Here is a 112,659-nt window from a genome sequence, read left to right on the forward strand (position 1 = left end):
CGTCCTGATCGGCCTGTTCTCCTTCCTGCTCCCCGGCCTGATGGCTGGCGGCGAAGGCAGCATTCTGGTCTTCGCGATCGTCGCCATGGCGCTGATGGGCATGACCTACGGCCTGATCGGCACGGCGCTCGCAGCCCCCTTCCCGACCGCCGTGCGCTACACCGGCTCGTCGATCACCTTCAACCTCGCAGGCATCTTCGGCGCATCGCTCGCGCCCTATATCGCCACCTGGCTGCAGGCGAACTACGGCATGCTCTACGTCGGCTACTATCTCGGCCTCTCGGCCGTCATCACGCTGATCTGCATCCTGGCTTCCGGCCGCGACGAAGTCTGATCGAAGCGCTGATCGCAAATTCGAGGCCGCGACGGGAAACCGCCGCGGCCTTTTTCGTTGTTGTCTGTTAACGCCCTGCCTCTATTTTCGATGCGATCAAAGGTTGGGGAGAGACGAATGCTGACACGACGATCGCTGCTGACGCATGGCCTGGGCGCCGGCCTGTCGCTATCTCTCCCGCCCCTCGCCCGCGCTGCCGACGTCCCCGATACCGACGTCACCTTCCTCGTCATCAACGACATCCACGCCTGCCGCATCGGCGATGGCCTCAGCCCGAATTGCGAGGCAGAGGGCAAGACCGACGCCAACCTGCTGCGCCACATCAGGGCGCTCAACAACATCCACCACCAGACCTGGCCGGAAGCGATATCGGGAAAGCCGACCGGCTTTGCTCTCGCTGGCCAGCGGATCGCCAAGCCGCAGGGCGTCATCGTCTGCGGCGACGTCACCGATGACGGCGGCGGTCAGATGGCGGAGTTCGCGGAGGGCTCGCAGTTGCTGCAGTTCTCGCACCGCTATCAGCAGGGGCCGGGCGCCGACCACATCCACTTCCCCGTTTATGTCGGCCTCGGCAATCACGATCTCGACCAGGACGGCCATCCCCCGCAGGTCGACTGGTACCGCGACGAGTTGCGCGACTATGTGCAGCTGAACCACAAGCCGAGCGTCTTCTTCAAGCCGGTCGTGCCCGTCGACAATTACGACGAGGCCTCCGACAATTACTCCTGGAACTGGGGCGGGCTGCACCTCATCCAGGCGCAGCGTTATGGCGGCGACAACACCAAGGGCACCGCCAACAGCCTCGACTGGATGAAGCGCGACCTCGCAGCCTATGCCGCCGACGGGCGCCCGGTCGTGATCTTCCAGCACTATGGATGGGACAAGTTCTCGCTCGAACGCTGGGACCCGGAAAAGAGCACCTTCACCGTTGAGGGCAGCGGCGCGCCGCACTGGTGGGGTGAATCAGAACGTCAGCAACTGCTTGCAACCCTTGAAGGTTACAACGTAATCGGCATTTTCCACAGCCACGAGCACGACACGCGCATGGCCTATCAGGCCGGCGGCATCGACGTCTTCAAGGCGCGCGCCGCCTTCATGGGCGGCTTCAGCCTCGTGCGCATCAAGGGGAATGTCATGGATGTGGCGATCGGCGATGCCCGCGACGATCTCGGCGGGGTGACCTTCACCACCGCCTTCACCAAACGTTTCGGCTAAGGCACATCGCGGTGCCGCAGCTTGCGGCACCGACAGGCATGTAGCTTACTCGCTCGTCACGCCCTGGAACGGACGCACTTCGCGGCCGGGCATGAACAGGCCCAGGCGCTTGATCTCCCATTCCAGCTTGATGCCGGAATTCTCGAACACTTCGCGGCGAACCTGCTCGCCGAGATATTCGAGGTCGTAGCCGGTGGCCTGGCCGTTGTTGATCATGAAGTTACAATGCAGGGACGACATCTGCGCGCCGCCGATGACGAGACCGCGGCATCCCGCTTCGTCGATCAGCTTCCACGCGGAATGACCTTCGGGGTTCTTGAAGGTCGAACCGCCGGTCTTCTCGCGGATTGGCTGCACCGTCTCGCGATGGCTGCGCACGGCATCCATGTCGGCACGGATCTTGGCGCGGTCCTCGGAATAGCCCTCGAACAGAACCGATGTGAAGATCAGGTCGCTGGCGGCCGACGAATGGCGATACTCATAGCCCATGTCGGCATTCGACAGCACGTGCTTGTTGCCCTTGCGGTCGATCGCCGTGACCTCGACGACGCGATCACGCGTCTCGCCGCCATTGGCGCCTGCGTTCATGCGCGCGGCCCCACCGATGCTGCCGGGAATGCCGTAGTAGAAGTGGAAACCGCCGATACCGTTGTCCATCGCCATGGCCGCGACATGCTTGTCCGGGCAGATGGCGCCGGCTCGCACGCGGTTTTCGCCCGCGAGTTCAACCGAGCCGAAGCCCTTGGCCGAAAGACGCAGAACCACGCCAGGAATGCCGCCATCGCGAACCAGGATGTTCGAGCCGACGCCGACGACGGTCATCGGCACTTCCTCGGGCAGGATCTTCAGGAACGCGACCAGGTCTTCCTCGTCGTGTGGCTGGAACATCAGTTCCGCGAGGCCACCGGCATGGAACCAGGTGACGCGGTCCATCGGCGCATCCGGTGTAATCCTCCCGCGGATGTCCTTTACACCGTCGCCCAGCGACGCAAGAAGCTTTTGCCCATTCACCTGTTTCATGCGGATCTACCCGAAAGGCCTTCCAGTTGCTTGGGCAGTGCTGCCGCCCAATAAGTGATACTCCCAGCCCCCAACAGAACCACGAAATCGCCTGGCTTTGCAATCTCTGCGACCATTTCAGGCAACAACTCGGGAGAGGCGAGGAAGCGCGCATCGCGATGCCCGCCCGATTTGATCAGCGAAACAAGCGCTTCAGCGTTGGCGCCCTCGATCGGCTCTTCGCCTGCGGCATAGACCGGCGCCAGGAAAATGCTGTCCGCATCGTTGAAGCAGGCCGCGAATTCCGCAAACAGGCTCGCCAGGCGCGAATAGCGGTGCGGCTGGTGCACGGCGATGACGCGGCCCTTGCACGCCTCGCGCGCCGCCTTCAGCACGGCCTTGATCTCGACCGGGTGATGGCCGTAATCGTCGAAGATCTGCACGCCGTTCCATTCGCCGGTCAGCGTGAAGCGGCGCTTGACGCCACCGAAGGAGGCAAGCCCCTTGGCGATATCCTCGCTCGACATGCCCAGGCGATTGGCGACAGCGATCGCCGCGGTGGCATTCGAAACATTGTGCCGGCCGGGCATCGGCAGAACGAGATTGTCGAGCTTGATGACCTGGCCGGTGCGGCGGCGGCGGATCTCGACGTCGAAGGTCGAGCGCGCGCCGTCAATGCGCACGTTCATGAAGCGCACGTCGGCCTGCGGGTTCTCGCCATAGGTCACGACCTTGCGGTCCTCGATACGGCCGACCAGCGCCTGCACTTCGGGATGGTCGAGGCACATGACGCCGAAGCCGTAGAACGGCACGTTCTCGACGAACTGGCGGAACGCGGCGCGCACGGCGTCGAAATTGCCGTAATGGTCGAGATGCTCGGGGTCGATATTGGTCACGACCGCGACGTCGGCCGGAAGCTTCAGGAAGGTACCGTCCGATTCGTCGGCCTCGACCACCATCCACTCGCCCTCACCCATGCGGGCATTGGTGCCGTAGGCGTTGATGATACCGCCGTTGATGACGGTCGGATCAAGCCCGCCGGCTTCGAGCAGCGTCGCGACCATCGACGTGGTCGTCGTCTTGCCGTGCGTGCCGCCGATGGCGATCGCATTGCGGAAGCGCATCAGCTCGGCCAGCATTTCGGCGCGACGCACGACGGGCAGCAGCTTTTCGCGCGCGGCGATGAGCTCGGGATTATCCTTCTTGATCGCGGTCGAAACGACGACGACCTCGGCATCGCCAAGGTTCTCGGCCTTGTGGCCGACGAAAACCTCGATGCCCTTGTCGCGCAGGCGCTGGACGTTGGCGCTATCGGCCTGGTCGGATCCCTGGACGCGATGGCCGAGATTGTGCAGCACCTCGGCGATCCCGCTCATGCCGATACCGCCGATGCCGATGAAATGGACGAGGCCGATGGCCTTCGGCATTTTCATGCGCTTTTCCCCTTGAACTCTGCAATTGTACGTCCCGCCGCAATAGCCTCTACCATGTCGGCAAGCAAGTTCGCGGCGTCAGGTTTACCCGCCTGCCTGGCGGCGGCGGCCATGCGCGCCAGCTTTTCCGGGTCGTTCATCGTGTGCGTCAGGATCGACGCGATCTTCTCGGACGAGAGTTCTGCCTGCACGATCACCTTGGCGCCGCCGGTCGCCGCGAGCGACGCGGCATTGGCCGCCTGGTCGTGGTCGAGCGCATGCGGATAAGGCACCAGGATCGCCGGACGGCCGATCACCGAGATCTCGGAAACAGTCGACGCACCCGACCGGCAGATCACCAGATGCGCCTTGGCCAGCCGTTCGGCCATGTCGGTGAAGAATGGCGCGATGTCGGATGCGGCGCCCATCTGAAGCTTGGCGACGCAATCGCCGACCATGCCCATATCCTCGGGACGAACCTGCTGGGTGATCCGGAGCCGCGCGCGCAGATCGTCGTCGAGCAGGCTGATTGCCGTCGGCATCGCCTTGGAGAAATACTGCGCGCCCTGACTGCCGCCGAAGACGACGAGATTGAATAGCTCGCCGGCATGCGACGGCATATAGGGCGTCTTGGCCGCCTCGATGACGGCAGGACGCACGGGATTGCCCGTCGTCACCGTCTTCTCGGGGAAAGCGCCACCATTCTCAGGCAGGAAGCCACCGGCGATCGCCTTGACGCGGTTGGCGAGCGCCTTGTTGGCGCGGCCCATCACCGCATTCTGCTCGTGGATCATCGTCGGCACGCCGAGACGCGCGGCGGCGAGCAGCGGCGGCACCGTCGGATAGCCGCCGAAGCCGACGACCACCACGGGCTTCAACCGCCCGATCAGGCGCTTGGCCGCCCGCATGCCGCTCCACAGCGTCCATAGCGAACGCGCGACGGCGACCGGGTTCTTCGAGGCGATCGTCGCCGACGGCACGACATGGATCTCGTCGGCCGGGAATTTGCCGGCATAGCGCTCCGCCCGGCTGTCCGTCACCAGATGCACGGAATAGCCGCGTTCCTTCAGCTTGTAGGCCAGGGCCTCCGCCGGAAACACGTGGCCGCCGGTTCCCCCGGCGGCAAGCAGAACGATGCCTTTGCTCATATAGTCTTACTCCGCCGGAATGCCGTGCGCGACGCGAAACAGGCTCCGCTCCTGCGCACGCTTTTCCGGTCTGTGGCGCGTCAGCGCGAGAATGAACCCGGCCGTGACGCAGATGGCGACCATCGACGAACCGCCGTAGGAAATCAGCGGCAGGGTCATGCCCTTCGCCGGCAGCAGCTCGAGATTGACGCCCACGTTGATGATGGATTGTATGCCGATCTGCAGCACGAGGCCAGCGACGGCGAAACGGTTGAAATCGTTGCGCTCCTTGTAGGCATGCGACAGACCGCGCAGGACGAGCGCAGAAAACAGCAGCACCAGAGCGATGCAGAAGATGATGCCGAACTCCTCGGCCGCGACCGAGAAGATGAAGTCGGTGTGCGCGTCCGGAATGATGCGCTTGACGATGCCCTCGCCCGGACCCTGGCCGAACCAGTCGCCACGGATGATCGCTTCGCGCGCCGTGTCGATCTGGAACGTGTCGCCCTCGCCGGTCATGAATTTGTCGATACGCAACGCCACGTGCGGGAAGACGTAATAGGCGCTGACGAGACCGCCGACGCCACCGGCGCCAAGCACGATGATCCAAAGCCACGGCATGCCGGCCATGAAGAACATTCCGCCCCACACAGCCGTGGTCAGGATGGTCTGGCCAAGGTCGGGCTGCGCCACGAGAAGCGCCGCGACCATGCCGAAGAGGATGATGGCGAAGAGATTGCCCGGGATTTCCGGCTGGCGCGCATGCTCGGCAAACAGCCAGGCGCAGACGACCACGAAGGCGGGCTTCATGAATTCCGACGGCTGGATCGAGATGCCGGCGAGCGTCACCCAACGGCGGGAACCCTTGACCTCGACACCAAAGAACAGCGCGAGCAGCATCATGGCGATCGCGACGATCAGGAGAAGGATTGCCGTGCGGCGCACCTGCCGCGGCGTCAGGAACGACAGGCCGATCATCACCGCCAGCGACGGGATCATGAAGGCCGCGTGGCGCTTGACGAAGTGGAACGGCTCCAGCCCGATGCGCTCGGCCACCGCCGGCGACGCGGCAAACGACAGCATGAAGCCGATGCCCATCAGGAAGATGAACATCGCCAGGAAGAACCGGTCGATGGTCCAGAACCAATCGGCCAATGCCCCGCGTTCCGCACGACTTACCATGTCACTTCTCTCCTGTTGCCGAACCGATCAGCATGGTGATTCCGTCGAGCGCTGCCACATGGCTTACAAATGCATCGCCCCTGACTTCGAAGTTCTTATATTGGTCGAAGCTTGCGCAAGCCGGTGCTAACATGACCGCCAATGGCCCGCTTTCGTCCTTTGCCGCATCCTCGGCCGCATGCGCGACCGCCTGGTCCAGCGTTCCCGAGATCTCGTAGGGCACCGCCTCGCCGAGCGTGGCCGCGAATTCCGCGGCCGCCTCGCCGATCAGATAGGCCTTGGCGATGCGCGGGAAGAACGGCGCAAGCGTCGTGATCCCGCCCGCCTTGGGCAGGCCGCCGGCGATCCAGTAGATGCGATCATAGCTCGACAGAGCCGGTGCAGCCGCATCGGCGTTGGTCGCCTTGGAATCGTTGACGAACACCACATTGCCGCGCCGGCCGACCGGCTGCATGCGGTGTTTCAGCCCAGGGAAGGATGCTAGCCCCGCGCGGATATCCTCGATTGAGACGCCGGCCGCAAGGCAGGCTGCGACGGCAGCCGCCGCGTTCTGCGCGTTGTGGCTTCCGCGAAGCGTCGGGATACCGTCGAGATCTGCGATCGGCAGTGCGGCACCCGCCTGCGCCTGGATGAGCTTCGTGCCCTCGGCATAAATGCCGTCGGCGAGCGCGTGGCGGCGGGAGATGCGCGTGACCTTGCCGCCTGCCCGCTCGATGCGGTCGGCGATCATCTCGCAATGGCTGTCGTCGACGCCGACGATGGCGACGTCGCTGCCCGCGACCAGCCGCTCCTTGACGTCGGCGTAGTGCTGCATCGTGCCGTGGCGGTCGAGATGGTCGGGCGTGAGGTTGAGCAGGATGCCGGCCGACGGATTGAGCGTCGGCGCGAGATCGATCTGGTAGGACGAGCACTCGACGACGTAGAAGCGTCCTGATTTCGGCGGCTCCAGCGTCAGCACGGCGGTGCCGATATTACCGCCGAGCTGGGTGTCGCGGCCGCTCGACTTCAGGATATGGGCGATCAGCGCCGTGGTGGTCGATTTGCCGTTGGTGCCGGTGATGGCGATGAACGGGGCATCGGGCGCATGCGCCCGGCGCTCGCGCACGAAGAGCTCGACATCGCCGACGATATCGACGCCGGCGGCGCGCGCCAGATCGACCGTCCAGTGCGGCTTCGGATGCGTCAGCGGCACGCCCGGCGACAGCACGAACAGCGACTGCGCGTTCCAGTCGATCGTCCGGAGATCGGCGGTGTGGATCCCCTCGGCCGCGGCCTTGGTCACGCTATCGGGATTGTCGTCCCACGCCGTCACCTCCGCGCCCCCAAGGATCAGGGCGCGCGCAGTGGCAAAGCCGGAACCGCCGAGCCCGAAGAGCGCGACCTTTTTTCCAGAAAGCGTGGTGACCGGGATCATGATCGTCTTACCGCAGCTTCAGCGTCGAGAGGCCGAGCATGGCAAGGCCGACGGCGATGATCCAGAAGCGGATCACGACCTGGCTTTCGGTCCAGCCCTTCTTCTCGAAATGGTGGTGGATCGGCGCCATCAGGAAGACGCGGCGTCCGGTCATCTTGAAGAAGCCGACCTGGATGATGACAGACAGCGTTTCCATGACGAACAGGCCGCCGATGATCGCCATGACGATCTCGTGCTTGGTGGCGACGGCAACCGTGCCGATCGTGCCGCCGAGCGCCAGCGAACCGGTGTCGCCCATGAAGATGGCGGCGGGCGGCGCGTTGAACCACAGGAAGCCGAGGCCGGCGCCGATGACGGCGCCGAGAACGACGGAGAGTTCGCCGGTGCCGGGCACGAAGTTGATCTGCAGGTAGTTCGCGAAGACGGCGTTACCGGCCAGATAAGCGATGACGCCGAAGGAGGCCGCCGCGATCATGACCGGCACGATGGCGAGGCCATCGAGACCATCGGTGAGGTTAACGGCATTGCCGGCGCCGACGATGACGAAGCCGCCGAAGACCACGAACATGATGCCGAGGTTGATCAGGAAATCCTTGAAGAACGGGAATGCGACCGACGAACCGAAGGTCGAACCCGCAGGGCCCGAAGCCAACGATGCCCGCATCATGAAATAGACGGCAATGCCGGCAATGACGAATTCGATGCCGAGGCGCGCCTTGCCGGAGAAGCCCTTGTGGCTCTGCTTGCTGACCTTCAGATAATCGTCATAGAAGCCGATCGCGCCGAAGCCGAGCGTGACGAGCAGCGTCGCCACGACATAGACGTTCGACAGATCCGCCCACAGCAGCGACGAGCCGACGATGCCGGCCAGAATCATCAGGCCGCCCATGGTCGGCGTACCGGCCTTCTTGAAGTGCGTCTGCGGTCCGTCGGCGCGGATCGGCTGACCCTTGCCCTGGCGGATGCGCAGCGAATTGATGATCATCGGCCCGAACAGGAAAACGATCAGCGCGGAGGTGAAGAGAGAGGCGCCCGTGCGGAACGTAATGTATCTGAACAGGTTCAGAAATTTCAGGTGTTCCGACAGTTCGACTAGCCAAATCAGCATTCAGGGCCCCTTGTTTACCCGCTCAAAATTCGCGTTGCGTGTCGGCAAATGGCGGGAACTTGTCAAGGAGCGCGGCAATAATCTTGCCGAAACCGATGCCCAATGACGATTTTACCATCAGCACGTCGCCTACCGCGACAGAGTTCAATACGTGGTCGATGAGTTCGTCGGTCTGCGCGCGATGCACGACCGAAACGCTCTCGGGAAGTGATTCCTTCAGCGCCAGCATCTCAGGCCCGGCGAGCCAGACATGTTCGATGCCGGCGGCAAGCAGCGGCCCGGCGAGATCGGTGTGGACCTTCTGCGAATAGTCGCCCATCTCGAGCATGTCGCCGAGCACGGCGATCCGCCGTCCCGATCCTGTCGGCATGGAGCTGGCGAGCAGCGCGATTGCCGCGCGCATCGATGTCGGATTGGCGTTGTAGCTTTCGTCGATGACGGTGAAGCTTCCATGGCCGATCGAGAGCTTGTGGCGACGCCCCCTGCCCTTTTCGGCCTGCAGCGTTGCCAGTGCCGCGATCGCCGACTGCAGGTCGGCGCCGACGATCCTGGCGACGCCGAGGGCTGCCAGCGCGTTCTCGGCGATGTGTCTGCCGGGCGCGCCGATCGCGACTTCATGAGTCTCGCCGTCGATGGTGATCCACAAGGTCGAGCTCTGGTCGCCGCCGTTGAACTCCGCCATGCGGAAATCGGCCTTGGCGTGCTGCCCGAAGGAATGAATGTGCTGGATGCCGCAGGCCTGCGCCGTGCGGTCGAGGAAATTGAACTGGTCGTTGTCGCGATTGAGCACGGCATGGCCGCCGGGCACGACACCCTCGAAGATCTCGGCCTTGGCGGTCGCGATTTCCTTGATGCTCTTGAAATTGCCGAGATGCGCCGGCGCGATCGTGGTGATGACGGCGACATGCGGCTCGATCATCTTCACCAGCGGACGGATTTCGTCCGGGTGGTTCATACCGACTTCGAAGACGCCGAAATAGGTGTCGAGCGGCATGCGCGCCAAGGTCAGCGGCACGCCCCAGTGATTGTTGAAGGATGCGACCGACGCATGCACCTTGCCCGATGGCGCGAGAACCCGGCGCAGCATCTCCTTGGTGGTCGTCTTGCCGACGGAGCCGGTGACGGCGATGATCTGTGCGCGCGATCGAGCCCGCGCCGCAAGCCCGAGCTTGCCCAGCGCCACCAGAACGTCCTCGACGACGATCATCGGCACGGTCAAACGACCGAGCGCCGGCAGACGCGCCTCGCTGACGACGAGCAGCGCAGCACCATTGGCCATTGCCATCGATGCGTAGTCATGACCGTCGACCCGGTCGCCCTTGATCGCGAAGAAGGCCTCACCCGGCTGGATCGAGCGGCTGTCGATCGCGATCCCGGTTATCCCCTCCGGCAAGCTGCCGAACGGGCGCCCGGCCATGGCCGTGATCATGTCCTGCGTTGTCCAAAGCCAATTCACGATTTCAGCTCCTCCAAAGCCTTGCGCAATTCGGCGTGATCCGAAAACGGCAGCGTGACGCCACCGATCGTCTGCCCCTCTTCATGTCCCTTGCCGGCCACGATCAGCGTGTCGCCGGAATTGAGCATGGCCACCGCCTCGCGGATCGCCTGGGCGCGGTCGGCTATCTCGGTGGCGCAGGGAGCCGCCGCCATGATCTCGGCGCGGATCGACGCGGGTTCTTCCGAGCGCGGGTTGTCGTCGGTGACGACAACGACATCGGCGAGCCTGCAGGCGATCTCGCCCATGATCGGCCGCTTGCCGCGGTCGCGGTCTCCACCGCAGCCGAAGACGACGATGACGCGACCAGTCGTGAACGGACGCACGGATTCAAGTACATTCGAAAGCGCATCCGGCTTATGAGCGTAATCGACATAAGCAAGCGCGCCATCCTTGGCATGGCCGACCAGCTCGAGGCGGCCGGAAGCGCCCTGCAACTTTTCAAGTGCGGCCATGGCGACCTTAGCCGGAACGCCCGTGGACATGGCAAGGCCGGCGGCAACAAGCGCATTGGCCACCTGGAAATCGCCTGCAAGCGGAATGTCGACCTCGAAGATCTGCCCTTCGGCGTGGATTTCGGCGACCTGCTTGTGGCGGAAATGCTCGACGCGCTTCAGCGTCAGATACTCGCCCTTGCGGCCGACGGTGCGCACGACATGCCCGGCATCGATCGCCGCCTTGATCGCCTGCTCCGACCATGCGTCGTCGGCAAAGATCACGGCGGGGTTGCCCTTGGGCAGCAGCGTATCGAAGAGCCGCATCTTGGCAGCCATGTAGTCCTCGATCGTCGGATGGTAATCCATGTGATCGCGGCCGAGATTGGTGAAGGCCGCTGCGGCAAGCTTCACGCCATCGAGGCGCGACTGGTCGAGACCGTGGCTGGACGCTTCCATCGAGGCATGCGTCACGCCTTCGTCGGTCAGTTCGGCCAGCAGCGCATGCAGAGACACCGGGTCGGGCGTGGTGAGCGAGCCATAATCGTTTCGGGTCGGCGAGACGACGCCCGTCGTGCCGATCATCGCGGCCGGGTGGCCGGCAAAGGCCCAGATCTGGCGGGTGAAGGAGGCGACCGACGTCTTGCCGGCGGTTCCTGTGACAGCGACCATGGTCTCCGGCTGCTTGCCGTAGAAATTGGCGGCCGCGAGCGACAGGAAGCGGCGCGGTTCGCTGACGACGAGAACGGGAATGGAGGCTTCGGTCGGATGCGAGGCGATCGCGACTGCGGCACCGCGCGCAGCGGCATCGGCGATGAAGCCCGCGCCGTCAGCCTTGGTGCCGGCGACGGCGACGAAGGCCATGCCGGGCGCGATCTTGCGGCTGTCGGCGGAAAGGCCGGAAATCTCCAGCGCGCCCACCGGGCCGTTCAGTTCTTCCTTCAATTCCGGAAACGCATTTCCGGCGATGTCCCTCAGTTTCATCGAACGCACACTTTTCTCTCGAGCCGTCGAGCCCCCATGGCGAATCGGCTGCGACATTCATCCAGACTCAATAAGACACCAACATGGCCGATCCGTCGTCACCGAACTTCGGTTCCACACCGAGGATTGGCGCCGCACGGGAGATGATGTTCTTGACCATCGGTGCGGCGGTATAAGCCGCGATGTTCTGGCCCTTTTCGCCATTGTGCGGCTCGTCGCAGAAAGTCAGCACGACATACTGCGGGTTCTCGATCGGAAATGCCGCCAGGAAGGCGTTGAAATTGAGGTTGGTGGCGTAGCGGCCGTTGACGACCTTGTCGGCCGTACCGGTCTTGCCGCCGACGTTGAAGCCGGGAACATCGGCGTTGCGGCCGGAGCCCTTCACACCGTTGACCTTGAAGAGATAGCGCACGTCGTCGCTGGTGCTCTTCTTGACGACCACCTCGGCCACCTCGTCGGCCTGGTCGCGATTGCGCGGCAGGAAGGTCGGCTCGATCAGCTTGCCGCCGTTGACGAGTGCCGCACCGGCGACAGCCGTCTGCAGCGGTGTCGTCGAGACGCCGTGGCCGAAGGAGATCGTCACCGAGTTGATCTTCTTCCAGACCTTCGGCTGGCTCGGCATCTTCACCTCGGGCAGCTCGGTCTTCATCTTGGTGAGAAGGCCAAGCTTCGTCAGATAGTCCTTCTGCGCATCGATGCCGACGATGTCGATGATGCGGGCCGTACCGACGTTCGAGGAATACTGGAAGACTTCAGGCAGCGTCAGCCAGCGGCGCTGGCCGTGGAAGTCGTGGATGGTGAAGCCGCCGATGTGCAAGGGCTGCGTCGCATCGAAGCTGGAGTTGAGGTTGACCTTGCCGGTATCGAGCGCCATGGCGAGCGAGAAGGTCTTGAAGGTCGAGCCCATTTCGAACGTGCCGTTCGACATGCGGTTCAGCCAGCCTTCCTTGGCGCCTTCGAGCGGATTGTTCGGATCGAAATCCGGCGCCGATGCCATGGCGAGCACTTCGCCCGTGTGGATGTCGAGGACGACGGCGCCCGCACCCTTGGCTTCGTAATTCTTCACCGCGTTGACGACGATATCGCGCACGATGTTCTGGACGCGGATATCGATCGACAGCTTGACCGGCTCCAGCGGCTGATCGCTGGTCATGCCGACCATGGCGAGATCGGCCAGCCCCTGGTCGTCGATGTATTTCTCCATGCCCGCAACGCCGCGATTGTCGATGTTGACGTAGCCGAGGATATGCGCGGCGGTCGCACCGCCGGGATAGAAGCGACGCTTCTCCGGGCGGAAGCCGATGCCAGGAATGCCGAGCGCCAGGATCTGGCTCTGCTGCTTCGGCGACAGCTGGCGGCGCAGCCAGGCGAAGTGCGAATTGCGGTTGGCGAGCTTCTTGTATGTGCCCTTCATGTCGAGATCGGGCAGCACGGTCGTCAGCTTTTCGACGGCCTCGTCGGCATCGACGATCTTGTTCGGCTCGGCAAACAGCGAGACGGTGCGGATGTCGGTCGCCAGAACCTCGCCGTTGCGATCGAGAATATCGGGACGCGACGCGAGCAGGCGATCGGGCGGCAGGATGCTGGACACGACGTCGGGGTCACGCACCGCGTATTCGACGAGACGCCCGCCGATGACGCAGTAGACACAGACGAAGGCGAAGGCCAGAAGGCCGACGCGGCTCTTGGCCTGGCCGCTGCGCTTCTTGCGCGAGCCCTGGATCGACACGCTGCCTGATGGACCGCCAAACCGGCTGTAGACGCCGGAAGAAAAGTGGGCCTGGCTCTTGGCAACCATGATGCGTGAAAGAAAGGACATCTCTACTCCACAGATCCGGTTGTCATTTCGTCTTCTTCCTCGACAGGCTTCGCCACGACCTTCGGCTTCGGCTTGCCGGTCTTGGCGTCGGCAATCTCCGGCACCGGCACCTGCGCCTTCAGCATCGGCAACTCCTTGGCATGCACCAGCGAGGTCGAGACGGTAGGCTGCAGCTGCAGCTCGCTGTTATAGTTGTTGACCAGCCGCTCCAGCCGGTTCGGCTGCGATTGCAGCGCCCAGTCGGCCTTCAGAAGATCGATCGTGTCCTTCTCGAGCTTGATCTCCGCTTCGAGGCGGTGAACCTCCTCGAGCTTGAGTTCGGCCCGATGCTTGATCGTATAGGTCACGGCGGCCGCGGCCGTCATGACGCCAACAAGAACGAGGTCGAAGGTTCTCAGCATATCAGGCTCCGAGCTTTCCGAGGCTTGCGAGGTTGGGCAGTCCGAAGATCGACATGTCGGCGGCTTCCGCAGGTGCCGTGGTTCTGAGACCCGCACGCAGCTTGGCGGAACGCGCGCGCGGATTGATATCGGCTTCCGCGTCGCTTGCCGACACCATCGGCTTGCCGATCCGGTCGAAGGTCGCGGCGCGCTCGTGCGCGATCGGCATGTGGCGCGAGCCGGATGCCTTGCCGGCGCGATCGGAGAAGAAGGTCTTGACGATGCGGTCTTCCAGCGAATGGAAGGTGACGACCACGAGACGGCCGCCCGGCTTCAGCGCCTGTTCGGCGGCAAACAGCGCCTGCGCCAGCTCGCCGAGCTCGTCGTTGACGAAAATACGCAGCGCCTGGAACACCCGCGTCGCCGGATGGATCTTGTCCTTCATCTTGCGCGGCGTGACGATTTCGATCAGGCCCGCCAGATCGCGCGTCGTCTCGAAAGGCTTCTCGGCGCGGCGCTTCTCGATCGCATGCGCGATGCGCGGCGACTGGCTCTCTTCGCCGAGGAAATGGAAGATGCGGATGAGTTCGGCGACCTTGGCACGATTGACGACGTCGGCGGCGGAAACGCCGGATGCCGACATGCGCATGTCGAGCGGCCCGTTCTTCTGGAAGGAGAAGCCGCGATCGGCTTCGTCGATCTGCATCGACGACACGCCGATATCGAGCACGACGCCATCCAGGCCGGCGGCCGGCGCATGATCGGCCAGCCGCGAAAATTGCGAGTGAATGAGCTTCAGGCGACCGCCATGCGCATCGACCAGCGCCTGCCCGCCCGCGATCGCCGTCGGATCGCGATCGAGCGCGATCACCTCAGCACCGGCAGACAGAATGGCCGACGTGTAACCGCCCGCGCCAAACGTACCGTCGAGAATGACCTTGCCGGCAGCAGGCTCGAGCGCCGTCAGCACCTCGTTGAGAAGAACCGGAATGTGGCGAACCGGTCCGCCACCGGCATCAGTTGAACCTTCGCCAGGATTCGCCGCCATTCCGTTCCCTCGTGTTACGAGGAACGCTTGCCCGCCAGCCTGCGCTCCTCTCGTGCTCGTTGCTGCACCGCCTGAAATTCCTTCGGCTGCCACAGCTGAAAATGATCCGCCCGACCGACGAAGGTCACTTCGTCCGAGATACCGGTGAAGTCGCGAATGAAATCCGTGACCATCAACCGCCCCTCGGCGTCGAGCTTCATGAAGACCCCGCCCCCGTGAATGAGAAGCGACATCTCGTTCGCTTCCGGCGAAAACGGATCCTCCGCAGCAATCTGCCGCTCGAACCTTTCGAGAAGGTCCGAACCGCCGACGCTGATCGCCGGAAACACAAAATCCTGGAAGCAGTACAAATCCTGGATGTTGCCCTGCGCCATCACCGATCGAAACGCCGCGGGCACGGAGACCCTGCCCTTGGAATCGATCCTGTTGGTCGCATGTGAAAGGAAGCGGCCCATGACACGAAACATCCGTTCCCGAAAGAGCCCGGACAGCGATTAGGCGCCCCGAACCCCATTTCTCAGACACAGCTTCGCCAGCCGGATGGACGACATTCCATCCAGCATCTCCGGTGAGGAGTACGCCTTTACTTTGCGATTGGTGGGCACTTGATTGCCCTTGCGCAGTGCAGGAATGGGATAACATGGGACCATATGGGCGTCAATGGGAAACGCCCGTCTCACGATGAGCGCAGTATCGAAAATTTATAAGCTGTTAAGTTTAACAAAGGGTTATGAACGCCCGAATTCTCAGGCTCCGAAGTGCCCCAAAGCGGCACCGCAGCTTGCGGCGAAAAACATCCCCGGTTGCGGAAAATGAATTCGAACACGCCGCGCAGGTGAAAATCACAAAACTCAACTTTAAATGCGCATCTGGCCGTGGACACCTCGAGCCACCTCCCCATTCACTCGCATGTGTTCATCCGGCGCTTCATGCCTACTATGTCGTTAACGGAAAATAATGTATTTTAGATATCATGCATACACAAAGACAAAAACATATCCATTTGCAGAACAAACTAAGAAAGCACGGAGAAAATCCATGGCGAGTTTTAGCTTCAAGGGAATGTTGGCTGGAATGAAGTCGCCGAATACTCAGCCTCCACTGAAGAAAGTCGGCATGACTTCTGAAATTCAGTGTGTAAACTGTGGAAAACTACTCAAGCGATGGTCGGCACTTTCGCTGAGCAGCACCGTTTGCGAGGAGTGTCTTCGCCAGCCGCCAACGTCTCACTGAGCCCATGAGGGCCAGTGAAATCGTATGGACGTCGATGAAAAGACAATCGCCAGTTGGCCTGTAAGCCGGGTTCTGTATGGCTCCGGCCGAAACCGGAACGTGGCAGCCATTCCTCTGGGACAACGTTTGCACGTTGCCTCTCGCAACCCACCCGGATGACTGGCCTGGAAACCAGCCGGACGGCTTGCGCCGTCCGCGTCATCCCTATTCGGTCTTGCTCCCGGTGGGGTTTACCTTGCCATCGCCGTTGCCGGAGACGCGGTGGGCTCTTACCCCACCCTTTCACCCTTACCTGCCGAAGCAGGCGGTTTGCTTTCTGTGGCACTTTCCCTGAGGTCGCCCTCGCCGGACGTTATCCGGCACCGTGTTTCCGTGGAGCCCGGACTTTCCTCACCCTACCGTCTTTCGACATTGGTAAAGCGCGGCTGCCCGGCCAACTGGCCCGGCTCCCTTAACCGAGACTGGGAGCGAATGCCAACAAAATATCGCGTCAAGCTTCGCGGAAATACGGTTTGAAATCCGTCGCGTAGCCCTGTCCGTTGATTCGACCTTCGAGCAGCAGCAGCGCGCCGAGCCGGCCGATCTCGTCCGAACTCTTGGCAGCCGTGCCGCAACCGCCCGTCAGAACGCCGATGCGCCGCGACGCGGTATAGCCAATCATCGGATGCCCGCTCGGCGTATACGAGACGACGCAGGAGCCGCTTGAGGTTGAGACCGGCCGCAACTCCGGCACGGCCTGTTCGATCAGCCGCGTCAGATGCGACTGGACACTCTCGCGGCCGTCGGTCTTGAACCAGTCCCGCAGATCCGGCTCGCGCTCCAGCCTGACATCATCGGGATCGCCGCCGATCTTCATGTAGAGCTTACCATCCGGATAGCGGATCGGCGGCAGCATGTAGAAATCGTCGAGACCATCGACGCCATGCGAGATCAGCGACGGCATGCCGGCAAACCGTGCGGCGGCCGCCTCGTCGACCTCGTAGAAAGCGATGGTGCGCGCATAAACCTTCAGATCAACAGGCTGCGGCAAGAGATTCTCCGCAATGGAAAAACCGCCGGCGGCGAGCAGCACCTTCTCGGCCCGATATGTCTTCCCATCAGCCGTCTCGACGGCAACCAGCCCGCCCTCGTCGCGGATCGACACCGCGACCTCGCGGATGACGGAAGCCCCGGCCCTCTCGGCAGCGATCGACTGCGCCCTGACCAGATTGCGCGGGCTGATATAGCCGGCGCCCGTTGCCTCGTGCACACCCTCGGTACCGTCAGCAAAGGCGAAGAACGGAAACCGCTCCTTCAGGCCGGCATCGTCAAGCAGCGACGTCTCGACGCCGAGCGACCGGGCAGCAGACGATGTCCGCTCGACATAGCCATCCGCCCCACCGCGCTTGGGACCAACGACAAGGCAGCCGGCGGGCGTGTAGAAGGAAACACCGCTCTCCCCCTCGATCTCGGCGTAGCGACCGATCGAGCGATTGGCGAGCAAGGCCCAGTCGCGGTCGGGATCGATGGTGCGGGTAATGCGACCCTCGTCGTAATGGCTGGCGAAGACGCCGTCATGCCGCTTGCGATCCTCGGGCTCGTCCGGGCCGATGACGGCCACGCCATCGGTCGACTTCGCCAGATGCCGGGCAGCGGCAGCACCCATCATGCCGCGGCCCACGATGATATATTTGAAATCCACGCTCATGACCGTCCCGATCTATCGAAAAGAAGGTGTCAGCTGCCGGCCGAAATCGGCCTCGCCGAGCGCGCCTTCCGAAAGCAGCACCGCACCCAGCCGCCCAAGCTCGTCCGACGACTTCGCGGCAACGAAATTGCCGCCCGTCAGCACCGCGATGCGCGGCGATGGGGTGAAGCCGGCATAGGGATAGGCGGTCGGCGTGAAGGTCGCGACGCAGGGCGCCGATGTCACGGGGCAACCGGCGAGATCAGGCATCAGCTCCAGGGCCGTGGCCACCAGCAGATCGCGCTCGGCGGGATCACCGTCCGACCGGAACCACGCCCCGGCGTCCTGAAGCGTGTCGAAGCTGCGCGTCTCGGTATCGCCGCCAAGCTTCAGATAGGTCTTGCCGTCGGGATAGCGCACCGGCGGGAGAATATAGACATGGTCCTCGTCGCGATCACCGAAGACGATGCTCGACGGCATGCCGCCGAAGATCGCCTTTTCGCGCTCGCCGAGTTCGTAGAAGACAACCGTTCGGGCCGCGACGCGGGTATCCACGGGCGCTGGAAGAAGCTGATTGAAATTGCTGAAACCGCCGGCCGCGACAAGCACGCGCTCCGCCGTATAGGTGCGGTCGCCGACGCTCACCTCGACATGCGAGCCAGCATCCTGGACGCTGGTTACCGTCGCATTGATGATGGTGACGCCGCCAACTTCCGCAAGCGCCGTCTGCGCGCGCACCAGGGCGCGCGGATTGACATGGCCGGCGCGACGCTTCTCGTAATAGCCGCTGAAGCTCTCCCTCAGCGTGAACTCAGGAAAACGCTGGCGCAGGGTGACCGCATCCAGCACCTCATACTCGACACCGAGCCCGTCGGAGACCTCGATCGCGCGCCCGAGATAGCCCTGCCCCGGCTGCGGCACCGGCCCGGCGAACAGGCACCCGGCTTCCGTGAAGAAGGAGATGCCGCTCTTCGCCTCGATCTCGGCGTAGCGGTCGAGCGAACGGGCGGCGAGCGTCGCCCAGACGATGTTGTCGTCGAAAGTGCGGGTAATGCGCGCCTCGTCATAGTGGCTCGCGAACACGCCGTGGTGGCTCTTGCGCTCGACAGGCTCGCTCGGGCCGATCAGCGCCACCCCTTCGATCATCGCGCTGAGATGGCGGGCCGCAGCCGCGCCCATCATTCCGCGCCCGATTATGATCGCCTTGAAATCACATGCCATGTCTCACCTCGTTTCAAGGTGAGATAGCACGATCTGCAAGTTGAATCATATTGTTAAGTCATGCCCTCAGGTGATTCAGCCACAAGCGCTTTCGGCCGTGGCTATCCCACTTGAGCGATCAGTTGATCATCGCCAGCACTTTGCCGCAATAGGCCTTGGAAACCGGGTTCATGCGGGTCGCCGCGTGGCCGGCATTGTACTTGAGGATGGTATCGCAGGTCTCGCCGCCACCAAGCGTGTGGGCAGCCGCCAGATACTTCATGCCGTACTTGATGTTGGTATCGGGATCGAAGAGACCCTTGCTGGAACCCGAGTAGCCCATCATCCGAGCCGTCGCCGGCTTGATCTGCATGAGGCCGATTTCGCCGGCGCTGCCGCGGGCATTCGGATTGTAGTTGCTCTCGACACGCACCACGGCATGCGCGAGTTCGACCGGAACGTTGTACTCTCTCGCGTACTTGACGATGATCGCCGCATACTTGCTGCCGGGCATGTCGGGCATGGCGAAACCGGACGTACGGTCGACGGTGTTGAGTGCCACGGTCTTCTGGGCCTTATCGGTCTTCTGAGATTTGTCGGTCTTGGCGACCTTCTGCACCCGCTGGGCCTTGTGAACTTTCGGAGCCTTCTTCGAGGCCACTTCGGCCGTTTTGGCCTTCTCTGTCTTTTGCGTCTTGAGTGTCTGCGTCGTCTCTGTCGCTTGCGCTCTATTGCCCCATTCGCCTGCGTTTGCGCAATTGAATCCCATCAGCAGTGTGCTGGCGCACACCACAGCAGAAATAATCTTTCTCATGTAGTCCAGATACTCCAAGCAAAAGAAAAGCTGCGTATAAATGAAATCCGAACGCAGCATAAATTCGCATCAATACTCAAAGTATCAGCGATATTTCTTTTCTGTTTCAATTGACGACGGTCGACAACACACAACAAAACAACCGGCGCCGTTTAGCGACTGCGGTTAGACCATCGCATTGAGGAGATAATAGGGAAAACATGTGGCAGCGCGGCAAACCCGTAAAATCTAGGGGTATATGCCGGCAAATCTGCCCGGTGTCAGGCGCCGTAGCGCGGCAGGGCCGATAGCAGGCGATGCAGCGTGTCGATCGTCGAGAAATCGGCGATCCCGTCGACCCTCTCGGGACGGAAATGGCGCTGGAAGGCTTCGATCTCGCCGGCCATCTTGTCGGAAAATTCGCCTGTGATCTCAGTGCCGTAACCGTAGAGCGACAGCATCGACTGCAGGGCCTCGACAGGCTGGCCCTGGTCGCCGCGCTGGAAGAAGCGTCCACCGGTGATCGCGGCCGGCGCCACCCAGTGGCCGATGCCCCTGGAGTGCAACAATCCCCAGGGGAAGTTTTCGCCTGGATCAAGCTTGCGCCGAGGGGCGACATCGGAGTGTCCGAGCACCCTTTCCGGCACGATGGACCAACGTTCGCCGCAGTCGCGACACAATTCGATCACCGCCTCGAGCTGCGCCTGCGGATACTCGGGGCATCCGCCCGGATGTCCGGCATTGGCGATCTCGATCCCGATCGACGACGAGTTGATATCGGTCTCGCCCTGCCAGATGCTTTTGCCGGCGTGCCACGCGCGCCGCGCCTCCGGAACGAGCTGCACGACGTCGCCATTCTCATGCACGAAGTAATGGCACGAGACCTGGCTCTCTTCGCGACAGAGCCAGTCGAGCGCCCCGTCCGCGGTCGGCATGCCGGTATAATGGAGAATGATCATATCGGGCTTTCGCCCGTCGACGCGCTCGCCATGGTTCGGCGACGGCCGTACACTGGCTTTGGCGTAGTCTGCCTCAAAGGCGGTCATGCGGCGCGGCGTTCCTTCTCGATCGCCTCGTAGGCGGCATTGAGCGCCGCCATGCGTTCATTGGCAATCGCATGGAACTCGGCCGGCACGCCGCGCGAGATCAACCGGTCCGGATGATGCTCGCTGACGAGACCGTGGTAACGGCGGCGGATCGTCGGGAAATCGTCCGACGGCGAAACGCCGAGCACCTTGTAGGGATCGCCCCCGATCGACACATGCCGCGCGGCGATCTGCTCAAAGCGCTGTTCGCTCATGTGGAAGATCTCGGCCACATGCGCCAGGAACGCAAATTCCTTCTCGTGGATGACACCATCGGCCTTGGCGATATGGAACAGGCCGTCGAGCACTTCTTCCAGAACAGGGCAGTTGGCGGCGCAGGTCACGCAGAGCGTCGAAAGCCGCGCCGCATAGGCCTCATAGCCGGCCACATCCTGGCGAGCGAGATTATAAAGACGCGCGACGTTGACGGCCTGGTCGTCGGGAAACTCGAAAATCTCGCGGAAGGCCTGGACCTCCTTCTCGCTGACGATCCCGTCGGCCTTCGCCATCTTCGCCGACAGCGCGATGATCGCGACCGAAAACGCCACCTTGCGCCGCGTCTCGGGGTCGCCTTCAAAGACCGTGCGAACAGCCTCGACCACGGCGGAAAGCGCATTTCCCGCGGCGTTGCCAATGGCGTTCAGCAGTTTTTCCCAGAAGGACATCAGGTCTCTCGTGCAATAAAAGGAGAAACACCTTGAACAAATAAAGGTTGCCTTTGCAAGACGGGGATTGGCCGCAGGGTTGAAAACACCTTTCACAATTCGGTAATGGTCGCATGTAACCGAAACATTTTCGCTCTTTGCCGGCCACCCGCCCGACGACCTCGTGACGCATTGTCGCGCCGCATCGGGACGCCTTCGAACACACCGGCCGACGATTTCCACAATCCAATCCAAATCGCGGTTACGGCTTGAACCGATTAGATCAGCGCCTGCGGGCGACTTGCTTGCTTGACCGCGCTGCAACACGCATTTTTCACAGAAACAACACTTTACACCATCCGCTCTCTGCCGCATCCATGCACGACCGAACCAAGTTTAGACACGGATAGCGGAGACACCCATGGCCAAGAAAAAAGTCGCAATGCTCACGGCAGGAGGCCTTGCGCCTTGCCTCTCTTCGGCCGTCGGCGGGTTGATCGAACGCTACACCGACATTGCTCCCGATCATGAACTTATCGCCTACCGCTCCGGCTACCAGGGCGTACTTCAGGGCGACAGCATCAAGATCACGCCTGAGATGCGTGAGAAGGCCTATCTGCTACATCGCTACGGCGGCTCGCCGATCGGCAACAGCCGCGTCAAGCTCACCAACGCCGCCGACTGCGTCAAGCGCGGGCTCGTCAAGGAAGGCGAAAACCCGCTCCGGGTCGCGGCCGAGCGCCTCGCCAATGACGGCGTCAGCATTCTCCACACGATCGGCGGCGACGACACCAACACGACCGCGGCCGACCTCGCCGCCTATCTCGCCGCCAACGGCTACGACCTGACGGTCGTCGGCCTGCCGAAGACCGTCGACAACGACGTCGTCCCGATCCGCCAGTCGCTCGGCGCCTGGACGGCGGCCGAAGTCGGCGCGCATTTCTTCGACAATGTCAGCAACGAGCAGACCGCCGCTCCTCGCACTCTCATCATCCATGAAGTCATGGGCCGCCACTGCGGCTGGCTGACGGCGGCCACCGCCCGCGCCTATCTGAAGCGCACCCGCAACAATGAATATGTCGACGGCATGATGACCAATGCCGGCATGAAGAGCATCGACGCGGTCTATCTGCCCGAAACGTTGTTCGACCTCGAAGAAGAATCGGCGCGCCTGAAGGAGATCATGGACCGCACCGGCCATGCGACGGTCTTCGTCTCGGAAGGCGCGTGCCTCGACGCCATCGTCGCCGAGCGTGAAGCGGCCGGCGAAACCGTCAAGCGCGACGCCTTCGGCCATGTGAAGATCGACACGATCAATGTCGGCGGCTGGTTCCAGAAGCAGTTCGCGAGCCTCTTGAACGCCGAGCGTTCGCTGGTGCAGAAATCCGGCTACTTCGCCCGCTCCGCCCCTGCCAACGGCGACGATCTGCGCCTGATCCAGAGCATGACCGACCTCGCCGTCGAGAGCGCCCTCAACAAGGTCTCGGGCGTGACCGGCCACGACGAAGGCCAGAACGGCAAGCTGCGCACCATCGAATTCCCACGCATCAAGGGCGGCAAGGCTTTCGACACCTCGGTCAAGTGGTTCGGCGAACTGATGGACGAGATCGGCCAGAAATACGAAGACGCATGATTGACGCAGGCGAGATATGATGTCTTTGCTTGTCCTCTAATGAAAGAGGAGGAGATTCCATGTCGCTCGAAGCTTGGCTGGCATTTGCTGCCGCATCGGCAATCATGCTGGCTATCCCAGGGCCGACGATTCTCCTCGTCGTATCTTATGCGCTCGGCCACGGCCGCAAGACAGCCTTTGCGACCGTGAGCGGCGTGGCGCTCGGCGACTTCACCGCGATGACGGCATCTCTGTTCGGCCTCGGCGCGCTGCTGGCCGCGTCGGCGACGCTGTTCACCGTTCTGAAGTTCATCGGCGGCGCCTATCTGATCTGGCTCGGCATCAAGCTCTGGCGGGCGCCGATCATTGACGGCCCGATGGCCGACAATGACAATCTGCCCGAGGAAAAATCGCTGAAGATCTTCCTCCATGCCTATGTGGTGACCGCGCTCAACCCGAAGAGCATCGTGTTCTTCGTGGCCTTCGTCCCGCAGTTCTTGAATCCTGCGCTTCCCTTCTTCGGCCAGATGCTGATCATGGAAGCCACCTTCCTCGTGCTCGCGACCATCAACGCCTCCACCTACGCGCTTGCCGCGCATGCTGCGCGGGGCCTGATTCGCAAGGCCGCCGTGCAGCGCGCGGTCAATCGCACGGGCGGCACATTGCTCATTGCAGCCGGCGCCGTGACCGCCGGATATCGCCGTATCGCGGCCTGAAAATCTCGGGTTACCGACCGCGAAAGGCTCAAGAAATTTTCCGTGGGTTGCCGCAAAGCAACGAATAGGTTAATTGGCAATTCAGGGCTTAAGGTTTTTGGTAACTTTTGACGCTGCCGGGGTGGCGCGTTTTCACGAGAGTGAGAGTATGGCAGCGATCGGTTTTTCCGGCTTGAAACGCAATCTCATCGTATCCACGATGCTGTGCTGCGTTGCTGCTGGCTGCTCGAGCGTCGAATACACATCCCAGGCGGATTTGATGGCCGAGCAGGTCGTCGTCCCTACCCCGAAGCCCGGCGAAGACGCGATGTTCGCGGCCATTCCAGCAGGCGAAGGCACACCTGGTACTCAGATCGGCGGCGACCAGACCGCTGCATCCGTCGCAACCGCCGCCATGCCGGCAGTCGATTCGACGCAGCAGACAGCGCAGTTGCAGCCTGCCGCTTACGGCCAAATCCCGCTGACACCTGAAATGACCGCGATCCAGTCCGTGGTGCCGACCCCGCGACCGGGCGCACCGTCGACCGAACTCGCTTTCGCCGCCAGCCCGCAGAACAATGCCATTGCCGCCCTTTCGGCGATCGACACCACGCCGCACTCGATGATGGACTACGGCTTCGACACATCGGGCCCGATGGACCCGCCGACCGCGCCGCCAATGTTCAGCGATAATGACAGCGACGACGATGGTGCGCCGACGGTCGAAAAGAGCGCGATCACCAAGATCATCGATAAATATTCGCAGATTTATAAGGTGCCCGCGACGCTGCTTCACCGCGTAGTTCACCGCGAAAGCCGCTACAACCCGAAGGCCTACAACAAGCGCGGTTACTTCGGCCTCATGCAGATCAAGTACAACACCGCCAAGTCCATGGGCTACGACGGCCAGCCCGAGGGCCTGTTCGACGCCGAAACCAACATCAAATATGCCGCCAAGTATCTGCGCGGCGCATGGCTGGTGTCCGACAACAGCGAAGACAATGCCGTCAGGCTCTACGCTCGCGGCTACTATTACGACGCAAAGCGAAAGGGCATGGACGACATCGCCCACGGCAACTACTAGGCCTTATAGGCTTTAGCGTCTCTATTGCGCGAGATCGGCCGAGGCCGATCGGGTCGGCGGCGGCAGCGTCGCCAATATCTCCTTCAACAGAATCTCAGGCTGGTAACGCAGCCAGCTCGGCGTCAGGCCGAGCCTGACCATGACGAGACTGGCCGAAGGCACGATCACCATGCTCTGTCCGTCATGCCCTTCCAGCCAGAAGGCGTCGTCCGGAATACCGGTCTCCCCGCTTCTACCGCTGCCAGGCGGGCGAAGCCAGGACTGACCATGCGAATACATGCCGCCGGAAGATGCCGTCGGCGTGCGCATCATGCTCATGAAGCTCTCGGGCAGCAGCCGCTCGCCGTTCCAGACGCCATCCTGCAACAGGAACTGCCCGAACCGCACCCAATCACGCGCCGTCGCATAGAGATAGGAGCTGCCGGCGAAGGTGCCGCGCGCATCGACCTCGAACACCGCACTCGACATGCCGAGCGGATCAAACAGCGCCGTTCTCGGATAGTCGATCGCCTGCTTCTCGTCGCCAAGGCGATCCATCCAGATGCGGGAGATCAAAACGGAGGTTCCGCTGGAGTAGTTGAACTGCGTGCCGGGATCGTCGTCGAGATCAAGGCTTGCCGGCAGCGCCGTCTGGTCGGCGTCGAGATAGAGCATGCGTGTGACGTCGGCCACCGTGCCATAATCCTCGTTGAACCTGAGGCCGCTCTCCATGCCAAGCAGTTGCCCAAGCGTGATCTGCGACCGCTTGTCGTCACGCCATTGCGCAAACAGCCCGGCATCCTCGGCGCCGATCTTGCCATCGAGCATCAACCGGCCGACGAGCGCGGCATTGACCGTCTTGGTCATCGACCAGCCGATCAATGGCGTCTGCGGCCCGAAACCCTTGCCGTAATTCTCCGCAACGATCTTTCCGTCATGCAAGACGACCACGGCGCGCATGTGCGCGCCGGTCAAATCAGGGTCGGCGAGAAGTGCCGCGATCGCCGCATCGTTTTCGATCGGCAGCGCCGCTGCGGTCTCTGCAGGCTTTGCGACGGCAGGCTCGGGCACCGCCTTTCGCGCGGCCGCGAAATCGCCATCGGGCACGGCCGTACAGCCGAGACCATCGCGATAGATCGCATAATTGGCCGCAAACAGCCCGAGGATACGCGCCGTCACCTGCTTGCCGGCCTCATCGACCTGCACGCGAATCAGCCTCAGCAGGGGATTGCCGGGCGCCTGGACGTCTTCGGCCAGCACGGCATTCGCGTCGCGCCCTGCCAGGAAGACATTCGAGCAGACGATCTTCGCCGCATAGCCGTCACCGATCCTGAGCAGCTCCGGCGGCCTGACATAAAGCCAGCCCGCACCCGCAACGACGATGACGGCAACACCCGCAGCAGCCGCCTTCAAGATGCGCAGAACGCGTCCCATGAGCACCCCTCCCCAGCCAATAGAGAAACAGGAAAATTGCCCTTTGGAAAGCGCCGTCAAGTCCCGGCCGTTCCCAATTGCGCGAGGCACCAACAGCTAGGCCGCCCACAGGGGACGTCATCAAACTGTAGCGCCGCCGCGTTAAACGCCCTGAACGCTAAATGTTGAGAGACTCACTTATGACGGAATTTGCCCCGGATGCCGGCTTCCGCAAGAACCGGAAACTCAAGGCAGCTCTTCTCCGCCACAAGGCCTTTTCGAAAGAGGGTCTGTCCGAACGTCTTTTCGGGCTGCTCTTTTCCGGCCTCGTCTATCCGCAGATCTGGGAAGATCCCGATCTCGACATGAAGGCGATGGAGCTTGAGCCGCATCACCGCATCGTCACCATTGGCTCCGGCGGCTGCAACATGCTCGCCTATCTCTCGCAAAGCCCGGCTTCGATCGACGTCGTCGACCTCAACCCGCACCATATCGCGCTGAACAAGCTGAAGCTCGGCGCCTTCCGTCATCTTCCCGCCCATGCCGATCTCGTTCGCTTCCTGGCAAGGCCGAACCAGTCCGCCAACAGCCAGGCCTTTGATCGCTTCCTGTCGGCCAATCTGGACGAAGCGACGAGCAACTACTGGAACGGCCGCAAGTTCGGCCGCCGCCGCGTCACCGTCTTCGACCGCAACATTTACAAGACGGGCCTGCTCGGCCGCTTCATCGGCGCCGCCCACCTTCTCGCCCGCGTCCATGGCATCGATCTCACCGGCGTCGCCAAGGCGAAGACGATGGAAGAGCAGCGCCAGCTCTTCGACGAGAAGATCGCGCCTCTGTTCGAAAAGCCCGTCGTGCGCTGGATCACCAGCCGCAAGAGCTCGCTCTTCGGCCTCGGCATCCCGCCGCAACAATATGACGAGCTCGCAAGCCTCGCCGCCGACAATTCGATCGCGCCGGTTCTGCGTCATCGCCTGGAAAAGCTCACCTGTCATTTCCCGATGCAGGAAAATTACTTCGCCTGGCAGGCCTTCGCTCGCCGCTATGCCGATGAAGGCGAAGGTCCGCTGCCGACATACCTGAAGGCGGAGCACTACGAGGCGATCCGCGCCAATGTCGATCGCGTCAGCGTTCACCATGCAAGCTTCACCGAGCTGCTTGCCGGCGAACCCGCCGCCTCGCGCGATCGCTACATCCTGCTCGACGCGCAGGACTGGATGACGGACCAGCAGCTCAACGACGTCTGGTCTGAAATCTCGCGCACCGCCCGCGACGGCGCCCGTGTCATCTTCCGCACCGCCGCCGAAAAGAGCATCATCGAGGGCCGCCTCTCGCCCGCCATCCGCGACCAGTGGACTTATCTCGAGGATCGCTCGCTCGAGCTGACTGCACTCGACCGCTCGGCGATCTACGGCGGCTTCCACATCTATGTGAAGAAGCCATGAGCCAAACGGATATGGGTCAGGTCGACGCGCAATCGAACGCTCCCTCGGAGAAGCATGCCGACCTGATGGACGGCATGTATCGCTACCAGCGCCATATCTATGACCTGACGCGCAAATACTATCTCCTCGGCCGCGACCAGACGATCCGCAATCTCGATCTTATCAGGGGCGCCACGCTGCTCGAGGTCGGCTGCGGCACCGGTCGCAACCTGGCGCTCGCCCACCGGCATTATCCTCAGGCCAAGCTCTACGGCCTCGACATCTCCCAGGAAATGCTGATCTCGGCCCGCAAGACCTTCGCGGGGCTGAACACCTCAGCCGATTTCCGCGTCGCCGACGCCACGGCCTTCAACGCCCGCGATTTCGGCGTTGATGGCTTCGACCGGGTGATGATCTCCTACGCGCTATCGATGATCCCCGATTGGGAACGCGCGATCGACGCATCGCTTGCGGCCCTTGCCCCCGGCGGCCAGCTGCACATCGTCGATTTCGGCCAGCAGGAAGGCCTGCCCGGCTGGTTCCGCGCCCTGCTGCGCTCGTGGCTCGACAAGTTCCACGTCACGCCGCGCGCGACGCTGCGAGACGTCCTGCAGGCCAAGGCTGACCAGGAAAATGCCCAGCTGATCTTCAAGACGATTGGCGGCGGCTATGCCTGGCGCGCGATAATAATTAAGGCCCGCTAATATTTAGCTTGAAACTAACCGATTTTTTACGTTGATATGGTGAATAGAGAGGGCATCTAAGCGCTGGACGCGTCAATTCGAAGGTCAGGCTGTGGGGCAAAAAGATCATTCGGTTCACGACGGAACATCCATGCGCCGGCTTCTGTTATGCGTATTGCCCCTTGCCCTCATGCTCGCTGGCTGCACCTCCTCGGGCTATGACTATCTCTCCACCGCCTCGATAAAGCCGAAGATGCGCTTCCAGGACACCGATCCGCAGGATTTCGGGCCTAAGCATCCGCAGCAAAACGCCATCCATGGCATCGACATCTCCAAGTGGCAGGGTGATATCGACTGGCAGACGGTGCGCAAGTCGGGTGTGGACTTCGCCTTCATCAAGGCGACCGAGGGCAAGGACCGCATCGACCCGCGCTTCAGCGAATACTGGCAGGAAGCCCGCCAGGTCGGCATTCCGCACGCCCCCTATCATTTCTACTATTTTTGCTCGTCCGCCGACGAACAAGCGGACTGGTTCATCAGCAACGTGCCGAAGGAATCCATGAAGCTGCCGCCGGTGCTCGATGTCGAGTGGAACGGTGAATCGAAGACCTGCCGCACGCGTCCCGATCCCGAGACCGTGCGCTCCGAAATCAAGCGCTTCATGGACAGGCTCGAGGCCTATTACGGCAAGCGCCCGATCATCTACACCTCGGTCGATTTCCACCGCGAGAATCTCGACGGCTATTTCCAGGATTATCACTTCTGGGTCCGTTCCGTCGCGAAGCACCCCGAGGTCACCTACGCCAACCGTCGCTGGGCCTTCTGGCAGTACACGTCGACCGGCGTGATCCCTGGGATCAAGGGCCCGACTGACATTAACGTGTTCGCGGGCTCGGCGAAGAACTGGAATAACTGGGTCGCGGCCGTATCCAAGGATAGGAATTCTTAGTAACGTCCCGTTTTCTTTCTTGCTTCTGTCACAATCATTTGGGACATCGACAGCAATTCAAGCAATGACGAGGATACACTCCATGCACCGCACGCCTGCAAGCCGTTCTGCGCTCGCTCTCCTCCTTGCCGCTGGTCTGGCGACCGGCGCGGCAGCGCAAACACCGGCCCCGGCCGCACCGGCCGGTCAGGCGCCCGCGACGGCGGCAGCCCCCGCGGCCCCTGCCGTCGCATGTGACGGCGATCTCTCCACCTTCCTCGCCGGCGTCAAGGCCGAAGCGATCGCAGCCGGCGCCTCGGCAGAGGCCGCCGACAAGGCGCTTGCAGGTGCTGCGATCGACTCCAAGGTGCTGAGCCGCGACCGCGCCCAAGGCGTGTTCAAGCAGACCTTCCTCGAATTCTCGCAGCGCACCGTCAGCCAGGCGCGCCTCGACATCGGCCGCCAGAAGATGAAGCAGTTCGCCGACGTCTTTGCTCGCGCCGAACAGGAATACGGCGTGCCCCCGGGCGTCATCACCGCCTTCTGGGCGATGGAAACCGATTTCGGCGCCGTGCAGGGTGATTTCAACACCCGCAACGCGCTTGTCACTCTCGCTCATGATTGCCGCCGTCCGGAGCTCTTCCGCCCGCAGCTGATCGCGCTGATCGAGATGGTCCAGCACGGCGACCTCGACCCTGAAACCAACACCGGCGCCTGGGCCGGCGAAATCGGCCAGGTGCAGATGCTGCCGCGCGATATCATCGCCTACGGCATGGACGGCGACGGCGACGGCCATGTGCGCCTGAAGCAGAGCGGCCCGGACGCTATCCTGACCGCTGCCAAGTTCATCCAGCACCTCGGCTTCCAGAAGGGCCAGCCCTGGCTGCAGGAAGTCACCATCCCGCAGGATCTCCCCTTCGAGAAGTCGGGCCTCGGCGGCACGATGACGGCAGGCGAATGGTTCGCGCTCGGCGTCAAGCCGCGCAACGGCGACGTAAGCTTCGGCACGCTGCGCGGCGATCTCGTCCTGCCGCAGGGTCGCCTCGGCCCGGCCTTCATCGCCTATCCGAACTTCGGCATCTATCTCGAGTGGAACAAGTCCTTCATCTACACGACTTCGGCCGCCTATTTCGCGACCCGCCTCTCCGGCGCCGAGCCCTATCTGAAGGGCACGCCCGAACAGGGCCTGACCAACGACCAGATGAAGGAACTGCAGACCAAGCTCGACACGATGGGCCACGACGTCGGCGCCATCGACGGCATCCTCGGCTCCGGCACCCGCGTCGCCATCCAGAAGCAGCAGCAGCGCCTCGGCATGCCGGCCGACGGCTGGGCAACGCCCGCCCTTCTCAACGCGCTCTGAGCGCGCGCGAGAGAGCTGAAGACGACGACAAGAGCCGGGCCAAGCGCCCGGCTTTTTCGTTTTCCGATTTCATGAGCGTTTTCAGCGGTCTGTACCGCGCCTGCAATCCGCCACAGGCGTAAACGGCGGGTCGCCCTTTTTTACGCTCCGTTAAAATGTGTGAATATTTTTCCGACCGATTTTGTCGTGAAGATTCAGAGAACTAGCTTTTGTCACCAGTGGGAGATGTGACATTTTCGCCGCATCGCAGCAAAAAAAGCGCTTTCCAACTGCCACAGTCCCGACATATTATCAGCTCGTTAACGCGAGGAGACAGACATGGGACTGACACGATCCTTGAATGTCCTTTTGATCGGTGCGGCGTTTCTTTTCGTGCTGTCGATGCTTTTCATCTGACACAGGATGCCGCTTCAAACGGACTATGCCGACACTCCTAGATAGCGCAGAGTTCATGAAACAGAAAAAGCGCAGGCCATCGCGGCCTGCGCTTTTTCAGTTCTATCAGCTGTGAACGTCGCCTTGATCAGGCGGCAGCACCGGCACTCTTGGCGGCGTTGCGCTTGAAGCCAAGGTTCGTCAGAACCGCCGAAACCAGCGGCGATCGGTTCATCGTATAGAGGTGGAAATCCGAAATGCCGCGACGGGCGAGATCCTCGATCTGCTCGGCGGCGACATCGGCCGCGACCTTGGCGCGCTCCTCCGGCTTGTCGTCATAGCCCTCGAAGCGCTCGTCGAGAAACGCCGGGATAACAGTGCCGCAGGCGCCCGCGAAGCGCTTCAGCTGCGTCAGGTTCATGATCGGCATGATGCCGGGAACGACGGGAATGGTGATCCCGGCCGCACGCACCTTTTCCAGGTAGCGCTCGAAATTGTCGTTATCGAAGAAGAACTGCGTCAGCGCGCGGTTGGCGCCGTTATCGGCCTTGCGCTTCAGCATGTCGATATCGGCGGCCACGTCGCGGCTCTCAGGATGCTTTTCCGGATAGGCCGAAACCGAGATCTCGAAATCGCCGAGTTCGCGCAGGCCGGCCACCAGCTCCGAGGCGTTGGCGTAGCCACCCGGATGCGGCGTGTAGGGCGCACCGACGCCATCGGGCGTATCGCCACGCAGCGCCACGAAGTGCTTCACGCCAGCCTTGCGGAAGCTCTCGACGACGCTGTGCGTCTCTTCCTTGGTGGCGCCTACGCAGGTGAGGTGCGAGGCGGTCGCAAGCGGCGTGGAACTGATGAAGCGCGACACGGTCGCCAGCGTCGGCGCCTTGGTCGTGCCGCCGGCGCCGTAGGTCACCGACACGAAGTCGGGGTTCCAGTCCTGCAGCTCGCTGACCGTCTTCCAGAGCTGGCCCTCGGCCTCTTCCGACTTCGGCGGAAAGAACTCGAACGAGATGCCGATCCTGTTGCGCGCGTCCTGGTTCAAAGCCATGTCAGTCTCTCCCGGCAAATGTGGGTGCGGCGTGATCGCTCTCGGCGGAGGCCATCAGGCGCCTGGGGTCGCGCGCGAGCCAGATGGTGACCGTAAGTCCCTGCCCGCTCTCGTGCCCCGGATGAAGATCGACGACCTGCTCGATATCGAGCCCCGCCTTGCGCAGCCAGTCGGTCATCGACTGGTGCGAGAAGCCGAGACGCACATGCGCGTGGTCGTCACGAAGATATTCCAGCGTGTGAGGCGCCAGATCGATAATGACGAGCCGTCCGCCCGGGCGCAGCATGCGCGCCGCTTCCCCAATGGCGATTTCCGGCTGGTCGAAGAAGTGCAGCACCTGATGGATCGTCACCAGGTCGAAATCCTGCGCCTCGAAAGGCAGGTTCAGGATATCGGCATGGCGCACCGAGGCCTTGGTGATGCCTGTCCGGTCGAGGTTGGCGCGGGCCACACTCAGCATGTCGCGGCTGGCATCGACGCCGATCGCACGGCGGTAGAGGCCCGACAGAAGCTCCAGGATGCGGCCGGTCCCGGTTCCAAGATCAAGCAGCGAATCGATCGGCTGGCTGCCGAGCAGCCGGATCACGGCGGCATCGACTTCCTCGTCGGCCGCGTGCAGCCGGCGAAGCTCGTCCCACTCGGCGGCGTTGCGGCTGAAATAGGCCTGCGCCCGCTCCGAGCGCTGGCGCTTGACGGCATCGAGCCGTTCGCCGTCGCGCAGGATGACAGGATCGTTCTCGGAGGCATGCGCCAGAAGATTGCGCACGAAGCTCGCCGCCTTCCCTTCCTGCCGCAGCCGGAAATAGGCCCAGGCGCCTTCCTGGTAGCGATCGATGAGATCGGCTTCGCCAAGCAGCTTGAGATGGCGCGAGATACGCGGTTGGGATTGTCCGAGAATTTCGGTAAGATCGGTCACGGTCACATCGCCGGCAGCCAGCAGCGCCAGAAGACGTAAGCGCGTCGGCTCACCCGCCGCCCGCAGCACGTCCACCAACGCATCCAAACCTAGCCTGACGGGTTCACCCATATCCGATCCAATCAACATATAAAGATATCTTTATGTAAAATGATTTGGTCGTGCAAGCGGCATTTCGATCGGTTCACGAAATTCCCTGCGCAAATCGCGACATCTCTCCTCACAAAAAAGCCCCGGCGAACCGAGGCTTTTCTTCGAGTTTCTCTTCTGAGCGAGGGCTTATCGCGTCAGCCGCTTGTAGGCCTGGCTGCCCGGGTTCAGCGCGTCGGGACCGAGGCGGCGAACCTTGTCTTCTTCGTAGTCCTCGAAGTTGCCTTCGAACCATTCGACATGGCCGTCGCCTTCAAAGGCGAGGATGTGCGTCGCCAGGCGGTCGAGGAACATGCGATCGTGGCTGATGATGATGGCGCAGCCAGCGAAGGCTTCGAGCGCGCTTTCCAGCGCACCGAGCGTTTCCGTATCGAGGTCGTTGGTCGGTTCGTCGAGGAGAAGAACGTTGCCGCCGGCCTTTAGCATCTTGGCAAGGTGAACGCGGTTGCGCTGACCACCCGAGAGATTGCCGACCTTCTGCTGCTGATCGCCGCCCTTGAAGTTGAAGGCGCCGCAATAAGCACGGCTGTTCATGTCGAACTTGCCGAGCTTGATGACTTCGGCGCCGCCCGAGATTTCTTCCCAGACGGTCTTGTTGCCGTCGAGCGCATCGCGGCTCTGGTCGACATAACCGAGATGAACGGTGTCACCGATGCGGATCGAGCCGGCATCCGGCTTTTCCTGGCCAGTGATCATCTTGAACAGCGTCGACTTGCCGGCGCCGTTCGGGCCGATGATGCCGACGATACCGCCCGGCGGCAGCTTGATCGTGAGATCGTTGATCAGCGTGCGGCCTTCGAAGCCCTTGTTGATGCCTTCGAGCTCGATGACCACCTGGCCGAGACGCTCGGAGACCGGGATGATGATCTGCGCATCGCCGGGCCGGATGTTTTCGGCGGCATCGACCAGCTGTTCGTAGGCCTTGATACGAGCCTTCGACTTGGCCTGACGGGCCTTCGGGCTGGAAGCGATCCATTCCTGTTCACGCGACAGCGCCTTCTGGCGGCCGGCTTCTTCGCGGGCTTCCTGCTGCATGCGCTTGGCCTTCGCCTGCAGGTAAGCCGAGTAGTTGCCTTCATAAGGAATGCCGCGGCCGCGGTCGAGCTCGAGAATCCAGCCGGTGACGTTGTCGAGGAAGTAGCGATCGTGGGTAATCATCATCACGGCGCCAGGATAGTCGCGCAGGTGCTTTTCCAGCCAGGCGATCGTCTCGGCGTCGAGGTGGTTGGTCGGTTCGTCGAGGAGCAGCAGATCCGGCTGCGACAGCAGCAGGCGGCAGAGCGCGATACGGCGACGCTCACCACCCGAAAGAAGGGTGACGTCGGCATCCTTCGGCGGGCAGCGCAGCGCTTCCATCGCCATCTCGACCTGCTGTTCGAGGTCCCAGAGGTTCTGGCTATCGATGATGTCCTGGAGCTTGGCGGCTTCGTCGGCGGTCTCGTCGGAATAGTTCATCATCAGTTCGTTGTAACGGTCGAGCACGGCCTGCTTGTCGGCCACGCCTTCCATGACGTTTTCGAACGCGTTCTTGGCCGGATCGAGATGCGGTTCCTGCTCGAGGTAGCCGACGGTCGCACCCTCGGCGAGCCAGGCTTCCCCGGTGAATTCCTTGTCCTGGCCGGCGATAATACGCAGCACGGTCGACTTACCGGCGCCGTTCGGGCCGAGGATACCGATCTTGGCATCCGGGTAGAACGACAGGTTGACGTTTTCGAGGATCTTCTTGGCGCCGTAGGACTTGTTCAGTCCCGACATGTGGTAGATGAACTGACGTGCCATCGGTAATTCTGCTCCGGGGGAAATTGGTTTGCCGCTATGTAGGCGAATTGGCGCCCGGGAGCAACGCGCAGCACCGAAAAACACGCGGCTTTTCCATAGAACCGGACGCCGGATCGAGCATCAACCACAGAAGCACCCGGTGCGAGGCTTCAAAAACCCGCCGCGTCAACGATCCCCTCGTTGCAACCGAACGAGGTTCGGCCCGCGCCCTGGATGAGATCGCCGAGATCCTTGCCTTTTCCATCCGTCGCATCGGCGGACAGACCGATCGTCAGTTCGCTGATGACGCGGCTGTTGCCGGCGCGGCGGCAGCTCATCTTCACCCGGTCGCCGGCGCCTGGGCCGAAGCTCTTGTCGAATGCCGCCTTGATCGCGTCTCCAGTCAGTGACTTGCCGATATTGGCGGCGAACAGCTCCTGGACGGCAGATCCGTTCAAGTCCTCGATCAGCCGCACGGCATCGCCGAAATAGGCGTCGGCGCTCATGCCGGTGCAGGTGCCGTGCTTGATCCATTCATGCCGCTCGAGCGCCGATTGCGTGCCGGGCATCACCTTGTCGAGCGATGCCTTCGTCTCAGCCGAGAGTTTCACCTCCGGCAGGTCCCTCCAGTCGCCATCCTTGTCGGCGGAGCGATCGGCGTCGGAAACGCCGCAATAATCCTTGCGCATCGGCCAGAGCCCGTGCAGCGAGAAGTTCTTGGCGTCGTAGCGGTCGCTGCCTTGGCTGGAGCATTCAGCCTTGCGCTGGTTGGTCTGGCAGAAGGCCGGCTGCCAGCTGGCCGCAAGAATGAAGCGCGTGCGCCCGCCGCCCTCCTGCGCCAAGGCCGGGACGGCCATGATCGACAGCAGGAACAATGCGATGACGCGAAAAACGAGATTGCCCATACCCATCCCCACGAAAGAACAATTCATGAACATCAAAGCACGCGGCGCATCGGCAGGCAAGCGGCAAAACGGCACAGACGAAAATCTCCGGCACAACTTAGCCTGCCTGTTGCATTTGACCGCTGTTCTGGTCTTCTCCCGCCACGGAGGAAATCATGTTTTCAGAAACCCGGCGCCTCGACCATGCGGGCGCGTCCCTCGCCTATCACTATCAGCAGCCCGAAGGCACTGAGCGCGGCATTTTGCTGATCAGCCACGGCTTGGCCGAGCACTCGAAACGCTACCAGCACTTCGCGGAGATGATGGCCGCGCGCGGCTACCATGTCTACGCCCACGACCATCGCGGCCACGGCGAGACCACCGCGCCGGACGCGCCGATCGGTCGCTTCGCAAGGCGTAATGGCGCGAGCTACGTCGTCGACGATATCGAGGCGATGCGCGACGAGGCAGCGACCGAGCATCCGGGCCTGCCGATCATCCTCTTCGGCCACTCCATGGGAGGGCTGATCGCGCTCAACGCGGCCGTCACCTACCCACGAAAATTCGACGCCGTCGCCGTCTGGAACTCGAACTTCAATCCCGGCCTCGCCGGCCGCGCCGCGCAGGCGATCCTCTTGATCGAGCGCGCGCTGAAAGGCTCCGACGTCCCGAGCGACCTGCTGCCGAAGCTCACCTTTGGCACCTGGGCCAAATCGGTCGCCAACCGCCGCACCGATTTCGACTGGCTGTCGCGCGACACTGTCGAGGTCGACAAGTACATCGCCGATCCGCTCTGCGGCTTCGGCGCCTCCGTCTCGCTGTGGCTCGACCTCTTCGAACTGACCTTCCGGGCGCCGCAGAAAGAACATCTCGCCCGCCTGCCGACCGAAACGCCGATTCATCTGGTCGGCGGTGGCCAGGATCCGGCTACGGAAAATGGAAAAGCCATTCTCTGGCTGTCAAACCATTTGAAAACCCACGGCTTCTCCCGTATCACCACTGAGATATATCAGGACATGCGTCACGAGACCTTGAACGAGATCGGCGCCGACGCGGCCATATCGGCATTCGCCGATTGGTGCGATCAGGCAACCGCGCGTTCCCTGGGCGGCTGATCCCGCTCCCCTACCCTAATCAGAGAATTCCGTCATGAGCAGCAACGCGGCACCCGGCACCAGCAACACCCCATCGGAAGTGATGTTGGGACTGATCCTGATGTTCGTCTCGGTGCTGCTGTCGCCCATCATCGACATCTTCTCCAAGCTTGCCATCACCACGGTCCCCTCAGCCCAGATCACCGCGGCGCGCTTCGGCGTGCAGGCGCTCTGCATGCTGCCCATCGTGCTGTGGCGTCACAACCTCACCGACATCACCTGGAAGCAGAGCTTCTTCCACGCCATCCGCGGCGCCATCATCACCGTCTCGATGATTTCCTTCGTCACCACGCTGAAATACATGGCGGTCGCCGATGCCATCGCCATCTTCTTCGTCGAGCCGATCATCCTGACGATCCTGAGCAGCATCTTCCTCAAGGAAAAGATCGGCTGGCGCCGCTATACCGCCTGCGGCGTCGGCTTTTTCGGAGCGATCCTCATCATTCAGCCGAGCTTCCAGGAAGTCGGCTATGTCGCACTTCTGCCCGTCGTCAGCGCGGTCTGCATCGCCATTTCCGCCATGATGAACCGGGCGCTGGCGCAGCGCGAGGACCCGTGGGTCATGCAGTTCCACATGGGCCTCTGGGGCCTGCTCATCTGCGCCATCCTGCTCTATCTCGGCCAGGGCAGCGGCTCCGACGTGCTCGATCCCGTGATCCCCGACACCCGCGCCTGGCTCTATCTGCTGGGCGTCGGCGTCTCGGCTGCGATCGCCGGCATCTTCGGCGTCTATGCCTATCGCTCGGCGCCCGCCTCGACGCTGGCCCCCCTGCAATATTTCGAGATCGTTTCCGCCACGGCCTTCGCCTGGCTGGTCTTCGGCGATTTCCCGGATGCGCTGAAATGGCTCGGCATCTTCATTATCATGGGCTCCGGCTTCTATATCATCTGGCGCGAGCGGCGCTTTGCATCCAAGCCCGTATCCGATACATCTGAGGAGACGCGGGCACCCTGATCTGATCGTGGGAGGAACATGACGCAGACCCAGCCTAACAAAGCGCCGCTCACGGGCATTCGTGTCATCGAGCTCGCGCGTGTCCTGGCTGGCCCTTGGGCCGGCCAGATGCTGGCCGATCTTGGCGCCGATGTGATCAAGGTCGAAAACCCCGATGGCGGCGACGATACGAGGCACTGGGGTCCCCCCTTCGTGGAGGGTGCCGATGGAGAGAACCTCTCGGCCGCCTATTACCACGCCGCCAATCGCGGCAAGCGCTCGATAACGGCCGATCTGCGCAGCGAGGAAGGCCAGGCGCTGGTCCGCCGGCTGGTCGCCACCGCCGATGTCGTCATCGAGAACTTCAAGCTCGACGGCCTCGTCAAATACGGGCTCGATTACGAGAGCCTGCGCAAGATCAATCCAAAGCTCGTCTATTGCTCGATCACGGGCTTCGGCCAGACGGGCCCCTACGCGAGCCTCGCCGGATATGACTACATCGTCCAGGGCATGTCGGGCTTCATGTCGATAACAGGCGAGCCCGATGGACAGCCGATGAAGGCGGGCGTTGCCATCGCCGATATCTTCACCGGCATCTACGCGGTCTCGGCGATCGAGGCGGCCCTCATCCACGCGCTAAAGACGGGCGAAGGCCAGCTGGTCGACATGGCGCTGCTCGATGTGCAGTCGGCGGTGCTTGCGAACCAGAACATGAACTACCTCATATCCGGCCGCCCGCCGACACGCCTCGGCAACGCCCATCCCAACATCTCGCCCTACGAGGTCGTTCCCACCGCCGACGGCTACCTCATCCTCGCCATCGGCAATGACAGCCAGTTCCGCCGGCTCTGCGCCATCCTCGGCCTCAAAGGGGTCGCCGACGACGAACGCTTCGCCACCAACAAGGCCCGCGTCGCCAATCGCGACGAAGTCCGGCGGCTGGTCTCGACCGAAACGCTGAAATGGGCGAAGGCCGATCTACTTGCGGCCTGCGAGGCGAACGCCGTGCCGTCAGGCGCGATCAACACCATCGAGGACATGTTCAACGATCCGCAGATCGTCGCGCGCGGTCTGCGCATCGATCTCGAGGATAGCGCCGGCACGGTCATTCCCGGTGTCAGGACGCCGGTCGTCCTGTCGCGGACGCCGCTCAGCTATGAAAGGCCCAGTCCGCGACTGGGAGAGCACCAGGAGGAGGTGCTCGCGGAACTCATCCAATGGGAGGGGAACAAATGAAACGGACAGGCGGAGAACTGATCGTCGAGGCATTGAAGGCAAATGGGGTGAAACGCCTCTCCTGCGTTCCCGGCGAGAGTTTCCTCGCCGTCCTCGACGCGCTCCATGACAGCGACATCGAGGTCATCGTCTGCCGCCAGGAGGGTGGCGCCGCGATGATGGCCGACACCTGGGGCCGGCTCACCGGCGAGCCCGGCATCTGCATGGTCACCCGCGGCCCCGGCGCCACCAACGCCACGGCGGGACTGCACATCGCCAAGCAGGATTCGATCCCGATGATCCTCTTCATCGGCCAGGTCCAGCGCGATGCCCGCGAGCGCGAAGCCTTCCAGGAGGTCGAGTTCCGTCGCGCGCTCACCGAATACGCCAAGTGGGTGGGCGAGATCGACGACGCGGCCCGCATCCCCGAATTCGTTACCCGCGCCTTCGCGCTCGCCACCTCCGGCCGCCCCGGCCCCGTCGTGTTGTCACTACCAGAGGACATGCTGCGCGACATGGTCGAGGCGCCCCGCGCCAAGCGCTACTCGCGCGTCGAAGCTCATCCGGGTCGCAGCCAGGTCGACGACTTCTATCTGCGCCTACTGAAAGCCGAGCGCCCGATGGTGATCCTCGGCGGCTCGCGCTGGGATGCCGATGCGGTGGCCGACTTCAAGACCTTCGCCGAACGCTTCAGTCTCCCCGTCGGCTGCTCCTTCCGCCGGCAGATGCTGTTCGATCATCTGCATCCTGGCTATGCCGGTGATGTCGGCGTCGGCATCAATCCCGAGCTGGCGCGGGAGATCAAGGAGAGCGATCTGCTGATCCTGCTCGGATGCCGCATGTCGGAAATGCCGTCCTCGGGATATACGCTGATCGATATCCCCTACCCGCAGCAGCAGCTCGTCCACATCCACCCCGACCCGTCCGAACTCGGCCGTATCTATCGCCCGGATCTCGCCATATCAGCCAGCCCACAGGATTTCGTTGCAGCGCTTGCCGACCTCGAAGCCCCCACGCAGGCACGATGGGCCGAGCGCACCGAGCGCATGCATCAAGCCTATCTCGCCTGGTCGACACCGCCGCAGACGGGACCGGGCGACGTCCACATGGGCCCGATCATGGCATGGATCGAAGAGAATACGCGGCCGGACGCCATCTTCACCAACGGCGCCGGCAACTATGCGACATGGCAGCACCGCTACCACCGATTCCGGCAGTTCAACACCCAAGCAGCCCCGACATCGGGCTCCATGGGCTACAGCGTCCCCTCCGCCGTCGCCGCCAAGGCGCTGTTTCCGGATCGCGAAGTGATCTGCTTTGCAGGCGACGGCTGCTTCCTCATGCACGGCCAGGAATTCGCCACCGCCATCCGCTACAAGCTGCCGTTCATCACGCTTCTGATCAACAACGGCATGTACGGCACGATCCGCATGCATCAGGAGCGCGAATATCCCGGCCGCGTCAGCGGCACCGGCCTCACCAATCCCGATTTCGCGGCGCTTGCCCGCGCCTATGGCGGCCATGGCGAGACGGTGGAAAAGACCGAGGACTTCGCCCCCGCCTTCGAGCGCGCCCGCGAAAGCGGCCTGCCCGCTATCATCGACATCAAGCTCGACCCCGAGGCGATCACGCCGACGCGCACGCTCTCGGAAATCGCGCAAACAAAAAGCCGGTGAACAGACGAACTGTTCACCGGCTTTCAAAATCGCAATGACGACGATCTTAGATCGCAGCCGTGACGATGAACTCGACCTTGTACTTCGGCGCAGCCAGCTTGGCTTCGCTGGTGGCGCGAGCCGGCGTGTTGGCCGGATCGACCCAGGCTTCCCAGGCAGCGTTCATTTCAGCGAAGTCCGAGATATCGGAGAGGTAGATCAGCGTCTGCAGGATCTTCGACTTGTCGGAGCCGGCAGCGGCCAGCAGGCGATCGACTTCGGCAAGCGCGTCCTTGCACTGGTCGGTTACGGTTGCGCCTTCGCCAACCTGGCCGGCGAGGTAAACGGTGTTGCCGTGGATGACCGCGCCGCTCATGCGGGCGCCGGCGTCGATACGCTTGATGCTCATGGTATTCTCCTTGTCATGATATGAAAGAGGCGCCGCACCTAAGCGCAGCGCCGGACTTTACAGCCCGCGCCTTAAATCAGGTGCGGATGTGATGGGTCTTCTGGTAGATCGCCGTCGAGCGGGCGCCGGAGCGGCAGTAGCCGAGCATCGGGCGCGGGAATTCGTTGAGCGCGTCGACCATGCTGGCGACCGCCTCTTCCGTCACGCCCATCGGGCCGACGGGAACGTGAGCGATCTCGAGACCGAGCTCCTTGGCTCGCGCCGCGATATCGGCGAACGGCGTCTGGTCCATGCTTTCCTGGTCCGGACGATGGCAGACGATGGACTTGAAGCCCATGGCCTTGATCTCGTCGAGCTCATCGACCGTGATCTGGCCGGAAACCGAATATTCGTCGTCGATCTGGCGGATGTCCATCGCAAATACTCCTGAAATCGTGGGCTGAATGACTACGCCGCCCGATCAAAGCCGTCAACCGCACAACACGGTTGAATCGGCCTGTTGAATTGCCTGTCAAACGAAAGCAAAGCTGAGCCCGTACTCGCGGCTTTCGCCGGGCTTGAGCATGTTGAATTCACCGGCTTCCTGAAGCTCCGCGCGCGGCACCCAGCGATGCGAGACCGGCTCGATGCCGAGCACATCGGCCGGCGCCGTCTGGTTGCGCCAGACCTGCAGATGCGGCAGCGTATCGGCCTTCACCCGCACCCGCAGCGTCTTGCCGCCGACTGCGGCCATCGGCCCAAGCCGCACTTCCGCCAGGCCACCCCGCGTCGCCGGCGCTTCCACGCAGAAGATATCGCCGCCATCCTTGCCGAAACGCCAGGGGAAGCCGCCACCCTCAAGCATCGCGCCTTCGAGCCGCGTGCCCTCATCGAACCATTTTCCGCCGATGTTCATATGATACATCAGGAACGTCGGCACGCTCTGGTCGCTGGTGTTGATTACCTTGTCCTTCAGATGCGTCTCGCCGGTCTCGCCGTCGATGAACCAGTGGCGCTCGATCCGGGCAGGCAACCCCTCGACGGTGACGATGTCGATATCGGCGCGGCATTCCGCATTGCCGTTTTCGAACTTTGTCCAGAGCACCTTGGCGGCATGGCCGGCGGCCGAGCCGTGCAGCGGAAAGACCTTGTTGTCGGACCGGCCGGGGATCGGTTCGCGATGGCGGATGTGGTCGGGGCCGCAGGTAAACAGGAACCCCTGCACCGAATGCGAGATGCGCGCATCTCCGTCATCGGGAACGGCCTCCTTCGGCGCAATATCGATGCCGTCGACCACGCAGCCGCCGATATCCATCAGCGACGTATCGTCCAGCATCAGCTTCGGCCCTGTCGCGGCTGCGAATTCCATCATGATCCCGTCTCCCCCTCAAAATGAACTTCCGTAGGGTTAGGCGGCACCCGCTGTTTCGTCAATCCAAGGTGTCGCCACCGCCAACGAGATTTTGATTGGAACCAGCTGGCCCTCTCAAATGTTTATGAGTAAAGGGAAATTTATTGGTTTTTTCATTTTTTGTTCAGCACGATTTCATAAATTCCACACTAGCGTCAAAATTCGCGGGTGTGTGTCGCCAAGTCACTGAAGGATACGAAGACGTGAATCGCTTTCTGAAATCGGCATTATCTGGGACCGTTATCGTGCTGGCCATGTCGGCTGCGGTTCAAGACGCGTCCGCGCAACAATATCGCCGCCAGGGCAGCGTCGTCTTCGTCACGCCGAACGGCGAGATCCTCGATTACATGCCTCAAGGCAGTGGCTACACCCGCGATCGCGCCGGCAACCGCGTGCTGGTCGATGGCTACGGCAACATCATCGCCACCGAAGCGCGTTCGCGCGGCTACTATCCGCCGCCGCCCTCGCGCCGCGTCTACGGCCGAGAGGTGTACAACAACGATCCTTATTACAGCGAAGACCAGTACGGCGACACGCGCTATTCCGAGCGCGGTGCGGTCACGGGCGCCATCCCGCGCGAGGCATCGATCGATCGCCAGCAGCTGGACCAGCCCTATCCGCCGAACGATGGCGACTACGCATCGATCGATCCAGACCAGCAGCAGCAGCAGCCGCAGGTCACCCAGCCGACCCGTCCGGCCGATCCCGTCATCACGCTGAAGAACAAATCGAAATCCGAGATCGTCGCCCTGCAGGTCTTCCTCGACCGCGCTGGCGTTTCGCCAGGCGCCATCGATGGCCACATGGGCGCCAACGTCACCAAGGCGGTCTATGCCTATGAGCAGATGACCGGTGAGACGCTCGATCCGAACAATACCGACGCGATCCTCGAGCAGCTGCGCATGTCCGGCGGCCTGCCTGTCGTGAGCTACACCATCACGCCCGCGGACGCGGCCGGCCCCTATGTCGCCGAGATCCCCGAGGATTACGCGCACAAGTCGCAGATGACCTCGCTTGCCTTCACCTCCGTCACGGAGGCTCTGGCCGAACGCTTCCACATGGACGAAGGCTTCCTGAAGGAGCTGAATTCAGGCGCCGACTTCACCGTCCCCGGCACCATCATCAAGGTCGTCAACCCCGGTGAAGTGAAGACCGGAAGTGTGGCCCGCATCATCGCCGACAAGGGCAAGAAGCAGGTCTTCGCCTATGACGCCTCCGGCAACCTGATCTCCGCCTACCCGGCCTCGATCGGCTCCACCGACACGCCCTCGCCTTCGGGCACGGTGACGGTCGAGCGCGTCGCCTTCAATCCGGGCTATACCTACAATCCGAAGATCAACTTCCAGCAGGGCGCCAACGACAAGATCCTCAACATCCCGCCAGGCCCGAACGGCCCTGTCGGCACCGTGTGGATGGCGCTGTCGAAGCCGACCTATGGCATTCACGGCACGCCGGAACCCTCGAAGATCGGCCGCACCCAGAGCCATGGCTGTATCCGCCTGACCAACTGGGACGCCACCGAACTCGCCAAGATGGTCAAGCCCGGCGTCACAGTCGAGTTCGTCGGCTGATAGCGTTAGTTGTTGCGGCGCGCCTGCTCGCTGAAATAGACGAGCCGCAACAATTCCGACTGCGAATTGACCCCTGTCTTCGCAAACACCGACTTCAGCTGACTGCGGATCGTCTCGCGCGACCGATTGCTCTCGATGGCGATATCGGTGATCGATGATCCGTGCAGCAGCCCCTGCATGATCTTGATTTCTGCCCTGGTCAACCCGAACTTGCCGCCAAGCCCCGGCACATCCATTGCCACAGGTTTAGCTGACGGCTCGATGATGATCGCAATGCTCGGCGCATCGAAGAATTGAATGCGGGCACTCTTCTGCAGACGGACGAGGGTAAGCTTGACGCCGTTCACATCAAGCACCTGCTGCCGCTCGCCGTCACGCCATTGCGACAGCAATCGACCGAGGCACGCATTGGCGTCGGCATCGGCAAGCCAGACCTTTCCCTGCAGATCGAGCCGAACGGACCGCCCCTCGCTCAGCGCTTGCTCACCGACCGCGCTGGCCGACAGCAGCTTGCCACCGTCCCCGACCAGCAGGACACCGACGCCGATCGCGTCGAATAGCCGGCCACCGAGTTCATCCGCGCTCTTTTCGCCCTTTCCAGCCTCGAAATAGCGCACTGCCCGGTGCAGATGCGGCGCAAGCCGGGTGAATGTATCGGCGTAAACCCTGTTGTCCTCGGGTCCACCGTTTGCGATCGAACTGGAGATGTTGAACATCCGGCCGTCTCGCTTCACCAGCGCCATGCCGATGGCGGTCTCGCCGCATTGCTTCCAGAAGTCGTTGTAGAACTCTGTCTTCACGAACGCTTCGCGCGGCAGCAGCTCCTCGGACAGGAAGCCGCGCCACATCGGCATCACGCTCATGGATGGAGCCCAGGGATTTATGCTCGCGAAATGATCGGAGTAACTTTCGACCCATTCGTCGCTGAAGCCCTTGTCTATATGAGACGCGCCTTCCGCCCGCATCGGGTCGTGGTAGAACAGCGTGGTCTTGCCGCCGGGAACGATCTCGTTCCACCGGCCAAGAAACATGTCCCAGGTGGCCTCGCCGAAAATGACACCGTAGATGGTGTCGACCAGACTGTCATAGGTATCTTCAGCGACGATCATTGTTCCCCCGGCAAGCGCCCGCATCGCAGGCGAGGTTACCAGTGTAAAGCTTCTGGAAACAACGAAAATTACCCTTTTCGGGTGATACCCAGCCGAGGGAAAAGCAGGCAGTGATGCAGAGATACATGGTCGCGTCGAAACGAGGAGACCGACCTTGCATCAATGAAAATGCGCCCCAGCGGACCGGGGCGCATTTTCAATCACAAAATGAATGATCAGGCAGCCGAACGGATCAGCGGACCGGTCATGCGCGCCGCGGCCGGCAGTCTCACCGGCAGCTTGCGCATGATCTCCTCGGCAAAACAGAGCGCGTTCTCGCGCGCCTTGTCGAGGTTGCTGGCACGGGCCGGATCGAGCGTATGCAGCGTGCCGCCGCAATCGAAGATATCGCGGAAGGCCGAACGCTCGATGATCGCGGTGTCGAGCACCGGCACCTGCCGCTGGTTGAGCAGCGTCTTCACGATAGCGAGCGCCCGTGTCGTCACCATCGAGTTGACGCGCGTCAGCACGACGGAGTGACCGATACGGATGCCCGCCTTCTCGTCGAGATACTGCAGCAACTCCAGCACCTGTGCCCCGCCGCGCGCATCCATGGCGCAGCCCTGGATCGGGATCAGGACATGATCCGAGAGACCGATCGCCGTGGCCAGCATCGGATTGCGGGCGCCCGGCAGGTCGATGATGAAGTAATCGGTGTTGTGCTTGTTCTCGGAGATGTGCTGCGGCAGCGAGGCAGAAGTCACGAAATCAATCACGGAGACGTTGGGCACGTGACCGGAGATTTCGTGCCAGCGGGAAATCCAGTGCTGCGGATCGGCATCGAGGATGGTCACCCGGTAGCCCTTGCGGGCAAGCTCGGTGGCCAGCAACAGAACAGCGGTGGTCTTCCCGGCGCCGCCCTTGGTGTTTGCGAATGTAATGACTGCCATGTTCGTTCCTCGGGGGAAATGTCGCGAGCCGGGATCGCTCTGTTGCGCACATCGGGATGCATCGTGCGGTTACTGCATCCTTTCCAAACATGGTTAACAATATCTAAACAAGGCATCCGAAATCCCGGTCCGCATTTCTTGCAGCAGCCTTCGCCACTCGGCCTGAACGCCCTGCCCCACAACGAAAAAGACCCGGAAAGCGCAGTGCTTTCCGGGCCAAATCTCAGGTCCGCATTTTGTATCAGAAGCAGTCCTGGAACAGCGCCTTGGTGTTCTCGAGCGTCATCGCAACCGGGTTTCCGCCGGCGCTCGGGTCTTCGATCGCCATGGCAGAGAGTTCATCGATTCGATCCGGCTTGATGCCCATCGCCGAAAGGCTCTCGGGTACGCCCAGTTCGGAGCGCAGTTTCAGCACGTAATCGTAAAACCCATCGAAGCCGCCGGAGATGCCGAGATAGGCGGCCGCCCGTGCGATCTTGTCTTCGATGACGGCGCGGTTGAAGCGCAGCACCGCCGGCATCACAACCGCATTGGTCATGCCGTGGTGCGTGTTGTAGACGGCGCCGATAGGATGCGACAGCGCATGGATGGCGCCGAGCCCCTTCTGGAACGCGACCGCGCCCATGGCGGCCGCCGACATCATGTTGGCGCGGGCTTCGAGATCCGTGCCTTCCTTGTATGCGCGCGGCAGGAACTCCTTGACCAGCCGCATGCCCTCAAGCGCGATGCCGGCAGACATCGGGTGATAGAAGGGCGAGGAATAGGCCTCCAGGCAATGCGCGAAGGCATCCATGCCGGTGCCGGCGGTGATGATCTTCGGCATGCCCACAGTCAGCTCCGGATCGGCGATGACGACGCCGGGCAGGAACTTCGGATGGAAGATGATCTTCTTCACATGTGTTTCGGAATTGGTGATGACGCTGGCGCGGCCGACTTCCGAGCCGGTGCCCGCGGTCGTCGGCACGGCCACGATCGGCGCGATGCCTTCGACCGAAGCGCGCGTCCACCAGTCGCCGATGTCCTCGAAGTCCCAGACCGGACGCGTCTGGCCGGCCATGAAGGCCACGCACTTGCCGAGATCGAGGCCCGAGCCGCCGCCAAACGCGATGACGCCGTCATGGCCGCCATCCTTGAACGCCTTGACGCCGGCGGCAAGGTTCTTCTCGTTCGGGTTCGGATCGACATCGGCGAAGATCGCGCGACCAAGCCCGGCCGCCTCGAGAATGTCGAGCGCGTTCGTGGTGATCGCCATCGACGCCAGGCCGCGATCGGTGATCAGCAGCGGCTTCTTCATGCCGAGGCTCTTGGCGGCGTCCGCCAGTTCCTTGATCCGGCCGCGGCCGAGCTTGAATGAAGTCGGGTAGCTCCAGTTGGCTGTGATATGCGCGCTCATGCTGTCACTTTCTTCAGATGGTAGGATTTCGGACGCGTCAGGTTCTGGAAGCCGATGATCGACAGCGAGCCGCCGCGGCCGGTTTCCTTGACGCCTGTCCAGCACAGTGCCGGATCGAGATAGTCGGCGCGGTTCATGAACACGGTGCCGGTTTCGATCTCGCGGCCAAGCCGCCCTGCCCGCTCGGCATCCTTGGTCCAGAGCGAGGCCGTCAGCCCGTACTGGCTGTCGTTCATCAGCGCCACGGCCTCGTCATCGCTCTTCACCTTCATGATGCCGACAGCGGGACCGAAGGTCTCCTCGCGCATGAAGGCCATAGAGTGATCGACATTGACAAGGATCTGCGGCGCGAGATAGGCGCCGCCATCATCCTGAGGGAACAGCTTCGGATCGACCAGAGCCTTGGCACCCTTCCCGACCGCATCGGCGATCTGCTCGCGCACGACCTTGGCGAAACGCTTGTTCGCCATCGGGCCGAGCGACGTCTCGGGATCAAGGGGATTGCCGAGCTTGTAGTTCGAGACCCATGCGACCGACTTCTCGACGAAGCTGTCATAGAGCGATTCATGGACATAGATGCGCTCGATACCGCAGCAGCACTGCCCGGAATTGTACGTCGCGCCATCCATCAGCGTATCGACCGCCGCATCGAGATCGGCGTCTTCCATGACGTAGCCAGGATCCTTGCCGCCGAGTTCGAGACCAAGCCCAGTGAAGGTTCCGGCTGCCGCCCGCTCCATCGAGCGCCCGCCTTCGACCGAACCCGTGAAGTTCACGAAGTTGAAGCTGCCGGCCGCGATCAGCGCCGATGTCGTTTCATGGTCGAGAACGATATTCTGGAACACATCCTCTGGAACGCCGGCTTCGACAAAGGCCTGCACCAGCCGCTCGCCGACGAGAAGCGTCTGAGAGGCGTGTTTCAAGACAACCGTATTGCCCGCCATCAGCGCCGGCGCGATCGTGTTGATCGCGGTCATGTAGGGATAGTTCCACGGCGCCACGACGAAGACCACGCCATGCGCCTCACGCTCGATGCGGCGCTCGAACTTGTCGCTCTCTTCCACGACCAGCGGCGCCAGCGCATCGGCGGCAATCGAGGCCACGTAGTTGGAGCGCTCGTTGAAGCCCTTGTACTCGCCGCCATAGCGGATCGGCCGCCCCATCTGCCAGGCAAGCTCGGGCACGACGACGTCGGACATTTCGTTCAGTCGCGCCGCACCTTTCAGCACCAGCTGGACACGGTCTTCCAGCGGTCGCCTTGCCCAGGCCTTCTGCGCCTTGCGGGCGCGGGCCACGACCTCCTTCGCCGCCTCAAGCGGCAGCGCCGGACGCTCGGCGTAAACCGATCCGTCGATCGGCGATATGCATTGAATTACAGTCATTTCCAAACTCCAGTCATTAACAGGCCAGCGTGCGGACATGCCCCGCAACGCCATAGGAAAGGATCGCGCGGTCGCGCGTGATGATGGTCAGGTCGTTCTCCCGCGCCGTGGCGATCAGGATGCGGTCGATAGGGTCTTTGTGAGCGAGTTGCGGCAAGGAACAGGACGCCATGAAGATGTTCGCGGTCACCGGTTGTTCGTCGATATCGGCTTCGAGCCTGAAGTCGTTATACCACCTCTGCGCGGTCTTCGTTTCGCTAATGCGCCCTCGTGCCAAAAGCATCGCCATCTCCCAGGCCGTCACAGCCGAAACGAAAACCGGTCTCCCGGCAGCCTTTGCATCCGCGAGAGCGGCCAGCGCTCCTTCCGCCAAGGGCTCTCTCTTCGCCATCCAGATCGCGGCGCAGGTGTCGAGCAGAAAAGCACTATTCATTGTAAAGCTTCTCGCCCCACTCCTCGTCCCAATCCATCGGCGCGGTCAGATCCACCCCCGGCATGATCGTCAGCGTCCCCTTCATGCATCCCCAGGCAGGATGCACCTCGATCAGCGTTCCATCCTCCAGCTCCATCCAGCGCTTGCCATCCTTGTAGATGACGTCGTCCTCCGTAAACATCTTGACGGGCGGCTCGTCGGGCAAAACCGGTGCGGTGCCGCCGCCCTCATAGCCCGCCTGCTTCTTCTCCGCGAAGCCGGTGGCGTCGCCACGGCGATGCGCGGCCACCTCCTCCAGCGGAAGGCCAAGATAATCTGCGATCTGGTCCTGCTCGTCGGCGCTCATCTTCCGCTCGCCGCTCAGCATGCGCGACACCGCACTCGGATCAAGCCCCATGAAACGGGCCATGTCTCGAAGCGAAGCATCGCGCTGTGAAAGCTTTTCGTAGAACCATGCGCTGTCGATCACACCCATGTCGATCTCCTCTGGAAACGCCGGAGCACATTAGCACAATGCGACCAACGCAACAATCAAAGCGAGTGTTGCGATTATCTCATGCTCGCTCGAAACCGCGCGCCACCTCCCAGTCCGTGATCCTGCGGTCATACTCCTCCTGCTCCCACTCCGCCGCGCGGGTATAGTGATCGATGACGTCGTCGCCGAAAGCATTGCGCAGCATCTTGGACTTTGTCATGGCCGTGGTCGCGGCCCTCAGCGTCCGGGGAATCTCGCGCACCTTGCGCGCGCCATAGGCGTCGCCGACGAAGGGCGCTTCCAGCTCCATCTTGTTCTCGATCCCGTCGATCCCCGCTGCCAGCAGTGCGGCGAAGGCGAGATAGGGGTTGAGGTCGGAGCCGCCGACGCGGCATTCGATGCGGATCGCCTTGGTGCCGTCGCCGCAGAGGCGATAGCCGGCCGTGCGGTTGTCCTTGCTCCAGATCGCCTTGGTCGGCGCGAAAGTGCCGGCCATGAAGCGCTTGTATGAGTTGATGTAGGGCGCCAGGAAATAGGTGATCTCGCTGGCATGCGCGAGCAGACCGGCGATGTAGTTTTCCATCAGGCTGGACATGCCGTACTTGCCCTTGTCGTCGGCAAACAGCGGCGTCTTTCCGTCGGCGCTCCACAGCGACTGGTGGATGTGCGATGAGCTGCCGGCGGCGTTGTAGTGCCACTTGGCGAGGAAGGTGATGGCCTTACCCTTGGCCCAGGCGATTTCCTTGCAGCCGTTCTTGATGATCGAGTGACGGTCGGCCATCGCGAGCGCATCGGCATAGCGCACGTTGATCTCCTCCTGGCCTGCGGAAGCCTCGCCCTTGGAGTTCTCGACGGGAATGCCGGCACCCTGCAGCCCGGTGCGGATCGCCCGCATCACCTCTTCCTCCTTGGTGGTCTGGAAGATGTGGTAGTCCTCGTTATAGGCGCTGGCGAGCTTGAGGTTGCGATAGCCGGATGCCTGCGCGGACTCATAGGTCTGGTCGAACAGGAAGAATTCGAGCTCGGAGGCCATGAAGGCCTTCATGCCCATGTCTTCCAGCCGCTTGACCTGCTTCTTCAGGATCGCGCGCGGCGAATGCGGCACTTCCTCGTGGGTGTGGTGGTCAAGCAGGTCGCAGAGCACAAGTGCGGTCCCCTCGAGCCACGGAATGCGCCGCAGCGTCGAAAGGTCCGGCTTCATCGTGTAGTCGCCGTAACCCTTCTCCCAGCTGGTCGCCTTGTAGCCGGAGACCGTCTCCATCTCCATGTCGGTGGCGACCAGATAGTTGCAGCTGTGTGTTTCCTTCCAGGCGCTTTCGAGGAAGTATTCGGCTTGGAAACGCTTGCCCATAAGCCGCCCCTGCATGTCGACCTGGCATGCCAGCACGGTATCGATGCGTCCGTCGGCAACGTCCTGCTTCAGATCGTCGAGAGTATAGATGCTCATATGGACCTCCCCATAAATTTAAACTGAAATCGGGCCAACGAAACGGCATGCTCCGTGCGGCAACGCCGCGCCGGACTGCGCAGTCTGATGTCGGTCAACCGCAATGCAGGGCCGCCGGACGCGGCCCCGCTTTCTTGGAAGAATATATCAGCCTTCGCCGACAGCCTTTTCGGCGGCCGCGATCTCGGCCTGGCGGCGTGCCACTTCCTCGCCAATCGGCGGGCCCTTGAAGCGGCGGCTCTCGAAGCCGAACCACACGATCGCGGTCAGCACCAGGAAGCCTACGGTCACATAGAGCGCCGGGCCGTTCGGCGGCTGCACGCCGAGAACGAAGATCAGGATCATCGCGAGGATCGACAGAACCGCAAAGAGCTTGAACATCCCCTCGCCGATGTTCCACGGACCCATCTTGTCCCACTTCGAAGTCCCCCAGGCGAAGAGACCGAGCGTGATCGGGATCGCGAAGGAGAAGAACAGGAAGATGACCGTGCAGGAAACGACGATCGTGTAAACCGGCGTGTCACCGATCGAGACGAGCGACGAGCCCCAGACGAAGAGCACCGAGAGGATCGATCCGGTCCAGATGGCCGAGACCGGCGTACGGTACTTCGGGCTGACCTTGGCGAGCGCCTTGGACGCCGGCAGGCCGCCATCGCGCGAGAAGGCGAAGATCATGCGCGAGACGGAGGTGACGGTGGCAAGGCCGCACAGCCACTGGCACACGAGGATCGCGAAGTAGAGGATATCCTTGACGGTCGCGTTGACCTGCGTGTCCATCGCCCAGAAGAACACGTTCCAGCCTTGCTTGGCGGCGTCATCCATGTTCGGCAGCATCAGCACGAACGAGCAAAGCATGATGTAGCCGAACAGCGCCGACCAGAGCACGGAAGAAACCATGCCGCGCGGAACGGAATGGGCGGCCTTGACCGTTTCTTCCGAGGTATGCGCGGAAGCGTCATAGCCGGTGATCGTGTAGATCGGCAGCAACAGACCGAGAAGGAACACCCAGGTGCCCGACGTTGCCGGCCAGACATTGCCACCCGCTTCGCCGGAGTAGTTGGCGAAGGTAAACAGGCGGCCGATCTCGTAGGAAGGCGCGAAGTACAGGCACACGGCCGACAGCGCGATCGCCGATGCGAAGATCAGGTAGCCCGAGAAGTCGGTGAGCTTGGCGGTCAGGCCGATACCCATGTGGTTCACGAGCGCCTGCGCGCCGGTGATGATCACAAGGAACAGGATGCGCACCGTCGTCGTATCGGTCAGGCCGAAATAGGTGGTGCCGAACGAGCCCATGAAGAAGTAATAGGTGCCGACGTTGATGGCGCCGAGAACCGTGACGAGGCCGAGCAGGTTGAACCATGCCGTCAGCCAGCCCGTGAAGCGGTTGCCGAGGATCGAACCCCAGTGATAGAGGCCGCCGGCCGTCGGATAGGCCGAGCTGATCTGCGCCATGGCGACGGCGAACACCAGCGAAACGAAGCAACCGATCGGCCAGCCGATGCCGATTGCGGCACCGCCCGCGCCGGCCGTTGCCTGCGCCAGCGAATTGATACCACCGGAAAGAATGCAAATGATCGAGAATGAAACGGCAAAATTCGAAAACGAGCTCATGCGCCGTTCGAGTTCCTGGGCATAGCCCATGGAATGCAGGATGTGCACATCCTGCTTCTTGTCGAGTTCCGAATAATCGGACATGACGTCCCCCTGTTTAGCCATCAACCGCGGAATTGCGGCTGATTATCCAGTGCCAAAGTGCCCGCGACGTTTTCGCCTGCGGGCGGATCGCAGTTAGACTGCTCCCTGGGGTCTTATCTTTCGTCGTCAGGCGTCCAGGCTCTGCTGGAGCAGCCTTGTCAGATAGCTGGCCATGACCCCTTGGCCAGCCGGGTCTGCGATGAGGTCGTTGCGGACCTCGATCATTACATTGCGCAATCCGTTCGACAGCCCGTGCAGGATCAGCGTATGCGTCACGCCATCCGAGGGGCCATAAGGCTCGTTGCGCTCAACTCTATAGTGCGTCGTCTCACCCGCAGCGGCAAGCATCGCATCCGCCAGCCGGCTGTCGTCGTCGTGCAGGACACCCACCTCGACCGCACGCGTCTTTCCGTGAAAGACAGGCGTAAAGCTGTGGACGGTGACGATAACGGTCTCCTGTCCCCGCGCCTTGCGTTCACGAATGAGTGCGCGAATGGCGTCATGAAACGGGATGTAAAGAGCCTCGGTGCGCGCGGTCTTTTCTTCCGCGCTCAGGCCTGCATTTCCCGGGATGTCGTAGACCTCGCTTTTCTCAGGCATGGCGCCGGCCGATTCCGGCGGCCTGTTGCAGTCGTAGATCAGGCGTGAAAAACGCTGGTGAACCAGCGTGGCATCGAGCGCCTCGGACATGCCCCTGGCGACAGCAAGAGCACCGGGATCCCAGGCAATGTGACTGTTGAGCGCCTCCTCGGAAAGACCAAGCGTCCCGAAGTGGGCAGGCAGAACCCGCGATGCATGTTCGCAGACGATAAGCACCGGGCTGGTGCCGTCTGGCCTTTCGACCGCGACGCACTCCCCTTCCCCTTTGCCGAGCACTTCCAACCGAGCAAGCACCACAGTCGCTCCACCACAACTGTTAATAAAATACTTATAAGAAAAGAATTCTTCAGCTTTCCATAAGTGTCAAGCGCACACTGAAAAAATCTTTTCATGACAGTGGTTGACATGGATTGTGACAGCGTTGTTAACTTTGAGTGGGAAAGTGGCACAAGACCAATCCCGGGGAGCAAGATCGCGTGACCGTTGCGTCGAAGACAGTTTCGGACGTAATCCACTCGCATTTTGGCGTGCTCACGCGCGCCGAAAAGCAGCTGGCTGAAAGTCTGTTGGACAACTACCCTGTCTCAGGACTGGGGAGCATCACGACGATCGCCGAAAACGCCGGCGTATCGACCCCGACGGTCGTGCGCATGGTCCAGAAACTCGGTTTCAAGGGCTATCCGGATTTCCAGGCGCATCTGCACCAGGAGGTCGAGGCGACGATCTCCAATCCTATCGCCAAGCATGACCGCTGGGCGTCCAACGCGCCAGGAACTCACATCCTCAACCGTTTTGCCGACGCCATCATCGACAATCTGCGCCAGACGCTGACCGGTCTCGACACCGCGACCTTCGACAGCGTCGCGACCCTTCTGTCGGACCGCAAGCGCAACCTCTATTTCGTCGGCGGCCGCATCACCGGCGCGCTGGCGGAGTATTTCTTCACGCATATGCAGGTGATCCGCCCCAACACGGCGCTTTTGTCGGCCAATTCCAGCAGCTGGCCGCAATATGTCCTGAACATGAACCCCGGCGACCTGCTGATCATCTTCGACATCAGGCGCTACGAGCAGGAGCTCGTCAGCCTCGCCACCGCCGCCAAGAACAGCGGCGCCGAGATCATCATCTTCACCGACCAGTGGGCCTCCCCCGCCGCGAAGCTGGCACGCCATACGTTTCGCGTGCAGATCGAGGCGCCGTCGGCATGGGACAGCTCCGTCGTCACCCTTTTCATCGTCGAGGCGCTGATCGAAGCGGTTCAGAACTCGACATGGGACGAGACGAAGGAGCGCATGAAAACGCTGGAAGGCCTTTTCGAACAGACGCGGCTCTTCCGCAAACTTGGTTAGGAGGGACAATTAGGACAGCGAAGATGTAACAGGCGCAAACAAGGACGTGTCGCAATCGAAACATCCTTGCCAAACGCCCGCGATACAAAGAAAAAATAGCGTCATCCAACTGTCACACAAGCTTCACGTAACGTCAGTAACAGCATCGTCGGACACTGAAACCCGAAGGAGAACAACAGTGATCTCTAATCTTTCTCGAATGCTCTCGCTCTCTACAGCAATTGTTGTGGCTTCAACCGCAATTGCTGCCGCAGAGCCAAGCGCTGAACTCATCGCTGCCGCCAAGAAGGAAGGCACGCTGACCACGATCGCTCTCCCGCACGACTGGTGCGGCTATGGCGACGTCATTGCCGGCTTCAAGGCGAAGTATGGTCTGGAAGTGAACGAACTGAACCCGGACGCTGGTTCGGGCGACGAAATCGAAGCCATCAAGGCCAACAAGGGCAACACCGGCCCGCAGGCTCCTGACGTCATCGACGTCGGCCTCTCCTTCGGCCCGACCGCAAAGGCTGACGGCCTGATCCAGCCTTACAAGGTTTCGACCTGGGATTCGATCCCTGACAGCGCCAAGGATGCCGACGGCTACTGGTACGGCGATTACTACGGCGTTCTCTCCTTCGTCGTGAACACCGACATCGTCAAGGAAGTACCAAAGGACTGGGCCGACCTGAAGAAGTCGGACTACGCCAACAGCGTTGCTCTCGCTGGTGACCCGCGCGCTTCCAACCAGGCCGTTCAGGCTGTTTACGCTGCCGGCATCGCTGCTGGTGAAAAGGACGCGACCAAGGCTGGTGAAGCCGGTCTCGCCTTCTTCGGCGAACTCAACAAGGCAGGCAACCTCGTTCCTGTCATCGGCAAGTCCGCTTCGCTGGCACAGGGCTCGACCCCGATCGTCATCGCATGGGACTACAACGGCCTGTCCTGGCGCGACACGCTGAAGGGCAACCCGCCGGTTGAAGTCGTCGTTCCGGCATCGGGCGTCAACGCCGGCGTTTACGTCCAGGCGATCTCCGCTTTCGCTCCGCACCCGAACGCTGCCAAGCTCTGGATGGAATACCTCTATTCGGACGAAGGTCAGCTCGGCTGGCTGAAGGGCTATTGCCACCCGATCCGCTTCAACGATCTGGCCAAGAACAAGAAGATCCCGCAGGAACTTCTCGACAAGCTGCCGCCGGCTGCAGCCTATGAAAAGGCTGTCTTCCCGACGCTCGACGAGCAGGCTGCTGGCAAGACCGCCATCACCGGCAAATGGGACAGCGTCGTCGGCGCCAACGTCCAGTAAAACAGTATGAAACCGGCCTCCCCGTCTTATCGCGGGGAGGCTTTTGCCCCTCCGACGCCGCAAGAAGAGCTTTTTCAATGAGCACTGTTTCGACGACGCCCGTGGTGAGCACGGCCCCGCTGATCACCAAGGACCGCGTGATCGACTGGCTCGGCATTACACCCTTCATTATTTTCGCCCTGCTTTTTCTCATTATTCCCACGCTCTACCTTGTGGTTGGCGCTTTTTTGACGCCCGAGGGTAATTTCACGCTGAAGAACATCGGTGATCTTTTCACCCCGTCGATCCTCAGCGCCTACTGGATCAGTATCCGCGTTTCGGTCGCCTCGGCGCTCGGCGGCGCGCTGATCGGCTTTTTCCTCGCCTGGGCGGTCGTGCTCGGCGGCCTGCCCACATCGGTGCGTTCGACGCTGTTGACCTTCTCCGGCGTGGCCTCGAATTTCGCGGGCATCCCGCTCGCCTTCTCGTTCCTGGCAACGCTCGGTCGCACCGGCCTCGTGACGGTTTTCCTGCGGGACTGGTTCGGATTCAACCTCTACGGCACCGGCTTCAACCTGCTCTCCTTCTTCGGGCTCACCATCACCTACATGTATTTCCAGATCCCGCTGATGGTGCTGATCCTGACGCCGGCGCTGGATGGCATGAAGAAGGAATGGCGCGAAGCGGCAGAAATCCTCGGCGCCAGCAATCTGCAATATTGGACCAAGGTCGCCCTGCCGATCCTCTGGCCGAGCCTTCTCGGCACGACACTGCTGCTCTTCGCAAACGCCTTCGGCGCCATCGCGACGGCTTACGCGCTGACGGGCTCCTCGCTCAACATCGTCCCGATCCTGCTCTATGCGCAGATCCGCGGCGACGTCCTTCACAATGCGAACCTCGGCTATGCGATCGCGCTCGGCATGATCGTCATCACCGGCGTGTCCAACATCCTCTATCTCATGCTGCGCATGCGCGCTGAACGGTGGCAGAAATGAAGGCTCAAAAACTCGGCGCCTGGATCGCCATCGCCATCGGCGCGACCTATTTCATCGTGCCTCTGCTCGGAACCATCGAGTTCTCGCTGCGCATGCGCCGCGACGCCTACAGTTTCGACGCCTACCTCTCGGTCTTCTCCGACGAGCGCTTCCGCGCGACCTTCGGCTACTCGATGATGATGGCCCTTTTGACCATCGTCTTCGGCATGCTCTTGATCGTGCCGACCGCCTACTGGGTGCGCCTGCGCATGCCGCAGATGCGCCAGGTGGTCGAATTTATCACGCTGCTGCCGCTGGTCATCCCGGCCATCGTCATCGTCTTCGGTTATCTGAGGATGTATAATTCATCCTCCTACCTGCCGATGACCGGCTCGACGACGGGAACCAATATCCTGCTCGTCTTCTCCTACATCACGCTGTCGCTGCCCTACATGTACCGCTCCGTCGATACCGCCATGCGCGCCATCGACGTCAGAACGCTGACCGAAGCCGCCCAGAGCCTCGGCGCCAGCTGGTGGACGATCATGTTCAAGTGCATCTTCCCGAACGTGATGAGCGGCATCCTCTCCGGCGCCTTCATCACGCTGGCGATCGTCATGGGCGAATTCACCTTCGCGGCACTGCTGAGCCGTCCCGCCTTCGGCCCCTACCTGCAGCTGGTCGGCGCCAACAGGGCCTATGAGCCCTCGGCGCTCGCCGTGATCGCATTCTCCATCACCTGGCTCAGCATGGGCCTGCTCAATCTCGTCTCGCGCATCGGCAGATCCCGTCCGGCCAAGGCTTAAGGTATTTCGACATGTCATTTCTCTCGCTGACCAACATTCAGAAATCCTTCGGCCAGGTTCAGGTCGTCAAGAACTTCAACATGAACATCGAGAAGGGAGAATTCGTCTCCTTCCTCGGCCCCTCGGGCTGTGGCAAGACCACCGTCCTGCGCATGATCGCCGGTTTTGAGAACCCGACCGGCGGCAATCTCAGCATCGCCGGCAAGGACATCGCGCCGCTGAAGCCGAACCAGCGCAACATCGGCATGGTGTTCCAGGCCTACGCGCTCTTCCCGAACATGACGGTGCATGACAACGTCGCCTTCGGCCTGAAGATTGCCGGCAAGCCGAAGCCCGAGATCGACGCCCGCGTCAAGGAAATGCTGGCGCTGATCCACCTCGGCCACCTCGCCGACCGCTACCCCTACCAGATGTCGGGCGGCCAGCAGCAGCGCGTGGCGCTCGCCCGCGCCCTTGCCGCCAAGCCGCAGGTGCTGCTGCTCGACGAGCCGCTCTCTGCGCTCGACGCCAAGATCCGCGTCTCGCTGCGCGAGGAAATCCGCCAGATCCAGCAGTCGCTGGGGATCACCACCATCTTCGTGACCCACGACCAGGAAGAGGCGCTGTCGATCTCCGACCGCATCGTGGTCATGAACGGCGGCCGCGCCGACCAGATCGGCACCCCCTTCGAGATCTACAACACGCCGGCCACGCGCTTCGTCGCATCCTTCGTCGGCACGTTGAACATCATCGAGGCCAAGGTCGTAGACCCCTCGGTCAACCGCATACAGATCGGCGACCAGGGCGTGACGCTCCGCGAAAACATCTCCACCTATAAGGCTGGCGACACCGTCTCGCTGGCGCTGCGCCCGGAAGCAGGCTCGCTCGCCGAAAGCACCCCGAGCGACACCAAGCTCACCGGCGAAGTCGTCTCCGCCCACTTCCTCGGCTCCGTCATCCGCACCCGCATGAACGTCGGCGGCAACGTCATCTCCTTCGACATGTTCAACAGCCCCGGCGTCAAGCCGCCGGCCACCGGCGAAACGGTGACGCTACGCTTCATGGCGGCGGATCTGCTGGTTATCCGGGATTGATCACCGGACTTTCCGATTTTAAAGGCGTCGCCCATAGCGACGCCTTTTCCATTTGCGGCTTTGCCACAGCGGGCGCGACGACGCCGCAACATGACACGAAAACACCAGAAAACGCTTGAAATCCCCACCCCATTGCGCGACGACGGCGCAACCGAAGTCATACCGCAAGAAGCCCGCATCATGTCCCCCACCACGACGCCCGCAGCCGCCCCTCGCCGCCTCACCGCCCAGGATTTCAAGACGCTCGGCCTTTCCGCCCTCGGCGGCGCGCTGGAGTTCTATGATTTCATCATCTTCGTCTTCTTCGCGAGCGTGATCGGCCACCTGTTCTTCCCGCCCGACATGCCCGACTGGTTGGTGACGATCCAGACCTTCGGCATCTTCGCCGCCGGCTATCTAGTGCGCCCGATCGGCGGCATCGTGCTTGCCCATTTTGGCGACATGTTCGGCCGCAAGCGTGTCTTTGCCTTCTCCATCATGCTGATGGCGCTATCGACGCTCGGCATGGCCGCCATGCCGACCTATGCCACGATCGGCATCGCAGCCCCGATCCTCCTGATCCTGATGCGCGTCCTGCAGGGTGCGGCCATCGGTGGCGAGGTGCCCGGCGCCTGGACCTTCGTGGCCGAACACGTTCCCTTCCGCCGCGTCGGCTTTGCCTGCGGCTTCCTCTGCTCGGGCCTGACGCTCGGCATCCTGCTCGGCTCGTTCATCGCCACCATCATCAACTCGGCCTTCACGCCCGAGGATGTCGCGGCCTACGCCTGGCGCATTCCCTTCTTCCTCGGTGGCATCTTCGGCCTCGTCGCCGTCTATCTCCGCCGCTGGTTGCAGGAGACGCCAATCTTCGCCGAAATGAAGCAGAGCCGCTCGCTGATGCGCGAACTGCCGCTGAAGGCCGTGCTGCGCGACTATCCGCGCGGCGTCGTCATCTCCATGCTGCTCACCTGGATCCTCTCGGCCGGCATCGTCGTCACCACGCTGATGACCGCGACCTTCCTGCAGAAGCTCTACGGCTACACCGCGCAGCAATCGCTGGCCGCGACCAGCTTCGGCACGCTGTTCCTGATCTTCGGCACGGCGGCCGCGGGTGCGATCGTCGATCGCGTCGGCTCCGGCCGCTTCTTCATCGTCGCCAGCATCTTCTTCGGCGCCGCCACCTTCGCCTTCTACACCTACGCCGCGACATCGCTGACCGTGCTCTTCGTGCTCTATGCGATCATGGGCCTCTCCGTCGGCCTCGTCGGCGCGGTGCCCTACGTGATGGTCCGCGCCTTCCCGGCCCGCGTCCGCTTCACCGGCCTCTCCTTCTCCTACAACGTCTCCTACGCCATCTTCGGCGGGCTGACGCCGCTGGCGGTCGCCTCCTTGCTGCCGCTGAACCCGATGGCGCATGCCTATTACCTGCTGTTCATCGCAGCCCTCGCCTTCGCGCTCGGCGTCTACCTGCTCGTCAAGGGCGACACGGTGGAGGCCGATGTCGGCATCGAGGAACTCAACCAGCGGCTTGCCGCCGGCGCCTGACAACAGCACAATAACCAAATAGCGGGCCGGCAGGCATTTTAGCCGACCCGATCAACGAGAGATATTTCAATGATTACCTGCCATCTGCGTTATGTCATCGACCCCTACAAGCTCGCCGAATTCGAGGAATACGCCAGGCTCTGGATCCCCATCGTCAACCGCATGGGCGGCGATCATCACGGCTATTTTCTGCCCTCGGAAGGCGCCAACAACATCGCGGTCGCCTTGTTCTCCTTCCCGAGCCTTGCCGCTTACGAAGACTATCGCACGCGCATGGCCGTCGATCCCGAGTGCCAGGCGGCATTCGATCTGGACAAGCGCAACCGCAGCATCATCAGCTATGAGCGCAGCTTCATGCGCCCGGTTCTCGGCTGACCGAGACGTCACCACATCCGCGAGGGCCGACCTGCTCGGCCTTCCACTGGCTCCCATGACGAGGAACTGAAGAACGATGCCGACACCTCAGATCAAGATCCTCGACGCGCTCTCCGTACCGGGCAACCCGGCCAAGCCGAACGACGACCGCTTCGGATACAACGAGGCCTGCGCCTTCGTGATCGACGGCGCAACCGGCCTTGGCGACCGCCAGTACATGGACGCATCAGGCAGCGACGCCGCCTGGGTCGCGGCACGCTTCGCGGATGGTTTCAGGCAGCAGATCACGCGTGAGACGCCGGTCTCGGATGTCGCGCGCGCCGTCTCGCAGGAGGCCAGGGCCACATTCCTCGGCGGCAACCCCGACGCCCCACGCTACGCCTGGCCGCTCTCCGCCTTCTCGATGATCCATGCGACCGACGATCGCCTGACCTTCTACGGCCTCGGCGATTCCTGCGTCTTCCTCTTGCAGGAAGATGGATCGGTGAGCTTTCACATGGCAATTCCCGACGCCTATGTCCGGGAGCAGGCCCACGCGCAAAGCCATATCGCCCGCACCGGCGGCATCACCAAGGATGGCGGCGCGCTCGGCAATGCGGAGACGCTGGCGGCTCTGCGCCGACACCGTGAAAGCCAGAACACCGCAGGCGGCATCTGGACCTTGGGCCTAGTGCCTGAGTCGGCTGATCATCTCGTGTCGGAAGAATTGAAGATCAAGGGTCGCGCGCACGCCATCATCTGCAGCGATGGCTTCGCCGATCTGGTCGTGCTCTACGAAGCCTATGACGCCGCAAGCCTGGTGCGCGCGGCGCTCGACAAGGGCCTCGCCCCGATGATCGAGGAACTCCGCCGCTTCGAGCGCGAGACCGATCGGAAGGTCTGCGCTATCCCCGCTTCAAGCAGAGCGATGACACGACCGCGATCCTGGTCGAACTCACAGCCTGATATTAGAGCGACGAAACAGCAATTTCCGATTCAGGATCAGGCCCTTGGCCGATGATCCTGAATCACTTTCTCCGGCAATTGAATCAGTGCCTGAAGACGCGCCCGATCAGGCCGCGTCTTCCACGTCTTCGCGCGGCTTCGAAGGCACGTAGTTGAGCACCGGCCCGAGCCAACGCTCGACCTCGGAGATCTCCATACCCTTGCGGCCGGCATAATCCTCGACCTGATCGCGCTCCACCTTGGCAACGCCGAAGTAGTAGGCGTCGGGATGGCCGATATAGATGCCCGACACGGACGAACCCGGCCACATGGCGTAGCTCTCGGTGAGCTTCACGCCGGCGGCGTTTTCGGCATCGAGAAGCGCGAACAGCGTCTTCTTCTCGGTATGATCGGGCTGCGCCGGATAGCCGGGCGCGGGGCGGATACCGGCATATTCCTCGGTGATCAGCTGCTCCTTGCTCAGCGCCTCGCCCTTGGCATAGCCCCAATATTCGCGGCGCACCTCTTCGTGCATGCGCTCGGCGAAGGCCTCCGCGAAGCGGTCGGCCAGCGCCTTGACGAGGATCGACGAGTAATCGTCGTTGGCGCGTTCGAAACGCTCGGCGATCGCCACTTCCTCGATACCGGCCGTGACGACGAAGCCACCGACGTAGTCCTGCACACCGCTGTCGACAGGCGCCACGAAGTCCGACAGCGCCACGTTCGACCGGCCGTCGCGCTTCGAAAGCTGCTGGCGCAGCGTGTAGAAGGTTGCTAGGTCCTCCTTGCGGCTATCATCCTTGAACAGGCGGATATCGTCGCCGACGGTGCCGGCCGGCCAGAAGCCGATGACGGCGCGCGGACGGAACCACTTCTCGTCGATGATCTTCTTCAGCATCCCCTGCGCATCCGCCCAGAGCGCGCGTGCCGCCTCGCCCTGCTTCTCATCCTCGAGAATGGCGGGATAGCGACCCTTCAGCTCCCAGGTCTGGAAGAACGGCGTCCAGTCGATGTATTCGGCGAGCGTCGCCAGATCATAATCCTCGAACACCTTGGTCCCGAGGAAGCTCGGCTTGGCGGGAGCGTAAGCGGCCCAATCGACCTTCTGCGCGTTCTCGCGGGCACGCGCCAGCGGCAGGCGCACCTTCTCGGCCTCGCTGCGGGCGTGGGCAGCCGCGACCTTGGCATATTCGGCGCGAATATCGGTGATGTAGCCGTCGCGGTTCTCCGGCGAGAGCAGCGACGAGACCACGCCGACCGCGCGGCTGGCATCGGTGACGTAGACGGTCTGGCCCTTGCTGTAGCCGGGATGGATCTTCACGGCCGTATGGACACGGCTGGTCGTGGCGCCGCCGATCAGGAGCGGCAAGTCCAGACCCTGGCGCTCCATTTCGGCCGCAACATGCACCATCTCGTCGAGCGACGGCGTGATCAGGCCCGACAGGCCGATAACGTCGACCTTCTCGGCCACAGCAGTCTCCAGGATCTTCGTTGCCGGCACCATGACGCCGAGGTCGATGATCTCGTAATTGTTGCAGGCGAGCACGACGCCGACGATGTTCTTGCCGATATCGTGGACGTCGCCCTTCACGGTCGCCATCAGGATCTTGCCGGCCGACTTGCGGTCGTCGCCGCCGTTCAGGCGCTTCTCTTCTTCCATGTAGGGAAGGAGAACGGCCACGGCCTGCTTCATCACACGCGCCGACTTGACGACCTGCGGCAGGAACATCTTGCCCGAGCCGAACAGATCGCCAACCACGTTCATCCCGGCCATCAACGGACCTTCGATGACATGCAGCGGACGGGCCGCTGCAAGGCGCGCCTCTTCGGTATCGGCGTCGATATATTCGGTAATGCCGTTGACCAAAGCGTGTTCAAGACGCTTCTCGACCGACCATTCGCGCCAGGAGAGATCCTGCACGCGTCCCTCGCGGGCGGCACCGCCACGGAACTTCTCGGCCACTTCGAGCAGCCGCTCGGTCGCATCGGCGCGGCGGTTCAGCACCACGTCCTCGCAGGCCTCGCGCAGTTCGGCGTCGATCTGGTCGTAGACCGCCAGCTGGCCGGCGTTGACGATGCCCATGTCCATGCCCGCCTGGATGGCGTGGTAGAGGAACACAGCGTGCATCGCCTCGCGCACCGGCTCGTTGCCGCGGAACGAGAAGGAGAGGTTCGAAACGCCGCCCGAGATGTGCACCAGCGGCATCGTCTGGCGGATCGTCCGCGTCGCCTCGATGAAGTCGACGCCGTAATTGTTGTGCTCTTCGATGCCGGTCGCGACAGCAAAGACGTTCGGATCGAAGATAATGTCTTCGGGCGGGAAGCCCGCCTTTTCCGTCAGGAGCTTGTAGGCGCGCGTGCAGATCTCGACCTTGCGGTCATAGGTATCCGCCTGCCCCGTCTCGTCGAAGGCCATGACGACGACTGCCGCGCCATAGGCATGCAGCAACCTCGCCTGCGCAAGGAAGTTCTCCTCGCCCTCTTTCAGCGAAATCGAGTTGACGATCGGCTTGCCCTGGACGCGCTTCAGGCCGGATTCGATGATCGAGAACTTGGAGCTGTCGATCATGACGGGCACGCGAGCGATATCGGGCTCGGCGGCGATCAGGTTCAGGAACTCGACCATCGCCTTTTCGGAATCGATCAGGCCTTCATCCATGTTGATGTCGATGATCTGCGCGCCGTTCTCCACCTGATCGCGCGCGACATCGAGCGCTGCCGTGTAATCGGCGTTGGTGATCAGCTTGCGGAAGCGTGCCGAACCCGTGACGTTGGTGCGCTCGCCGACGTTGACGAAGGGGATGTCCTTGGTGAGCTCGAAGGGCTCGAGGCCCGACAGAGACATGAACGGACGATGCTCAGGGATCGGACGCGGTTTGTACTTGGCCACGACCTCGGCGATCGCCTTGATATGTTCAGGCGTCGAGCCGCAGCAGCCGCCGACGATGTTGACGAGGCCCTCGCGGGCGAACTCGTCGATCTGCGCCGCCATCAGCTCAGGCGTCTCGTCATACTGGCCGAACTCGTTGGGAAGGCCGGCATTCGGATAGGCGCAGATGAAGGTATCGGCAACGCCCGACAGCTCCTGCAGGTGCGGACGCATGGCGTTGGCGCCGAGCGCGCAGTTGAGGCCAATCGTGAATGGGTTGGCGTGGCGCACCGAGTTCCAGAAGGCCGAAGGCGTCTGGCCGGACAGCGTGCGGCCGGAAAGGTCGGTGATCGTGCCCGAGATCATGACCGGCAGGCGGACGCCCTTGGCCTCGAAGCGCTCTTCGCAGGCAAAGATCGCAGCCTTGGCGTTCAGCGTATCGAAGATCGTCTCGATCAGGATGATGTCGGCGCCGCCATCGATGAGGCCGTCGATCTGCTCGGCATAGGCGATGCGCAGGTCGTCGAAGGTGACGGCGCGGAAGCCCGGATTGTTGACATCAGGCGAGATCGAGGCCGTGCGGTTGGTCGGGCCGATGGCACCGGCCACGAAACGGCGGCGGCCATCCTCGCGCTCGGCGCGGATGCAGGCGCGGCGCACGACTTCGGCACCTTCCTTGTTCAGCGCATAGACCTCGCCTTCCATCGCGTAGTCGGCCTGAGCGATGCGGGTGGAGGAGAAGGTGTTGGTTTCGAGAATATCGGCGCCGGCCTTGGCGTATTTGTAATGGATCTCCTCGATCGCATCCGGCTGCGAGAGGATGAGAAGGTCGTTATTGCCCTTCTGGTGGCAGGCGCAGCCGATGAAGCGGTCGCCGCGGAAATGATCCTCGTCGAAACCCAGCCCCTGGATCTGCGTGCCCATGGCGCCGTCAAGGACGAGAATGCGTTCGCTGGCGGCTTTCCTGAGCGCCGCGAACACTTCACTGCCGTCGCGCTTTTCCCCTTCGGGGCCAAACAGATTGTTGAACACGGGCGGACTCCTTGACGTCATTATAAAGACAAGCCGCCCAAATCACATAAAGATATCTTTATGTCAATATATCGGCGACAATTTCGCCATTGCCGGCGCACGGCGGATGACAGACTCGAACGCCCCCTATATAGGCAATTTCAAAGCATTGTGTATGAAATCGGAGGAGTATCATGGCACCTGCAATCGGCGACGCCGCGCTCGGCAACTGGACGACGCGCACCTACCACCGCGACTGGCTCGTCGCCCAGGCCAATGGCCTGTTCGATTTCTTCCAGCATGACTCGATCAATCCCAAGGGTGGGTTCTACGATCTCGACGACGCCGGCAAGCCGCTCGACGCCGATGGCCAGGTGCGCGGCATCCACATCGCCGCCCGCGCCGTCCATTGCTTCTCGATCGGCACCCTGCTCGGCCGCCCCGGCGCCTCCGATGTCGTCGACCACGGCATGCAATACATCTGGAACCACCACCGGGACCAGAAGAACGGCGGCTATTTCTGGTCGCTGAACAATGACGGCCCCGTCGATACCAACAAGCAGGGCTATGGCCACGCCTTTGTTCTGCTCGCCGCCTCCTCCGCCAAGACCATCGGCCATCCGCTCGCGGACGGCATGCTCGCCGATATCACCGAGGTGCTGAACACGCGCTTCTGGGAAGAGAAGCACGGCGCCATCGCGGAGGAATTCACCGCCGACTGGCAGCCGCTCGACGGCGGCACCTATCGCGGCCAGAATTCCAACATGCACCTGACCGAAGCCCTGATGGCCGCCTTCGAGGCAACAGGCAACCGCGATTACCTCGCCAAGGCCGAAAGCATCGCCGACCTCGTCATCCGCCGCGCCGCCGGCTCCGTCGACTGGCGCGTCGCCGAGCACTTCGACACAGAGTGGAAGCTCGACAAGAATTACTATCATCCGAACGAGATGTTCCGCCCCGCGGGCACCACGCCCGGCCACTCGCTGGAATGGGCGCGCCTGCTGCTTCAACTCTGGGCGCTCGGCGGCAAGAAGCTGGAATGGCTGCCGGATGCCGCCAAGGGCCTGTTCTCGCAGGCGATGGCGCTCGGCTGGGACGACGAGAACGGCAGCTTCTTCTACACGCTCGACTGGGAAGACCGCCCGGACAAGCGCCAGAAGATGTGGTGGCCGGCTTGCGAGGGTGCGGCTGCCGCCCACTACCTCAACGAACACCTGCCGAGCGACTACCACGAGGAAAGCTACCGCAAGATCTGGAACGTCATCGAGCGCAGCTTCATCGACCACGAAAACGGTGGCTGGCACGAGGAACTGACGGAAGACATGGTCCCTGCCCACACCATCTTCCCCGGCAAGGGCGACATCTACCACGCCCTGCAAGCCTGCCTCATCCCCCTCTTCCCGGCGACCGGCAGCCTGACCAAGGTGATCCCCGAAGCCGGCGGCAAGATCTGACGATCAACAAGACGGCGCCGCATCCACGGCGCCGTCTTCATTCACGACGACGGAATATGCGGTTCCTCGACCAGATAGAACTCCGGGACCGGCGTGACATCGGAAACGAAGAAGCCGAAGCTCGATTGCTCACCGGGATCGAGATGACCCTCATCGAAATTCAGCCGGTCGAAACTCTCGAAGCGGCTTTCGAAATGCATGAAACGGCTGGAAGAGATCAGCGCCGGGTTGGGATCGGCCTGCCCGAAGGAGAGCCCGTCATAGAAATCGCTGGGCTTGCCGCGGATTTCCTGAAGCTCGAAGCCGAAGCCGATCCACGCCAGCCCGCTCCGGTTCACCGCCACCACGCGCAGATGAAACGAGCCGGGCACCGTCGTCTTCAGCTCGGCGGGTTTGGCGAAGCGGATCACCAGCGTCACCGGCGCGAGACTGTCGAACGCCTCGCGGATCTCGATCGGATCCTCCCGCGTGCCAGCACCTGATATTGACAGGATGTGGAAGCCGCCCAATTCGTCGGAGAACGAGTAGCTCCCCGCATACCACCGCCCGTCATCGGCCGGCCCGGCGCTGATCAGAGCCAGGGAGAGCAACGCCGCGAGAATGCTTAGACGACGCGTCATCGATCCTGTTCCCTGATCGAGATGTCGCCAGCATACATGCAATTTCAGCGGCGTGCGATGCGCAATGCCCGCAAGCCGATTTCCGCGCGCGCAAAACCGTCATCAATGGTACGCTGACGCCTGGGCTTCCCAACGAAACATGTGAATGCAACGCAGGAGCGGAACATGACGACAGTGTTCGTACGGCATGAGGTTTCGGACTATACGGCCTGGCGCAAGGTGTATGACGGCTTCCGCTCGGTGCAGGCGGCAAACGGCGTGATATCAGAGGCGGTCTACCAATCCGCCGACAACCCCAACGACATCACCGTCACCCACGAATTCGCGACATCGGAGGCCGCCAAGGCCTTCATGCAGCTCGAGGAACTGCGATCAGCGATGCGCACCGGCGGCATCCTCGGCGCCCCGACCGTCTGGGTCGTGGAGAAAGCGTAGAACCGTTCCGGCCCGATCGGCATAACGGGCCGGTGCTCTTCCGTACGGCGCTTTACGCCAGACGCAGCGCGTCCAGATCCTTGGCCAGCATCAGCGCCAGCGCCTCGACGACGAGATTGTGGTCGTCGCGCTGCGGCAGGCCGGAGACGGTCACCGAGCCGATGCAGCCCGTGCCCTTGACATTGATAGGGAAGCTGCCGCCGTGGGGCGCGTAATCGGCGTCCGACAGACCGTTGTCCGCAACGGTCTTCCCCTTGGCCTTGAGGTCGAGGCCGATCGCGTAGCTGCTGCGGAAATAGCGCAGCACCAGATTGCGCTTGCGGCGCACCCACTGGACGTTGTCAGGCGTGACACCGGGAAGTGCCACATAGAAGACCGGCATTGAATGCAGGTTGATATCGATCGCGATACCCAGGCCACGCTCCGAACCCAGCTCCTGCAGCAGCTTGCCCAGCTGCCACGCGGTCGACAGATCGAAACTGTCGAAGCTCAGCACCTTCTCCTGTTCGGCAATGCGCGCAAGGTCGTCGTCCGGCATGGTCATGTCTACTTACTCTCCTGAAATGCTTTTTGCTGAGCATCGTCAGGAGAGCGAAAAAGTAAAGCGGAATCGTGGTGATACACTGTGTGAGGCGACGGTCTCGCGGCAGGCCTCAGCCCGCTGCCTGCATCGGTGCGAACCGGCTCATCTCGCCGATAAAAGGCTTGGCAAGCGGCGCCGCGTAGGAGCCGCGCTTGCTTGTCGAGAGGCCCAGCGACACCAGCGCCTCGGCCTGCTTGACGGCCGCCGCCACGCCATCGACGACGGGTACGCCATAGATTTCCTGCAGTTCCCGCGCCAGATCGGTCATCCCGGCGCAGCCGAGCACGATCGCCTCGGCGCCATCCTCATCAAGCGCCCGCTCGATCTCGGCGCGAAGCTTGTCGATCGCGCCCGACGCCTCATCCTCAAGCTCCAGCACCGGAATGTCAGACGCGCGGACCTTTGCCCGATCGCCCATGCCGTAGCGGCGCACGAGGTTGTCGATCAGCACCCGCGAGCGCTCCAGCGTCGTCACCACGGTGAAGCGCTGCGCAAGAAACCCGGCGGTAGCGACGGCGGCTTCGCAGAGCCCGAGCACCGGCACGTCGGCGAAACTGCGCGCCGCCTCCAGCCCCGTATCGTCGAAACAGGCGATGACGGCAGCATCATAGGTCCCTGCCCGCTCCTTCAGCTCGGTCAAAAGGCCGGGAATGGCAAGCGCCCCGTCATAATGCCCCTCGATCGACACCGGCCCCATTCTTGAAGTGGCGGCGATGATCTCGGTGCCGCTGGCGGCAACGAGCCGTGCGGCGGTCGCCGCCTTCTCGGTCATGCTTGATGTCGTGTTCGGATTGACGATGAGGATGCGCATGAGATCAGCTTGTCTTTGCCTGGCGCCCGCGCAGCATCATCATGATGCCGAGCGCGACGAGAATGATGGTGAAGGAAAACAGCGTCGTCACCGTGCCGAGCGCATAGAGCACCGGCGTCGTCACGTTGGTCGTCATCCCGTAGATCTCGAGCGGCAGCGTGTTGTAGCTGCCAGAGGTCATCAGCGTGCGGGCGAACTCGTCATAGGAGAGCGTGAAGCCGAATAGGCCGACGCCGATCAGGCTGGGCGCGATCATCGGCAGCACGACATGCACGAAGGTCTGCCACGACGTCGCCCCGAGATCGCGCGCCGCCTCTTCGTAAGCCGGCGAGAAGCGGTTGAAGACGGCGAACATGATCAGCACGCCGAAGGGCAGCGTCCATGTCAGATGCGCGCCGAAGGCCGACGAATACCATGCCGGCTTCAGCCCGCCCTGCTGGAACACCACGCCGATGCCGAGCGAAATGATGATCGACGGCACCACGAGGCTGGCGACGGTCGCGTAGAACAACAGCGTCGCGCCACGGAAGCGGCGGCGGAAGGCAAGGCCGGCCAGCAGCGACACCACGACGGTGACGACCATGACCATCAGGCCGAGCGAGAAGGAGCGACGGAAGGATGCCCCAAAATCGCCCACCGCCTGCTTTTCGAACAGGTTGAAGAACCAGTGGACCGAGACACCGTTGAGCGGGAATGTCAGCCCACCATCCGGCCCCTGGAAGGAGAGGATCAGGATCGCCGACAGCGGGCCGTAGAGGAACAGCACGAAGACGATGAAGAAGGCGGCGAGCACGTAGAATTCGAGCGTGCGCTTTTCGTGGCTCATCTCAAAGCTCCTTGCGGATATCGACGACGCGCAGGATGGCGGCGACCATCATCAACACGACGATCAGAAGCACGACGGCATTGGCGGCGGCGGCCGGATATTGCAGCAGCGACATCTGGTTCTTCATCATCAGCGCCACCGAGGCGCTCTGCCCGCCGGACATGACCTGCACCGTCGAGAAATCGGCCATGACGAGCGTGACGACGAAGATCGAGCCGATGGCGATGCCGGGCTTGGCAAGCGGAATGACGACATTCCAGAGGATCTGCCAGCCGCTGGCGCCGGCATCGCGCGCGGCCTCGAACAGCGAGCGATCGATGCGCATCAGCGTGTTGAAGATCGGCGTCACCATGAACAGCGTGTAGAGATGCACCATGGCGAGCACCACGGCGAAATCGGAATAGAGCAGCCATTCGATCGGCTGCGGGATGATGCTCATCTCGATCAACGCCGAATTGACCAGACCGTTGCGGCCGAGCACCGGGATCCAGGAGATCATGCGGATGATGTTCGAAGTCATGAACGGCACGGTGCAGACCAGAAACAGGATCATCTGCGTCGACGTGCGGCGGATGTGGAAGGCGAGGAAATAGGCGACCCAGAAGCCGATGAAGACGGTGAGCGCCCAGACGATGACGGTGAACTTCAGCGTGTTGAGATAAGTCTTCCACGTGACCCACGAGCCGAGCGTCTCGGCGTAGTTCATCGTCAGGAAATCGGGATAGAGACCTGCGAAGTCATAGTCCCAGAAGCTGACAACCGCGATCATCAAAATCGGCAGAATGAAGAAGAAGCCGAGGATCAGGATCAGCGGCGTCGCCTGGAGATAGGAGGCGGCCCATGGCGCCAGCCGAAAGCCCGGGCTGCGCACCCGCTCGGTCGTCTCGTTTGTCTCTGCTGAAGCGATCGTCGCCATCGCTGATCCCTTTTCCAGTTGGCATTGCGTTGCGTGGCGCCCCCCCTCTGCCCTGCCGGGCATCTCCCCCACAGGTGGGGAGATTGGCTGGGCGCAACCGCTCGCTCCACGCTCATTGCTTGGGTGGGGAGCAGGCCACGAGCCGATCTCTCCCTCCTTGTGGGGGAGATGTCCGGCAGGACAGAGGGGGGTAACCCACGGCGGAACCTCCCCTCCCGTAGTGGAAGAGGAGATCCAAGATTGCCTTAAGCCGCGATGAACTCGTTCCAGCGGCGAACCATGTAGCGGTCCTCGTCCATGACGGAGTTCCAGCACGCGACATGGCCCATGCGCTCTTCGAACGAGCCGCCGTCGCGAACGGCGCCAGCCTTCTCCATGACCTTGCCCTCGGGCGAAAGGATATCGCCCTTGGCGGCCTTGCCTTCGATCCAGTAGCCCCACTCGTCCTCGGTCATGAAGCCCTTGGCGGTGTCCATGCAGGCCGAGTAGTAGCCCTGGCGGTTGAGGTAGCCGCCGACCCAGCCGGACGTGTACCAGTTGATGTACTCGTAGGCCGCGTCGAGCTCGGCGCCCTTGAGGTGCGAGGCAAGGCCGAGACCGCCGCCCCACGAACGGTAGCCTTCCTTGAGCGGCTGATACTTGCAGGCGATGCCCTTGGAGCGGACGGCGGCGACGGCCGGCGACCACATGGACTGGATGACGACTTCGCCCGATGCCATCAGGTTGACCGACTCGTCGAACGACTTCCAGAAGGCGCGGAACTGGCCGTCCTGCTTGGCCTTGATCAGGAACTCGATCGTCTTGTCGATCTCTTCCTTGGTCATGTTGCCCTTGTCGGCGTATTTGATGTTCCCAAGCGCTTCCATGATCATCGCGGCATCCATGATGCCGATCGACGGGATGTTGAGGATCGAGGTCTTGCCCTTGAACTTCGGGTCCATGATATCGGCCCAGCTGCCGATATCGCGGCCGACGAGGTCGGGACGAATGCCGAGCGTGTCGGCATTATAGATCGTCGGCATCATCGTGAAGAGCTCGGTCTCGCCCTTGGCAAACGTCTTGGCATCGGCGCTCTCGACATAACCGACGGTGTGCGGCGCGGTACCCTGCGCGATAACGCTATCCGGCTTCAGCTTGCCGTTCTTGAAGAGCGGAACGACCTTGTCGTAGTACTTCAGCTTCTTCACATCCATCGGCTGGATGACGCCGGTCGGATAGACCTTCTTCAGGATCCAGTATTCGATGTCGGCGATATCGTAGCTATCGGGCTGCGTGACGGCGCGCTGGGCGGCGGCGTCGGAATCGGTTGCCGTCATCTCGAGCGTGATGCCGAGGTCCTTCTTGCACTGCTCGGCAATGGCGTTGATGTTGGAAACGCCGGTGCCGAACTGGCGAAGCGTGATGTTCGACTGCGCCCAGATGGTCGGGAAACCGGTGATGAGACCGGAGCCTGCGGCCGCACCAAGGGCGGCGGCGCCCGTCTTCAGCAGGCCGCGGCGCGACACGCCCTTGTCGAGCAGACCCTTCTTGGTGGTTTTCGTTGTATCAGTCATGTCAGTTCCCTCTGGTTTTTGTGGTAATTGAGATTTATGCCGAAACGCGGCCAAGGAGAACGGCGTCCTCCAGGGCCCAACTCAGGGACACCGCATCGCCGACCGATGCGGGGTTGGCGAAATAATCGCCGTCGGACGCAATGACCGTGAAGTCATCGCTGCCCGCGCCGACCACGGTGATTTTCACCGAGGCGCCGCGATATTCGATGTTGGAGACGATGCCGTTGAAGCCGAGCGTCTTGTCGGTGGCGCTCGCCAGACGAACCCGGTCGGTGCGGATGCCGATATCGATGACCTCGCCGACCTCCCTGCCCGCACCGCGCACCGTGAAGCTCTGCCCCTCCGGAACCTCGAGCGTGATCACGCCGTCCTTGGCCGATGTCACGCGGCCCGTCAGTACGTTGTGATCACCCATGAAGCGCGCCACGAAGGCGGTCGCCGGCTCCTCGAACACCTTGCGCGGGGTGGCCGCCTGCTCGATCTTGCCGTCGTTCATGATGACGATGATATCGGCAAGCGCCATCGCCTCTTCCTGGCTGTGCGTGACATGCACGAAGGTGATGCCGAGCGTCTTCTGCAGCTTCTTGAGCTCCGCGCGCATGCGGATCTTGAGAAACGGATCGAGCGCCGACAGCGGCTCATCGAGGAGCAGCGCCTCGGGATCGGTGATCAGCGCGCGGGCAAGCGCCACGCGCTGCTGCTGGCCGCCGGAAAGCTGCGCTGGACGCCTGTTGGCATAGGCCTCCATCTGCATCAGCTTCAGCATCTCCAGCGCCTTGGCCCGCCGCTCCTCCTTCTCGACGCCCTTCATCTTCAGGCTGAAGGCGACGTTGTCGATCAGATCGAGATGCGGGAAGAGCGCATAGGACTGGAACATCATCGCCGTGCCGCGCTTGGCCGGCGGAAAATCGGTGACGACGGTATTGCCGAGGCGGATATCGCCCGACGAAATGCTCTCGTGCCCGGCAATCATCCGAAGCGTCGAGGTCTTGCCGCAGCCCGATGGCCCCAGGAAGCAGCAATAGGAACCAGCCGGTATCTTCAGGCTGATTGCGTGCACGGCGGTGGTGGCGCCATACACCTTCGAAACGGATGCTATATCGATCTCTGCCGCTTTCGACATCGTGTCTTCCCCTGTTCGAGGAATACGATGCATTCGCCGTGCCAGTTTCTGCCGCGGTGCATCAAGTCATTACGAATATTGAATTTTCTTGGAAATCCCCAAATGACTAAAATTCAACCCTCGGATATGTCTGCACATGAAATAGGCTTTCGTCTGCAATTTGCGCAAATAATCGTATACAATTTGACCGCTGCATTGCTCGCAAATTCCGTTTAACTTTTCGGCTGAATATGGCTATCATCGGCCGATCACAGGACATCCCGCCTCATGAACTCCGCAGCCAATGCGCTTCTGACGACCGAAGAGCCCACCGAAACAGGCGCGCAGCAGATTCGCGACGCCATTCGCGACGCGATCGTCGAGCGCCGCCTGTCGCCGGGAACCAAGCTGTCGGAAAGCGATGTCGGCAATCTCTTCAACGTCAGCCGCACGCTGGCGCGCGCGGCCCTGCAGGCGCTCTCGTATGAAGGACTTGTCAGCGTCGAGAAGAACCGCGGCGCCTTCGTGGCCTACCCCTCGCCCGATGAAGCCCGACAGATCTTCGCCGCCCGCCGGCTGATCGAGCCCGGTATCCTACGCGAGGCGGCAGCAAGGATCACCACCTCGGAGATCCAGCACCTGCGGCAACTGCTGCTGGAAGAAAGCCGCCTGATAAGCGAACGCGGCCAGACCGCCCGGCGTGCCGAAATCAAGGCATCCGGCGATTTTCACCTGACGCTCGCCGCCATCTCCGGCAATACAATCATGCAGCGTTTCATGGAAGAACTCGTCGCACGCTCCTCGCTTGTCATCGCGCTCTACGGCCAGTCGACCATATCGAGCTGCGGCCACAACGAGCATGGCGATATCGTCTCGGCGATCGAAGCCAAGGATCTAGACCGCGCCTGTCACCTCATGCTGCATCACATCGCGCATATCGAGGCCGACCTCGATCTGCGGGAGCGCAAGGGACAGGGACTGAAGGAAGCGTTCGACCTCTAGAGCCTTTCCTGATTAGCTTGAAGCATTCTGCCGGAGCAGGTTTTCGTCAGGGCAAAGGCGATTGGCGAAGGGCATACCCCCAGATACGGTCGAGCCGATCGCCTTTGATCCTGGCGGAAAGATGCCCGGCCCCTGCGGGGTTGGCTGAAACGGGCCGCCTGATCGTCCGGCCGGCTTGGCCGTATGCGTTGGCTACGACCCGCGCCTGCCGGACGACCATCCGACTCCGTTTGAGCCAACAGAATGCTTCAATCTAACCAGGAAAGGCTCTAGGTCGCGTGTGGCGCATCAATCGAGCGCCAAAAAGAGCCCAAATCTTCAGGACTCAAGTGCGAGACGCGGCCGCCGAAGCGACCGCGGCATCGAAAAATCAACCGCGCGAGCGGCGTTCGTCCGGAACGGCGGCAACGGCCACGATATCGAGCGTTCCCGTCGCATGCAGGCGCTTGCGCACCAGCACGCCCATGACGCGGGCGGCGGTCGAAAACGTCATCTGGTCAAGCGGGCCTTCGCCCTCCCAGGGTTTCGTCAGTCGCTCGGTAACGGCGCCGACGATGTTCATCGGCACGATGTCGTCGCATTGGCGCATGGCCTCGAAGACGCTGCTGATCGGAACCACCCGACCCTCGAACGTGACGATCGGTTCGGTCAGTTCCGCATCCCACTCTTCAAACGCATAAAGAGCGTCGCGAAAGAGCTCTTGAAGGGTGAACGGGGCGTGCCCATTGTGAAGTGGCGGCAAGGCATTCGACATGTCTGTCTCCTCTTTGCAGGGATAAAGCCAATTCCTCCTCATCGGTCCGCACTAACGCCGAAAGCAGAACTCAAGTTCCCGGCCGGACCGAATAACACGATCGATGTTATAGTGTAATATACGCGTGATAAAGCGCTTTTCTGCCGCAGCCTCGCCACAGCTGTGTCCACAAAAAGATAAGCCGTTGATATCCAAGTGAATATCAACGGCAATCTTTTGGTAACTTCGATTAACGAAGGAGTGGAACGCGCTACTGGGCGATCGCGAATGTAACGTTCACCTGGATGGTGTAGCTGCTTTCGCCGCCCTGGATCGGCACGCCTGAATCGGCCTCCGACTTCATCATCGCCGCCCGCATGACGGGCATCGGCTGCGGCCGCGGACCGTTTTCGTTGATCTCGATGACGGTGCCGAGCTTGACGCCGGCGGCGGACGCAAGCGTCTTTGCCCGCGCGATGGCATCAGCCACCGCGTTCTTGCGCGCCTCTTCGACCGCGCTGTCGGGCTTGTCATTGGTGAACTGGATATCGCCACCCTGGTTGACGCCGAGCGTCACCGACTGGTCGATGATCCCGCCGAGCTTTGAAAGATCGCGCACCCGCACCGTCAGCGCATTGGAAACCTGGTAGCCGATGAGCTCCGGCGGCAGCTGCTGCCCGTCGGTCCCCTGCGGATAGCGATATTGCGGCTGCACGGAAAAGCCCGACGTCTGCAGATCGCGCTCGGCGATACCGGCCTTCTTCAGCGCCGCGAGCACATCGCTCATCGCCTTGTTGTTATTGTCGAGCGCCTCGCGCGCGGTCTTCTCCTGCTTGACGACGGAGAAGGTCAAGACCGCCATATCCGGCGCCATCGTCGCCCGCCCCTCGCCGATCACGGTGATGACCGCCTGGCGCGGCGCATCGGCCGCGAATGCGGGCAGGCCTGCGGCAGCAAGCACCGGCAGGCTGAGAAAGAGACCGGCGGCAAAGCTCTTGGTGTTCAGCAATGGCATTGTTTCACTCCCCGATTGTGACTTACCGATCCCTCTTGCCGTTTGATTGTGAAGCTATTGCGGCAATGACTTGTGACCGCTCTGAAATTGCGTTAGACGCAACGAGCACCGGCGAACCATTGCGCCGCTGCCAGGCGCCATCACAGTCGCCAGGGCCTGTAGCTCAATGGTTAGAGCCGGCGGCTCATAACCGCTTGGTTGGGGGTTCGAGTCCCTCCGGGCCCACCATTTTTTTCTGTAAATATCTGATTTTCCTCCCTATTTTCTGCCTTGGTGTCCCACTTTTCTAAGTTGGCCTCGGAAAGTGGGACACTTTTGTTCTCGCTTCGGTCTGGGATTAGGAGCTTAGCGCCGTCCTTTGCGAGCACCTTTCGGCGCGCTGCGCGGGTGTATAGATCCGCCTGCTGACTCGTGGTCCATCCGAAGATGGCTTTGAGCTGGTCGCTTGTTGCTCCATTTTCAGCAGCAATCGACGCTCCCGCCTTGCGAAGGCCATGCGCGGAACAATGGGGCAAATCTGCCTCATCGCACCACTGCCGCATCTTGTTGCCAAGTCCCTTTTCGGAAAACGGCCTACCGTATTCGGTCACAAGGAATGTCATGCGCCCAGCCGCAACGCTATCAAGTTCGGTAGCGAGATCGGACAGCAGCGGCATGTGAACCTCAACGCCGCTCGAGCCGCTTGTCTTCCCCGGCCTGATTCGGATCCAGCCGTCCCGCAGATGCTGCTTGCCTAAAATTGCGGCATCAGACAATCGAAGGCCGGTGAACATGAAGATGGCCAGCGCGAGGCGCGCCATTGTTCCCGGCTTATGCTTAGCTTCAAACTGTTCAATCTCTTCGAGAGTCCACGTGTGGAAGCCGTCGCCCGACTTGAGGCGCTTGATGCCGTTGCAGGGGTTAACCTTCGCCTCCCCAACCTCAATCGCCCATGCGAACATAGCGCTAATGGCTTTGACAATGTTGTTGGCGGCGCCCGGCGATTCGATACGCACATCACGTAGGGCGGTGACGTGTTTCCGCTCCATCATATCAAACGGCAAGTCGCCGTACTTGGTGCAGATTTCCTCAAGGATCCGCCGCCGACGGTCCATTGTGTCGACAGTGACGCCCTTCGCCGCACGCTTAAAATGCTGCTGACATAGCCACCGAAATGAACGGGCAACGACAGGCTTTGCCGAATCCGGAGACGGCCGCGCGACAACTCCGTCATAGGGAATACCTGCCTCGGCGCACTCATGCTCACGTAGAAACGCCGCCGTGCCCGGCTTCTCGCGAAGCCGGACTTTTCTCTTTCCCTTCACGCGGTAGTAGATCCGCACGTTTCCGTGTCGGTCCACATCCTCAATGATCCCGCGAAGATTGATCTTCATGCCGCGCCCAGCGCATCCCATGGGTTACCGGCTGGTTGTGCCACATTGACGCCGTCACGGGGAAGAGCGTCGAAAGCCTCGTCGAGTTCATACCTGTCCCATAGAACGCGCCCACCAGCCTTGCGCGCGACCGGCATCTCGCCGCGCGCCACCATCTGATCAAACAGCGTCCCTCCAATCCCCACGTAGGCGGCTGCAGCCAAACGACAAAGGCCGCGTGGTGCAATTCCATTGGGAAGACGGTTGTCATTGGCAGCGCGCATTTGATCTCCAACACGGACGCAGGCAGACCATCGGTGACATCTACTAGACATCAATCCATTCGCCTGATATCCGTCATTCTGACTGAAGTAACAAAAAAGTCAATCAAAATGTCGGATTCGAGCCCATATGTCTGAGCCCTCACTTCTCGCTGCACAGGTGCGTGCCGCTCGGGCACTGCTTGGATGGTCGCAAGGATACCTAGCAGAAGGCGCGTGTGTAAGTCGTTCGACGATCGCTGATCTCGAAGGCGATAAGCGTCAACCGCATGAAGCGTCGCTGTTCGTCATCATGAACGAGCTCACTAGCGCCGGGATCAATTTTACCGAAACTGGTGTTGAGTTTCGGGACTGGCCTCCGAGAGATTACGTCCCGACCGGCATTAGACAAAAGAACGCAGGATGATTGATCTCGGCGCCGCAGGGCACTTACGGCCAACACAGAGCGCAGCAACCTATGACGCATGACTTCTTCGAAACCGACGCTGGCAAATTCATCAGTCGAGCAAAGTGCTTTCTAGAGGCCGCCGGCGTCTTAGACGACAAAATGGCGGACGGCCGCAGTGGCATGCTTTTCACTCCGACACTGCACTTAGTCGGCCACGGCATCGAATTGCTGCTCAAAGGCTGCATGCTGCACAACGGCATTTCCAAAGTTCAGGTCATCGGCTACGGACACCGCATCAATGACATGTGGCTAAGAGCCGAGGTCGAGACCCTGCGTTCGATGGCGAGACACAACGCAGTGATTTCCCACGAGTACGCGCTGACTAGCGGTCGCTTCCCAGACGCTGCGCGGATAACGAACCCCGTTGCGACCTTTGAGGAGTATCTTGGTGCCCTCGGCCATCTGCATGCAGAGCCGCGCCAGTATCCAATTCGGTATCCAACTGATGACGAGCGCGTGGCACCGCGAACGCCGCTGCTGGTGGCAGCATTGTGGCGCACCGCTGATGACTACGTGAAGCGTCCCAACGATTTTCTGATCAGGTAGGGAACGTACGGCGCGCGCGCGGGTTATTGTGGTGCAAGGCGTTTGAAATCCACCTTGCCGCGGATGCATCGCCCATGTGATCCGTTAGAAGCCCGGCGCCGGATCAGTCCGCACCGGGCTTTTCCTTTGTCGGCGGCCCCGACCAAACCGTCTTCGCCGGCCGCCTGCTCTTCTTCCAAGCCGAGGGATTTTCCAGTTCCCGTGTCGACCGGTCGGCTTGGCCGGGGAACCAGCTATTCTCGTACCAGGCGGCGACCAGGGCAACCGGCCAGCCGCCGTGGAACTCGTCGAACTTCGGAAAGCCCGGCCGGTTGCTTAACGTCGGAAGGCGGGCCTTGGCCCACTCCTTCGCTCTCGCCTTGCCAACGATTGCGGTGGCAAGCTCGATGTCGGTAGCAAACAAGGGAAGATTGTCGAAGGGTGACACGAAAATGGGTCCATCAACTGAGGGAGCGATGGACCCAAGTACGAGATGCTCACACATAAGTCTGCTGTCGCGGTGATGAAGGCCGCGACAAGGTTAAGAATAGATGGATTTCATTAAGCGATTGCTAACGTAGCGGCGGTTGGTACTTTTGGCTGGCCTAATCCTCCGGCCTCCAGCCGGTCTCGTCCATAGCGGACATGACCATGGCAACGAGCCGGGGCACGGCAACCGGATTCGTGGAGCGTTCGAATTCGGATATGCGGACGGCAGAGCCGTAACCCAGAAGCACAGCGAGCTCGGCTTGATTGAAGCCGAGCCGCTTGCGGATTGCCTTGAAGTCTTCGTTGGTCATTATGCAGCCCGCAGATATTCCATGCCATAGACGTTGCACATGTAACCGATATCTTCGGCGACTTCCTGGGCCTGGATGATGAGCATGAAAGCCTTGTGCTTGGAGACCTCGCGGTAGACCTCATCGTCGATACGCACGTCGAAGGCGTAGACCTTGCAGTTACCGTCAAAGCGGCGGGTGACGTTTACGGTGATTGCTGCGGTGCTGTCGGTCATTTGCTTGCTCCGTTTCGATGATTAGAAACTAACGGATATCCGTTATTTGGTCAAGCGAAAAATAACGGAAAAGCGTTATTCGTTTGCTCCTGACTTTACGGAGCAAGGCATCGTGGCGCAAACGAAAAACCCGCCGACTTGGTAGACCGACGGGCACGCTGTGGTGGGCTCGTGAGGTGTAGGGCGCCCGCCGTGGCATGCGGCAACACGGCGGGCTCGCTGGGCGCAGGGCGGCACGCCAGCAGGAAAGGTGGACCGGACGACGGCGTCTAGTCGCCACCGCCGCCCGGCAGAGCCGGTGTATCAAGCACCGGCTCTCCCCCGCGGGGGTTTCAATTCGTTTGTGTCTTGAAAAGCAATTTGCCTTGGACGGTGCGAAACGGCCGCTCTCGGTCGAAGGTGACAATCTTATAAATCTCATGGCCCATGGCCGAACGGCTACGCTCGAGGATAATGGCCGGGGTCACTCCCCAAGCGACAAGCTCGCCGATGTGGAAGCGGAAGGACGCTGTGTAGGTTCTAACCATTCGTCTGCCTACGAGACTGCGCGGAAGCGAAATTCTGTCGATGTGCATCTGTGCGGCTGGCATTTCAGTGGCTCCTCGTTGATTAATTTCGATCACGGTGATAGTAATTACCATCAATAGGGGACGCGTCAAGCGATATTTATCATTGTGAGCGATTTTAATCAAGTTACCGGACGTCAGCTGGCCGCGGCTCGGGCTTTACTCGGCATCGGGCAAGTCGAACTTGCGCAGATGGCCAACCTCTCGGCGCCCACGCTGCGGCGCATGGAAGCGAGTGCTGGTCCTGTCGAAGGTATGCGCAACAATGTCGCTTCAGTGGTGGCAACGTTGAAGAATGCCGGCATCTCCTTCGTCGACGGCAACTACAGCGGCTCTGGCGGTCCGGGCGTCCGACTGGCAACGCCTTCTGGCATGTCGATCGACGTCAACGAAAAGGAAGTCGTTCAATACCCGGAGTTCATGGACAATGATGCGCCTCCTGGTGCGGGCGGCTAGGGTGACCGACGGCCCTCGCCTGATTGGCCGCAAGGAAGCAGCAGCTTACCTTGGCATCGCCGAGTCCACGTTCAGCCTTTGGGTAGCGCAGGACAAAATGCCGCCTCCCGTGCCAGGAACCCGAAAATGGGACAAGAGGGCGATAGACGCTCGCCTTGATGAGATCAGCGGTCTCACGCGTGAGAGCGATGAGGATGATTTTGATCGAATGCAGAGAGAAAGTGATGCGCGTAGGGCACTGCGCGATCAGTCAAGGTAGCTTTCCCGTATCGGGACACCTGATACCTGTGAGCATTCGTGGGAAAACTCAATTTTACGCTGAATATTGCATTCGATTCGTTTGATTTCGTGCCCCGAACCTGCCTACGCTACAAGTCCTGGCAGCGGGGAATGCGGCAATGGCTTGCAGGCAAACCGCACTCTCCCGCGCTAGGTGGCTCCTCGGTGGCGAGATCATCGCGAATGATGGTCTCGCCGACAGCCACGACGACACTGCTACATGGCGCTCCAACAGGCAACGCCATTTTTCCCACGGATGTGAAATCGGTGTGGATTGATAAAAATAATGGCGGCAAGGGCGTTGGATGGAATCGATAACTGATCAAGAGAAACAAGAATATGAAGCCAACCTCAGATGGCGGCTTGAGGTGCTCAAGGCAAAGCTTGAGGCAGGCGAAGTACATATTTCATCTGATATTGCTGATGGTATCGAACAGTCTCTCAAGGCGGTAAGGAGCCTTCCTGACGGTCAGATTGATCTCGACACCGTTGACGGCCGCGTACGGTCAATGGCTCTCGCCGCCGCGCATGTCCACAACAGAGAGCAGGATAAAAAATCGATATCACTCATTGATGTTTCGAGAACTTATTTCGATTTCGTCGAGTTGAACTGCGGTGACCTTGCTCGGCAAGCAAAAGAGCATGGCCTTAACGCGCACCAGTTTGCAATGGCACTATCTCGGGATGTGGAAGCGGTCACGGGGATAAACAAACAGCTTCCTCAGTTCCTGGAAGTTCTCGAAAACTTTTGGCGAGATGCCGCAGATGCGGTTCACTATCATGTTCAAGACCTGCAGGGCACGAAAGCAGTCTATGGAGGTGACCTTTTCCCTTCGTATGAGCAAAACTTAGCGAGCTCCGTGGGCCTCTACACGGATACAATTGTCCTGTCAGACCCGTTCTGGCATTCCAGACATGTGTTCGATATGGCCTCCCCCGAGCGGCGCGTCTACTACTTCGCAAAGCATGCGATCAACGTCCTTGGCTACCGCGATATGGCGTTAGCTGATCTTGAAAAGCCGATCGTTGTTTTTGCGCCCTTTAGATCGTCCGTGGATGATGCGGAAGAAAAATTCCTGAAACACATAACAGAGGTCGATGGATTAAAGCACGCTGCGCATGTTTTTGGCAGGAGCTTCGAAAATGTCGAAGATCTCTTCGATTATGCGCGAACTCTTTCGACCCCCGAGTTGGCAGTAGAGGCGCTGGCTGACCCGAGCAGACTCGTCTTCGATACGGAGTGGGGTGGCTCGAAGTTGGAGCAAGTCCGCAGGTCACTGGGCTCCGAGTGGTCGCCGGTCACGGGTGACAGTAACGCCGGTCTAATGATTGCAGGCCAGTGCTTAGCCCGAATGGGACAGGCGACTGACATCCTGCTGAAAAGTCGATACCTTATGGGTACGCCACTTATCGATGCCCCAACCTCTTGGAAGTATTTCAGCTGGAAGCTTGAGTACAACTCCGCTCTCGATGATGATGACAGGACGCATCTTCATATGGTGAGGGGCCTCCAGCACGCGAGAGAAGGCGAGGCTCAATGGCTCGGGAAAATTCCGCCCGCCGCGCTCATCGAAATGCGCAAGGTTGGAGCCTTCGAGGAAATCAGAACCGTCCTTTCGGCCGGCGTCGACGACATTGCGCGCGAGCGTCCGACCGCCTATTTTCGCTCAAGCGACAAGATCGTTGAGAACATCAGGGATGCGTTCGATCGCCACGGCGCTGAAGTTAAGAAGCTGACACAGAGGAAAATCAAGTTCGCTGGCTTCGACATAGGATCGCTTGTTGCCGTAGGGGCAGTGGAAATTGCCGCAGCGATCACTGGAACTCCGCTTTTCGGCGTTGGCGCATACGCCGCGACACAGTTGATAGATGCCCCCACGATAAGACAAATTCCAGCAAAATTCCGAGACTTGCGCAACGCCCACGTCGAGCTAAAAAAGTCGCCGATGGGGCTGCTGTTTAAACACAAGAAGTAGCTCGACCTAGATCTCATAGACCGCCGCATTGTCCTGCACCTCACGCAACCCCTTGTAGGATGCATGCCGGAGCTTGCCGTCCCTCGTCCACGCGCGATATTCGATCTCCGCGATAAGGGTGGGTCGAACCCAGACCAGATTTTTGCGACGGCCACCGTACGCAATCGCTGGCGTCTTCCGCTTGATCTTATCGAGCGTCTTGCGCAAATCCGCCGCCACGCGCTCGGTGAAGCCGGTACCGACCGATCCGACATAGACCAACTCGTCGCCGCGGCGTGCAGCGAGGAGCAGGCTGCCGATCCCTCCCCGCGCCGACATTGAATGCTCATATCCGACGATCATGAAGCTGTCGGACTGAACGCATTTGATCTTGAGCCAATCACCGAGGCGGCCTGAACGATAGGTGCTGTCGAGACGTTTGGCGATTATCCCCTCGAGACCATGCTCGCAAGCCGCTTGGAAGAGCGAAGCACCGTCGGCCTGGGCCTCCTCTGACAGCCTGATGGCAACATGACCATCGGCCGGGATTAGCGTCTCAAGAAGGTGTCGACGCGTGGAAAGTTCGGTGTTGGTGAAGTCGTGGCCGTCGAAATAAAGCAGATCGAAAGCCGTGAAGATGGCATCGCGGGCAGTCAGCTTTCCGCCTCGCCCGCCGAGCGACTGCTGCAGCATGTTGAAGTCTGATCTGCCTTGGTCATCCAGGACGACCGCCTCGCCGTCGAGGATGGCCGTGGAGACGGGAAGCGCCTTTGCAGCGGCTTCGATAAGCGGGAAGCGGTGCGTCCAGTCGTGACCGCCTCTGGTGAGGATCCGGACGCCTGTCGGCTCGATGTGGACCGCCAGGCGGTACCCGTCCCACTTCACCTCGAACGCCCACTCAGGTCCTACGGGCGGCTTCTGCTTCAGCAGAGCAAGGCATGGCTCGATGCGAGCCGGCATTGGATCAAGTGGAAGGTTGGGCTGCGCTGGGTCGCGAGGCTTGCGGGCGCGGCTACGAAGCGGCTTGTCGCTCGACTGGAGAGGCTTGGCTCTTACCATTGCGATTAGCTCGCCTTCCGGATCTGAGCCATGTCGTCAGGTAGGATATGCATGCCGGCAGCGTGTGCAGCATCCACGAAGGCGGCGCGGGCCGCAGCGGGCTCGGCTGCCATCGCCATGGCATCGATCGACCGAGCCAGCGCGCTGTGAAACCCGGGCTTCGTCTTGTCCGGCCATTCCGACGTCAGGAACTTGATCATCTCCTCGACGGTCTCGGCTGGAGCATACTGACCGACGCCTCGGATCTCGACTTCCAGAGGGTCGATCGGTGTTCTGGAAAAGCTGGCCATGACGCTGCACCTTTGACATTGATGCGAATCAACTGGTGACGGAGTGATTCGTTCCGAGTCAAATCAATGCCTTGGCGAAACTAGACTTTTCGCCTCACCCGCAGATGCGTGGCTTGGCAAACACTGATTGCACCTGCATAGTCACCGCAACGAGGAGGAGATACTCATGAAGATGATGACCGAAGATCAGATCCCGAATTTCGTTCAGGATGTCGCTGATACGGGCTGCGATATCGTCGCCGTAAAGGGAGGGACCGGGTTCCTTTTCGGAGATGCCGACTTGTCCCCTGAGGACTACAAAGCTGTAGAACCGCAGATCCTCGCTATCGGCGAAAAATATGGTCGACGCGATCACCTGCTCTCCGAGATTGCTCAATATCTTGTTTCTATCGGTCGTTACTCGCCGCCTCGGGCGAACACGGCCCGACGGACGCTCAACTGAAAACGTCGCAGCGCGTAACTTCCATGCTCCAAGCCGGCTTGCAGCCCGGCCATGTCAGTGGCCCCCTGGCCACTCTGGACATCTGCGCTTAGCCCCGCCTTTTTGCGGGGCTTTTTGTATCTTGCTGGACTCACAGGTCTCTTGCGTGATAGAACAAAAACGGAACAAAAGTACGGAGCAATCCATGCTCGATCGCCCCAAGCCACAGCTGCGAGACCCCTTTGACGATTGGTGGGATACGCTACCCATGGATGCCCGTGCGGGCATGGATCCCCGTGTCGCCAAGCAGGCTTTCCGCGCTGGCTATACGGCTGGCTGCAAAAAACACCTTCGCCGCTTTGTGTTTCAGGCGGCCACGTTGCGGGTGACGGTATGGGCCAATGGGGTCGGAGAGGCCCGCAAGCTGGCAAAGAAGAAGGCAGAGCAGCGTGCGACGGCTAGGGGATGGAAGTCTCTCCCCGGCGAATTGGAGCTAGTGGAATGAGCGATCTCGATAGGCCAATGCAGACGATGTCTGGCCCGCAGGTCCACCTGTGCTCCGTCGGCGGGTGCAAGAAGTGGGGAGGCCATGGCTTCTCAACTGGCCGCTACGTCGAGACGCGCTGGTGGTGCTACGAGCACTATCCACACAAAGAGACTAACGCTGCGCGGGCCGAAGCCGCAGCGATTGCCGTCAGCCTAAACGCAAAAAGCCGCCTCCCCGGTTAAGGAGAGGCGGCTCAAGTCTAGCGAATTCTATGTGCGGCTAGCGGCCGTCGAGAATTCCGTCCACAATCGCCCGGTAGCGAGGATGGAAAAGCGTTTTAACGTGGAATTGTGGTAGCTTTAGCTCGAGCGCAATCTGATAGTCAGAGATCTCGTTCCGCTCTTTCATTTGCTGATACTCAAGCCGCTTCTCTTCGCGACAAATTGTTGCCAACGCCATCCACAAGCAATTATACTCGGAACGCAATTGCGGACTTATTTCGCCGGATGAGTTCTGGTTGGACAAATCCTCAAGCAGCGCCTCAAACAGGTGGCCCTGATCAGCCGCCTTCTCAGGATCCGCAAACATGTGCATCATTTCTTTAACGCAAATGAAGCGCTGCCAGCACCGGTTTAGCTCGCGAGCAACCGCAATGACATGATTCCCGTGCTGACGCACAAGGTGATGCTGGGAATTTTTAGCGGATAGGTAGAGACCCCTGCATACCTCGGGGTCAATGTCTACAATAGCGACTGAAATCTTGGGGATTTTAGTAATCCCCAAGATCATATCAGCTATAACATTTCTGTTGATGTAGTCAGGCTTCTGCTGTCTAGCGTCATAAAGAAGGCGAAATGACATTCAATTTCCCGAGCAATTAGTACTCATCATCTGTCATGATGGTGTAATTGCCCGATGCAAGTTGTGCAAGCGCCTTATTCACTTCTTCTGCCATACGTTGTGGTTCGATATCCCGGCTCGTGCCAGGATACAGCTTAACGTCAGATACATTCAGCTCGTCATCAGCAAAAAGCTGATGCTTCGCGATCTCCATCTGGTTATCCATTTCCAGCTCCATCGAGCAGCGAGTTTCCGATGCCTAACCGCTGCGGTATGTTAGGCACAGCCACAGAGAATCTGCGGATCCACGTTCAGATATACACGATACCTAACGTGTTCAATGCGACAATGTTGCAGCATTGAATTCAACTTTTTGTTTAATTTATAGGACGAGCGTTGACAAGAGGTTACCTGGGAGGTTAATGCCACTGGGCATTAACCTTCCCAGGCGTATTTTGCCTGAAAATTAGAAAAATAATCTAATCTGATTACCCGTGTTCCTGACGCAAATATAGGCGTTCACTGGCTTTTTAGCAAGTTGTCGGATTACCCCCTCGCCGCAGGCCGTCTGGACTGACTTTCGAAAGCACGATCAAGACGATCACTCATGGAGTCGATGCGGTTCCCGACGCTTTCTATTGCTCGCATGATTTGCCCGGTCTGCTCCTGCAGTCCCTGCTTGGTGACATAGTGTTCGGCCACGTAAAGCTTCTGCGATGCAAGCTCCTCACGAGCCAACGATGCCAGCGCAGAAGCGCCGGCTGCCTGCGCGGCAGCTTCGGTGCGGGCTGCAGTCAGCTTTCCGTCGATCTTCCACCAGATGCCCCAGCCAGCGCCAGCGACCGTCAGGAAGAAGACAATGATCTTCATCAGATCCTCTGGGGTCATTTGGCCGCCCTCCTGGGCAACGCCGCGGCCGGCCGCACACCCGGCAACTCCGAAAGCAGCTGGTCGCGGTCGGCGTAGTAATCGCGCAGAGCCAGATGCTTTCGCGCGCACGACAGCAGCCGCTCGCGGTCGGTGATCCACAACTGCTCGAGCCGCCATTGGGGTAGCGGCTTGTCACCCAGATCGACGGGCCCTTTGCACAGCTCCAGCAGCACACTGTCCGGCTTCGTCAGCACGGGCGGCGCTGGTGCAACAACCAGTCTATCGGACCTTGTTGATGCGCTGCACGCTGGGAGCGCCAAGCACAACGCGGCCAGCATCAGGATCTTCGCTAGCTTCACGCTGTAGCTCCTTGATTTTGTCTTCGAGGGAATGGTTTTCGGCCTGGATCTCCGCAATGCGCGTGGCCTCGCGCGCCTTGGCGGCGTTGTTGGCGGCAACCTGACGGCTTGCCTCCTTGTCGCGCGCTTCCGTGGCGGCGGCCTTGAGCTCAACGATCTCGGCATTCTTGATGGCGGTCGCAGCCTCGTAGCCCGCGTTGTAGATAGAGCTGTAGCCCCACCACACGAGCGCGACTGCGGCGATGGCGCCGATAAGGTAGCCACCTACTTTGCTGGTGAGGAATGCGATCATGCGCCACCACCAGTCGCCGCGCTCTTGCCGTCGGCAGACAGGCCGGAGACGCAAAGTTCGGCCTCGCCGATGCGCTGGGCGTCGCCCATTTCGCGGCGCTTCACGAGCCCCTGCACTACCTGGCCGCCTGCCCGGTTCCATGCGGTCTGCGCCTCGCAGGCCTCCCGATAACGGCCCTGCGTCGCCAGTCGAGCGGCGGTGGAGTTGGCCATGCCGCCAACGCCGAAATTATATGCGCCAGAGATCTGGACGGCCTGCACACTCGTCGGGAACGATTTGAAGCCCTTGATCGACTTCGTCAGCGGCAGGTAATAGTCGTTGTACACGCGCTTTTCGAGGATCTCGTCGCACTGCGCCTTGGTGAACGACATGCCAGCGGTGACCGGCTTGCCGTTGATCCGGGTTTCGCCGTAGCAGATGTCGTAGATCCTCGCGTATGGATCCCAGTGCGACTTGAGCACGAGACCTTCCCACGGCTTGATCAGGCTATCGGTCGCAAGGATCACAGCCACTGGAGCAGCGGGTTCGACGAAGAACGACCCGCCACCGGCAAGCATTGCGGCCAGCACGGCGGCGGCGATTGCCTGCTTGCCGCGGGCACTGGCTCGGATTTTATTTATAGGAGCCATTGTGGCCAAGCCCTCCTTGATCAACGACACGGAGGAACGGCGACGCCAACAAAAGCGCAATCGACAGCCATGTCGGAATGTATGCGTCGAGGTAGGGGACGGCATACGGGACAATTTCAGCCAGTCCCGCGCCGTAGACGCACCAAAGCGCGTATGAGCGCGTGAGGACGCGCCAGGGGTTGCTGACGAGTTTCATTATTCTCTCACTTAGAGTTGTGGATATCCGACAGCTGCAATCGACTTGCGGCGCACGCTGTGGTGCTCTTATCTCCTGTGGAGAAAGGAATCACATGCCAAAGCTGGATGTTGCTCACGTGCGCGAGCAGGGTCAGGACATGATCATTGTCCCTCTGGACGACAACTTCGACATGAAGTCGCCGGCGCAGCAAAATGCGGCTGTCGCTCAGATCAAAGTCGCCGCGCGAAGCGCAGGTCTTCGCGGGGAAGTCGTTGTGGTTTGGGAGGGTGGATCAGGTCGGATGATGTTTATCGCGCCAAAGCCATGGCATCCGTTCTTCCGCTCCGCATCGCTAGGATGGGTTATGCAGAACGTGAACCGGTCCCTTAGCTGGTAATTACTCTAGAGCCGCCATGTTGGCGGCTAGCAATCTCCGGATCTGAGGCGATAGTTCTTCGCGGGTGCGGCTGACGCCGCGCACATAATCAGTCACGTCGGGCTCCGTTTAAAAGGGTTTCGATTTGAGCTGATGGCGGCCGGCGATCGGCGTGTACTTCCAGCCAAGCCAGCGCGTCTTGTGGCGGTAGCCGAAGATCCGGAAGCCGGATTTCAGACGGATCACCGTCCAGTAGGAGACCGGTGGATAGGACTCGCCGCTCTCGAGGATGATGGTCGATCCATCGGCGGAAAAGCCGAGCGGGCCCGCCACGAAGGCGTAGGCCGGATTACGGCAGATCCACGAAACCCGCTGCCACCAGAGTTTCCACCCGGTCGCAGCGGGATCGTAACCGTCCTTCCCCTGTTCGATCCCACCATCAAGGCTGGCGTCGTGCGTGTAAAACCAGCCAAGCCAGAGAACCTGATTGCTGCCGGTCGCTATGGAAATGCCTGCAATGACCGGTGACAGCGCGTAGGAGGCGAGCGTCATCAGCCATGCGATAGGAACGAGCAAGGGATAGACCGCGACCGATTCGGGCGCGAGCCGAAGGATAAGCCAGAACATGTGATTGATCCTTTACGGCCAGACGATCTCGGGCAGCTCGAGGAGGAAGTCGGCGACCGTCGGCTGAGGACGAACGCCACCCTGAACCTTCGCAAGCTCCGAATAGGCGTACTGCCAGACGTTATCGCGCCAGGCGACAAACACCTGCGCCTGTGAGGCCCAAGGTTCGACGGTTGAAGCCACATAGGAGGCCATCGTCACGCCGTCGTTGAACTGCCTGGAACGAGCCGTCTCATCGACCATCGCTTGGATGGCAGTTTGATAGTCTTCGACCCGAAGAACGTTGAGCGCCGCCCGCTCCGCCTCGAACGCAGCTATCTCTTCTGCGGTCATTTGAACCGCTTCGTTTCCAACCATTTTGATCATATAAGCGACCCTTCGATTTTCAGGTTGTACGTGAATGTTCCGGAGCTAGGCAGGAGGCGGAATGCGTTGCGCGCCGTGGCCTGGTTCCTTCTCCCAAAGACGTGAGAGAGATAGATATTGGCTGGATCCTGCCCGCCCCCTCGGCAGAGAACCTGCATATATTCTGCGGTGTTAAACCGGCTGACTAGAACGTCAACATTTCCCCCGTCGTTTGCGTTTGGGTTCGACGAAGCGACAATCTGTAGACCTGGCGCGTTCGCCGCAACGCCGCCATTCGTGGTGGATGAGGAAACGAAGTATTGGTATGTATAGTCGCTCACACCGCCGTCATAGTTGCTTCCGTTATTGGTGCTGGTCTGCATGGTAATCGCAACCCCAGACGCCGAGGCATACATCGTCCCGGTAATGCGGAAACGTGCGTAAGCCCCAAGGTTCGTGAGCGCGAAGGAAGAAGCACCCGCCCCACTAAACACACCACCCTGCACCGGCTCCCACACCACCGGCTTAACCTTCAGGAAGAAGTTCGAGCCATCACAGATGATCTGCGCGATCGAACCGTTTGGGATGACCCATGTAGCGAGCCCGTTGATCGTCTCGGTCCCGTTGGGATCGATCGTAACGGGACCGCCATCCGTAACGACTTCCAGCAGCCACCCGTTGCCTAGGGACCCCGCAGCTGCAAGGGCCAAAGTGGCTGCAGCTGTGAAGCGGATCGTGGCACCAGCATCGGCGGCGACAGCCGTATAACCTGCGTTTTTTGAAGCGAAGACAGATTTTGGCGCCTTTGCGGCGAGGGCATCGTCGGACAACGATGCTCCGAACGTCAACTTTCCTGTCGCGACGTCCAGCGTTGAAATCAGGGTGTCGTTCGTGCCGTCATAAAGATAGCGCTTCAGCTTTCCAGCTGTCGCATTCGACAGCCACTCTGTACCCGCCTCCGCGTATGGGGGTCGCGACGAGCCGCTATGCGAACTTAGAAGAGCGTCGAGGCTCTCGTCTACCCTCTGAGAATACAGGGTAGGCCCGACCGGGCCATTCAGTGGCACACTCCAGCTTGCTGCTTGGCTCATTGTACGATTCCATAACCTTTTGCGACGAAGTCGAGCGTGCGGGAGATGTTCCCGCCCGCGGCGTTCTTGAATGCGATGGTGAATCCGGCCTCGGTCTTGCCGGTGATGGTGTAGTAATCGCCGGTCGCCAGCCCTTGCGCGGCGATCGAGATGCCTTGCAGGTGCTTGAAGGCGGGCGAGAACGGAACGGCGAGGCCTCCGCTCGGGATGACGATGTCATTGCCGGCAATGACGCGATCCGGCATGTCCACCGTCACGACTATGCTTTCGACGACCGGTGTGACGTCGGCCTGCTTGCTTTCCAGCACCGCGCGGAAACGGTACGCCCTGCCCGAAAGGTCACCTGCGATGAATGGCATCCAGTCTGACCACACCGGCGAGAGCGCCGGATTATCATCCGTCACCGAAACCAGCATACGGACATCCCAAAGGCTTCCGACGCCGCCAAAGAAGTCCTCGCGAGCGAAGATGTCAGGCAAGGCGAAGACGTCATCGCTTGACCACTCGCCGAAAGCGTTGATCTGCGCCGACACCCGCGAGGTGTAGACATCACCGAGATCGATGACGTCTTCGAAGTCGTACGTTCCGGAGGCCAAATAGCCGCCCTCGGACAGGAAGAAGTCGGCAACCTCGAAGAAGTCCGTCCGGGCGAACACATCGCCCATGACATCGAGGCGGAGCGCCGTACCGTCGAAGTAAACATCGGTCTTGACGCCCGCGAACGGAGCATTTTCCTCGCGCTCCTCAACCGCGTTGAAAGCGGTCAGCCCGTCGATCGTACTCACGATGATCGCTGGATTCCGAGACTGGAGGCCCGAATAGCTGATCGCCTTGACCAGATAGACGCCCTTCAGCGGCGGAACCTGCGCCTGCGCGGTCGTGACGATGGAGCGCAGCACCAGGGCGGATTGCCATGTCACCAGCGCCGACGCGACGGGCGAATAGCGCAGCTCGTAATGCGATATCCCCGTTTCCGGCGGTATTGCATCCCATTGCAGCGTCGCAAGGTCGCCTGTGACGTTGATCACGAAGCCGGTGACATCGGCCGGCTCGGTGGCGAAGATCGCCGCGTTGACGACATCCGTCAGCCAGCCCGAGAGCTGGCCGTTGGTGAATATCGCACGGACGCGGAAATCATAGGCGCCGGCTGGCATGTCGCGGATTTCCGTCCGTGGAGACGATGGCGATTCACCGGCCACCCAAAGACCAGTGCCTTTGGATGCGTACTGGACGATGTAACTCTGCACCCGCCCGACGCTTGGAGCCTGCCACGACAGCGCGAGGGCTGACGTCGGCGGCGATGTGCTCCAAATGCTCTCTGTGTAGGAGAGGCCAGTCGGAGCGTAAGCCCGATAATCCACTAACGGCGGGATGCCAGTCTCGAACGGCGGGATATCACCCTTGTCGGCCAACAGGATGCCAGGCGCGTCATCGACCAGCTCGATCTTTGCAGACAAATCAGACTGCGCCGTGATGCCCTTGACGCGAAGGACAACACTCTCGAGACCGTTCTCACCGAACAGCGCAAGGTCGCCTCGCATCGGAAGCGCCCCAGAGCCGACAAGCGTGAACGTTTTGAAGTCACCGTCGATCCCGGCGACCTGCCTGACCACGCTAGAACCGTCCTCAAGACGGAAGCGGATCGAATAGGTCTTGCCACTCTCCATCGGGAACGTGTCATCGATGACGACTGTGTCCGGCGATGAACTGACATACGAGACGCGCCCCGCGCCGAGACCCCAGAGGACCGTGTCGTGGTTGACGCGAACACGGTCACCGCGCGTGCAGACGAGGTTCTCGAAGTCGGTTGAGAGCGAGTAGGATTCGCGCTGCAAACGGAGCTGGGCCAGATGGTACCGGCCATGCTTCCAGATCAGATCTTTGTCGACAACGCCTGGGAAATCGAGGCCTTCGAATTTGGTGGCGTTGGCTTCTGTATAGCCATCGTCATAGACGACGCGCTCGTCGTTCAGGTATCCGTTCGCCTTGTTGATGAAGGAGACGCGGAAGCCGTGCGGCAGATCAGCATATGCTCGGGTGGATGAGAACTCCCATGAATTGCGAGGCGTAAAGTGCTGAACAATCGGGCTGTCTTCGACATCCCACACCACACCCCACTTGCCATCACGAAGTGAAACTGCAGCCCTGCCCGCTGCTGCGATCTGCTGCAGCTGGTCGAACACCGACTGCTGGCTAGTGGCGACGATATCGAAGGTGAACCCCTTAGAGGCGCAGTAGTTGTGCCACTCTTGGATGCCAGCTAGATCGATCAATGCATCCGCTACCGGGCGGGCGTTCGCGTTGCCCTGAAGGACATGACGAAAATGGTCGGCCGGGTTGCTGGTGATTTGGTTGCTCACCCACGACGAGCCGCTCCACGCGCGGATGCGGGGCTTCGCAATCAGGTTCAGCTTGTCAACGACACCAGATAGCTCGTTCGTCGCCTTGATCCGCATCGCGATGACGGAAAGCGGCTTACTGAAGTTGATAGCGGGAACCTGCCGGCGGCCACGGAGAGCGGAGAAGTAGACCGCCTCGGAAACCTGATCGTCGACGAACGGATTGTCAGGCGTCGACTTCCTCACGCGAACGTCATACTTCCCCGACGGGACCGACCAGGCCACAGTACGGCGAACCGCCTGTGTGGAATTAGCCGTCAGAGAGACGGATCCACCAGACACCCAAACACCGGAGTCGGCGACGGCATACTGAACCTCAACGCCGACGGTGTAATTGACCTTCTCACCGTTCGAGCTGCGAAGCTGATAGACACCGTTCGGAAAGGCGATGTCGACCGAGATCTCCTGCACCTTGTCCGCAGTGGTGCGGGTCGTCCAGCTGTCGGCGAACTCCATGAGAACGGAGACGTCTTCTTCGTAGACCGGCTGCGTGTAGAGCGTCGGCGGCGTGGCGATGTGATCTTCGATCACCTCCATCGTGACGCCATCGAACTTGCTGATAGGCGTCTCACCAATCTTGATGTCGGACATCGAGACCGGGCCATAGCCAACGCAGAAGAGCATCCGGAGATACTGGTCGTCACCAATGATCTCGGTGTACGGGCCGGCCGCATAGGGTGGCGAAATACGATGTGTACCAAAGATCGTGGGAACGGCGCCGTACTGCGTAGCCTCGTTCTGCGCCCCGCCGATCGAATAGAGCGTCTTGGTGTTATCGACCTGATTGACCGGCTTGGGCGGCGGGAACAGCGCGTTCACGATCATCGAGCCAGCCATGGACAGGCCAGCGCCGATGAGACCGGTAGCCACGCTGAATGCGGTCGTGCCGGCAGCGAAGAACGCACCAGCGATGTACGGCGCGACGACGGCCGCCACGAGCGCAACGATCGCGCCGAGGATCTTGCCGATAGCCTTGCCTCGCGGCACGGCAACGATATTGACGGTCACGCCAGACTTGGCGCGGAGGCGCGACCAGTTGGCGCGCGGAATCTTGTGGCCATTCAGCGAGACGACCAGCGCTGACTTCTCTGGATGGAGGCCGGCGTGCGCAGCGCACTTCTCGATCATCTCGCCGACGGTCAGGCCGGCCGGTACGCGGAAATGCTTCTTGTCCTGACGGAATGGCGACGGGCGGATATAGACATCGACCAGATCGGCAGGCGCAATGATCTCTCCGACGTGGCTGTGCGCCACGACACTCCGTGCAATCTGCATGTGGGAACCGCCTGTTTACGCCGGCGGCGAACCGTCGGTCTTCAATCTGAAATATCCGGCGATGCGAGATCGCAGCCGTATGTCGTCTAGCCGCACCACGACTGAGGGCTCTGGGCCCTCGCTGTGCAGCATCTTGCCAGCGCCAAGGAAAACACCGACGTGGGTGTTGAATCGCCCTGCCCGCAGCAGGACACCATCGCCTGGCTGCGGATCATCGACCTGATCCCATAGTCGCTCGATCTCCACGTCGATGAGCGGGCCGATATCCTTGCGATGGAACTCGCGTTCCTGCATCTCGCTCGAATAGGAAGGAATCGGCGTGCCGAGCTCGTCTCGGTAGTAGAGGAACAGCAGCCCCCAGCAGTCCGCGCCAGCGTAGTCACGACCGTGGGGCACATAGGGAATGCCAACAAACCTTTGCAGCGACATCAGAACAGTCCCGGAAATGCGCCTGGCGTGAAAAGCCCGGCAGGATAAGGCTCGCTGATGAGCGCGTCAGCGACCAACGTCGCCGAGATCGAACCTTCGTTGATGGTCACGTCTCCCAACTGCAAGGCCGGCATGACGAGTTCGACCTGGTTCAAATCTGAAGCCAGAACGATCTCGACCAGCACATCGGCAGGCGTCGATATTGAGCGCAACAGCGCGACCAGCGATCGGTCGGTGTTGTCCATAGTCAGGATAACCCGTGGCGGGCTATCACTCTTGTCGTCCGGAAGAGTGAACTCGAACGGCAAGTATAGATGCTGGTTGCCACGGCTCGTCGTGCCATAGATGAGTGGATCCGCCGAGAGGCGCTCAGTGGCGTCGCTCGATAGGTAGATCGGCTCAGGGATTTCCTCGTGTGTCACCGTGAGGAGGCAGACGACGACTTCGTCCGTCTCCTGCGCGTTGGCCGCCGAGATGAAGTTCGATGAGACTGTCCGGCTCACGGTAGCACCTCGAGCGTAATCGCCACCTGCCAGAGGTTGGCATCGAGCGTCGCCTTAGGCGGTTCTTTAAACCGCACCAGCAGGTTCGGGCCGCCAAGCCGGTCTGGGAACCAGAAGGCCTTGGCGCCGTCGCTAACGTCTTCCGACCGAAACCGCAGGAACGCGCGATACTGGTCATAGGTCATGACCATCGTGCCGGTCTGATCCCAGACGTTCGCGGTAGTGCGTCGTCGGGCCTTTGCGGGCCCGATCGACACTTCGGAATAGATGACGTTATCAGGCAGCGTTTCCTGATATGACGCCACGGTGAACCGCTTAGGCAGGCTGTCTGGCCAGATTGCTGTCATCGTCTAGCTAGTCCTGTTTTCAAGCCGAACTGCGACTGTACGGCGCCGCGAGACCGCGAGCCGGGCTGGTTCATCTTGTCGGCAACCATGTCGTCGATGACCACGTCGATAGCCTGGCCGGATGACGTCTTGCGCTTGGTCTGGGAGACCTGCGAGCCGTTCTTGTTGATCACGTTGATCTCGACGTCACCACGGCCAAAGCCGCCAGATGGGGCGAGAGTTGGCGCGACAATGCCGCCCTTCGCGAGGTGAGCGACTGAGCCGGAGTTGATCGCCTCAAGCAGCCGGCGGTTCTTTCTCGTCGACGCTGCGTTGACGACGAACTCGCCATTCGACAACATCGCGGGGATGCTGTCGCTGGTCGGCCCGCCCTCGCCCGATACGTGGCCACCGTCCGCAAGCCCGAGGAATGCGCCGAACGTGGTGTTCGGCTTCCACGACGGGCTGAATAGCGACGACCAGTTGAACCCGCTGGCAGCACCGGCGAGCTGACCCCAGCCACCACCGCTTCCGGCAGAACTCAGGCTGTTGCCAAGCTGGCCAAGACCCGAGCCGAACTGACCAAGTCCTTGCGTCGCGGTCCCGGCCGTCTCCGCCACCTTGCCTAGCGACGAAGCCGCATCAGTTGCCCGGCGGGCTTGGACGTCCATCGCATCGACCCAGCTCTTGCCAACACCGTTGCTGAGGTTGCCCGAAAGCATCTCAAGCTGCTGCTGACCACCAACAAGGCGGGTAGCGCCGGTAGCGAAACCGACATGGCCGCCGGACTGGCTTGCGCCGAGACCGCGGCTCTGCACGAGCACGTCACCCTTGAGGATCTGGCTCGGGTCAATCTTCGTTCCCCAATTCAGGAACGAATTGGCCACGTTCGAGCCGCTTCCGCTGACGCCTACTTGCTCCAGCGAGGAGTTGACGAAGGCGGCACACCAAGCTGTTTGAGCCGCATTCAGATCAACGCCGCCCTGCTTTAGGAAGGAATTGATCGATGATGCATTGCTTGTCTCGTTCTGGCCGAGGAGCGAGAATGCTTTGTCGACCGCGCCGCTTGCAGTGGACGTCACAGCGGTGCTGGTCGTTGTTGCCTTGCCGCTCCCGCCACCGAAAAGGCTGCCAATGAGACCGCCGAGGCCGCCGCCATTGCTGGCCGCAGCTTTGCCCGATCCACTGTCGAGAAACGCGTTGATGATCTGATCGAAGAGCTTGTCCCAGATCTTCGCGACCTGGTTCATGAGCGCATTCTCGATCGAGTCCGCGAACGCTTTCCCGATGTCGCCGCCATTGTTCAGCAGCGAGGTCCGGAAATCCGTCGCGAAATCCTTCAGATCACTGCGAAGTTCATCAGTCCGCAGCGACCGCCTAATCTGGCCCGCCTCTGCGCTTCCAAGATCCTCCGGCAGGCCATATTGGCGCTGCATCGTGATGATCTGTTGGTCTTCCTTGGAAAGCGAGTTGAAGCGCTGCTGCTGCAAAAGATCCTGTGACAGCTTAGCCTTTGCCAGCGTCTCGGAATACTGCTTGTAGAGCTCGACCTTCTTCTCGATCTCCTTGCGCTGGGCCTCAGAGAGCGAGCGCCCTTTGTCCTCGGACTGCTGCATGAGGTCCAAGGCGAAGCGCGCGGCGTCAGCCTCGACGCCATACTTGCCGAGCAGTTCGATTTCCTGCTGCACCTGGCCGATGCGGTCGCTAGCCGACTTGATCAGGTCGCGATAGGCATTTGCCGCCTTGGTTGCGGCAGTCTCGGCCTTGGCAATCTCCTTATCGGGCTCCTCGCCGAGCTGGATCGGCTTAGCGGTCGGCGTCGGAACGGGAACCGGCACACCGTTACCGGTGTCTATTGTTGGGTTCCTATTGTCTTCCTGCTGCTTCATGTACCGATCGATTTCATTCGGATCGGTTATGAGCTTGCCGTTGTCGGAGAACACCGGGCCAAGCGTCCCTAGTGTCGGAAGCTTGCTCTTGGCGAAATTCTCGTTGAACAGAGGGCCGTTTTTCAGCCTAGTGGCTGCATCAGCCACGCCGTTTACGGAAGTTGCGAGGCCGTCGAACGTCTTCGCGAACTCAGCAATTGCAGGAACGCCAGTTTGGATCGCAAGGTCGGCAAGCGCCTTCTGCACGGTGCGTGCCTGCTCAGCAGTCGCTGTGCCGTCGGCAATTCCCTTCGTCAGATCATTGAACGACTTTTGAAGCGCGTTAATCGCCTCGGCGTCGCCACCGGCGGCCTCAATCTGTGATCGAACATCAACGAAGGCGACTTTGACATCACCAACCGTCTTGCGGAGGTCAGACCACTGCTGATTGGCTGCCGCTGCGGCCGCGTCCTTCTGCTCTTTCGTATCAAGCAGCTTTTGACGCTCGTCGGCGTATTTCTTGAGCTCAGGAAGCGCATCACCCCATTTCGAGGCGACTGTCTGGATAAGCTCTGCCTCTTTCTTGAGGGCTTCTTCTGACTGTTCACCACCGGAGGCGACAGACGAAAAATACTGTATCGCGGCAGCGCTTCCGGCGACCAGCGCTATGGTGGCAAGTGATATCGGGCTTACCAAAGAGCCGAACGCTGCTGCCAGTCCTGCGACCGCGCTTTTGCCGTTTCCGAACGTCGATAGGACGGACGAAAGCTGCGTACCCTGCTGCAGCGCAATCTGCAGGGGGCTCATCCCCATAGCAGACGTTACAGCGATGTCCTGAAACTGCGCCGCAATGTTGGCGGTCTGGTATGAGCCGCTCCCGCCAGCGCTACGTTGCGCCGGAGTTGCCGCCAGCGCAGCGTTGCGCCCCTTAATTGCAGCCGTCGAAGCGAGAGCAGCCTGCCGCTCCTTGCTGATTGCAGCTGCCATCTCGCTAGCCGAGATCGCTCCGATCGCATGGGCGCGCCGGATGTCCGTGACGGCCTGCTTGTAATTGTTGATGGTCGCGAACAGCGGCGAGTAACGAGCACGAAGGCGCTCAAGCTCCTTGCCCTGATCGGCCAGTGCGCCGGTCCACTCCTTCGAGACCTTCGCGCCGATACCGACCACGCCGTTGATACGCGACTGGAGAGCGGAGACAGATCCATCGATCTTGGATCCGGCAGCCGCATACTTTCGAGCGATCTGGTCGGCCGATGCGCCGACATCAACCGCGAACTTCGCCAAGCCGCGCTGAGCGGCGGACATGTCCGAGCTGACGGTAAAGACTAGATTATTGTCGTTGTCAGCCATCAGCACTTCGCCTTAAAATAGAAAAGCCCGCGTGGTGGCGGGCTAAGGGAGAAAATATGCTCAAGAGCGTGCTACGCCGTTACAAGGATGACGGGCAGATCTTGCTCGGCGATCGCGAGATCGATGTGACCTATGAGATCACGGTGACTGGAAACTCCAACATCCGCAGAGCCGATGGCTTTCTTGTCGGACTGGAGATCGTCGACTTTCTCGATATGCTGGAATCGCAGACTGAACAGCGCCTGAGGTTAAAAAGCGGGGATGTGGTGGAGTTCGTATTCCTAGGCGGACAACTACAAGCACCGGCCCGCATCGCCGTGAACACGCCTATGCCTGGCATCGATTAGCCACAGCCACCACGTTCTGGTGGGCGTCCCTGACAAACAATCGACCGGGACGCGCCCTTTGCAGCGCGCTGCCATCACGTAGGATCAGGGGTTCGGTCGGAATTTCCTCCGCCTCGACCCAATTGTGGACTTCCGCTAGACGGCGGAACTCTGCCATTCCAACAACAGGTGCGCCGTCTAGTTTAGTCATCGGATCATCCATACTTCGCCATGAGCTCAGCCATCTCGGTGGCCGTCGGACCACCCTCATGCTTCTGCTCTGGCTCTTGTGCTTCGTTGTGGCCGTTGATGGCCGCAAAGAACTCAGTGAGGGTCGCTTCCCAGAAGTCGGCCGGCCGCCATTTCAGGCCGCCGGTCCCGATCCGCAGCCACTCCCGCCACGGGAACGGCTCCTCTTTCTTTACGCCGCCTCGTCGACGGCTTCCGCGTTTCCCTCGTCACCCTCGAAGTGATGCGAGAGGACGGCGGAGAACGCCTCAGCGCAGGCCGGGAAGTGTTTCAGCTTGATCTTGGTGATCGCCTCGAGTGCATTGCCCTTGACGGTCAGCAGCTCAATAGCAGCGAGCGTCGCAGCCGCCTCAACCCCCGACAGACGCAGGAACAGGTCATTCATGGACTTGCACTGCAGGCGGGTCGACACAGCCGACAGGCGGCCGATCTCGGCCGCCAGAACTAGCGGGACGTCCGCGACCCAAAGCGCCGTTTCACCGCGCGCTTCGTTCACAGCCAGCGGAAATACCTTCTCCTCTTTAGCCATGGATTATGCCTCCGCCGTGAATACGAGCGCAGCAGCCGCTTCGAAGGTCGCGCTGAACTGCAGGTCATTCTCCATGTCGCCGCTCGCCTGGAAGCTCGTGACGAAGTACGGGCCGGCGAACGTTCCCAGGCCGGGCACGATGACCTGCGCGTTGAAGACGGTCGCATTGATGACGTTAGTCATGAACGCCTTCATTGCAGCGCTGGACACGAACGTGCCGGAACCCTGGAAGGTTCGGCTGACGATGCCCGGGCGGCCGGTCTTCTGCACCGGTCCACCGGGATTGGTGCAGCTCGGCTTGGTGGTATCAACCGAATTGGCGGAAAGATCGAAGCTTCGATCCTTCAGGCCGCACAGGTTGCTGAATACTTCGGGATCAGCGCCATCGCCCACCTTGATGAGTAGGGTTCTGCCGAGCTGTTCGCCATCTGCCATAGTGACTCCTTTGCCGACGAGGCGGCCTATCTTTGTGTTTGTGTGTTGATGGCGCTAAGCGAACGGCTTGCGCACCGATGCCACGAAGTCGATCACTGCGTGACTGGTCAGCCCGTCAGCGTCGCGGAACGTCCGCGTCTGACGATGCATGAGTGAAATCAGATGATTGGTCGGAAGCGTTAACGGCGCCAGATGAAGGCTTTCCGCTACGGCTTCCGCGATCCTCTTCGCCTCTGGGTAGCCGACCGCAGTCGACCATCCATGAAGGGTAAGGTAGACTTTGCCACCACTGATGCATGTCGCATCGTTGCGCAGCGTCTGCGCCTCTCCTATGGCCACGTATGGATACGTGACTGGATTCGGCGGCTGATCGTAAACGCGCCCACCGACAAGCGCCGTCAAGGCAGCGTCAGCCTTCAGGCGCGCGACAATCGCGCCTTGTAGTTCAAGCTCTGCTGCAGCCATTGACTATATCCGATTGAATTCGCGAATTGCTTTTGCGATAGCGGCGCGTTTGATCTTCACCGCCGTTGCCTTGAAGCTGCGCCATGTCGGGTAGATGTGCGGCTGGGCCGCTGTGCCAGGATGCAGGTTTCCCTTGCCCTCAGAGAACGCCGATCTGCCCTTCACCGTGCCGCCACCTGCCGCAGTGTTGTGCGGCGCCGTACCCCACTCCAAAAAGCGCCAGATGTAAGGCGCGAACAGCCCGGCCGCATCTTTGTCTTTGGTCGGGTTGTCACTGAAATCCAGAGCGCCGGGGTGATGCTTCACGAAGTCGCCGTGGATCGCCTCTGCATACTCGAGTGTCGCGCCACGCGGAGCAACTTCCCTGATCTTGTCGGCGACCTCTTCGGCAATCCGATAGTTGGCGTCCGCCGCATAGACCAAGGCGTTCGGGACGAACGCTCTCAGGTTTCTGGTAAGCTCTGCCCTGCCCGAGATTTTCGCTTTCAGCGCCATCAGGTCGCCACTCCCTGCGTTGCCATCATATCGATGTAAGCATTGCGCTCGTCGACGTTGGCCGCTGACGTGATGTTGAAGATCCGCGATGGATTGCGCGCATCGACCGCTCGCCATGCAGTGGTGACGGCTCTGGCCGCCACGCAGCTGCGGATACTGATGATGTAGGGCTGAACTCCAGCCAATCGCGAGGCGATGACGGGTTCGCTGCCCTTCAAGGGCGTGAGGCGGGCTGCGGTGGTGAACTGAGTACGCCACTCCGTCTGCTCGTTGCCGTATTCATCGGGCGACGTGATCTTGACTTGAAAGTCGATCTTCTCGCGCATCGCGCCTGCGCCGGTTGGCTTTGCCATCAGAACCTGCCTTTCGGCCGCTGGCATGGCGTTGCTACGCCCGCCTCGGTGGCCGCGTCAGCGCAAGCCCGTGTCACCGAATAGCGACCATCCTTGAGCGGGCCGCCATCTGGCTTGAAAACCACGTTTACGGCAGGCGTCGCTTCCCAGCAGTAGCTCGACGTAAACTTGATCCACATGTTACAGCGCTACGCCTGCGGACTGGATCTTAACGGCGAGAACGCTCGTCGACTTGGCGATACCAAGGAAGCACGTGTAATCGCCGGTTGTCAGGTCAGCGACTGGCACGATCGAGCCGGGCGCCCCGCCGAGGTAGTAGCCAACTCCCTTGGTGAGAGTGGCGCCGATTGTCAGGTCGCCATCCTTGAGGACGGCAACCGGCTGATTGGCCGCGGCACCATTGAGCGCGATACCCTTGGCGACGCGAGCTTCTGCAGTAGGCGAATTCGTGTCTGCCAGCATCCAGCGGTTTGTCGTCGACGACAGATACACGGTCTGGCCCGCTGTGATTGCCTCACCAGCAGTGCCTGAATCGCGCGTGGCATTGGCGCCGGCGACGACATTCGCCGGCGTGATAGAGATTGCTGCCATGATGGTTCCTTATGAGGCGCTATCCGCGCCGGAAGTTCGACAGAAGAGCGTCGAAGGCCGACCAGCCATCCTCGGCCGCGTTCTCGCGCACCTCGTATGCGTCGGCGATGTGGAGAAGAATAGCGTGCTTTACCGCTGGAGGAGCCGCCTCATAGCCGGCAACCGCGGTCAGCGTGATCCGTGATCCGCTCTGGATAACCGGCCACTGCTTGCCGTATGCCAAAACTATTGAAGGCTCCAGCCCTTCAAGGCGAGGCTCATAAACAGAAGCATCGACCGTCTGGCTGGCGCCAGCAGTGTCGACATACTCGATGCTGACGACCGAATTCACGGGTGCGACGGGCAGACGCGCCATATCGCTCCAGCAGTCGCATTTGATCTCTACCTTCCGCTCAGCGAAAAGCACATTGCAGTACTTCTCGGCGTGGTCTCTGGCCGATGAGATCAGCAGCTCGATGTCGTTATCGTCGTCGTTAAACCCGATGCGAAGCCGACGCTTCGCCTCATCAAGACTGACCGGCTCCGTCGACGCCGGATCCATCACTTTCGCTGGATACCACATCGGTCGCCTTGCCTTTCTTGGTCTTTGCCGGAGCCGGCACTGCGGGCTCGGCGTCTACAGCGAAGCCAGCTGCCTTCAGGCGCTCCGCCTCGTCCGTGTCAAATTCGTGCTGGTCGCCAGGCGCCAAGTTAAACAGTGGGCCGGACAGTCCGGCTGTCATTTTCAAGAACATGTCGCCTCCCGAGGAGAAGGCGGGCCGGCCGAAGCCAGCCCGCTGATTGTTAAGCCTGCTTGAGGTGCTTGATCGCAGCGGTATCGCCGAGCTCACCGTCGAAGCGGATGTAGCCGGCAACGCCGAGGTTCGGCCAGAAGCGCTCGCGCAGTACGCCGATGACCGGAGAACCGACCTTGCGGACGAAGTACTTGCCGAAGTCACCGAACAGAACCGAGCGGTTGCCGGTGGCGATCGATGCGACTGCCTGGTTGATCGTGTAGCGATAGCTCAGCAGCGTGCCGGGCTGGCCCTTGGTGACGTCACCCATCTGCCAGAGGTAGTTGCCCTGACCGTCCTTCAGCTTGCGGATTGATGCAAGCGTCTGGTCGTTGAACATGAAGCCGACCTTCGGCGCCTGGCGGTAGGCGGGATCGACAGAGTGGACGAGATCGATGATTTCGTCAGACGCAATCGCCGTTGCCGAAACAGCGGTCTTGCCGAGGGTAGAAGCGGTTGCAACACCGTTGGGAGCGTTAGTTCCGGTACCGACGGTAAGCTGCAGGTTGGCAAGACGGCCCATGCGCTCGCCGAGCAGATCGCCAAGCAGCGCTTCCATATTGAAGATGCTGTCCTGCGCGAGCTCCATCGAGAACTTGATGAACTTCGTGTCGTAGACGTACGCCTCGAGCTGCTTCTGACCGAAGGTCGCATCAGCGGAACCGTCGTCGACGATGTCGGCGCCCTGAGTATGGGCGGTGGCCGTCCCAGACGTGTCATCGATCGTCGGGAGCTGGATAACGGCGCCGGTCGAGGTATTCAACTCGCCGGTCACGGCGGGATCGTACATCGGGCCCCATGCCTTCATCGACTTGATGAGGACTTCAGCAAGTTCAGTAGGAACAGTGTATCCGCCAGCCGCACCGGTGGCGGACGACTGTGCGCGCTTTTCGTCGAGGACCTGAACGCCTGCCTTCAGGACAGCGCGCTCTTCTGGCTCAAGAGCAGCAAGATCAGCGCCGGAGACGATGAACTTGTGGAATACGGAGCGGTAGGAGAGCTCGTTGCCGGCGTCGGAGCCGCTGCCGCGGTCTTCGGTACCTGCACCAGGACGGCGGTTTTCGCGATCCTTACGCGCACGCTCTTCGAAGCGAGCTTCGAGCGCGGCCTGACGCTCTTCGCGCTCGATGTTGCGCTCGACCTGGTCGAAGTCGGCCATGATCCGGTCATGACGAGATTCGAGCTCAGCGGAGCGGGCTTCATCGGTGTTGGACTGAATTTCGTTAAGTGCTTCGCGTGCCTGCGTGACGAGGCGGCCGCGCTTCTCCTGAAGCTCGGTAAGAGTTGCCATTCTGGTCTCCAAAAGATGTGGTGAGGTTAATGTTGGCAGGACGTCTTGTCCGGCCCTCCGGCGGGTAGCCGGGTGACTACGAGGCGCCCTGCCCGTCACCAGTTGGTGACCGGATGCCTCGAAACTTCTGTTCGCTCGCTGCACGACGTTCAGCTACTCGACGAGCGGCATTGCGGTGATCGGCCCGGGCAGCGTCGAGAGACCGCTTGGCAAGCGTCGTGTCCTCGTATGCCGGCCACGCAACAGCGGAGACCTCGATCAGCTCGAGTTTCTCGATGGTCCGTACCGGAATGGCGCCCGTCTCGTCCCAGGTCTCCTTGGTGACGCGAAAGCCGAAGGACATGCCACTGATGTCGCCGCGCTCGACGAGCACCCACAGATCGTTTCCGTCCGTGGTGTCTGGAACATCGATCTCAACGCGGAGACCAGTCCCATCCTCCTGCAAACGGAGCGTCCCGGCCTTTGTGCGACCAATCACGCGACCACGGTCATGGTCGATCAGAGCGCGAATGTCGCCGTCGATCGCCTCAGCGAAAGCGCCGGGTGCGATCTTCTCCTGAAAATAGCTGCCGATGTCAGCTAGGCGCTCGAACAGGGCGGCGTAACCCACAAGCGTACGCTTGTCGTCAGCCGCCCGATGCTCGACGCTACCAATATGACTGCGTTTCTCGATGTCTTTTGTCATGCGGCCTTGGCCCCGTCGTTGTTGTCATCGAGCGGAGGCCCGCCGTTATGACCAATATTCTGTGAGCCAAGCGGCACAGTCGCGCCCTGGATGTGAAGCTTCTCGGCTTCACCTCCCATCGCTGGAAGGTTCTCGAGTGCGCGAACCTCATCAGGTGTCCTGATGCCGTTCTGAATCGCCACGCCGTAGCCATCCATGCGGCTCTTGAAGTCACCGCGAAGAAGCCCGTCGAGATTGTGCTCCACGTACCGCCCAGCTGTGCCACGACCGAAGAACTTGAGATTGATCTCGTCTTCGAGCGCCTTGGCCCACTGTCCGATAAGGTGCTTCACGAGGTGCAAGTCTTGTTGCTCGGCGTTGCTGAACGTCGCCCGTGTCAGATCCTGCAGAAACACCGGCGGCAGCTGATAGGCACGCGAAATCTCTTCCACCTGGAAGCGTCGCGCCTCGATCATCTGCCCCTTGGCTGGATCGATACCGACCGGCGATAGCTTATAGCCGGCCGGGATTGGGAAGATCGGCTCGTCGGCATTCTTGGCCGCATCGACAGAGCGTTTGATGTCCGCCTGCGCGCGCTTCATTGCTTCGGCGCCTGCCGGCAGCGGGCCTTCCAGCGCCAGGGGCGGCACACCGCCGCCCGCGAAGAAGTTCGAGCCGTAGTCGTTCATGGCAATCGCGAGCTGGATTGCCTTCGATGCCTGCGCGATCGGGCCGTAGTGCTTCAGGCCGCAACTCCGACGCATGAAAGCAACGTCAATCACGTCGGCCGCGTCGTACGTTCTTCCCTCATACTCGTACGAGATCTTCAGGCCGACACGCTTCACCGTCGTCTTCGTCGGATCCATCGGCCACAGCGAGTCGATGCCCTGGGGCGTCCGTTCGATGTATGCCAGGCCGCGACCGTGGGTGAAAACTTGCTGCCAGAACCACTGCCAGAACGCAAAGGAGCCGCTGTTGTCGTTCGGCGCCTGATTGACCACGATTTCCAGCTTGCCGCTTATGCGCTTCGGGCCGGTCTTGCTGTCGCGATACGCGTGGCGCGGGATGGCGGCGAGCGTACGCGATAGAAAGGCGACAGCCGCCCACACAGCAGGCACAGACAGCGCCGTGTCGACCGTTACCGATGGCAGATTGGCGGAGTTCACGCCAAAGAACGCCATGAAGTTTTCTGCACTGACGGGAACCGTAGGATTCTCGATAGTTGCACGAGTTTCTGGCGATTTGGCCGCGTTTAGGCGACTGAACCAGTCTTTCAGGGCCATTATGCCGCCTCTCTGAGTGTAAATTCCGGGTCGTCCCACGGAGAAGCTACTGGCTTATGCTCCACGAACCCATCAACCGCCGCACCAACCGCCATTGCCGCAGCTACGGCCGGGTCAATACGGATCGTCGACTTCTTCTTGGAGAACCACTGATTGCCCATGAGGGGATCGGTTTCGATTGCGACACCCATGAGCGCGCCAAGCAACACCGGCGACTTCCGCAGCCGGATGCGCTCCTCAAGGATGAGAGTTTCCAGCGCGCTGACCGATCCCGGCATCCAGAGGCCCAGCGGAGGCTCTTGCCCAGCGTCCTTGGCCGCCTGCACCTTGGCTTCGTCAGGTTTTGCGCGCTTCTTGCCGCCCTGCGGATGGGCTACGGTTTTGATGTCAACGCCGTAGTCATCCAGTTCTTGCTCGAACTTATCAAATGCATAGCGGTCAAAAGCCAAAACGCTGATACCGTGCTCGGTGTTGAGGCGAGCGAATAGTGCAGCAACATGGTCGTACCGAATGCGGGCGCCTTCTGGCGCATTGATGTACCCCTGATCGAGCCAAAGGCGATACGGAACGTGATCCTGTTTCGATCGCTCGTCCATCGTGTCGCGAGGCGTCCAAGCCTCAATCCAGAGGTCGTAAGTCGGAAGATCCGCTTCTGTGCCGTCTTCACGCGTGATGCGCTTGGTGCCAGTCTCGACAGTGAAAGCTGCCGCCGTCAAATCCTTGGCGCCTGACAAGTCCAACCCCGCCGATGCGATCTTCTTGCCCTTGTGCTCGGTGTACGGATCAAAGTCCGCCATCACCTTCTCAAGGATAGGGCGTGGTATCCAAGCCGTATCGGCTTCCGTCCATACACAAAAATGCAGGCGGAGAATGCCGTTTCGCTTGGACGGAATGTCTTTCGCCTGATTGACGACGCCGGCAAGATAATCGTGCTTCAGCGTGACGCCGAAGAGCGGGTTAGCCTTCTGCCAGCAGGTCGGATCCGTAAACGGATCGTCATCCTTGTCGAGCGCGCAAACATACGAGAATGTCGTGTCGTCGATGACCTCGCCCACGTAGGTGAAGTCGTCGTCTGGCGTTTGCGTACCGGCCGCTACCTTCACGGCATGCTGGTGTTCATCCCAGCAAATGCTGTTGCGATCAGAACCGGAGTTCGTGATCATGAAGAGCAGAGGCTGTCGGCGAAACTTGAAGCCTCGCTCGAGCATCTCGATGACCTTGCCATCAGGATGCTCATGGATCTCGTCGCAAAGGGCGATGTACGGACGCGGGCCAGAGTGCGCACCCTCGCGAGAAATAGGCCGGAAGAACGACCGCTTTTTCAGATACGACAGGTTCCAGACCGGGTTGCCACCCGATGGCGTCAACTTCGACTTGAGTGCCGGCGACTGCTCATACATCGCGACCGCGTCTCGAAAGAGCACAAATGCCTGGTCTTTGTTGGCTGCCGCCGCGTAGATTTCCGCAGCCGCCTCGCCGTCCGAGGTCAGGCAGTAATGGCCGATGCCTGCCGCCAAGGGCGACTTTCCGTTGCCTTTTCCCTCTTCGATGTAGGCGCGTCGAAACCGTCGCAGGACCGCGCCGTCTGACTCGACGCGCTTCCAGCCGAAGATCGACCCGATCTTGAACTGCTGCGAAAGGTGAGGATGAAACGGCCGCCCCTCGAACTGACCGCCATTGAGGCGCAATACAGCAGGGAAAAACCGCAGAACACGGCTTGCCGCCTCAGGATCCCAATGGATCCCTCGCTTCGGCCCATTCAACCGATCATCGCGATGACGGCGGCAGGCGTTCCGCACATGCGGGCCCGCCACAATCTCTCCCTTGAGCACCTTCTCGGCATACTCGTCGACAGGTCCGATTGGGTATTTCGGGTCGAAATACGCTGGAAGATTGCTGACTTCCTTCTTCGCCTTGGGAACGCGCTTTTTCGGCACCGATACCTTAGTCGTTGAAGAACTCGTCGGCTGGGTCTTTGCTCTCGCCATCCGGTTTAGCTCCAGCCTTGCTGGCATCAGCCGGCGTCGCGCCCATCTGTCCGTAGCACTGGCGGAGAAGGTTCATGGCTTGAACGCCAACATCATCACCCTTCATCATCCTGCCGCGAATGTTCGCAGCGATCGCCAAGTGTCCACGATGGCTTGAATTCAGCCAGGGCACTTCAGATGAAATCTCTCTCCACGCCAATTTGCCGTGCTCAGTTAGCCATTCATGTGGCTCTCCGACGGTGTCGGACACAGCAGGCTCGGTGCGGTCTTCAAACTTTCTACGCCGGACAACTGCCTGCCCGGTAACCTCGGCTTTCGCCTTCGGTGTCCGCGGCCTCGCCATCGGCTACCCCCAACATTTGAATTGGAAAAATGCGCATGAATGCCCATGACCGGTTCCCAAGGGACGTGTTGCTTAAAGGCAACAATGCCCCCTCCCGGCCTAGATCGGCCATCCATCGGCGCCATATCGGACGACGGCCTTCCCATTGTCCTCCATCTGCCCTCGAGAGGCGTGACATGGCTTGCATGTCGAGACGAACGGGCCCGACCAGAAGATCTCCATGTTCCCGCGATGTGGAACGGCATGGTGGACTTCCGTTGCCTCGGTCACATCCTCGCGTTCCAGGCACCACTCACAGAGTGGATGGATGCTGAGCTGATACCTACGCAGGCCGCGCCATCGGGCCGTTCGATAGAGACGGCGATAGCGCTCGGCTTCCTCTGAGCGGGCATCGGATTTAGTTGGTTGACTAACACTCATACTGAGACGCCCAACGAACCGTCGGGGACTTTATCTTGGGCGCATCAACTCGTAGCGACACGTTCTTTTGGTTCGCCTCACCTACTGGGACGCGATAGACTTTGTCATTGTCTGGGCAATGCACCATGAACACGTCTGCTTCACCAGCGTAGGTCTTTTTCTCGAATGTGAAGCCGTTGTTACTGCATGACCAGAAGGTGATTACGCCATCTTTGAGTTTCGCCGTCTTGCATTGAATGCGCTCAAATGAGCCGTCGCGCTTGTGCACAACCATATCGTAGCGCTGGTTATCTCCGAACGGCAACAGCACAGCTTCGCCACGCCTTACCAGGTGAGCCAGCACAATCGCCTCAGTCGCATCGCCCTTTGTCTTTGTGTTCGTCAATTGGCGACCCCTTCAGTAACGAAAACAAAAGCGGCTGCTCGACCTCGCATCGCAAGGGAGCAGCCGCGTGATCGCCAGTCGCCGGAGGAGGCAGCGCCAGGCAATGGGGAGTGAATAAGCAGGCGGCGCCCATACGGTGTGCCTTTGGGTATCCGGGCTTACGCGTCCACGGCCGGTCCTGCGAATAGGTGCATCCAGCCACTGCTCGTCAGCAGCGCCCTCCTGTTGCTTCAGGATGTTGGGCATAGGCTCACATCAGCCACGGTACGAGACCCGGTGCGGATGCAGGCTCAGAGGACCAGGATGCTCATGTATGCCAGCAGGTAGGCTTGCTCATGCCGAAGCATGGCCGGGCATCGAACCCGTTGCACCTTTCCAAAGTGCCGTATTTTTGCTGGTCAATGATCGCCGCCAAGGTCCGGATATCGGCTCGACTTGGCAGGCTGTAGGTTTGAGGCGGGCCCGATCTAACTCGCGAGCTTCACGCGTCCGCGTTTGACGGCGCCTCAAATGGTAACGGCACCCGAAGGTGCCGTTGGGATCAATCCCTTCACTAAGATACGATGGGAACCGGTGGTTCACTGGACATCAGGCAGCGATTTTCTTTTCTTCCACTCCGAAATCGCCACGCGCTGTTTCATCAAGCTCGATCAGCTTGTCCAGCGCGCTGTCAATCAGCGCCGCCCCGCGCTTTGCGGCATAGGCCTGCGCGAGGCCCATCGCCAAGCCGATGTTCAAAGCTGTCGTATCGGTAATCGCCAAGTCCAGCACCTTCGCGTGGTCGCCGAGCCTATGACGCAGGTGGTCAACGTAGTCGGCCGTCTCAACGTGCCGAACGAAGTCCGGCTCCCTGCCTGCCGGCTTTGACGCAGTCGGTTTCGGCTGTTTCACGCCACCGATCCACTGCGGCCCTGGCACAATGGCGTCGGGGCACCGGACTGCCGATGACGGAAGCCGATCGAAGGGAACGCTACCATCGACGCCCATCTCCTCGAGGATCTTGCGCGCCTCTAAAACTTCCGACCTGACCGGATGCCCGTCGACCGGATGAGCTATGCAGGGTTTTTGATAGGGCTCAGCGTGAAGTGGCGAGATAGCACCCTTCAAGGCAAGGTATGACCAAACCTCGGCCTCTCTACGACCGGCTTTCACCTGGCCGCCCTTGACGCCACGACGGCGCTCGTCTGGCTGTAGCGGACGTCCTTTAGCGGTCACGCCCCACTGGCGCAGTTCGCCGTCGCGGAACGCAAGGCTGCCGATGCGAGCGTCAAGCGATCCGCTACGATTGGTGCTGTACGATACCTCGGGAGGCTCGGCATCGTCATACGTGTTGGCCATCTCTCCCGTGTGATCCCACCGCTCGCGGCCGGTAACCTTGCGGCCGACGGCTCCAAGCAGCTCGGCCTCTGAGGGTCTGATCTCGATGGCTACTTCCGGCTCATAGAGTTGGTCATCAGCCTCGACGACCGTGTCTCGAGGGAAGGACAGGTCACGCCAGTGGCGAAGCGCACGCAGCCGCACCTTGTCGCCTCGATAGGCTAGACGCTCAAGCGCGGGCCACGCCAGCACGTCGCCAGCGGGCTTGTTGTCGTTGGCTGCCTTTCGGACCTTGACCACCTTCGGCTTGGTAGCAACGGGTGCTGTGGTTTGTTCGGCCAACATTTCGGCCAACTTGGAAAAATCACGCGCTATGGTCATTCGTCAGCTCCATTTTGGCTTTGGGTCAGGGATTGCTCGGATTGCTTCGCTCCGTGGCGTTGGCTCATCATCGGGTCCCTCCATCAGGAGAGCAGCCTTCTCTCGTGCCAACCGGAAGGCGCCGAGCGCAGCTTCGTTGGCCGCACTCCTGGTCACCGATAGGCTCAACGCATAATCGCTGGCAGCCTTGGCTTTGTCTCGCTCCCGCTCCAACTCGGCGATACGACCCTGCAGTGTCTCGATCGTTCGATGCGCATCGATAAGGTGGCGGCGATAGTGTTCGCCTTGGAGACGCGGATCTCGTGGCGCCGTGCTGTCAGCAACCAGCGTGTATGCCGCTGCTTTTGCCTTCGCGCTCTCCCGACGCGCAGATTCTTCGGCGCTCTTTATCCGCCTGCTCACGCCGCGCTCGCCAGCTTTTCACCGGTGACGGTAGACAGCCAGACCCGAACCAGCGCTACCGCTTGGCTGGCCGCATCCGTCGTCGACACGGCCCGTAGCACCTCAACTGTGAAGCCCAGCCGGCGGAGATCTTCATGCCGCTTGACCTGCTCCGGTGTAAGGCGCCCCTTGCCGACCTTATTCTCGA

General features: G+C 61.2%; 115 protein-coding genes, 1 tRNA gene, 1 other RNA gene and 2 pseudogenes (2 of these 119 cut by a window edge). 34 read left to right on the plus strand and 85 right to left on the minus strand.

Translation table 11 applies throughout. From position 1 onward, the window contains the following. Positions 1-334 carry the 3' end of an MFS transporter gene (locus tag J5286_RS14050; RefSeq protein WP_209190862.1) on the plus strand. The gene continues 971 nt to the left of window position 1, outside the view, so the window shows 334 of its 1,305 coding nt (coding positions 972-1,305); the start codon falls outside the window, past its left edge; its stop codon occupies positions 332-334. 117 nt (positions 335-451) lie between these two features. Beyond that, positions 452-1,549, plus strand: coding sequence for a metallophosphoesterase (locus tag J5286_RS14055; protein ID WP_209190863.1), 1,098 nt, complete (start codon positions 452-454; stop codon positions 1,547-1,549). A 45-nt stretch (positions 1,550-1,594) separates the two neighbouring features. Here J5286_RS14055 and murB read toward each other — a convergent pair whose 3' ends face one another. From murB to J5286_RS14145, 18 genes are all read right to left on the minus strand, one after another. Continuing rightward, positions 1,595-2,569 (minus strand): UDP-N-acetylmuramate dehydrogenase, encoded by a 975-nt coding sequence (gene murB, locus J5286_RS14060; RefSeq protein WP_209190864.1) that lies wholly within the window; start codon positions 2,567-2,569, stop codon positions 1,595-1,597. Then, entirely contained in the window at positions 2,566-3,981 is a 1,416-nt protein-coding gene (gene murC / locus J5286_RS14065) for a UDP-N-acetylmuramate--L-alanine ligase (RefSeq protein WP_111562108.1), read from the minus strand. The genes murB and murC overlap by 4 nt, the downstream gene beginning before the upstream one ends. After that, positions 3,978-5,108: an undecaprenyldiphospho-muramoylpentapeptide beta-N-acetylglucosaminyltransferase gene (murG, locus tag J5286_RS14070; RefSeq protein ID WP_209190865.1), complete on the minus strand. Its 1,131-nt coding sequence runs from the start codon at positions 5,106-5,108 to the stop codon at positions 3,978-3,980. The genes murC and murG overlap by 4 nt, the downstream gene beginning before the upstream one ends. Before the next feature lie 6 nt (positions 5,109-5,114). Then, positions 5,115-6,269 carry a putative lipid II flippase FtsW gene (gene ftsW, locus J5286_RS14075; RefSeq protein WP_026282825.1) on the minus strand — a complete coding sequence of 385 codons (1,155 nt, stop codon included), beginning with the start codon at positions 6,267-6,269 and terminating at the stop codon, positions 5,115-5,117. A 1-nt stretch (position 6,270) separates the two neighbouring features. Beyond that, entirely contained in the window at positions 6,271-7,683 is a 1,413-nt protein-coding gene (gene murD, locus J5286_RS14080) for a UDP-N-acetylmuramoyl-L-alanine--D-glutamate ligase (RefSeq protein ID WP_209190866.1), read from the minus strand. A gap of 7 nt (positions 7,684-7,690) precedes the next feature. Continuing rightward, on the minus strand, positions 7,691-8,791 hold the full coding sequence (mraY, locus tag J5286_RS14085; RefSeq protein ID WP_018897565.1) for a phospho-N-acetylmuramoyl-pentapeptide-transferase: 1,101 nt from the start codon (positions 8,789-8,791) through the stop codon (positions 7,691-7,693). A 22-nt stretch (positions 8,792-8,813) separates the two neighbouring features. After that, positions 8,814-10,247 (minus strand): UDP-N-acetylmuramoylalanyl-D-glutamyl-2,6-diaminopimelate--D-alanyl-D-alanine ligase, encoded by a 1,434-nt coding sequence (locus J5286_RS14090; protein WP_209190867.1) that lies wholly within the window; start codon positions 10,245-10,247, stop codon positions 8,814-8,816. Further along, positions 10,244-11,704: a UDP-N-acetylmuramoyl-L-alanyl-D-glutamate--2,6-diaminopimelate ligase gene (locus J5286_RS14095; RefSeq protein ID WP_209190868.1), complete on the minus strand. Its 1,461-nt coding sequence runs from the start codon at positions 11,702-11,704 to the stop codon at positions 10,244-10,246. The genes J5286_RS14090 and J5286_RS14095 overlap by 4 nt, the downstream gene beginning before the upstream one ends. Positions 11,705-11,771: 67 nt before the next feature. Continuing rightward, the gene (locus tag J5286_RS14100) at positions 11,772-13,523 is read right to left on the minus strand and encodes a peptidoglycan D,D-transpeptidase FtsI family protein (RefSeq protein ID WP_047505809.1); all 1,752 of its coding nucleotides are present in this window, start codon (positions 13,521-13,523) and stop codon (positions 11,772-11,774) included. Positions 13,524-13,525: 2 nt separating this feature from the next. After that, the gene (gene ftsL / locus J5286_RS14105) at positions 13,526-13,924 is read right to left on the minus strand and encodes a cell division protein FtsL (protein ID WP_018897561.1); all 399 of its coding nucleotides are present in this window, start codon (positions 13,922-13,924) and stop codon (positions 13,526-13,528) included. Position 13,925: 1 nt separating this feature from the next. Next, entirely contained in the window at positions 13,926-14,951 is a 1,026-nt protein-coding gene (rsmH, locus tag J5286_RS14110) for a 16S rRNA (cytosine(1402)-N(4))-methyltransferase RsmH (RefSeq protein ID WP_209190869.1), read from the minus strand. 14 nt (positions 14,952-14,965) lie between these two features. After that, positions 14,966-15,406 (minus strand): division/cell wall cluster transcriptional repressor MraZ, encoded by a 441-nt coding sequence (mraZ, locus tag J5286_RS14115; RefSeq protein ID WP_018897559.1) that lies wholly within the window; start codon positions 15,404-15,406, stop codon positions 14,966-14,968. 823 nt (positions 15,407-16,229) lie between these two features. Then, positions 16,230-16,625: RNase P RNA component class A (rnpB, locus tag J5286_RS14120), an RNA gene on the minus strand. A 49-nt stretch (positions 16,626-16,674) separates the two neighbouring features. After that, positions 16,675-17,871 (minus strand): NAD(P)/FAD-dependent oxidoreductase, encoded by a 1,197-nt coding sequence (locus tag J5286_RS14125; RefSeq protein WP_209190870.1) that lies wholly within the window; start codon positions 17,869-17,871, stop codon positions 16,675-16,677. A gap of 12 nt (positions 17,872-17,883) precedes the next feature. Beyond that, entirely contained in the window at positions 17,884-19,071 is a 1,188-nt protein-coding gene (locus J5286_RS14130; RefSeq protein WP_209190871.1) for an FAD-dependent oxidoreductase, read from the minus strand. A gap of 118 nt (positions 19,072-19,189) precedes the next feature. Then, positions 19,190-19,864 (minus strand): lytic transglycosylase domain-containing protein, encoded by a 675-nt coding sequence (locus tag J5286_RS14135; RefSeq protein WP_209190872.1) that lies wholly within the window; start codon positions 19,862-19,864, stop codon positions 19,190-19,192. Between the two features lie 260 nt (positions 19,865-20,124). Next, on the minus strand, positions 20,125-20,889 hold the full coding sequence (locus tag J5286_RS14140; RefSeq protein ID WP_209190873.1) for an N-acetylmuramoyl-L-alanine amidase: 765 nt from the start codon (positions 20,887-20,889) through the stop codon (positions 20,125-20,127). Next, positions 20,886-21,593 carry a J domain-containing protein gene (locus J5286_RS14145; RefSeq protein WP_209190874.1) on the minus strand — a complete coding sequence of 236 codons (708 nt, stop codon included), beginning with the start codon at positions 21,591-21,593 and terminating at the stop codon, positions 20,886-20,888. The genes J5286_RS14140 and J5286_RS14145 overlap by 4 nt, the downstream gene beginning before the upstream one ends. Before the next feature lie 400 nt (positions 21,594-21,993). Here J5286_RS14145 and J5286_RS14150 point away from each other — a divergent pair, with 400 nt between their 5' ends. The 3 genes from J5286_RS14150 to J5286_RS14160 all read left to right on the plus strand — a co-directional run bounded on the left by J5286_RS14150 (position 21,994) and on the right by J5286_RS14160 (position 24,963). Then, positions 21,994-23,205, plus strand: coding sequence for a pyrophosphate--fructose-6-phosphate 1-phosphotransferase (locus tag J5286_RS14150; protein WP_018897553.1), 1,212 nt, complete (start codon positions 21,994-21,996; stop codon positions 23,203-23,205). A 59-nt stretch (positions 23,206-23,264) separates the two neighbouring features. Beyond that, positions 23,265-23,900 carry a LysE family translocator gene (locus tag J5286_RS14155; RefSeq protein WP_111562118.1) on the plus strand — a complete coding sequence of 212 codons (636 nt, stop codon included), beginning with the start codon at positions 23,265-23,267 and terminating at the stop codon, positions 23,898-23,900. A 148-nt stretch (positions 23,901-24,048) separates the two neighbouring features. Beyond that, on the plus strand, positions 24,049-24,963 hold the full coding sequence (locus tag J5286_RS14160; RefSeq protein ID WP_209190875.1) for a lytic transglycosylase domain-containing protein: 915 nt from the start codon (positions 24,049-24,051) through the stop codon (positions 24,961-24,963). Positions 24,964-24,984: 21 nt separating this feature from the next. On the opposite strand, the gene J5286_RS14165 is transcribed toward J5286_RS14160, so the two are convergent. Beyond that, complete coding sequence (locus J5286_RS14165) at positions 24,985-26,376, minus strand: serine hydrolase domain-containing protein (protein ID WP_209190876.1); 1,392 nt, start codon at positions 26,374-26,376, stop codon at positions 24,985-24,987. 179 nt (positions 26,377-26,555) lie between these two features. Here J5286_RS14165 and J5286_RS14170 point away from each other — a divergent pair, with 179 nt between their 5' ends. The 4 genes from J5286_RS14170 (at position 26,556) to J5286_RS14185 (ending at position 30,753) form a co-directional block, all read left to right on the plus strand. After that, on the plus strand, positions 26,556-27,800 hold the full coding sequence (locus tag J5286_RS14170; RefSeq protein WP_112944311.1) for a BtaA family protein: 1,245 nt from the start codon (positions 26,556-26,558) through the stop codon (positions 27,798-27,800). 11 nt (positions 27,801-27,811) lie between these two features. Then, positions 27,812-28,483, plus strand: coding sequence for a class I SAM-dependent methyltransferase (locus J5286_RS14175; RefSeq protein WP_209190997.1), 672 nt, complete (start codon positions 27,812-27,814; stop codon positions 28,481-28,483). A gap of 130 nt (positions 28,484-28,613) precedes the next feature. Continuing rightward, a complete protein-coding gene (locus J5286_RS14180; RefSeq protein ID WP_026282822.1) occupies positions 28,614-29,411 on the plus strand; it encodes a glycoside hydrolase family 25 protein in 798 nt (265 codons plus the stop codon). 82 nt (positions 29,412-29,493) lie between these two features. After that, a complete protein-coding gene (locus J5286_RS14185; protein WP_209190877.1) occupies positions 29,494-30,753 on the plus strand; it encodes a lytic murein transglycosylase in 1,260 nt (419 codons plus the stop codon). Positions 30,754-31,276: 523 nt separating this feature from the next. Here J5286_RS14185 and metF read toward each other — a convergent pair. The 4 genes from metF to J5286_RS14205 form a co-directional block, all read right to left on the minus strand. After that, entirely contained in the window at positions 31,277-32,176 is a 900-nt protein-coding gene (gene metF, locus J5286_RS14190) for a methylenetetrahydrofolate reductase [NAD(P)H] (protein WP_209190878.1), read from the minus strand. A 1-nt stretch (position 32,177) separates the two neighbouring features. Next, positions 32,178-33,203: an ArsR/SmtB family transcription factor gene (locus J5286_RS14195; protein WP_047505837.1), complete on the minus strand. Its 1,026-nt coding sequence runs from the start codon at positions 33,201-33,203 to the stop codon at positions 32,178-32,180. A gap of 168 nt (positions 33,204-33,371) precedes the next feature. Beyond that, positions 33,372-35,021 carry an energy-dependent translational throttle protein EttA gene (ettA, locus tag J5286_RS14200; RefSeq protein ID WP_209190879.1) on the minus strand — a complete coding sequence of 550 codons (1,650 nt, stop codon included), beginning with the start codon at positions 35,019-35,021 and terminating at the stop codon, positions 33,372-33,374. A gap of 149 nt (positions 35,022-35,170) precedes the next feature. Continuing rightward, entirely contained in the window at positions 35,171-35,905 is a 735-nt protein-coding gene (locus tag J5286_RS14205; protein ID WP_209190880.1) for a ribonuclease T2 family protein, read from the minus strand. Between the two features lie 155 nt (positions 35,906-36,060). On the opposite strand from J5286_RS14205, the gene J5286_RS14210 reads away from it, so the two are divergent. Genes J5286_RS14210 through J5286_RS14225 form a run of 4 tightly spaced genes read left to right on the plus strand, consistent with a single transcriptional unit; the run spans position 36,061 to position 40,863 of the window. Further along, positions 36,061-36,999: an alpha/beta hydrolase gene (locus J5286_RS14210; RefSeq protein ID WP_209190881.1), complete on the plus strand. Its 939-nt coding sequence runs from the start codon at positions 36,061-36,063 to the stop codon at positions 36,997-36,999. A 34-nt stretch (positions 37,000-37,033) separates the two neighbouring features. Further along, positions 37,034-37,993, plus strand: a complete 960-nt coding sequence (locus J5286_RS14215) for a DMT family transporter (RefSeq protein ID WP_113239081.1) — start codon at positions 37,034-37,036, stop codon at positions 37,991-37,993. Positions 37,994-38,011: 18 nt separating this feature from the next. Further along, entirely contained in the window at positions 38,012-39,208 is a 1,197-nt protein-coding gene (caiB, locus tag J5286_RS14220) for a succinate--glutarate CoA-transferase (RefSeq protein ID WP_209190882.1), read from the plus strand. Next, positions 39,205-40,863: a thiamine pyrophosphate-binding protein gene (locus tag J5286_RS14225; RefSeq protein ID WP_209190883.1), complete on the plus strand. Its 1,659-nt coding sequence runs from the start codon at positions 39,205-39,207 to the stop codon at positions 40,861-40,863. Before caiB ends, J5286_RS14225 begins: the two co-directional genes overlap by 4 nt. A gap of 46 nt (positions 40,864-40,909) precedes the next feature. Here J5286_RS14225 and J5286_RS14230 read toward each other — a convergent pair whose 3' ends face one another. The 3 genes from J5286_RS14230 to J5286_RS14240 all read right to left on the minus strand — a co-directional run bounded on the left by J5286_RS14230 (position 40,910) and on the right by J5286_RS14240 (position 42,602). Further along, positions 40,910-41,251 carry a RidA family protein gene (locus J5286_RS14230; RefSeq protein WP_047505852.1) on the minus strand — a complete coding sequence of 114 codons (342 nt, stop codon included), beginning with the start codon at positions 41,249-41,251 and terminating at the stop codon, positions 40,910-40,912. A 76-nt stretch (positions 41,252-41,327) separates the two neighbouring features. Further along, positions 41,328-41,666, minus strand: coding sequence for a protein tyrosine phosphatase family protein (locus tag J5286_RS14235; protein ID WP_209190884.1), 339 nt, complete (start codon positions 41,664-41,666; stop codon positions 41,328-41,330). A gap of 96 nt (positions 41,667-41,762) precedes the next feature. Continuing rightward, positions 41,763-42,602, minus strand: coding sequence for a DUF4432 family protein (locus J5286_RS14240; protein WP_209190885.1), 840 nt, complete (start codon positions 42,600-42,602; stop codon positions 41,763-41,765). A gap of 242 nt (positions 42,603-42,844) precedes the next feature. On the opposite strand from J5286_RS14240, the gene J5286_RS14245 reads away from it, so the two are divergent. Then, the gene (locus tag J5286_RS14245) at positions 42,845-44,212 is read left to right on the plus strand and encodes a L,D-transpeptidase family protein (protein ID WP_209190886.1); all 1,368 of its coding nucleotides are present in this window, start codon (positions 42,845-42,847) and stop codon (positions 44,210-44,212) included. A 5-nt stretch (positions 44,213-44,217) separates the two neighbouring features. Here the strand turns inward: J5286_RS14245 and J5286_RS14250 are convergent, their stop codons facing one another. The 9 genes from J5286_RS14250 to J5286_RS14290 form a co-directional block, all read right to left on the minus strand. Continuing rightward, entirely contained in the window at positions 44,218-45,321 is a 1,104-nt protein-coding gene (locus J5286_RS14250) for a helix-turn-helix transcriptional regulator (protein WP_209190887.1), read from the minus strand. A gap of 215 nt (positions 45,322-45,536) precedes the next feature. Then, positions 45,537-46,250 (minus strand): AAA family ATPase, encoded by a 714-nt coding sequence (locus J5286_RS14255; RefSeq protein ID WP_018897531.1) that lies wholly within the window; start codon positions 46,248-46,250, stop codon positions 45,537-45,539. Between the two features lie 241 nt (positions 46,251-46,491). Next, positions 46,492-47,643, minus strand: coding sequence for an iron-containing alcohol dehydrogenase (locus J5286_RS14260; protein WP_209190888.1), 1,152 nt, complete (start codon positions 47,641-47,643; stop codon positions 46,492-46,494). After that, positions 47,640-49,025: an aldehyde dehydrogenase family protein gene (locus tag J5286_RS14265; protein WP_209190889.1), complete on the minus strand. Its 1,386-nt coding sequence runs from the start codon at positions 49,023-49,025 to the stop codon at positions 47,640-47,642. The genes J5286_RS14260 and J5286_RS14265 overlap by 4 nt, the downstream gene beginning before the upstream one ends. A 16-nt stretch (positions 49,026-49,041) precedes the next feature. Further along, positions 49,042-49,458 carry a type II toxin-antitoxin system VapC family toxin gene (locus J5286_RS14270; protein ID WP_209190890.1) on the minus strand — a complete coding sequence of 139 codons (417 nt, stop codon included), beginning with the start codon at positions 49,456-49,458 and terminating at the stop codon, positions 49,042-49,044. Further along, positions 49,451-49,933 carry a helix-turn-helix domain-containing protein gene (locus J5286_RS14275; RefSeq protein WP_209190891.1) on the minus strand — a complete coding sequence of 161 codons (483 nt, stop codon included), beginning with the start codon at positions 49,931-49,933 and terminating at the stop codon, positions 49,451-49,453. The genes J5286_RS14270 and J5286_RS14275 overlap by 8 nt, the downstream gene beginning before the upstream one ends. A gap of 79 nt (positions 49,934-50,012) precedes the next feature. Further along, a complete protein-coding gene (locus tag J5286_RS14280) occupies positions 50,013-51,380 on the minus strand; it encodes a glutamine synthetase family protein (RefSeq protein WP_112536605.1) in 1,368 nt (455 codons plus the stop codon). A gap of 147 nt (positions 51,381-51,527) precedes the next feature. Next, positions 51,528-53,075 carry an amino acid permease gene (locus J5286_RS14285; protein ID WP_113239069.1) on the minus strand — a complete coding sequence of 516 codons (1,548 nt, stop codon included), beginning with the start codon at positions 53,073-53,075 and terminating at the stop codon, positions 51,528-51,530. Positions 53,076-53,201: 126 nt separating this feature from the next. Beyond that, on the minus strand, positions 53,202-53,972 hold the full coding sequence (locus J5286_RS14290; RefSeq protein ID WP_209190892.1) for an N-formylglutamate amidohydrolase: 771 nt from the start codon (positions 53,970-53,972) through the stop codon (positions 53,202-53,204). A 179-nt stretch (positions 53,973-54,151) separates the two neighbouring features. Here J5286_RS14290 and J5286_RS14295 point away from each other — a divergent pair, with 179 nt between their 5' ends. The 8 genes from J5286_RS14295 (at position 54,152) to J5286_RS14330 (ending at position 62,037) form a co-directional block, all read left to right on the plus strand. After that, positions 54,152-55,024 (plus strand): MurR/RpiR family transcriptional regulator, encoded by an 873-nt coding sequence (locus J5286_RS14295; RefSeq protein ID WP_047505874.1) that lies wholly within the window; start codon positions 54,152-54,154, stop codon positions 55,022-55,024. A 178-nt stretch (positions 55,025-55,202) separates the two neighbouring features. Then, positions 55,203-56,306 (plus strand): ABC transporter substrate-binding protein, encoded by a 1,104-nt coding sequence (locus tag J5286_RS14300; RefSeq protein ID WP_209190893.1) that lies wholly within the window; start codon positions 55,203-55,205, stop codon positions 56,304-56,306. A gap of 77 nt (positions 56,307-56,383) precedes the next feature. Beyond that, positions 56,384-57,280 (plus strand): ABC transporter permease, encoded by an 897-nt coding sequence (locus J5286_RS14305; RefSeq protein ID WP_111562140.1) that lies wholly within the window; start codon positions 56,384-56,386, stop codon positions 57,278-57,280. Next, positions 57,277-58,065 carry an ABC transporter permease gene (locus J5286_RS14310; RefSeq protein WP_018897520.1) on the plus strand — a complete coding sequence of 263 codons (789 nt, stop codon included), beginning with the start codon at positions 57,277-57,279 and terminating at the stop codon, positions 58,063-58,065. Before J5286_RS14305 ends, J5286_RS14310 begins: the two co-directional genes overlap by 4 nt. 11 nt (positions 58,066-58,076) lie before the next feature. Continuing rightward, positions 58,077-59,138, plus strand: coding sequence for an ABC transporter ATP-binding protein (locus tag J5286_RS14315; RefSeq protein WP_209190894.1), 1,062 nt, complete (start codon positions 58,077-58,079; stop codon positions 59,136-59,138). 180 nt (positions 59,139-59,318) lie between these two features. After that, entirely contained in the window at positions 59,319-60,662 is a 1,344-nt protein-coding gene (locus J5286_RS14320) for an MFS transporter (protein WP_209190999.1), read from the plus strand. 69 nt (positions 60,663-60,731) lie between these two features. Then, complete coding sequence (locus J5286_RS14325; RefSeq protein WP_113239066.1) at positions 60,732-61,037, plus strand: NIPSNAP family protein; 306 nt, start codon at positions 60,732-60,734, stop codon at positions 61,035-61,037. A 76-nt stretch (positions 61,038-61,113) separates the two neighbouring features. Beyond that, positions 61,114-62,037, plus strand: coding sequence for a hypothetical protein (locus tag J5286_RS14330; protein ID WP_348529268.1), 924 nt, complete (start codon positions 61,114-61,116; stop codon positions 62,035-62,037). 51 nt (positions 62,038-62,088) lie between these two features. Here the strand turns inward: J5286_RS14330 and metH are convergent, their stop codons facing one another. Then, entirely contained in the window at positions 62,089-65,862 is a 3,774-nt protein-coding gene (metH, locus tag J5286_RS14335) for a methionine synthase (RefSeq protein WP_209190895.1), read from the minus strand. A 173-nt stretch (positions 65,863-66,035) separates the two neighbouring features. Between metH and J5286_RS14340 the strand changes: the two genes are divergently transcribed. Then, positions 66,036-67,295 (plus strand): AGE family epimerase/isomerase, encoded by a 1,260-nt coding sequence (locus J5286_RS14340; protein ID WP_209190896.1) that lies wholly within the window; start codon positions 66,036-66,038, stop codon positions 67,293-67,295. 41 nt (positions 67,296-67,336) lie between these two features. Here the strand turns inward: J5286_RS14340 and J5286_RS14345 are convergent, their stop codons facing one another. Continuing rightward, positions 67,337-67,915 (minus strand): hypothetical protein, encoded by a 579-nt coding sequence (locus J5286_RS14345; RefSeq protein ID WP_209190897.1) that lies wholly within the window; start codon positions 67,913-67,915, stop codon positions 67,337-67,339. Between the two features lie 165 nt (positions 67,916-68,080). Between J5286_RS14345 and J5286_RS14350 the strand changes: the two genes are divergently transcribed. Further along, entirely contained in the window at positions 68,081-68,350 is a 270-nt protein-coding gene (locus J5286_RS14350; protein WP_047505889.1) for an antibiotic biosynthesis monooxygenase, read from the plus strand. 52 nt (positions 68,351-68,402) lie between these two features. On the opposite strand, the gene J5286_RS14355 is transcribed toward J5286_RS14350, so the two are convergent. From J5286_RS14355 to J5286_RS14380, 6 genes are all read right to left on the minus strand, one after another. After that, positions 68,403-68,894, minus strand: coding sequence for a heme-degrading domain-containing protein (locus J5286_RS14355; protein WP_018897509.1), 492 nt, complete (start codon positions 68,892-68,894; stop codon positions 68,403-68,405). Positions 68,895-69,003: 109 nt separating this feature from the next. Further along, positions 69,004-69,744 (minus strand): aspartate/glutamate racemase family protein, encoded by a 741-nt coding sequence (locus tag J5286_RS14360; protein WP_209190898.1) that lies wholly within the window; start codon positions 69,742-69,744, stop codon positions 69,004-69,006. A gap of 4 nt (positions 69,745-69,748) precedes the next feature. Further along, positions 69,749-70,570, minus strand: a complete 822-nt coding sequence (locus J5286_RS14365; protein ID WP_209190900.1) for an ABC transporter permease — start codon at positions 70,568-70,570, stop codon at positions 69,749-69,751. A gap of 1 nt (position 70,571) precedes the next feature. Continuing rightward, positions 70,572-71,486 carry an ABC transporter permease gene (locus J5286_RS14370; RefSeq protein WP_209190902.1) on the minus strand — a complete coding sequence of 305 codons (915 nt, stop codon included), beginning with the start codon at positions 71,484-71,486 and terminating at the stop codon, positions 70,572-70,574. Positions 71,487-71,731: 245 nt separating this feature from the next. Then, a complete protein-coding gene (locus tag J5286_RS14375; protein ID WP_209190904.1) occupies positions 71,732-73,039 on the minus strand; it encodes an ABC transporter substrate-binding protein in 1,308 nt (435 codons plus the stop codon). Between the two features lie 34 nt (positions 73,040-73,073). After that, a complete protein-coding gene (locus J5286_RS14380) occupies positions 73,074-74,162 on the minus strand; it encodes an ABC transporter ATP-binding protein (protein WP_018897504.1) in 1,089 nt (362 codons plus the stop codon). Between the two features lie 267 nt (positions 74,163-74,429). Here J5286_RS14380 and J5286_RS14385 point away from each other — a divergent pair, with 267 nt between their 5' ends. Continuing rightward, a complete protein-coding gene (locus J5286_RS14385; protein ID WP_245206025.1) occupies positions 74,430-75,143 on the plus strand; it encodes a GntR family transcriptional regulator in 714 nt (237 codons plus the stop codon). Positions 75,144-75,513: 370 nt separating this feature from the next. Here the strand turns inward: J5286_RS14385 and J5286_RS14390 are convergent, their stop codons facing one another. Then, the gene (locus J5286_RS14390) at positions 75,514-75,897 is read right to left on the minus strand and encodes a BRA0787 family protein (protein ID WP_209190906.1); all 384 of its coding nucleotides are present in this window, start codon (positions 75,895-75,897) and stop codon (positions 75,514-75,516) included. Between the two features lie 250 nt (positions 75,898-76,147). Beyond that, positions 76,148-76,891 (minus strand): SIMPL domain-containing protein, encoded by a 744-nt coding sequence (locus tag J5286_RS14395; protein WP_209190907.1) that lies wholly within the window; start codon positions 76,889-76,891, stop codon positions 76,148-76,150. A 152-nt stretch (positions 76,892-77,043) separates the two neighbouring features. Between J5286_RS14395 and J5286_RS14400 the strand changes: the two genes are divergently transcribed. Next, positions 77,044-77,119 (plus strand) — tRNA-Ile (locus J5286_RS14400). 209 nt (positions 77,120-77,328) lie between these two features. On the opposite strand, the pseudogene J5286_RS31630 reads toward J5286_RS14400, so the two are convergent. After that, positions 77,329-78,285: pseudogene (locus tag J5286_RS31630) on the minus strand (tyrosine-type recombinase/integrase); the annotation flags it as partial. Continuing rightward, positions 78,261-78,527, minus strand: coding sequence for a helix-turn-helix transcriptional regulator (locus J5286_RS14410; protein ID WP_209190909.1), 267 nt, complete (start codon positions 78,525-78,527; stop codon positions 78,261-78,263). The gene J5286_RS14410 and the pseudogene J5286_RS31630, both read right to left, overlap by 25 nt. 127 nt (positions 78,528-78,654) lie before the next feature. On the opposite strand from J5286_RS14410, the gene J5286_RS14415 reads away from it, so the two are divergent. Both J5286_RS14415 and J5286_RS14420 read left to right on the plus strand, forming a co-directional pair. Next, the gene (locus J5286_RS14415) at positions 78,655-78,930 is read left to right on the plus strand and encodes a helix-turn-helix domain-containing protein (protein WP_209190911.1); all 276 of its coding nucleotides are present in this window, start codon (positions 78,655-78,657) and stop codon (positions 78,928-78,930) included. 51 nt (positions 78,931-78,981) lie between these two features. Beyond that, entirely contained in the window at positions 78,982-79,518 is a 537-nt protein-coding gene (locus J5286_RS14420; RefSeq protein ID WP_209190913.1) for a hypothetical protein, read from the plus strand. A gap of 103 nt (positions 79,519-79,621) precedes the next feature. On the opposite strand, the gene J5286_RS14425 is transcribed toward J5286_RS14420, so the two are convergent. The 4 genes from J5286_RS14425 to J5286_RS14440 all read right to left on the minus strand — a co-directional run bounded on the left by J5286_RS14425 (position 79,622) and on the right by J5286_RS14440 (position 81,102). Next, the gene (locus J5286_RS14425) at positions 79,622-79,945 is read right to left on the minus strand and encodes a hypothetical protein (protein WP_209190915.1); all 324 of its coding nucleotides are present in this window, start codon (positions 79,943-79,945) and stop codon (positions 79,622-79,624) included. Positions 79,946-80,102: 157 nt separating this feature from the next. Beyond that, positions 80,103-80,297 carry a hypothetical protein gene (locus J5286_RS14430; protein ID WP_209190917.1) on the minus strand — a complete coding sequence of 65 codons (195 nt, stop codon included), beginning with the start codon at positions 80,295-80,297 and terminating at the stop codon, positions 80,103-80,105. Beyond that, a complete protein-coding gene (locus J5286_RS14435; RefSeq protein WP_209190919.1) occupies positions 80,297-80,512 on the minus strand; it encodes a hypothetical protein in 216 nt (71 codons plus the stop codon). The genes J5286_RS14430 and J5286_RS14435 overlap by 1 nt, the downstream gene beginning before the upstream one ends. 332 nt (positions 80,513-80,844) lie before the next feature. Further along, entirely contained in the window at positions 80,845-81,102 is a 258-nt protein-coding gene (locus tag J5286_RS14440; RefSeq protein ID WP_209190921.1) for a hypothetical protein, read from the minus strand. Between the two features lie 168 nt (positions 81,103-81,270). On the opposite strand from J5286_RS14440, the gene J5286_RS31230 reads away from it, so the two are divergent. Both J5286_RS31230 and J5286_RS14450 read left to right on the plus strand, forming a co-directional pair. After that, entirely contained in the window at positions 81,271-81,534 is a 264-nt protein-coding gene (locus tag J5286_RS31230) for a hypothetical protein (protein ID WP_245206027.1), read from the plus strand. A gap of 584 nt (positions 81,535-82,118) precedes the next feature. Beyond that, positions 82,119-83,789 (plus strand): hypothetical protein, encoded by a 1,671-nt coding sequence (locus J5286_RS14450; RefSeq protein ID WP_209190922.1) that lies wholly within the window; start codon positions 82,119-82,121, stop codon positions 83,787-83,789. 6 nt (positions 83,790-83,795) lie between these two features. Here the strand turns inward: J5286_RS14450 and ligD are convergent, their stop codons facing one another. Both ligD and J5286_RS14460 read right to left on the minus strand, forming a co-directional pair. Then, positions 83,796-84,827 (minus strand): non-homologous end-joining DNA ligase, encoded by a 1,032-nt coding sequence (ligD, locus tag J5286_RS14455; protein ID WP_209190924.1) that lies wholly within the window; start codon positions 84,825-84,827, stop codon positions 83,796-83,798. 5 nt (positions 84,828-84,832) lie between these two features. Continuing rightward, the gene (locus J5286_RS14460) at positions 84,833-85,117 is read right to left on the minus strand and encodes a DUF982 domain-containing protein (RefSeq protein ID WP_209190926.1); all 285 of its coding nucleotides are present in this window, start codon (positions 85,115-85,117) and stop codon (positions 84,833-84,835) included. Between the two features lie 166 nt (positions 85,118-85,283). Here J5286_RS14460 and J5286_RS14465 point away from each other — a divergent pair, with 166 nt between their 5' ends. Together J5286_RS14465 and J5286_RS14470 are read left to right on the plus strand one after the other, a co-directional pair. Next, a complete protein-coding gene (locus J5286_RS14465) occupies positions 85,284-85,559 on the plus strand; it encodes a Y4lK-related protein (protein ID WP_209190928.1) in 276 nt (91 codons plus the stop codon). Between the two features lie 184 nt (positions 85,560-85,743). Further along, on the plus strand, positions 85,744-86,043 hold the full coding sequence (locus tag J5286_RS14470; protein ID WP_209190930.1) for a hypothetical protein: 300 nt from the start codon (positions 85,744-85,746) through the stop codon (positions 86,041-86,043). Between the two features lie 261 nt (positions 86,044-86,304). Here J5286_RS14470 and J5286_RS14475 read toward each other — a convergent pair whose 3' ends face one another. The 7 genes from J5286_RS14475 to J5286_RS14505 form a co-directional block, all read right to left on the minus strand. Beyond that, positions 86,305-86,886, minus strand: a complete 582-nt coding sequence (locus tag J5286_RS14475) for a hypothetical protein (protein WP_209190932.1) — start codon at positions 86,884-86,886, stop codon at positions 86,305-86,307. A 16-nt stretch (positions 86,887-86,902) separates the two neighbouring features. Next, on the minus strand, positions 86,903-87,091 hold the full coding sequence (locus J5286_RS14480) for a hypothetical protein (RefSeq protein WP_209190934.1): 189 nt from the start codon (positions 87,089-87,091) through the stop codon (positions 86,903-86,905). A gap of 320 nt (positions 87,092-87,411) precedes the next feature. Then, a complete protein-coding gene (locus J5286_RS14485; protein WP_209190936.1) occupies positions 87,412-87,753 on the minus strand; it encodes a hypothetical protein in 342 nt (113 codons plus the stop codon). Next, complete coding sequence (locus J5286_RS14490) at positions 87,750-87,989, minus strand: anaerobic dehydrogenase (protein ID WP_348529269.1); 240 nt, start codon at positions 87,987-87,989, stop codon at positions 87,750-87,752. The genes J5286_RS14485 and J5286_RS14490 overlap by 4 nt, the downstream gene beginning before the upstream one ends. 25 nt (positions 87,990-88,014) lie before the next feature. After that, positions 88,015-88,386, minus strand: coding sequence for a hypothetical protein (locus J5286_RS14495; RefSeq protein ID WP_209190937.1), 372 nt, complete (start codon positions 88,384-88,386; stop codon positions 88,015-88,017). After that, a complete protein-coding gene (locus J5286_RS14500) occupies positions 88,383-89,015 on the minus strand; it encodes a lysozyme (protein ID WP_209190939.1) in 633 nt (210 codons plus the stop codon). The genes J5286_RS14495 and J5286_RS14500 overlap by 4 nt, the downstream gene beginning before the upstream one ends. After that, on the minus strand, positions 88,999-89,211 hold the full coding sequence (locus J5286_RS14505; RefSeq protein WP_209190941.1) for a hypothetical protein: 213 nt from the start codon (positions 89,209-89,211) through the stop codon (positions 88,999-89,001). The genes J5286_RS14500 and J5286_RS14505 overlap by 17 nt, the downstream gene beginning before the upstream one ends. Before the next feature lie 94 nt (positions 89,212-89,305). Between J5286_RS14505 and J5286_RS14510 the strand changes: the two genes are divergently transcribed. Further along, positions 89,306-89,590 carry a hypothetical protein gene (locus J5286_RS14510; protein WP_209190943.1) on the plus strand — a complete coding sequence of 95 codons (285 nt, stop codon included), beginning with the start codon at positions 89,306-89,308 and terminating at the stop codon, positions 89,588-89,590. 108 nt (positions 89,591-89,698) lie between these two features. On the opposite strand, the gene J5286_RS14515 is transcribed toward J5286_RS14510, so the two are convergent. From J5286_RS14515 to J5286_RS14550, 8 genes are read right to left on the minus strand one after another with little or no spacing between them, the layout of a single operon-like run. After that, positions 89,699-90,196, minus strand: a complete 498-nt coding sequence (locus J5286_RS14515; RefSeq protein WP_209190944.1) for a DUF7338 family protein — start codon at positions 90,194-90,196, stop codon at positions 89,699-89,701. A gap of 12 nt (positions 90,197-90,208) precedes the next feature. Further along, positions 90,209-90,529, minus strand: a complete 321-nt coding sequence (locus tag J5286_RS14520) for a hypothetical protein (RefSeq protein ID WP_245206028.1) — start codon at positions 90,527-90,529, stop codon at positions 90,209-90,211. A 29-nt stretch (positions 90,530-90,558) separates the two neighbouring features. After that, positions 90,559-91,632 (minus strand): hypothetical protein, encoded by a 1,074-nt coding sequence (locus J5286_RS14525; RefSeq protein ID WP_209190948.1) that lies wholly within the window; start codon positions 91,630-91,632, stop codon positions 90,559-90,561. Then, on the minus strand, positions 91,629-95,306 hold the full coding sequence (locus tag J5286_RS14530) for a host specificity factor TipJ family phage tail protein (RefSeq protein WP_209190950.1): 3,678 nt from the start codon (positions 95,304-95,306) through the stop codon (positions 91,629-91,631). Before J5286_RS14530 ends, J5286_RS14525 begins: the two co-directional genes overlap by 4 nt. Before the next feature lie 15 nt (positions 95,307-95,321). Next, a complete protein-coding gene (locus J5286_RS14535) occupies positions 95,322-95,735 on the minus strand; it encodes a C40 family peptidase (protein ID WP_245206037.1) in 414 nt (137 codons plus the stop codon). Further along, entirely contained in the window at positions 95,735-96,238 is a 504-nt protein-coding gene (locus J5286_RS14540) for a DUF1833 family protein (RefSeq protein ID WP_209190952.1), read from the minus strand. The genes J5286_RS14535 and J5286_RS14540 overlap by 1 nt, the downstream gene beginning before the upstream one ends. Next, positions 96,235-96,585 (minus strand): hypothetical protein, encoded by a 351-nt coding sequence (locus J5286_RS14545; RefSeq protein WP_209190954.1) that lies wholly within the window; start codon positions 96,583-96,585, stop codon positions 96,235-96,237. The genes J5286_RS14540 and J5286_RS14545 overlap by 4 nt, the downstream gene beginning before the upstream one ends. After that, positions 96,582-99,782 carry a phage tail length tape measure family protein gene (locus J5286_RS14550; protein WP_209190956.1) on the minus strand — a complete coding sequence of 1,067 codons (3,201 nt, stop codon included), beginning with the start codon at positions 99,780-99,782 and terminating at the stop codon, positions 96,582-96,584. Before J5286_RS14550 ends, J5286_RS14545 begins: the two co-directional genes overlap by 4 nt. Before the next feature lie 56 nt (positions 99,783-99,838). On the opposite strand from J5286_RS14550, the gene J5286_RS14555 reads away from it, so the two are divergent. After that, positions 99,839-100,129 (plus strand): hypothetical protein, encoded by a 291-nt coding sequence (locus tag J5286_RS14555; RefSeq protein WP_209190958.1) that lies wholly within the window; start codon positions 99,839-99,841, stop codon positions 100,127-100,129. Positions 100,130-100,323: 194 nt separating this feature from the next. Here the strand turns inward: J5286_RS14555 and J5286_RS14560 are convergent. The 17 genes and pseudogenes from J5286_RS14560 to J5286_RS14640 all read right to left on the minus strand — a co-directional run. Continuing rightward, positions 100,324-100,503 (minus strand): annotated as a pseudogene (locus J5286_RS14560) (phage tail assembly chaperone); the annotation flags it as partial. A 26-nt stretch (positions 100,504-100,529) separates the two neighbouring features. After that, the gene (locus J5286_RS14565) at positions 100,530-100,886 is read right to left on the minus strand and encodes a hypothetical protein (protein WP_209190960.1); all 357 of its coding nucleotides are present in this window, start codon (positions 100,884-100,886) and stop codon (positions 100,530-100,532) included. 3 nt (positions 100,887-100,889) lie between these two features. Beyond that, entirely contained in the window at positions 100,890-101,321 is a 432-nt protein-coding gene (locus tag J5286_RS14570) for a phage tail tube protein (protein WP_209190962.1), read from the minus strand. Positions 101,322-101,375: 54 nt separating this feature from the next. After that, positions 101,376-101,786, minus strand: coding sequence for a DUF3168 domain-containing protein (locus tag J5286_RS14575; protein ID WP_209190965.1), 411 nt, complete (start codon positions 101,784-101,786; stop codon positions 101,376-101,378). Positions 101,787-101,789: 3 nt separating this feature from the next. Then, a complete protein-coding gene (locus J5286_RS14580) occupies positions 101,790-102,281 on the minus strand; it encodes an HK97 gp10 family phage protein (RefSeq protein ID WP_209190966.1) in 492 nt (163 codons plus the stop codon). Continuing rightward, positions 102,281-102,634 carry a head-tail adaptor protein gene (locus tag J5286_RS14585; RefSeq protein WP_209190968.1) on the minus strand — a complete coding sequence of 118 codons (354 nt, stop codon included), beginning with the start codon at positions 102,632-102,634 and terminating at the stop codon, positions 102,281-102,283. Before J5286_RS14585 ends, J5286_RS14580 begins: the two co-directional genes overlap by 1 nt. A 180-nt stretch (positions 102,635-102,814) precedes the next feature. After that, positions 102,815-103,225 carry a hypothetical protein gene (locus J5286_RS14590; RefSeq protein WP_209190970.1) on the minus strand — a complete coding sequence of 137 codons (411 nt, stop codon included), beginning with the start codon at positions 103,223-103,225 and terminating at the stop codon, positions 102,815-102,817. A gap of 19 nt (positions 103,226-103,244) precedes the next feature. After that, positions 103,245-103,766 (minus strand): head-tail connector protein, encoded by a 522-nt coding sequence (locus J5286_RS14595; RefSeq protein WP_209190972.1) that lies wholly within the window; start codon positions 103,764-103,766, stop codon positions 103,245-103,247. Then, the gene (locus tag J5286_RS14600; RefSeq protein WP_209190974.1) at positions 103,732-103,959 is read right to left on the minus strand and encodes a hypothetical protein; all 228 of its coding nucleotides are present in this window, start codon (positions 103,957-103,959) and stop codon (positions 103,732-103,734) included. Before J5286_RS14600 ends, J5286_RS14595 begins: the two co-directional genes overlap by 35 nt. Before the next feature lie 49 nt (positions 103,960-104,008). After that, positions 104,009-105,289, minus strand: a complete 1,281-nt coding sequence (locus J5286_RS14605; protein ID WP_209190976.1) for a phage major capsid protein — start codon at positions 105,287-105,289, stop codon at positions 104,009-104,011. A gap of 76 nt (positions 105,290-105,365) precedes the next feature. Beyond that, complete coding sequence (locus J5286_RS14610) at positions 105,366-105,974, minus strand: HK97 family phage prohead protease (RefSeq protein WP_209190978.1); 609 nt, start codon at positions 105,972-105,974, stop codon at positions 105,366-105,368. Further along, entirely contained in the window at positions 105,971-107,236 is a 1,266-nt protein-coding gene (locus tag J5286_RS14615; RefSeq protein WP_209190980.1) for a phage portal protein, read from the minus strand. The genes J5286_RS14610 and J5286_RS14615 overlap by 4 nt, the downstream gene beginning before the upstream one ends. Continuing rightward, the gene (locus J5286_RS14620; protein ID WP_209190982.1) at positions 107,236-109,224 is read right to left on the minus strand and encodes a terminase large subunit; all 1,989 of its coding nucleotides are present in this window, start codon (positions 109,222-109,224) and stop codon (positions 107,236-107,238) included. Before J5286_RS14620 ends, J5286_RS14615 begins: the two co-directional genes overlap by 1 nt. Next, positions 109,181-109,474: a hypothetical protein gene (locus tag J5286_RS14625; protein WP_245206039.1), complete on the minus strand. Its 294-nt coding sequence runs from the start codon at positions 109,472-109,474 to the stop codon at positions 109,181-109,183. The genes J5286_RS14620 and J5286_RS14625 overlap by 44 nt, the downstream gene beginning before the upstream one ends. A gap of 502 nt (positions 109,475-109,976) precedes the next feature. Continuing rightward, positions 109,977-110,372: a group I intron-associated PD-(D/E)XK endonuclease gene (locus tag J5286_RS14630; RefSeq protein ID WP_209190986.1), complete on the minus strand. Its 396-nt coding sequence runs from the start codon at positions 110,370-110,372 to the stop codon at positions 109,977-109,979. Between the two features lie 588 nt (positions 110,373-110,960). Beyond that, positions 110,961-112,070, minus strand: coding sequence for a hypothetical protein (locus tag J5286_RS14635; protein ID WP_209190987.1), 1,110 nt, complete (start codon positions 112,068-112,070; stop codon positions 110,961-110,963). Between the two features lie 398 nt (positions 112,071-112,468). After that, positions 112,469-112,659, minus strand: the 3' end of a protein-coding gene (locus tag J5286_RS14640; protein WP_209190989.1) for a VRR-NUC domain-containing protein. It continues 307 nt past the right edge of the window; 191 of the gene's 498 nt are visible here — the last part of the coding sequence; its start codon lies off the right edge, out of view; the stop codon is at positions 112,469-112,471.

The organism is Rhizobium sp. 16-488-2b (assembly GCF_017741815.1).
In the GTDB taxonomy this organism is placed as follows: Bacteria; Pseudomonadota; Alphaproteobacteria; order Rhizobiales; family Rhizobiaceae; genus Rhizobium.

Coding starts and splice junctions, on each gene's coding strand:
- J5286_RS14395 (WP_209190907.1), bottom strand. CDS start 76,891: ATGCCATTGCTGAACACCAAGAGCTTTGCCGCCGGTCTCTTTCTCAGC.
- J5286_RS14205 (WP_209190880.1), bottom strand. CDS start 35,905: ATGGGCAATCTCGTTTTTCGCGTCATCGCATTGTTCCTGCTGTCGATC.
- J5286_RS14595 (WP_209190972.1), bottom strand. CDS start 103,766: ATGGATCCGGCGTCGACGGAGCCGGTCAGTCTTGATGAGGCGAAGCGT.
- J5286_RS14475 (WP_209190932.1), bottom strand. CDS start 86,886: ATGTCATTTCGCCTTCTTTATGACGCTAGACAGCAGAAGCCTGACTAC.
- J5286_RS14555 (WP_209190958.1), top strand. CDS start 99,839: ATGCTCAAGAGCGTGCTACGCCGTTACAAGGATGACGGGCAGATCTTG.
- J5286_RS14365 (WP_209190900.1), bottom strand. CDS start 70,570: ATGAGCCACGAAAAGCGCACGCTCGAATTCTACGTGCTCGCCGCCTTC.
- J5286_RS14570 (WP_209190962.1), bottom strand. CDS start 101,321: ATGGCAGATGGCGAACAGCTCGGCAGAACCCTACTCATCAAGGTGGGC.
- murB (WP_209190864.1), bottom strand. CDS start 2,569: ATGAAACAGGTGAATGGGCAAAAGCTTCTTGCGTCGCTGGGCGACGGT.
- J5286_RS14280 (WP_112536605.1), bottom strand. CDS start 51,380: ATGAGCATCTATACTCTCGACGATCTGAAGCAGGACGTTGCCGACGGA.
- J5286_RS14375 (WP_209190904.1), bottom strand. CDS start 73,039: ATGACTGATACAACGAAAACCACCAAGAAGGGTCTGCTCGACAAGGGC.
- J5286_RS14345 (WP_209190897.1), bottom strand. CDS start 67,915: ATGACGCGTCGTCTAAGCATTCTCGCGGCGTTGCTCTCCCTGGCTCTG.
- J5286_RS14125 (WP_209190870.1), bottom strand. CDS start 17,871: ATGAGCGTGGATTTCAAATATATCATCGTGGGCCGCGGCATGATGGGT.
- J5286_RS14610 (WP_209190978.1), bottom strand. CDS start 105,974: ATGACAAAAGACATCGAGAAACGCAGTCATATTGGTAGCGTCGAGCAT.
- J5286_RS14165 (WP_209190876.1), bottom strand. CDS start 26,376: ATGGGACGCGTTCTGCGCATCTTGAAGGCGGCTGCTGCGGGTGTTGCC.
- J5286_RS14305 (WP_111562140.1), top strand. CDS start 56,384: ATGAGCACTGTTTCGACGACGCCCGTGGTGAGCACGGCCCCGCTGATC.
- J5286_RS14510 (WP_209190943.1), top strand. CDS start 89,306: ATGCCAAAGCTGGATGTTGCTCACGTGCGCGAGCAGGGTCAGGACATG.
- J5286_RS14370 (WP_209190902.1), bottom strand. CDS start 71,486: ATGGCGACGATCGCTTCAGCAGAGACAAACGAGACGACCGAGCGGGTG.
- J5286_RS14380 (WP_018897504.1), bottom strand. CDS start 74,162: ATGTCGAAAGCGGCAGAGATCGATATAGCATCCGTTTCGAAGGTGTAT.
- J5286_RS14210 (WP_209190881.1), top strand. CDS start 36,061: ATGTTTTCAGAAACCCGGCGCCTCGACCATGCGGGCGCGTCCCTCGCC.
- J5286_RS14605 (WP_209190976.1), bottom strand. CDS start 105,289: ATGGCAACTCTTACCGAGCTTCAGGAGAAGCGCGGCCGCCTCGTCACG.
- J5286_RS14440 (WP_209190921.1), bottom strand. CDS start 81,102: ATGCCAGCCGCACAGATGCACATCGACAGAATTTCGCTTCCGCGCAGT.
- J5286_RS14390 (WP_209190906.1), bottom strand. CDS start 75,897: ATGTCGAATGCCTTGCCGCCACTTCACAATGGGCACGCCCCGTTCACC.
- metF (WP_209190878.1), bottom strand. CDS start 32,176: ATGGCTTTGAACCAGGACGCGCGCAACAGGATCGGCATCTCGTTCGAG.
- J5286_RS14500 (WP_209190939.1), bottom strand. CDS start 89,015: ATGGCTCCTATAAATAAAATCCGAGCCAGTGCCCGCGGCAAGCAGGCA.
- J5286_RS14590 (WP_209190970.1), bottom strand. CDS start 103,225: ATGGCAGCAATCTCTATCACGCCGGCGAATGTCGTCGCCGGCGCCAAT.
- J5286_RS14140 (WP_209190873.1), bottom strand. CDS start 20,889: ATGACCGCCTTTGAGGCAGACTACGCCAAAGCCAGTGTACGGCCGTCG.
- J5286_RS14320 (WP_209190999.1), top strand. CDS start 59,319: ATGTCCCCCACCACGACGCCCGCAGCCGCCCCTCGCCGCCTCACCGCC.
- J5286_RS14100 (WP_047505809.1), bottom strand. CDS start 13,523: ATGTCCTTTCTTTCACGCATCATGGTTGCCAAGAGCCAGGCCCACTTT.
- J5286_RS14550 (WP_209190956.1), bottom strand. CDS start 99,782: ATGGCTGACAACGACAATAATCTAGTCTTTACCGTCAGCTCGGACATG.
- J5286_RS14055 (WP_209190863.1), top strand. CDS start 452: ATGCTGACACGACGATCGCTGCTGACGCATGGCCTGGGCGCCGGCCTG.
- caiB (WP_209190882.1), top strand. CDS start 38,012: ATGACGCAGACCCAGCCTAACAAAGCGCCGCTCACGGGCATTCGTGTC.
- J5286_RS14410 (WP_209190909.1), bottom strand. CDS start 78,527: ATGCGCGCTGCCAATGACAACCGTCTTCCCAATGGAATTGCACCACGC.
- J5286_RS14580 (WP_209190966.1), bottom strand. CDS start 102,281: ATGGCGCTGAAAGCGAAAATCTCGGGCAGGGCAGAGCTTACCAGAAAC.
- J5286_RS14265 (WP_209190889.1), bottom strand. CDS start 49,025: ATGACTGTAATTCAATGCATATCGCCGATCGACGGATCGGTTTACGCC.
- J5286_RS14315 (WP_209190894.1), top strand. CDS start 58,077: ATGTCATTTCTCTCGCTGACCAACATTCAGAAATCCTTCGGCCAGGTT.
- J5286_RS14585 (WP_209190968.1), bottom strand. CDS start 102,634: ATGGCAAAGCCAACCGGCGCAGGCGCGATGCGCGAGAAGATCGACTTT.
- J5286_RS14340 (WP_209190896.1), top strand. CDS start 66,036: ATGGCACCTGCAATCGGCGACGCCGCGCTCGGCAACTGGACGACGCGC.
- J5286_RS14155 (WP_111562118.1), top strand. CDS start 23,265: ATGTCGCTCGAAGCTTGGCTGGCATTTGCTGCCGCATCGGCAATCATG.
- J5286_RS14135 (WP_209190872.1), bottom strand. CDS start 19,864: ATGAGAAAGATTATTTCTGCTGTGGTGTGCGCCAGCACACTGCTGATG.
- J5286_RS14275 (WP_209190891.1), bottom strand. CDS start 49,933: ATGGGTGTGATCGACAGCGCATGGTTCTACGAAAAGCTTTCACAGCGC.
- murC (WP_111562108.1), bottom strand. CDS start 3,981: ATGAAAATGCCGAAGGCCATCGGCCTCGTCCATTTCATCGGCATCGGC.
- ftsW (WP_026282825.1), bottom strand. CDS start 6,269: ATGGTAAGTCGTGCGGAACGCGGGGCATTGGCCGATTGGTTCTGGACC.
- J5286_RS14180 (WP_026282822.1), top strand. CDS start 28,614: ATGCGCCGGCTTCTGTTATGCGTATTGCCCCTTGCCCTCATGCTCGCT.
- J5286_RS14615 (WP_209190980.1), bottom strand. CDS start 107,236: ATGGCCCTGAAAGACTGGTTCAGTCGCCTAAACGCGGCCAAATCGCCA.
- J5286_RS14285 (WP_113239069.1), bottom strand. CDS start 53,075: ATGTCCGATTATTCGGAACTCGACAAGAAGCAGGATGTGCACATCCTG.
- J5286_RS14480 (WP_209190934.1), bottom strand. CDS start 87,091: ATGGATAACCAGATGGAGATCGCGAAGCATCAGCTTTTTGCTGATGAC.
- J5286_RS14465 (WP_209190928.1), top strand. CDS start 85,284: ATGAAGATGATGACCGAAGATCAGATCCCGAATTTCGTTCAGGATGTC.
- J5286_RS14145 (WP_209190874.1), bottom strand. CDS start 21,593: ATGTCCTTCTGGGAAAAACTGCTGAACGCCATTGGCAACGCCGCGGGA.
- J5286_RS14095 (WP_209190868.1), bottom strand. CDS start 11,704: ATGAAACTGAGGGACATCGCCGGAAATGCGTTTCCGGAATTGAAGGAA.
- J5286_RS14565 (WP_209190960.1), bottom strand. CDS start 100,886: ATGGCTAAAGAGGAGAAGGTATTTCCGCTGGCTGTGAACGAAGCGCGC.
- J5286_RS14515 (WP_209190944.1), bottom strand. CDS start 90,196: ATGTTCTGGCTTATCCTTCGGCTCGCGCCCGAATCGGTCGCGGTCTAT.
- J5286_RS14635 (WP_209190987.1), bottom strand. CDS start 112,070: ATGACCATAGCGCGTGATTTTTCCAAGTTGGCCGAAATGTTGGCCGAA.
- J5286_RS14310 (WP_018897520.1), top strand. CDS start 57,277: ATGAAGGCTCAAAAACTCGGCGCCTGGATCGCCATCGCCATCGGCGCG.
- J5286_RS14460 (WP_209190926.1), bottom strand. CDS start 85,117: ATGGCCAGCTTTTCCAGAACACCGATCGACCCTCTGGAAGTCGAGATC.
- mraY (WP_018897565.1), bottom strand. CDS start 8,791: ATGCTGATTTGGCTAGTCGAACTGTCGGAACACCTGAAATTTCTGAAC.
- J5286_RS14505 (WP_209190941.1), bottom strand. CDS start 89,211: ATGAAACTCGTCAGCAACCCCTGGCGCGTCCTCACGCGCTCATACGCG.
- J5286_RS14130 (WP_209190871.1), bottom strand. CDS start 19,071: ATGGCATGTGATTTCAAGGCGATCATAATCGGGCGCGGAATGATGGGC.
- J5286_RS14385 (WP_245206025.1), top strand. CDS start 74,430: ATGAACTCCGCAGCCAATGCGCTTCTGACGACCGAAGAGCCCACCGAA.
- ettA (WP_209190879.1), bottom strand. CDS start 35,021: ATGGCACGTCAGTTCATCTACCACATGTCGGGACTGAACAAGTCCTAC.
- J5286_RS14575 (WP_209190965.1), bottom strand. CDS start 101,786: ATGGCTGCAGCAGAGCTTGAACTACAAGGCGCGATTGTCGCGCGCCTG.
- J5286_RS14360 (WP_209190898.1), bottom strand. CDS start 69,744: ATGCGCATCCTCATCGTCAATCCGAACACGACATCAAGCATGACCGAG.
- J5286_RS14435 (WP_209190919.1), bottom strand. CDS start 80,512: ATGACCGACAGCACCGCAGCAATCACCGTAAACGTCACCCGCCGCTTT.
- J5286_RS14525 (WP_209190948.1), bottom strand. CDS start 91,632: ATGAGCCAAGCAGCAAGCTGGAGTGTGCCACTGAATGGCCCGGTCGGG.
- J5286_RS14185 (WP_209190877.1), top strand. CDS start 29,494: ATGCACCGCACGCCTGCAAGCCGTTCTGCGCTCGCTCTCCTCCTTGCC.
- ftsL (WP_018897561.1), bottom strand. CDS start 13,924: ATGCTGAGAACCTTCGACCTCGTTCTTGTTGGCGTCATGACGGCCGCG.
- J5286_RS14150 (WP_018897553.1), top strand. CDS start 21,994: ATGGCCAAGAAAAAAGTCGCAATGCTCACGGCAGGAGGCCTTGCGCCT.
- J5286_RS14430 (WP_209190917.1), bottom strand. CDS start 80,297: ATGACCAACGAAGACTTCAAGGCAATCCGCAAGCGGCTCGGCTTCAAT.
- mraZ (WP_018897559.1), bottom strand. CDS start 15,406: ATGGGCCGCTTCCTTTCACATGCGACCAACAGGATCGATTCCAAGGGC.
- J5286_RS14240 (WP_209190885.1), bottom strand. CDS start 42,602: ATGATGGAATTCGCAGCCGCGACAGGGCCGAAGCTGATGCTGGACGAT.
- J5286_RS14520 (WP_245206028.1), bottom strand. CDS start 90,529: ATGACCGCAGAAGAGATAGCTGCGTTCGAGGCGGAGCGGGCGGCGCTC.
- rsmH (WP_209190869.1), bottom strand. CDS start 14,951: ATGGCGGCGAATCCTGGCGAAGGTTCAACTGATGCCGGTGGCGGACCG.
- J5286_RS14325 (WP_113239066.1), top strand. CDS start 60,732: ATGATTACCTGCCATCTGCGTTATGTCATCGACCCCTACAAGCTCGCC.
- J5286_RS14535 (WP_245206037.1), bottom strand. CDS start 95,735: ATGTCGCTGCAAAGGTTTGTTGGCATTCCCTATGTGCCCCACGGTCGT.
- J5286_RS14270 (WP_209190890.1), bottom strand. CDS start 49,458: ATGAATAGTGCTTTTCTGCTCGACACCTGCGCCGCGATCTGGATGGCG.
- J5286_RS14450 (WP_209190922.1), top strand. CDS start 82,119: ATGGAATCGATAACTGATCAAGAGAAACAAGAATATGAAGCCAACCTC.
- murG (WP_209190865.1), bottom strand. CDS start 5,108: ATGAGCAAAGGCATCGTTCTGCTTGCCGCCGGGGGAACCGGCGGCCAC.
- J5286_RS14470 (WP_209190930.1), top strand. CDS start 85,744: ATGCTCGATCGCCCCAAGCCACAGCTGCGAGACCCCTTTGACGATTGG.
- J5286_RS14250 (WP_209190887.1), bottom strand. CDS start 45,321: ATGATCGTCGCTGAAGATACCTATGACAGTCTGGTCGACACCATCTAC.
- ligD (WP_209190924.1), bottom strand. CDS start 84,827: ATGGTAAGAGCCAAGCCTCTCCAGTCGAGCGACAAGCCGCTTCGTAGC.
- murD (WP_209190866.1), bottom strand. CDS start 7,683: ATGATCCCGGTCACCACGCTTTCTGGAAAAAAGGTCGCGCTCTTCGGG.
- J5286_RS14620 (WP_209190982.1), bottom strand. CDS start 109,224: ATGGCGAGAGCAAAGACCCAGCCGACGAGTTCTTCAACGACTAAGGTA.
- J5286_RS14415 (WP_209190911.1), top strand. CDS start 78,655: ATGTCTGAGCCCTCACTTCTCGCTGCACAGGTGCGTGCCGCTCGGGCA.
- J5286_RS14195 (WP_047505837.1), bottom strand. CDS start 33,203: ATGGGTGAACCCGTCAGGCTAGGTTTGGATGCGTTGGTGGACGTGCTG.
- J5286_RS31230 (WP_245206027.1), top strand. CDS start 81,271: ATGGCCAACCTCTCGGCGCCCACGCTGCGGCGCATGGAAGCGAGTGCT.
- J5286_RS14330 (WP_348529268.1), top strand. CDS start 61,114: ATGCCGACACCTCAGATCAAGATCCTCGACGCGCTCTCCGTACCGGGC.
- J5286_RS14225 (WP_209190883.1), top strand. CDS start 39,205: ATGAAACGGACAGGCGGAGAACTGATCGTCGAGGCATTGAAGGCAAAT.
- J5286_RS14255 (WP_018897531.1), bottom strand. CDS start 46,250: ATGGCAGTCATTACATTCGCAAACACCAAGGGCGGCGCCGGGAAGACC.
- J5286_RS14355 (WP_018897509.1), bottom strand. CDS start 68,894: ATGACCATGCCGGACGACGACCTTGCGCGCATTGCCGAACAGGAGAAG.
- J5286_RS14235 (WP_209190884.1), bottom strand. CDS start 41,666: ATGGACATCCGCCAGATCGACGACGAATATTCGGTTTCCGGCCAGATC.
- J5286_RS14230 (WP_047505852.1), bottom strand. CDS start 41,251: ATGAGCATCAAGCGTATCGACGCCGGCGCCCGCATGAGCGGCGCGGTC.
- J5286_RS14420 (WP_209190913.1), top strand. CDS start 78,982: ATGACGCATGACTTCTTCGAAACCGACGCTGGCAAATTCATCAGTCGA.
- J5286_RS14175 (WP_209190997.1), top strand. CDS start 27,812: ATGGGTCAGGTCGACGCGCAATCGAACGCTCCCTCGGAGAAGCATGCC.
- J5286_RS14495 (WP_209190937.1), bottom strand. CDS start 88,386: ATGATCGCATTCCTCACCAGCAAAGTAGGTGGCTACCTTATCGGCGCC.
- J5286_RS14530 (WP_209190950.1), bottom strand. CDS start 95,306: ATGCAGATTGCACGGAGTGTCGTGGCGCACAGCCACGTCGGAGAGATC.
- J5286_RS14260 (WP_209190888.1), bottom strand. CDS start 47,643: ATGAGCGCGCATATCACAGCCAACTGGAGCTACCCGACTTCATTCAAG.
- J5286_RS14485 (WP_209190936.1), bottom strand. CDS start 87,753: ATGACCCCAGAGGATCTGATGAAGATCATTGTCTTCTTCCTGACGGTC.
- J5286_RS14545 (WP_209190954.1), bottom strand. CDS start 96,585: ATGACAGCAATCTGGCCAGACAGCCTGCCTAAGCGGTTCACCGTGGCG.
- J5286_RS14350 (WP_047505889.1), top strand. CDS start 68,081: ATGACGACAGTGTTCGTACGGCATGAGGTTTCGGACTATACGGCCTGG.
- J5286_RS14160 (WP_209190875.1), top strand. CDS start 24,049: ATGGCAGCGATCGGTTTTTCCGGCTTGAAACGCAATCTCATCGTATCC.
- J5286_RS14170 (WP_112944311.1), top strand. CDS start 26,556: ATGACGGAATTTGCCCCGGATGCCGGCTTCCGCAAGAACCGGAAACTC.
- J5286_RS14215 (WP_113239081.1), top strand. CDS start 37,034: ATGAGCAGCAACGCGGCACCCGGCACCAGCAACACCCCATCGGAAGTG.
- J5286_RS14600 (WP_209190974.1), bottom strand. CDS start 103,959: ATGTTCTTGAAAATGACAGCCGGACTGTCCGGCCCACTGTTTAACTTG.